The organism is Microbacterium sp. RG1 (assembly GCF_005347485.1).
In the GTDB taxonomy this organism is placed as follows: Bacteria; Actinomycetota; Actinomycetes; order Actinomycetales; family Microbacteriaceae; genus Microbacterium; species Microbacterium binotii_A.
On sequence record NZ_CP034121.1, the window covers coordinates 114926 to 230268 of the forward strand.

The window sequence follows — 115343 nt, forward strand, 5'->3', positions numbered from 1 at the left end:
GCCTCGCGTTCTCGGCGCTGCAACTCGCGGTGCAGGCCCAGCACGGTCTCGATCGTCTCGTCGCTCAACGCCTTCGTGACCCGGATCGGCGGCAGGCCCAGCTGCCGGAACGCGTGGGAGGTCTGTGCGCGCTCGAGCTCGATCTCTAGCGCCGCCCGCCGGTTCGGCGGCTCGGTGGACAGCAGCTCGGCCAGCTGGGTGCCGGTGGCCGCCGCGATCTCCTGGAGCAGCGAGAGCTTCGGCTCGCGCTTGCCGTTCTCGATGAGGCTGAGGTGGCTGCCGGCCACCCCCACGGCAGCCCCGAGCTCGTCGAGAGTGAGCCCTGCCGCCGTGCGGAAGTGACGGATGCGGTGGCCGAGCGTGGCCAGCTCGATGGTCGTCGAAGGCATGTTTTGAGAATAGCGAAAGAAATCGCACTCTTTCGAGATTCGATCTCTGAAAACGAGGATGCCGGGGCGTCATTCTTGCAGGGAACCCACGTTCTGAACGCCGCTGATGCCGACTGGAGTGATCATGGCCCTTGCTGAGAGCTACACCTCGAGCGCCCCCACGCGCCCTACCGCCGCACGCACGGCGACGTCCTACGGTGCTCAGCCGACCGCATCCGGACCCGGTATGGCCGCGCTGACCCGATGGGTCGACGAGATCGCCGCCCTCACCCAGCCCGACCGCATCCACTGGGTCGACGGATCGCAGGCCGAGAACGACATGCTGCTGCGATCGATGGTGGATGCGGGCTCTCTCATCAAGCTCAACCCCGAATGGCGTCCGGGCTCGTACCTCGCGCGCTCCCACCCGAGCGACGTCGCCCGCACCGAGGGGCGGACGTTCATCGCCTCCGAGAAGGAGGAGGACGCGGGCCCCACGAACAACTGGGCGGAGCCCGACGCGATGCGCACCCGTCTCGACGCGCTGTTCGCGGGCTCCATGCGTGGCCGGACGATGTACGTCGTGCCGTTCTCGATGGGAACCGTCGGCGGCCCGCTCTCGCACATCGGTGTGCAGGTGACGGACTCGCCCTACGCCGTCGTCTCGATCAACATCATGACGCGCGTCGGATCCGCCGTCCTGCAGCAGATCGCGGACGGCGCCGACTGGGTGCGCACCGTGCACTCCGTGGGGGCTCCGCTGGCCCCGGGCCAGGCCGACGTCGCGTGGCCCTGCAACGACGACAAGTACATCGTCCACTTCCCGGACACGCTCGAGGTCTACTCGTACGGCTCGGGCTACGGCGGCAACGCGATCCTCGCGAAGAAGTGCTTCGCGCTGCGCATCGCCTCGGTCATCGGGCGCAACGAGGGCTGGCTCGCCGAGCACATGCTGCTCATCCGCGTCATCAGCCCCGAGGGCAAGCGCTACCACGTCGCCGCGGCGTTCCCGTCGGCGTGCGGCAAGACGAACCTCGCGATGCTGCGCCCCACCATCCCGGGATGGCGCGTCGAGACCCTCGGCGACGACATCGCGTGGTTGCGGCCGGGTGAGGACGGACGCCTGTGGGCGATCAACCCCGAAGCAGGCTTCTTCGGCGTCGCGCCGGGCACGGGCGAGTCGACCAACGCCACGGCGGTGGAGACGCTGTGGGGCAACACGATCTTCACGAACGTGGCGCTGCGCCCCGACGGCGACGTGTGGTGGGAGGGGCTGACGGATGAGGCCCCCGCCGAGCTCATCGACTGGGAGGGGAACCCCTGGACCCCCGCCTCGGGTCGACCCGCCGCGCACCCGAACTCGCGCTTCACGGTCGCCGCCGCACAGTGCCCGCAGGTCGCGGATGACTGGGAGACGCCGGAGGGCGTGCCGCTGGACGCCATCCTGTTCGGCGGGCGCCGCGCCACCAACGTGCCGCTCGTCGTCGAGGCGACGGACTGGGCGCACGGCGTGTTCCTCGGGGCGACGATCTCGTCGGAGCGGACGGCCGCCGCCGAGGGGACCGTCGGAGAGCTGCGCCGCGATCCGTTCGCGATGCTCCCGTTCTGCGGCTACAACATGGCCGACTACTTCGCGCACTGGATCAAGGTCGGCGGGTCGCTTCGCTTCGACCGGGCGCCCCGCGTGTTCCAGGTGAACTGGTTCCGCCGCGGCGCCGACGGTCGGTTCCTCTGGCCGGGCTTCGGTGACAACGTGCGGGTGCTGGAGTGGATCGTGCGTCGCCTGGAGTCCGAGGTGCCGGCCGAGCCCAGCCCGATCGGGCGTCTGCCGCGCCCCGAGGACCTCAACCTCGAGGGCACCGCTGTCACGGAGGCGGATCTGGCGGAGCTCTTCGCTATCGACCCGGAGTCCTGGCTGGCGGAGGCGGAACTGACGGAGGAGTTCTTCGACACCTTCGGCGACCGCATCCCCTCGGCTCTCCGTGCCGAGCTCGCCTCCCTGCGCTACCGCCTCGCACGGGCCTGACGGCCCCTCCCGCAGACTTCAGACCAGGAGCTGGTGCTTGGCGAGGTCGCGGTACAGCGGCACCTCGGTGACGAGCTCGGAATGCGTGCCCGCGCCGACGACCCGGCCGTGATCCATCACGACGATGAGGTCGCTGTCGACGACGGTCGACAACCGGTGGGCGATCACGATCAGGGTGCGTCCCTCGGCGACGGCGTCGATCGCCTCCCGCATCCGCTGCTCGTTCAACCCGTCCAGCGATGAGGTCGATTCGTCCAGGAGCAGGATGGGGGGAGCCGCCAGCAGCGCGCGGGCGATCGCCAGGCGCTGACGCTCACCGCCGGAGAGCATCACACCGCCTTCACCCACCGGCGCGGCGAGGCCCTCGGGGGAACGGTCCAGCACCTCGCCGAGGTTCACCGCCCGCAGGACGGCCTCGCACGCCTCGTCGCTCGCATCTGGGGAGGCCAGACGCAGGTTGTCGCCGAGCGTGCCCGCGAGCGTCGGGGCATCCTGCTCCACGTAGCCCAGCTGCGCGCGCAGTTGCCCGCGGTCGAGGGTCCGGATGTCGCGACCGCCGAGCAGGATGGCACCCGCCGTCGGGTCGTAGAACCGCTCGATGAGGGCGAGGGTCGTGCTCTTGCCTGCGCCCGACGGGCCCACCAGGGCGACCCGCGAGCCTCGCGGCACGCGCAGCGAGACGCCGCGCAGCACGTCGCCGGCCTCGTCCGCGACGGCCTCCAGGGCCGACGTGTCCACGCGGGCCACCTCGAGAAGCGCACGCGCCTCCGCCTCCGTCTTGGCGCGCGCGGCGGCGACGGCCGCCGGATAACGGAAGTGCACATCGCGGAACTCCACCGCGATGTCGGCGGCGTCCGCATCCGTCGCCGGGATGGCGTGGGCGGCGATCTGCGCGTCGTCCTGCGTCTCGGTCGGCAGGTCGAGGACCTCCTGGATGCGGCCGAGCGCGCCCAGCGCCTGGCTGACGGATGTGATCGCGCCGAAGAAGGAGCCCAACGGCTGAACCAGGAAGAAGAGGAACATCACGAAGGTGACGAGGCTCGCGATCGTGATCGCGCCCGAGGCGACGCGGAAGCCGCCGACGCCCAGGACGACCAGAAGCGAGAGCTGGAGCGCGACACCCGCGACGGGCACCACGAGCGCCGAGGCCTTCGCAACGCGCACGCCGCTGCCGTACGCGCGCTCGGCGACGCCTTCGAGGCTCGCCTGCTCGCGGTCGCCGGCACCGGCGGCGCGCACGGTGCGGATCGACCCGACGGCCCGCTCCACGCCGGAGGCGAGCTCGCCCACCGTCTCCTGCTGCTCGCGGGTCGCGCGCCGGATGCGTCCGCTGAGCACGCCGACCACCGCGATCGAGGCGCCGATGACGACGAGGATGAGCAGGAGCAGCAGCGGGTCGATCAGAAGCATGGCGATGACCGCGCCGACGAAGATCAGCACGTTGCCCACCGAATCGGCGAGTCCCTGCGTGAGCACCGCGTAGAGCAGCGTGGTGTCGGTTCCGACCCGCGAGACGAGGTCGCCGGTGCGCCGGGCGTCGAACTCGCGGATCGGCAGGTGAAGGATGCGGGCGATCAGCCGGCGCCGGCTCGAGAAGACGACCGCGGTGCCGGTGCGCTGCAGCAGGTAGTGCTGATAGCCGGACACCAGCGAGGAGCCGACGACGAGCGCGACCAGCCCCCACACGAGCAGCCCGAGTCCCTCGTTCGCCTGCACGCGCGCGATCAGCTCGCCCACCAGCAGCGGCTGGCCGAGCGTCGTGACCGCGGCCACGATGCTCAGCACGGTGACCACCACGAGCACCCGTTTGTGCTCGAAGAGGAACGGGAGCAACTGGCGCAGGCTGGCGCGGGGTCCGTCGTCCTTCTTGGGGCGCGCGAATGGACTGCGACGGGCGGGAGCGGGGCTGGACATGGGCGACCTCGATCGGCGGGAGTTCCTCCCTCGACCGTACCTCCGCTCGCCAACCCTGGTCGCCGCCCCGGCACCCCGCATCCGTCCCCCTCCCGCACCCGCCGCCCGCGGGTAAGGAAAGCGGAGGGGAGAGGGACCCGGATGCGGCGGCTACAGCGAAGCGGTCTCTCCGAGACCGAGGTTCTCGTCGTAGTCGATGTCGCGTGTCTCCTTGGACAGGATCAGAGCGATCAGCGTCAGCACCGCCGACCCCGACAGGTACAGGCCCACGAGCCAGGGCTGACCACCGGCGGCGGTCCACAGCCCGAGCGCGATCGACGGTGCGACGGCCGCACCGAGGATCGAGGCGACGTTGTACGAGATCGCGGAGCCGGTGTAGCGCACGTTCGTCGGGAACAGCTCCGGCAGCAGCGCCCCCATCGGCCCGAAGGTGGCGCCCATGAGCATGAACCCGAACACGAGGAAGGCCTGCGTGAGCGCACCCGTGAACTTCGGGTCGGTCATGGGCAGCAGGAACAGGTTGAACGTGAGTCCGAACACGATGATGGCCGCCGTGATCCAGATGAGGAGCTTCCGGCGTCCGATGGCGTCGGCGACCGGTCCCGACAGGAGCGTGAAGATGCCGAAGAAGACGACGCCGATGATCTGCATGATCACGAAGTCGATGTACCCGAAGCCCTGACCCGCGACGTACACGCCGGCGTCGAACGCCGTGCCCGATGCCTGTGCGGCCGCCTGCGCCCCCGCGAGGGTCGGCTTGGTGCCGTAGGTCAGGGTGAAGTTCGTCATCAGATAGAACAGCACGTAGGTCGCGAGCATGATGAACGTGCCCAGGATGAGGGGACGCCAGTGGCCGCGGATGACCTCGCCGAGGGGGAACTTGCGCAGCGCGCCCTTCTTCTCCGCCTTCTGGAACGTGTCGGACTCGACCAGGCGCAGGCGCACCCAGAGGCCGATGATCACCATGACGGCCGAGAACAGGAACGGCACGCGCCATCCCCAGGCCAGGAACGCCTCGGAGCGCTGCGCGGTCCCGTCGGGATGAGGGAGTGCGAAGTTGATCGCGAGGAAGATGGTGTTCGCGATGATGAAGCCGACCGGCGCACCGAGCTGCGGAAAGGTGCCGTACCAGGCCCGCTTGCCCTTCGGAGCGTTCTCCGTCGCGACCAGCGCCGCCCCCGACCACTCGCCGCCGAGCGCGAAGCCCTGTGCCAGACGCAGCACGAGCAGCAGGAGTGCCGCCCACCATCCGACCACCTGGTAGGTGGGCAGGCATCCGATGAGGAAGGTCGCCACCCCCATCGTGAGCAGCGAGGCGACGAGCGTCGCCTTGCGGCCGAAGCGGTCGCCGAAGTGGCCGAAGACGAAAGCCCCGATCGGACGCGCGATCATCGCCGCGCCGAAGACGCCGAACGAGGCGAGCAGGGAGGTGGTGTCGTCTCCGGTCGGGAAGAAGAGGATCGGGAAGACGAGGACGGCCGCGGTCGCGTAGGCGTAGAAGTCGTAGAACTCGATGGTGGTTCCCACGAGGCTCGCGGTGATGACGCGGGCGCGGGAGTTCGCGGGAGCCGTTGCAGTGGCAGAAGACATGGGGGGAGGACAGACCTGTCGGAAGAGCGAGAGGCGTCCTCGTGGGAACGCGCCGGCGGCGAGTGCTCGGGCGGGGGTGGTGCACCGGGCGTCACATCGCTGGGTCACCGGGGCGTCGGCGGTGTGGCCGGCGCACAAACACTCAGTTTACGCCCAGGTTCGCGTCCCGGCGCCGTGGCGGGCCGGGACGCGAACCTCTCAGCGCCAGAGGACCGCGATGGCGGCGTTGGCGAGGGTGAGGATGCCGATCGGCCAGAAGATCGCCGCGGGCAGCGAGTCGGTGCGACGCTGACGGGCCGAGCCGATGCCCAGAAGCGCGGCGATGACCAGCAGCACGACGAGCTTGACGCCGATCTTGACGTAGTTCATGTCGTGATCGGTGCCCCACGGTGCGGCGAGGGCGAGGCCGGCGACCGCGGCGATCGTCATGCCCAGGCTCATGAGCCGGGTGATGCGGATGCGGCGGCTCGCGGCCTCCACGACCCATGCTCCGAAGAGGATGGCGAAGCCGACGAGGTGCACGAGGACGACGATATGACGCAGGATCTCCATGCCCGCCACCATACCTTATGTATTACTGAAGGTTGGTTCCCCGGTGCCGTTCAGCCGCGAAGTTCGCGCAGCGTGAGGGCCGTGCGCAGCGCCGCATCCGCCGCCTCCGCACCCTTGTCCTCCTTCGAGCCCGCGAGCCCCGCGCGATCGAGTCCCTGTTTCTCGTCGTCGAGCGTCAGCACCCCGAAGCCGACCGGCTTGCCGGTGTCGAGAGCGACGCGGGTCAGGCCGTCGGTCGCCGCGGAGGAGACGAACTCGAAGTGGGGCGTGCCGCCGCGGATGATGACACCGAGGGCGATGACCGCGTCCGCGCCGGACTCCAACGCCGCCTTGGCGACGACGGGGAGCTCGAAGGACCCCGCGACCCGCACGAGCGAGTAATCGGCGCCGGATGCGGCGAGCACCCGCTCCGCGCCGGCGATCAGTCCGTCGCTGATCGTCTCGTGCCAGGTGCCGGCGACGATGACGACACGAAGGCCGCGGGCGTCGATCTCGGTCTGCTGGGGGGCGCCGTGGCCGCTCATCGGTTCTCCTTCATCTGCGCGAGCGCTTCGGTGAGGTCCTCGTCCGCGATGATGTGTCCCATCCGGTCGCGCTTGGTGGCGAGGTACTGGTGGTTGTTGGGGCCGACGCCCACGAGCAGCGGAACCTGCTCGACGACGTCGAGGCCGAGGGCGCGAAGCTGCGTGACCTTGTCGGTGTTGTTGGTCAGCAGACGCACGCGCTCGACGCCGAGGTCGGCGAGGATGCCGGCGGCGGCGGCGTAGTCGCGCGCATCGGCGGGCAGGCCGAGCGCCAGGTTGGCATCGACCGTGTCGAGGCCCCGCTCCTGCAGGTTGTACGCGCGCAGCTTGTTGATGAGGCCGATGCCGCGGCCCTCGTGGCCGCGCATGTACACCACGACGCCGCCGTCCTTCTCGATGCGGTCGAGCGCCGCATCCAGTTGCGGGCCGCACTCGCACTTGAGCGAACCGAACGCCTCGCCGGTCAAGCACTCGGAGTGCACGCGCACGAGGGGCGCGTCGTCCAGCTCTCCCTTGACGACGGCCAGGTGATCGGTGCCCGTCACGCGGTCCTTGTAGGCGAGGAAGCGGAACTCGCCGTGCGAGGTGGGCACCGTCGCTTCGGCGCGCAGGCTCACGCGCCGACGGTGCGAGGCAGCGGCCGAGGGCTCCTCGCGCGGGTCCACCTCGTAGAGGTAGCCGACGAGCTGTTCGATCGTGATGACGGGGATGCCGTCCCGCTCGCCGAGGGCCATGAGGCCGGGAAGGCGCATCATGCTGCCGTCCTCGTCGACGATCTCCGCGATCGCGCCGACGGGCTCGAGTCCCGCCAGGCGCATGAGGTCGACAGCCGCCTCGGTGTGGCCGCCGCGCTCGCGCACGCCGCCGTCCACCGCGCGCAGCGGCAGGATGTGGCCCGGCCGGTTCACCGAGGAGGGTGCGGAGGCGGGATCCGCCAGCACGTTCAGCGTGTGCGCCCGGTCGGCGGCGCTGATGCCCGTCGTGACGCCGGATGCGGCGTCGACGCTCACGGTGTACGCGGTGCCGCGCGCATCCTGGTTCACCTCGACCATGGGGGGAAGATCCAGCCGGTCCGCCCACTCCGCGGGCATGGGCGCGCAGATGAAGCCGCTCGACCAGCGCACCGTCCACGCGATCCACTCGGGAGTCGCGAGCTGGGCGGAGAGGATCACGTCGCCTTCGTTCTCACGGTTCTCGTCATCGGCGACGATCACCGGGCGACCGGCGGCGAGGGCCTCCAGGGCCTCGGGAATGGAACTCAGACTCATCGCGAGCCACCTTCCGTTGCGGGGGCGAAGGCCAGCAGTCGCTGCACGTGGCGCGCGAGGATGTCGGTCTCCAGATTGACGATGTCGCCGGCGACACGCTCGCCGAGGGTGGTGGCGGCGAGGGTCTCGGGGATCAGAGACACCTCGAACCAGGCGTCCTCGGCCGACGGGTCGCTCGCGGCGCTGACCGTGAGGGAGACGCCGTCCAGGGCGATCGATCCCTTGTCGACCACGAGCGGGGCCAGGTCTCGGGGCAGCGAGACACGGATGACCCGCCACTCGGTGCCGGGGCGCACCTCCAGCACGCGGCCCGTACCGTCGACGTGACCCTGCACGATGTGGCCGCCCAGGCGTCCGCCGGCGGCCGTCGCGCGCTCGATGTTGACGGGCGTTCCCGCGGCGACACCGCCGATGGCGGTGACGTCGAGCGTCTGACGCATGACGTCGGCGGTGAACCAGTCCTCGCCCTGATCGACGACCGTGAGGCACACGCCCGAGACGGAGATCGAGTCGCCGTGCGCCGCATCCGATACCGCTCGAGGGGCAGTGACCGTCAGGCGCACGCCGTCGCCCGAGGGCTCCGTGTGCGTGACGGTGCCGATCTCTTCCACGATCCCGGTGAACATCAGTGGGCTCCTTCTCGATCGGAGGCGGATTCTTCTGCGGATGCGGCGGGCCGCGAGATGAGCAGCAGGTCGTCGCCGAGTCGGCGCGTCTCGATCAGCTGCAGGCGCCGCGCCTGTGAGATGTCGGCGACGCCGAGGTCGTCGAGCGCGACGCGGTCGCCGCCGAGCAGCACCGGGGCGACGTAGGTGAGCAGCTCGTCGACGAGGCCCTCGCGCAGCAGAGCGCTCTGCAGGTGCGGGCCGCCCTCCACGAACACCCGCTGGATACCGCGCTCGTGCAGGGTGCGCAGAGCCTCGTTCAGATCGCGCGTGCGCAGGTGCCAGGGCTCTTTCGGATGGCGGTGCACGACGGCGTCGGCGGGGATGTCGCGTTCGCCGACCACGACGGGTCGCGGCTGCGTCGGCCGCAGCTCGCCGTCGGGCGTGCGCGCGGTCAGCGCCGGGTCGTCCGCGAGGACGGTGCCGGTGCCGGCCATGATCGCATCGGCACCCGCGCGCCGACGATGCACGTCCTCGCGAGCCTCGGAGCCGGTGATCCACTGGCTGGAGCCGTCTGCTGCCGCCGCGCGGCCGTCGAGACTCTGCGCCCACTTCAGGGTGACGTGCGGCCGCCCCAGTCGCTGCGCTTGCGCCCACGAGGCGAGCAGTTCCTGCGCCTCGTCCGCGAGCACACCGGACTCGGTCTCGACGCCGGCTGCGCGCAAGCGCTCGGCGCCGCCGGATGCGGTCGGGGTGGGATCGCTCATCGCGTAGACGACCCGGGCGACACCCGCCTCGATGAGCGCGAGTGCGCAGGGGCCGGTGCGGCCGGTGTGGTTGCACGGCTCCAGGGTGACCACCGCGGTCGCGCCGCGCACAGCATCCGGGTCCGCCTGCGACAGCGCGTCGACCTCGGCGTGGGCCGTTCCGGCGCCGTGGTGCCAGCCCTCGGCGATCACATCGCCGTCCGGGGAGAGGAGCACGGCGCCCACTTGCGGGTTCACGCCGACGGGGCCTCGCCGGGCAAGCTCCAGCGCTCGCGCCATCGCGCGTTCCTCGGTCTCGCTCACCGGCATGTCTCGGGCCTCCTGATCGGCGGGCTCCGGGTAGCCGTCGCGGCGCTCGCGGACACGCCGCTGAGCGCTCGTGCGCCTCCCATCCGGACTCGCGACCTGCGTCGCATCACCGTCGGTCCCGGAGTTCCACCGGATCGGCGATCCCCTCCTCGCGGAGGATCACGCTCGCGGACTGTCACCGCCGGTTCGGATTCTCACCGACCCCGGAGCACGTTCTGCACTGAGTCTAGTCAACGCCGGATGGTCCGTTTCATTCCCGGACATGCACCGTCACGCCGCTCATTTCAGCAGACGCGACAGCCGCCGATCCGCCAGTACCTTGCCGCCGGTCTGGCACGTGGCGCAGTACTCGAGCGAGTTGTCGGCGAAGAACACCGACCGCACGATGTCGCCGCACACGGGGCACGCCTCGCCCTGCCGGCCATGCACCCGCATCCCACGCCGCTTCGCGTCTTTCAGCTCGGCCGGCGGTTTGCCGGATGCGGCCCCGACCGCATCGCGCAGGGTCTCGATCGTCGCGGTGTACAGGGTGTCGATCTCGGCGTCGTCGAGCGTGGCTGCCAACGCGTACGGCGAGAGCCGGGCGACGTGCAGGATCTCGTCGGAGTAGGCGTTGCCGATCCCGGCGATGATCGATTGATCCCGCAGAACCCCCTTGATCTGTGTGCGACGACCAGCCAGAAGCGCCGCCAGCGCGTCGCGCGTGAAGGCGGGCTCCAGCGGGTCCGGACCGAGCCGGGCGACGCCGGGGACATCAGCAGGGTCGCGCACCACCGACACGGCGAGCGACTTCTTCGTGCCGGCCTCGGTCAGATCGAACCCCGAGCCGTCGGCGAAGCCCACCCGCAGCGCGATGGGGGAGCGGCCCGGTTTGATCACCGTCGTCGGCAGGGCGTCGTGCCAGCGCAGCCAGCCCGCCTTCGCGAGGTGGAAGACGAGGTGCACTCCCGCATCCGTGGCGATGTCGACGAACTTGCCACGGCGGACGACCGATTCGACGTGGGCGCCCACGAGAACGTCGATGGGCGGGTCGTATGTCTTGAGTGCGGAGATCGCGCTGACGCGTGCCTGGCTGATCGCAAGGCCCGTCAGGCGCGCGCCGAGGAAGTCGACGAGTCCCTGGACCTCCGGCATCTCGGGCATGGCGACATCCTGCCACGCACCACCGACGGCGTCAGAGGGCTATCGGCCATTCCTGCGGCGTGCGATCATCGGTCGCCAACAGACTCGCGATCCAGCCGTCGCTGCGCTCGCCGTGGCCGTTGCGCAGGGCTCGGCGCAGAGTCCCCTCGAACCGGAAGCCCAGCGCCCGAGCCGCCCGAGCGGATGCCGTGTTGCCCACGGCGGCGCGCCACTCCAGTCGCTCGAGCGCGAGCGCGTCGGTCGAGAACCCCCAATCGATGACGGCCTCCGACGCCTCCCGCACGGTGCCGTGACCGCGCGCCTCGGCTGTCACCCAGAAGCCGAGCTCCGCCGATCCGGTCTCCTGCAGATGGTGCAGGCCGATCATCCCCGCCAGTGCGCCGTCGAGGCGGATGGCCCACGTGGCGTCCGAAAAGGCGTCCCAGCGTTCGGCTGTCTGCGCCACGAACTCGTCGGCGTACGCGCGCAGGTACGGCGAGGGGACGGTCGTGAAGTGCCCGATGGCAGGATCCTGGCACGCGTCGTAGATGGCCGCAGCGTCGGATGCTGTCGGCGCCGACAGCTCGAGCCGTGCGGTGCGAAGGACGACGGGCAGCATCCCGTCACGCTACCGTGCGCGTCAGACCCGTACGTCGCTTGTCGCGCGCGGTGCGAGACGCTGCAACTGAGTCACGTGAGCCGGTGTCAGCTCGGCGAGCTCGCTCACCTGGAGCAGCTTCATCGTGCGCTCGACCTGCTCGGCGAGGATGGCGATCGCCCGGTCGACGCCCGCCCGCCCGCCGGCCATGAGGCCGTAGAGGTACGCGCGGCCGATGAGGGTGAACTTCGCCCCCATCGCGATCGAGGCGACGATGTCGGCGCCGTCCATGATGCCCGTGTCGATCGCGATCTCGGTGTCCCGTCCGACCTCGCGCACGACGTCAGGCAGCAGATGGAAGGGAATCGGGGCGCGGTCGAGCTGGCGCCCGCCGTGGTTGGACAGAACGAGACCGTCGACGCCCAGATCGACGAGTTTGCGCGCATCCGGGACGTTCTGCACGCCCTTGATGACGATCTTCCCGGGCCAGAGCGAACGGATGATGTCGAGGTCCTCGAAGGAGATGGAAGGGTCCATCGCGTTGTTGAGCAGTTCGCCGACGGTGCCGCCCGTCGTGGTCAGCGACGCGAACTCGAGCTTCGGCGTGGTGAGGAAGTCGAACCACCACCAGGGGCGGGGGATCGCGTTGACGATCGTGCCGATGCTCAGCTGCGGCGGGATGGAGAACCCGTTGCGCTTGTCGCGCAGACGCGCACCCGCGACGGGGGTGTCGACGGTGAAGAACAGGGTGTCGAAGCCCGCCTTGGCCGCTCGTTCGACGAGGCCATAGGAGATGTCCCGGTCGCGCATGACGTACAGCTGGAACCAGTTGCGGCCGTTCGGGTTGGTGGCCTTCACATTCTCGATCGATGTCGTCCCGAGCGTCGAGAGGGTGAAGGGGATGCCGGCGGCACCGGCGGCAGCGGCGCCGGCGTATTCGCCCTCGGTCTGCATGAGGCGCGTGAAGCCGGTCGGTGCGATGCCGAACGGGAGCGCGGAGGGACCGCCGAAGATCATCGTGCTGGTGTCGACCCGCGACACGTCGCGCAGGATCGAGGGGTGGAACTCGATGTCGCGGAACGCCTGGCGAGCCCGCTGCAGCGAGATCTCGGCATCCGCCGCACCGTCGGTGTAGTCGAAGGCGGCCTTCGGGGTGCGGCGCTTCGCGATGCGGCGCAGGTCGTCGATCGTGAGCGCTGCGGAGAGGCGGCGACGCTTGGCGTTCAGATCCGGTGTCTTGAACTGCATGAGCTCGAGCAGTTCGCGCGGATCGGGGAGCTGTCGGCTGACGGGACTCATGATCGTCCTTCGAGGTGGGAGTACGCGGCGCAGAGGGCGTATCGATTGGTCTGACCTCTGCGGTACAGTAGACCCCGGCCTCGGCGACGTCAACCCGCCGGGTGCGTTCGGCTCGAAGGCGAGAGGATACTCCGGTGACAGATCAGCGCACCCCGGAATGGGCACCCGTGCAGCGCAGTCGCGCGCACGAACTCGTCATCCAGGCGATCGAGGACCAGATCATGGCGGGGTCGCTGCAGGTCGATGACCCGCTCCCCTCGGAGCGCGAGCTCGCCGCACGTCTGGGCGTGAGCCGCGCGGGCGTCCGCGAGGCCGTGCGCGTCCTCGAGGGGCAGGGCGTGCTGCGCGCCCAGGTCGGTGCGGGCGCAGACGCGGGCACGTTCGTGGCTGCGCTGCCGGACGCCGCGCTCACCCGCTTCCTTCGGCTGCACGCCGCTCTCGCGAACTACCCCTATCCCGACGTCATCGAGGCGCGCATCGTGCTCGAACGATCGAGCGCCGAACTCGCCGCGCGAAACGCGGATGCCGAGGCCATCGCCGCGATCCGCACGGCGCTCGACGCGGGCGCCGTCGCCGGGCTCGGCCCTGCGGAGTACAACGACACCGACACGGCCTTCCACGTTGCGATCGCGCAGGCCGGCGGTAACAGGCTCGTCGCCTCGATGACCGTGGCGATCCGGGAGTCGCTGAGCAGTCGCATCCTCGATGCCCTTCGCGATTACCGGGACTGGGAGGGACTGGCCGCGATCCTGCACGCCCAGCACGTGGAGCTGCTCGACGCCATCGAGCGGCACGACGGTGCGGCCGCCGCCGACCTTGCAGAGCGCCACATCCGCTTCGCCGTCGACGCCCTCGCCGGAGGCTGATCCCGCGGGCGGCCGACCCCTGCCACGCCTACCGGCCCGGTCGGGCACACATCGCTCGCGGCGCCGGATCGCGACCCGAACTCCTGCACATCGGGCGTCGGCTCCTCCCGCCGGCCCCGCGCGGAGGGTTTTGCAGGAGCTCGGGCCGAGCGGGCTCTGTCGGCGCAGGCTCGGTGCCGCCGTCCCTTCCGCCTCACTGCTGCGTACCGAACTCCTGCACATCGGGCGTCGGCTGCTCCCGCCGGCCCCGCGCGGAGGGTTTTGCAGGAGTTCGGGCCGAGCGGGCTCTGTCATCGAGACCTCTCCGCGCGGGGAGAGTCCTCCACCGGCCGAGGTTCACGGCGAGTTCCTCGCACCACGGGCGCTCGTCGACGAATCGTCGGCGCGTGCGGTGAGGCTGTCGACATGCTGTTGTCGTCGCCGTCGTACCTGCGCACGGCCGAGCTGCGGGTGCGTGGCTACACCCGTGCGACCATTCGGCATGCGCTCGACTGTGGCGACCTCATCCGGGTGCGACGGGGTCGCTACGTCTGGGGCGGTCTGCATGAGTCGCACCTCGTCGCTGCCCGCTGGGGAGGCCGTCTCGACTGCGTGTCACTGCTCCGCGCTCTGGGTGTTTTCACCCTGTCTCCTGATGAAACCCACTTGCAGTTCGACCGTACGGACTCGCGCCTGCCGCGCCGTCACCGCGGTATCCGGGCGCATTGGCGTGCGTCCACGTGCGCCCGCGGGGATCTCCAAGCCGATCTGGTGGAGGCGCTCGCCCAGGCATGCCGCTGTCAGTCGCCCCGGGTCGCCGTCGCGAGTCTCGACAGCGCGTTGCACCTGGGCCTGATCGACGCGGTCGATCTCGACGCCGTTTTCGACCGACTTCCCCGGAGCTACCGATCACTGCGCAAGCTCATCGACGCGCGTGCCGAAGCGGGCTCAGAGACGCTCGTGCGGTTGATGCTGCGGAGTTTGGGATACCGTCCTGCGCTGCAGGTCAGCCTTCCGGGCGTGGGGAGGGTGGATCTGCTCGTCGACGGTTGGCTCATCGTGGAGTGTGACAGCCGCGCGTTCCACGGCGACCTCTCGCAACAGATCCGAGACCGGCGCCGCGACCTCGCTGCGGCCGAGTTGGGTTACGTGACGATCCGCATCCTGGCGGAGGACATCTTCCACCGTCCGGATGCGGTGCGCGCCGCTCTCCGCGCGGTACTCGCTCGTCGGCGGGGCGGGGGCCGCAGCAGAGCGAGCGACTGAACGCCGTCACTGGTGGTGCGGCGGATGCGGGTGACTGTGTCGTCGCCCGCATCCACCGCTCGACGGCGTGAGGTGCCCGAACTCCTGCAATCCGTCGCATTCGCCGGTCGGGCCCGCGCCCGCGGCGCGGTTCTGCAGGAGTTCGGACCGGATGCGGCGATAACGGCGCTGCGCATGTGACGACGAGCGCGTGCCCGCTCCGGTTGCCCGGGGCTTGCCGCCGTCGGCCCGAACTCCTGCAATCCGTCGCTCTCGATGGTTCAGCCGCGCCCTGGGGGCGGTTCTGCAGGAGTTCGGGCCAGCGGACGACACAGCCGCCCGGGCGGGGCGGCAGGGGTCAGCTGCGGCGGAGGAGGCCGATGCGGTCGTAGACGTCGCCGAGGGTCTGCTCAGCGACGGCCGAGGCCTTCTGCGCGTTGACGGCCAGGGCGCGGTCGAGTTCGGCGGGGTCGTCGAGCATGGCCAGGGCGCGCTCGCGCACCGGGCCGAACTCCGACACGACGACCTCGGCCAGTGCCTTCTTGAAGTCGCCGTAGCCGCGGCCCGCGAACTCGTCCTCGATCGAGGGGATCTGCCGGCCCGTGAGAGCGGCGAAGATCACGAGCAGGTTCGACACGCCGGGCTTGGTCTCGCGGTCGTAGCGCACCACGCCCTCGGAGTCGGTCACCGCACGCATGATCTTCTTCGCGCTGACCGCCGGGTCATCGAGCAGCCACAGCACACCCGCATCGGACTCCGCGGACTTCGACATCTTCGACGTCGGGTTCTGCAGATCGTAGATGCGCGCCGTGTCCTGCTGGATGACGGGGGTCGGGACCGTGAAGGTCTCGCCGTAGCGCGCGTTGAAGCGCTCGGCCAGGTCGCGGGTCAGCTCGACGTGCTGCTTCTGGTCGTCGCCGACGGGCACCACGTTGGTCTGATACAGCAGGATGTCGGCGGCCATCAGCACCGGGTAGGTGAAAAGGCCCACGTTGGTCGCGTCGCTGCCGTACCGCTGCGACTTGTCCTTGAACTGCGTCATGCGCCCCGCCTCACCGAAGCCGGTGATGGTCGACAGGACCCATGCCAGCTCGGCGTGCGCGGGAACGTGCGACTGCACGTACAGCGCCGACTTCGACGGCTCGATACCGGCCGCGATGTACTGGGCGGCGGTGCGCCGCGTCTTCGCACGGAGCTCTGCCGGGTCGTTCGGCTGCGTGAGCGCGTGCAGGTCGACGACGGAGAAGAAGGCGTCGTACGACTCCTGCAGGTCGCGCCACTGCAGCAGGGCCCCGATGTAGTTGCCGATCTGGAGGGAGTCGGCCGAAGGCTGCATTCCGGAGTACAGGCGCGCTTTGCTCACCCGTCGATTCTACGGACCCGGATGCGGTGCGCCGTCGCCTCTCAGACGCCCAGACGGTAGTCGGCCACCACGGGCGCGTGGTCGCTCCACCGTTCGGCATAGGACGCGGCCCGCGCGACCCGGTAGTCGGCGACGCGCGTCGCGAGGGTGGGAGTGGCCATGTGGTAGTCGATGCGCCAGCCCGTGTCGTTGTCGAACGCCTGTCCGCGGTTGGACCACCACGTGTACGGCCCGTCGACCTCACCGGCGAAACGGCGCCCCACATCCACCCAGCCGAGCCCGACGCCTTCGACTCCGTCGACGCCCGTCACGAGGGCCCCGGCGTCGCCGAAGAATCGGTCGAAGTACGAGCGCTCGCGGGGGAGGAATCCCGCCTTCTTCTGATTGCCGCGCCAGTTCTTGATGTCGAGCGGGCGGTGCCCGACGTTGAGATCGCCGGTCACGAGCGCCAGCGCATCGTTCTGCGCCAACTCGCCGAGACGGACGCTCATCGCGTCGAGGAATCCGTACTTCGCGTCCTGGCGGGGCGTTCCGTCTTCGCCGGAGTGCACGTAGGCGCTGACCACCGTGAGCTGCTCGCCGTCGACCTCGACGTCGGCCTCGATCCATCGGCCGCGCGAGTCGACGCCCTCGTCACCGAGCTCGATGCGGGATGCGGTGATCGGGATGCGGCTGGCCACCGCCACCCCGGAGCGCCCCTTGCTCAGCGACTCGTCGTGCACGAGCTCCCAGCCCGGCAGCGCGCTCTCGAGGTGGGTGAGCTCGGCGCGCACCTCCTGGAGCGTCAGGACATCGACCCCCGCGCTGTCGAGCCAGCCGGCCATGCCGTTTCTGACCGCGGCGCGGATTCCATTGACGTTGACAGAGGCGATGCGGAGGGTTCGTGACACGCCTTTCAGCGTATCCGGCACCACCGACATGCGACCGGTCTGCGCAGCCAGACCGCCCCGCGAACCTGCTCGAGGTGATGTGTGTGGCGACGTCGGCCACACGCCGGTCAGTCGAGCAGGTCGCGCAGGCGGGCGGGGGTGTCGGTCTCGTCGCGGCCGAGCGCCGCCACATCCCGTCGGGCCTGTTTCACGGCACGCGTCAGACGCGGCCTGCGCCACCACGGTGCCGAGGCGAGGGCCTTCCTCGCCTCGCGCAGACGCACGTGGGCGGCGATGCGCAGCGCGCGCCGTTCGAGCCGTTCCCGCTCGGCGTCGCTGAGCTCGACCAGCGGCAGGTCGCGGTCGGAGGTGGAGACCGCGATCCACGCCGCAGCCACGAGGATCACGATGCCGGTGATGCGGAACCACAGGAGGAAACCGATGAAGATGGCGAAGGTCGCGATGAGCGGGTTGCTCGGAGTGTAGCGCAGCAGGAGCCCCGCACCCACCTGCAGCAGGGCGAGTGCCGCGCCGCCGAGGATCGATCCGGGCCAGATCCGCCGCCAGCGCAGCGACGTGCCGGTGAGGAAACGGAAGAGCAGGGCGAGCGCGACGGCGTTGACGAGGAACGCGACCACGAGGCTGAGCGCCCGCGCGAGGATCGTCGACCACGAAGAGTCCGGCTGCCACTGGAGGATGCTCGCCAGCAGATCCAGTGCCCACGTCGTGATCTGCACGAGCACCCAGCCGGCCAGCAGCGCGATGCCGAACAGTGCAGCGGCCAGGAGATCGCGGGCCTTCAGCATCAGGTAGCTGCGGGAGTCGAAGGGCAGGCCGAACGTGTCGCGCACCGCGCGGCGGGTGTAGGTGATGAACCCGATGGCCGTCCAGATGACCACCACGAGTGCAATGGCTCCGGTCACCGGCAGCAGGCCGCCGCTGCTCTGCGAGGCGACGGCCTCGACCTGGCTCGGCTTGACGAGACCGTTCTCGCTGATGAGGGCGGGGATGTAGCTGTTGACGATGTCGATCAGCTGGTGCACGGCCGTGTCGTCGCCGCCCAACCAGAGCCCGACCGCGGCGGCAGCGAGATAGATGCCGGCGAAGATCGCGAACAACGACTGGTAGCTGACGCCCGCGGCCAGCAGGAACCCGTTGTGCTGAAGGAAGTGCCGCCAGACGCGGATGGGGAACCAGGCGAGGGTGCGACGGGTCAGCGCCGTGGCCTTCTCGATCGGCTCATCGAGACGTTCGCGCAGGTTCGCCTGCGCCGAATCCCACCGCTCCCGCAGGGAGCTCTCGTCTTGGGGCAGCACGAATCGCACGTCGGCGTCGTTCTCCGCAGCTCGCCTCACGCCCTCACCCTAGCGAGATCGGGGAGTGGGACTTCGCATCCGCTCAGCCGCGCAGGACCGCCTGCTTGACCTCGGCGATCGCCTTGGTCACCTGGATGCCGCGCGGGCACGCCTCGGTGCAGTTGAAGGTGGTGCGGCAGCGCCACACGCCCTCCTTGTCGTTGAGGATGTCCAGACGCACGTCGCCGGCGTCGTCGCGCGAGTCGAAGATGAAACGGTGCGCGTTCACGATCGCGGCGGGGCCGAAGTACTGGCCGTCGGTCCAGAACACGGGGCACGAGGAGGTGCACGCCGCGCAGAGGATGCACTTCGTGGTGTCGTCGAAGCGCTCGCGGTCGACGATCGACTGCACGCGCTCCTTGCCCTTCTCGGGCGTGGAGTTCGCGATGAGGAACGGCTGCACTTCGCGGTAGGACGCGAAGAAGGGCTCCATGTCGACGATGAGGTCCTTCTCCAGCGGCAGACCCTTGATCGCCTCGACGTAGATCGGCTTCGAGATGTCGAGGTCCTTGATCAGCGTCTTGCAGGCGAGGCGGTTGCGGCCGTTGATGCGCATGGCGTCCGAGCCGCAGATGCCGTGGGCACACGAGCGGCGGAAAGCGAGCGAACCGTCGACCTCCCACTTGATCTTGTGCAGGGCGTCGAGCACGCGGTCAGTGGAGTACACCTCGACGTCGTAATCGACCCAGCGCGGCTCCTCGTCCAGCTCCGGGTTGAACCGGCGCACGATGAAGGTGACCAGGAACGCCTGGATGCCGGAGTCGTTGGTCTCCTGCACCTCGGGGGCCTCGGTGGTGGTCTCGGCGATGGCGGTGGCGGCCATGCTCAGTACTTCCTCTCCAGCGGCGGGTAGCGCAGTTCCCCGGCCTCGTTCTTGGTGAAGACGACCGGCTTCCAGTCGAGACGGATGTGGTCCTCCGGGTGGGAGGAGTGCGCATCGCCCGACAGGTAGGACATCGTGTGCTTCATGTAGTTCTCGTCGTCGCGCGTCGGGTAGTCGTCGCGCATGTGGCCGCCGCGGCTCTCCTTGCGGTTGCGCGCGGCGACGGCGACGACCTCGGCGATGTCGAGGAGGAAGCCGAGTTCGACGGCTTCGAGCAGATCGGTGTTGTACCGCTTGCCCTTGTCGTCGACGTGGATGTTCTTGTACCGCTCGCGCAGCTCGGCGATGACGAGCATGACCTCGCCGAGGGACTGGTCGGTGCGGAACACCTGGGCCTTGCGGTCCATCTCGTCCTGCAGCGTCTTGCGCAGCACGGCGATGCGCTCGGTGCCGGGGTTGTTGCGCAGACCCTCGATCATCTCGCGCACCTCGCGGGCCGGGTCGTCGGGCAGCGGCACGAACTCCGCGCCGCTCTGGACGTACTTCACCGCGTTGCGCCCGGCGCGCTTGCCGAACACGTTGATGTCGAGCAGGGAGTTGGTGCCGAGGCGGTTGGAGCCGTGCACCGAGACGCACGCGCACTCGCCCGCGGCATAGAGGCCGGGAACGACGGTGTCGTTGTCGCTGAGCACCTCGGCCTCGATGTTGGTCGGGATGCCGCCCATCGCGTAGTGCGCCGTCGGCATCACCGGCACGGGCTCGACCACAGGGTCGACACCGAGGTAGGTGCGGGCGAACTCGGTGATGTCGGGGAGCTTGGTCTCGAGCACCTCGGCGCCCAGGTGGGTGCAGTCCAGGAGCACGTAGTCCTTGTGAGGCCCGGCGCCGCGGCCCTCCTCGACCTCCTGCACCATGCACCGGCTGACGATGTCGCGCGGCGCGAGGTCTTTGATGGTCGGCGCGTAGCGCTCCATGAAGCGCTCGCCCGAGGCGTTGCGCAGGATGGCGCCCTCACCTCGTGCTCCCTCGGTGAGAAGGATGCCGAGACCGGCGAGGCCAGTCGGATGGAACTGGAAGAACTCCATGTCCTCGAGCGGGAGCCCCTTGCGCCAGACGATGCCGACGCCGTCACCGGTGAGCGTGTGCGCGTTGGAGGTGGTCTTGAAGATCTTGCCGAAGCCGCCGGTGGCGAACACCACCGCCTTCGACTGGAAGACGTGCAGATCGCCGGTGGCCAGCTCGTACGCGACGACGCCGGCGACCTTGGTGGTGCCGCCGTCTTCGACCGTGACCAGATCGAGCACGTAGAACTCGTTGAAGAAGTTGATCCCGAGCTTGACGCAGTTCTGGAACAGCGTCTGCAGGATCATGTGGCCGGTGCGGTCGGCGGCGTAGCACGCGCGGCGGACCGGGCTCTTACCGTGATCGGCGGTGTGGCCCCCGAATCGACGCTGGTCGATCTTGCCGTCGGGGGTGCGGTTGAACGGCAGGCCCATGTTCTCGAGGTCGATGACCGCGTCGATGGCCTCCTTGGCGAGGATCTCCGCCGCATCCTGGTCGACGAGGTAGTCGCCGCCCTTGATCGTGTCGAAGGTGTGCCACTCCCACGAGTCCTCTTCGACGTTGGCCAGAGCCGCGGCCATACCGCCCTGCGCGGCGCCCGTGTGCGAGCGGGTCGGGTAGAGCTTGGAGATGACGGCGGTCTTCGCGCCGGGGCCGGCCTCGATCGCCGCACGCATCCCGGCGCCGCCGGCGCCGACGATCACGATGTCGAACTGGTGGTAATAGACACCGTCCTTGACGACGGTGTCCGCGGTGGAGTGAGTGCTCACAGGTGGGATTCCTCTTGTCTGTTCTGATCCGTGGGATGCGGCGTGCCTACTGGCACACCTCCCACATCACGCTGTCGCTGGTCACGCCGAGGCAGGGGTCGAAGGTGAAGACGACGAGCGTGCCGAGCAGGATCAGGAAGCCCGACACGATCCAGATCGCCCAGACGAGAACGCGCCGGGTGGTGGCGTGGGTGACGTAGTCGTTGACGATCGTGCGCATGCCGTTGCCGCCGTGGATGAGGGCGAGCCAGAGCATCGCCACATCCCACCACTGCCAGAACGGCGAGGAGAGCTTGCCGGCCACGAAAGCGAAGTCGATCTGGTGGATGCCGTCGCCCGTCATGAGGTTGACGAAGAGGTGTCCGAAGATCAGCACCACGAGCACCAGGCCCGAGGCGCGCATGTACACCCAGCCCCACTTCTCGAGGTTGGGGCCCTTGCGCCGCGGGGCGGAGAAAGGGCTGCGGGGATCGGCGATCGTCGCGCTCATCAGTGACCGCCTCCCGTCGCGGCGAAGACGTTCATGAGATGGCGGGGGGCGAAGCCCAGCATCGTGACGGCCCACAGGCCCAGCACGACCCACCAGAGCTGACGCTGGTAGCGCGCCCCCTTCGACCAGAAGTCGACGACGATGATGCGCAGACCGTTATAGGCGTGATAGGCGATCGCAGCCACGAGGACGACCTCGCCGATGCCCATCACGGGGTTCTTGTATGTGCCGATGACCGCGTCGTACGCCTCGGGGGAGACGCGGATGAGGGCGGTGTCGAGCACGTGCACGAGCAGGAAGAAGAAGATCGACACACCCGTGATGCGGTGCAGCACCCAGGACCACATGCCCTCGTTGCCGCGGTACAGCGTTCCTCGCGGCGTCTTGGACGTCGTCTGAGCGAGCGATGGTGTGACGCGTGCCGGTGCAGCCACGGTCGTCCTCCCTGATCGAACACGGTGGGGCAGGCGTTGCCCTTCGGGGTTTTTGCTGGTCCCCTGCGTCACGCGGGCGCTGCCGACAGTGTATTCGCCGCAGCACAACGGCGCCCTTTAGGCGAACCTAACAATCTCGACGTCGAGATAAATCAGCACGCGGCGCTCGTCGGCGACGCGTCCTCGCGGCGACATTCGCCCGACATACGCGGCGGATAGGGTGGCCGGTATGGGGAACGAGATCGAGGGTTTCTACGCTGTCATTCCGGCAGGCGGCATCGGCAGCAGGCTCTGGCCGCTCTCGCGCGCCGACGCTCCGAAGTTCCTGCACGATTTGACCGGCTCCGGTCAGACGCTGCTGCGCGACACCTGGGACCGTCTCGAGTCGCTGGCCGGCCACGACCGGATCGCGGTCGTCACCGGGCGCGCGCACCGCGCCGCGGTCGAGAAGCAGCTGCCCGGCATCCCCGACAAGAACGTGTTCCTCGAATCCGAGCCGCGCGACTCCACGGCCGCGATCGGTCTCGCCGCGGCGATCCTCGTGCGCCGCGAGCCCGATGTCGTGATCGGTTCGTTCGCCGCGGACCACGTGATCCAGGGCGCGCGGATCTTCGACTTCGCCGTGCGGCAGGCGGTCGCGGTGGCTCGTGCCGGCTACATCTGCACGATCGGCATCCAGCCGTCTGAGCCCTCCACCGGTTTCGGATACATCAAGAAGGCAGACGAGCTGATCGTGGACGGCGCCCCGGAGGCGGCTCTCGTCGAGCGGTTCGTCGAGAAGCCCGACCTCGCCACGGCACGCGAGTACTTCACCGATCGCGCCTACTCCTGGAACGCCGGCATGTTCATCTCGCGTGCCGATGTGCTCCTCGCCGAGATCGAGGCGAACGAGCCCGAGCTGCACGCGGGTCTGGTCGAGCTCGCCGAGGCGTGGGACGACCGCGAGCGCCGCGGACCCGCGGTGGATCGCATCTGGCCGAACCTCAAGAAGATCGCGATCGACTACGCGGTCGCCGAGCCCGCGGCCGCCAAGGGCAAGCTCGCCGTCATCCCGGGCCACTTCGACTGGGACGACGTGGGCGACTTCGCGAGCCTCACGAAGCTCGTCTCGAACGGTCGGAAGAACGATCTGGCCGTGCTCGGCGAGCACGCCCGCATCCTCTCCGATGCGTCCAGCGGCATCGTGGTGACGCAGACGCAGCGCGTGATCAGCCTCATCGGCGTGCAGGACATCGTCGTCGTCGACACGCCCGACGCGCTCCTGGTCACCACGACCGAGCACGCTCAGCGCGTCAAGCAGGTCGTCGATGCGCTGAAACTCACGGGTCGCGGCGACGTGCTCTGACACCGGATGCGGCCGCCCGCCGCACCCGGGGAAGACGCGCTTCCAGGGCCGTTTGTAACCATTGGGTTGCGGCCTGCGGATCGGCCCATTGTGCGCGCGTCACATTAGGTAACGTTGCCGCATCCGTCCCCGGAACTGCCGGGGCATTCCCACGTCTCTTGATGGAGGACTCGTGAAGAAGACGACGACCAAGGCGCTGCTCAGCGGCCTGGCGATCGCGGCCACCGCCGTGCTGCTGGCCGGCTGTGGCTCCGCCCCCACGACCGAAACGACGAGCGGCTCCGCATCCGACGTCGTCGACGGCTTCAAGCCGTGCCTGGTCTCCGACGCGGGCGGCTGGGACGACAAGTCGTTCAATGAGTCCGCCAAGAACGGCATGGACAAGGCCGCCAAGGAGCTCGGTGTCACCCCGCTCGAGTTCGAGTCGACCAACGACAACGACTACGCGCCGAACATGCAGACCGCCATCTCCGAGGGCTGCACCCTCGTGATCGCCGTCGGCTTCAAGCTCGCCGCCGCGACCGTCGAGGCCGCCAACGCGAACCCGGACCTCGACTTCGCGATCATCGACGACTACGCCGACACCGACTTCGACGGCAAGACCGACGCGCCGAACATCAAGCCGCTGGTCTTCAACACGGCTGAGGCCGCGTACCTCGGCGGCTACGCCGCGGCTGCCTGGTCCGCCAAGGACGGCGTCAACAAGGTCGGTACCTTCGGCGGCATGCAGATCCCGTCGGTCGCCGTCTTCATGGACGGTTACGCGATGGGTGTCGAGAAGTACAACGAGGACAAGGGCGCGAACGTCCAGCTCTTCGGCTGGAACGCCGACACGCAGGAGGGTTCGTTCACCGGCGGCTTCGACGCCAACGACACCGCCAAGCAGACCGCTCAGGGTGTGCTCGACCAGGGTGTCGACGTGATCCTGCCCGTGGGTGGACCGATCTACAAGAGCGCCGCGGCGGCCATCGCCGACAGCGGGAAGAACACGCTCATGCTCGGTGTCGACAGCGACCTCGCCGTCGCCGACGACAGCGTCGCGGACATCACGCTGGTCTCGATCATGAAGGCGATCGACGTCGCCGTCTACGACGCGACCGTCGCCGCATCCAAGGGCGAGTTCGACCCGACCCCCTACGTCGGCACCCTGAAGAACGAGGGCGTGAAGCTGTCGAGCTTCCACGACTTCGAGTCGCAGCTGCCGGAGGGCCTGACCGACGAGCTCACCAAGCTCCAGGACGACATCATCGCGGGAACCATCACGGTGACCTCGAAGAACTCTCCCGCCGGTTCTTGATCTGAACCGCACCACCTCGGGGCGAGTGGCTTTCCAGCCGCTCGCCCCGAGTCCCGTTCCGACGCCTTTCGACAGGCATTTTCTCCCCAGGTAGGGTGCATCTATGAAGCTCGAGCTCCGCGGGATCACCAAGAGATTCGGCAGCCTCGTCGCCAACGACCACATCGATCTGGTGGTCCGCCCCGGCGAGATCCATGCGTTGCTGGGGGAGAACGGCGCAGGCAAGTCGACCCTCATGAACGTGCTGTACGGCCTGTATCGCGCCGATGAGGGCGAGATCCTCCTGGACGATGTCGTCCAGAACTTCCGCGGCCCCGGTGACGCCATGGCCGCGGGTATCGGCATGGTCCACCAGCACTTCATGCTCATCCCCGTTTTCACCGTCGCCGAGAACGTCATGCTCGGGCACGAGAGCACCAAGGCGCTCGGACGTCTCGACCTGAACGCCGCCCGCACGCACGTGCGCGAGGTCGCGCAGCGCTTCGGGTTCGAGATCGACCCCGACGCCCTCGTGGGGGATCTCCCCGTCGGCGTGCAGCAGCGCGTCGAGATCATCAAGGCGCTCTCGCGCGACGCGAAGGTCCTCGTCTTCGACGAGCCCACTGCGGTGCTGACACCGCAGGAGACCGACGAGCTCATGGCGATCATGCGCCAGCTGCGCGACGAGGGCACCTCCATCGTCTTCATCACGCACAAGCTGCGCGAAGTCCGCGAGGTCGCGGACCGCATCACGGTCATCCGGCTCGGCAAGGTCGTCGGCGAGGCGTCGCCGACCGCCACCAACACCGAACTCGCCTCCCTCATGGTCGGGCGTGCCGTCGAGCTCACCGTCCAGAAGGAGCCGCCGACGCTCGGCGAGGGCGGACTGAAGGTCAGCGGGCTGCGTGTTCTCACTTCCACCGGTGCGATCGTCGTCGACGGCGTCGATTTCGACGTACGTCCGGGAGAGGTGCTCGCGGTCGCCGGCGTGCAGGGCAACGGGCAGACCGAACTCGTCGAGGCGATCGTCGGACTCGCGGCGCGTGTCGAGGGCTCCATCAGCCTCGACGGCACCGAGCTGGTCGGCAAGAGCGTGCGAGCGATCCTCGACGAGGGCGTCGGGTTCGTGCCGGAGGACCGCAAGGAGGACGGCCTGGTCGGCGGTTTCTCCGTCGCCGAGAACCTCGTGCTCGACCGCTCCTCCGACCCGGCCTTCGCCCGCGGCGGAACGCTGCGCCGCCGCGCACTGGACGCGTTCGCGCGCGACCGCATCCAGGAATACGACATCCGCACCCGCGGCCCGGAGACCCCCGCGGGCACGTTGTCGGGCGGAAACCAGCAGAAGGTGGTCATCGCACGCGAGATGAGCCGCGACCTGCGCCTGCTGGTCGTCGCGCAGCCCACCCGCGGTGTCGACGTCGGCTCCATCGAGTTCATCCACAAGCGCATCATCGAGACACGGGATGCGGGCATCCCGATCGTGGTGGTCTCGACCGAGCTCGACGAGGTCAGCGCCCTCGCCGACCGCATCGCCGTCATGTACCGCGGCACCATCGTCGGCATCGTGCCCGGCGACACGTCCCGTGACACCCTCGGCCTCATGATGGCCGGCGCAACCGACCCGGAGGTGACCGCATGAGCGGTTCGACGCCCACGAGCGACGGAGGCGCACGCAAGAGCGACGGCGACGCCGAGCTCCCCCGCGCAACGGGGCCGCTGACCGGCGAGGAGATCGCCCCGACGCGCTCCGGCATCTTCCTGCGCGAGCTGATGCGCGGAAGCGCGGTGACGACCCTGCTCGCGATCGTGCTCGCGATGATCGTGGGCGGCATTCTCATCGCCGTCACCAACGAGAACGTGCAGGCCGCATCCGGCTACTTCTTCGCACGCCCCGGCGACACCTTCGTGGCCATCTGGCAGGCCGTCTACAACGGCTATGAGGCGCTCTTCCGCGGGGCGATCTTCAACGCACGCGGCGCCGACTTCGCCGCGCAGATCCGGCCGCTGACGAACGCGCTCGGCTTCGCCACTCCGCTCATCGCCGCAGGCCTGGGCGTCGCGCTCGCCTTCCGCGCGGGACTGTTCAACATCGGTGCCCGTGGTCAGATGCTCATCGCGGCCATGTTCGCGGGGCTGTTCGCCTTCAACCTCGACCTGCCGCTGTGGCTGCACCTGCCCATCACGCTGGTCGCCGGCATCGTCGGCGGTGCGCTGTGGGGTGGCCTCGTGGGCCTGCTGAAGGCGCGCACGGGTGCGCACGAGGTGATCCTCACGATCATGCTCAACTACGTGGCGTACTACCTGCTGCTGTGGATGCTGCGCACACCGGGGCTGCTCCAGATGGAGGGCACCAACCAGCCCATCACAAAGCCGACGCCGGAGTCGGCGCAGTTCCCCGACCTGCTGGGGCCGCAGTTCCCGCAGCTCAACTGGGGCTTCGTCGTCGTGATCGCCGCGACCGTGTTCGTGTGGTGGCTCATCGAGCGCTCCAGCCTCGGCCTGCGCCTGCGCGCGGTGGGGGAGAACCCTCACGCCGCGCGTGCTGCGGGTATGAGCGTCGACCGCCTCTACATCTACGCGATGCTGTTCGCGGGCGGCCTCGCAGGGCTCGCAGCGATGAACCAGATCCAAGGAACGGTGACCACCGGCTTCGGTGCCACCATCGACGCCGGCATCGGCTTCGACGCGATCACGGTCGCCCTGCTCGGCCGCAGCCGCGCGTGGGGGACGTTCGCCGCGGGCATCCTGTTCGGCGCCCTGAAGGCGGGATCCTTCTCGATGCAGGCGCAGGGCATCCCGGTCGACATCGTGCTCGTCGTCCAGTCGCTCATCGTGCTCTTCATCGCGGCGCCGCCCCTGCTGCGCGCGGTGTTCTTCCTGCCCAAGTCCGATGCCGAGAAGGCCGCCAAGGCGCGAGCCAAGGCCGCGAAGAAGGCGGTGGCCGCGTGAGCGCTCCGATCCACGACAACGCCCCCGCGCAGCTCGAGCAGAGTGACGGCACCATCCACCTCGCGGTCGTCAAGCAGCGGCATTTCAAGGCCCCCATCGTGTTGGCCGCGGTCGTCGCCCTTCTGGCCGCGCTGTTCGGCCTCTCCCCGAGGGACGGCACGTCGTCGTTCCGCCTGGGCGACCCCTCGCAGGCGCTCGCGCTCGCGGATGTGGGCGTGCCCACGGCCGTGACCTCGTGGCTGGTGTGGGCCGTGCTGGTGGTGCTGACCCTCGTCGCCTTCTGGCTCGCCTGGTCGTATCGCCGTCAGCCCCTCTGGCTGACCATCGCGTTCAGTGTCCTCGGCGTCTTCGCGTTCCTCGTCTGGGCCGGAGCCGACGGGCTCGTCCCCGTTCCCAGCCTCCTCTTCGGCGCCGTGTCGCTGTCGGTCCCGCTGGTCTTCGGCGCCCTCGGCGGCGTGATCGGCGAGCGTGTCGGCGTCGTCAACGTCGCCATCGAGGGTCAGCTGCTGCTCGGGGCCTTCTCCGCGGCGCTCCTGTCGAGCATCACGGGCAACCCGTTCATCGGGCTCATCGGAGCGATGATCGGCGGTGTTCTGGTCTCCTTCGTGCTGGCCGCGTTCGCGATCAAGTACCTCGTGGACCAGGTGATCGTCGGTGTCGTGCTCAACGTGCTCGTCACGGGTCTGACGGGATTCCTCTACGGTGCGCTGCTGGCACCGAACGAGAACCAGCTGAACCGTCCCGAGCGCTTCACCCGCCTGCAGATCCCGGGGCTCAGCGAGATCCCCGTGATCGGACCGGTCCTGTTCAACCAGACGTTCATCGTGTACCTGATGTTCATCACGGTCGCCCTCGTCGCCTGGGGCCTGTACCGCACCCGGTGGGGCCTGCGTCTGCGGGCCGTCGGCGAGCATCCGCAGGCAGCCGACACCGTGGGCATCAAGGTCAACGCCTCGCGGTTCTGGAACGTGTCTCTCGCGGGAGCCATCGCCGGCATCGGCGGCGCCTACTTCACGCTCGTCTCCGTGCCGCAGTTCGGCAAGGACATGACCGCGGGCCTCGGCTTCATCGCCCTCGCCGCCGTCATCTTCGGCCGGTGGGATCCGATTCGCGCCACGCTCGCGGCGCTGCTGTTCGGGTTCGCGACGAACCTGCAGAACCTGCTCACGGTGCTCAAGACGCCGATCCCCAGCGAGTTCATGCTCATGCTGCCCTACGTCGTGACGATCCTGGCCGTCGCAGGGTTTGCGGGGCAGATCCGGGGCCCCGCCGCCGCCGGAAAACCGTACATCAAGGGCTGACGCCCGCATCCGCTTCTTCGAAAGGACACCGTGACCGACATCGACTGGGACGAGCTGCGCACCGCCGCGACCGAGGCCATGCAGCGCGCCTACGCGCCCTACTCCCGATACAAGGTGGGAGCCGCCGCCCTCGTCACCGACGGGCGGATCGTCTCGGGGTGCAACGTCGAGAACGCGTCCTACGGCGTCGGGCTGTGCGCGGAGTGCGGCCTGGTCTCGGAGTTGAACATGACCGGCGGCGGCCAGCTGGTGGCCTTCGTGTGCGTGAACGGCGACGGACAGACGATCATGCCGTGCGGGCGCTGCCGCCAGCTGCTGAACGAGTTCGCGCTGCCCGGGATGCTGCTGGAGACCGTGTCGGGCATCCGCACGATCGACGAGGTGCTCCCCGACGCGTTCGGTCCCCGTGATCTCGAGGAGTACCGCCGATGAGCGCCGTCGAGCCGTTCGACGCCGTCGATGTGATCCGCGCCAAGCGCGACGGGGGCTCCGTCGATGAGCCCGCGCTCCGGTGGATGATCGATGCGTACACGCGCGAGTATGTGACGGACGCGCAGATGTCGGCGTTCGCCATGGCGGTGCTGCTCAACGGCATGAGCCGTGACGAGATCCGCGTGATGACCGATGCCATGATCGCCTCGGGTGAGCGGATGAGCTTCACCGCGCTGTCCAAGACGACGGTCGACAAGCACTCCACCGGCGGCGTGGGGGACAAGATCACGCTTCCGCTGGCGCCGCTGGTGGCGGCCTTCGGCGTCGCCGTGCCTCAGCTCTCGGGACGCGGTCTCGGCCACACGGGAGGCACGCTCGACAAGCTCGAGTCGATCCCGGGATGGCGGGCGGCTCTGTCCAACGACGAGATGTTCGCGCAGTTGGACGATGTCGGCGCCGTCATCTGCGCCGCGGGCTCGGGGCTCGCGCCGGCCGACAAGCGTCTGTACGCGCTGCGCGATGTGACCGGGACGGTCGAGGCCATCCCGTTGATCGCATCGAGCATCATGTCGAAGAAGATCGCTGAGGGCACCGCATCCCTCGTTCTCGACGTGAAGTTCGGTTCGGGCGCCTTCATGCAGGACATCGAGAAGGCTCGCGAGCTCGCGCGCACGATGGTCGCGCTCGGTAACGACTCGGGCGTCGCGACGACCGCCCTGCTCACCGACATGAACAGCCCGCTGGGCCGGGCGATCGGCAACGCGAACGAGGTCCGCGAGTCCGTCGAGGTCCTCGCCGGTGGCGGTCCCGCCGACGTCGTGGAGCTGACGGTCGCCCTCGCCCGCGAGATGCTGGCGCTAGCCGGCCAGCCCGACGCGGATGTCGAAGCGGCGCTGAAGGACGGGCGAGCGATGGATGTCTGGCGCCGCATGATCGTCGCGCAGGACGGCGACCCGGATGCGGCGCTGCCTGTGGCGCGGGAGACGCACACGGTGCTCGCGCCCCGTTCCGGCGTCGTGACGCGCCTGGAGGCGCTGCCGTTCGGCATCGCCGCGTGGCGGTTGGGGGCCGGGCGCGCGCGTCCGCAGGACGCCGTCGTGCACGCAGCGGGCATCGACCTGCATGCGCAGCTCGGGGAACGCGTGGAGGCCGGTCACCCGCTGTTCACCCTGTCGGCGGAGGATGCTGCCCGCTTCCCGCGCGCCCTGGAGGCGCTCGAGGGCGCATGGGAGATCGGCGACGCGGCACCGACCGCATCCGCCCGCGTCGCCGAACGCATCACCGCCTGAGTCCACCGCGATCCGCGAGGAGCACCCCTTATGCCCATCGACCAGCACGGCGACGCGACCCTCGACGGAGTGTCGCTGCGGAGCCTGCCGAAGATCTCCCTGCACGATCACCTCGACGGTGCCGTGCGTCCCGACACGATCGTCGAGCTCGCCGAGGCCGCGGGTCTTCCCGTGCCCGAGAGCGACGGTGACGACCTCGCCGACTGGTTCGCCGAGACGAGCGACTCGGGCTCGCTCGTCGAGTACCTGAAGACCTTCGACCTCACGACATCGGTCATGCAGACGCGCGAGAACCTGACGCGGATCTCCCGCGAGTTCGTCGAGGATCTGGCCGCCGACGGCGTCATCTACGGCGAGGTGCGCTGGGCGCCCGAGCAGCACCTGTCCGGCGGGCTCTCCCTCGAAGAGGTCGTCGAAGCGGTGCAGGAGGGCATCGAGGAGGGCGAGGATACGGCGGCGGATGCCGGACACGACATCCGCGTCGGGCAGCTCATCACCGCGATGCGCCACACCGACCGTTCGCTGGAGATCGCCAAGCTCGCCGTCGCCTTCCGCGATCGCGGGGCGGTGGGCTTCGACATCGCGGGCCCCGAAGACGGCTTCCTGCCGTCGCGTCACCGCGCCGCCTTCGATTACCTCGCCGCGCAGTTCTTCCCGGTCACCGTCCACGCCGGCGAGGCGGCGGGACTCGACTCGATCCGTTCGGCCCTGCTGGACGGCCGCGCACTGCGTCTCGGCCACGGCGTGCGCATCGCGCAGGACCTCGAGGTCGTCTCGCGCGAGGGCGACGTCGTCGAGGTCGTCTTCGGCGATCTGGCGCGCTGGGTGCGCGACCGCGAGATCCCGCTGGAACTCTCGCCGAGCTCCAACCTGCAGACCGGCGCGATCGCCGCGTGGGGCAACGAGATGGCGGATCACCCCTTCGACCTGCTGTACCAGCTGGGATTCGCGGTGACCGTCAACGTCGACAACCGCACGCAGAGCCGCACATCACTCACGCGGGAGCTGGCGCTGCTCGCGGAGGCCTTCGACTACGGCCTCGACGACCTCGAGACGTTCCAGATCAACGCCGCCGCGGGCGTCTTCCTGCCGGTCGAGGAGCGCGAGGAGTTGATCGACCTCATCAGCGACGGCTTCGCCTGAGTCTTCGCCGTCGCGCCGTCGCCCTTGCGATGGGCGCCGCCCCTGCGGCGTGCGCTCGGCGCTCTCCATTCCGTGTCTCGGTTGTTCACCGTCGCTAGGCGTCGGGCGTGAACCGTTGAGACACGGATGCGGGTGCTTGGTGGCTCCGACGCTCCGTGTCCCACTTGTTCACGTTTTCGGTGTGCGGGGGTGCAGGAGTGAGACACGGATGCGGGTGCCTGTCGGCGCTCTCGCTCCGTGTCTCGATTGTTCACCGTTTCGGGGCGTTGAGCGTGAGCCAGTGAGACGCGAGTGCGGGGGCCTCGGGTGCGTGGCTCACGGGTTCACTTTCAGCGCCTCTCGAGCGTGAACGACTGAGACCCGTGTGTGGCCGTCGGCAAGACGGGCCCTCCCCAAGTGCGTGAGTTCGGCGGGTCGCCGACGATGCGCGCGAGCGGGAGGAGACGCGGTGCGTTGCCGTGATGTGATCCGCGGATGACCGACGCGGCGTTCCCGGCATCCGCCTTCTCGTATCGATCCGCGCGGGAGGCGGGAATCGGACGCGGGGTTCTCCAAGGGAACCGGTTCATCTCGCCGTTCCACGGCGTGCGTGCGGAGCGCCCGGAGCCGCATCCGGAGATCGACGAGCTCATGCGTCTGTGCCATTGGTATCTGCCCCGTCTGCGAGAGGGGCAGTTCTTCAGCCACGCCACGGCGCTCGCCCTGTACGGCGCCGCGGTTCCGGCGCCGGATGCGCGGGCGGTGCACGTCTCGGTGCATCGGCCCGCCTCCCCGCCGCGGACCCGCGGTGTGCACGGCCACCGTCTGCAGCAGCGGGACCCCGGCATCCGCCTGCTCGGTCGGCTTCCTGTTGAAGCTCCCGAGAGAGCCTGGGTGCAGGCATCCCGAACCTGGATGACGGATGACCTCGTCGTCGCCGCCGACCACCTCGTGCGTCGTGACCGCCCCCTCACCACCATCCAGGCGCTGACGACCGAGGCGCTGCGGATGCGCGGCGACGTCCTCGGCGAGCCGCTGTCACTCATCCGGGAGGGGTCGGAGTCTGCGCGGGAGACGCTGTTGCGTCTGGTGCTGGTGCGCGCGGGACTACCCGAACCTGAGCTCAACCTGCCGCTTCGGGACGCACAGGGACGCACCATCGCGCGTCTGGATGAGTCGTTTCCTGCATACCGCGTGGCCGTGGAGTACGACGGGCGTCAACACGCGTTCAGCGTCACGCAGTTCCGCCGCGACGCGGATCGCTGGGACGCGATTCGGGATGCGGGATGGCACCTCGTCCGCATCCTCGACCACCACCTCTCACCCGATCCGGGAATGGCGGTCGCCAAGGTACGCGCCGCGCTCACCGCGCGGGGCTGGACGGACCGGGGGTCGCGGTCCGCGCTCTGACGCCGGCGCGCTCGGCGCGTGTCTCGAATGTTCACGCACTTGGAGCCTGCGGCGTGAAGGAGTGAGACACGCTGGGGCTCGGCTGAGCTGCGTGTCTCGACCGTGCACGGTCTTGGTGTGTGCCAGGTGAATTGGTGAGACACGGACGCGCCGGGGTGCGCTGCGTGTCTCAGGCGTGCACGCACTTGTGGCCCAGGGCGTGAAGGAATGAGACACGGGATGCGGGCGGGGGCGGTGAGCGGGCGGGTGCGGGATGCGGGATGGGGCGGTGAGCGGGCGGGGGCGGGATGCGGGATGCCGCGCCGGGCGGGGCGGGCGGGGGATGGAAGCCCGCGTCAGCTGACCTCGGCGGTCAGCGAGGGAGGGATGCGGCGAATTCGGTGACGAGCTCCGCCACCCGCCGGGTCATGTCCGCCTCGTCGATCGTGGGAGTGCCGTCGCCCGCCTGGGGGCCGTACGCGCCGAAGGATGCGTGCGATGCGCCGTCGATCTCGACGAAGTCCGCGTCGGACGGAAGGAGGGGCGCTGCATCCCGGATCTTCGCCGGGGTCGACAGTCCGTCCTCGCTGCCGCCGATGCTGAGCACGGGGAGCCCCGTCGCCGACAGGTCGTTCGCGCAGTAGGAGGCGAAGAGCACGAGTGCGTCCGCGTCCGTCGCAAGCTGGCAGGCGCGGACTCCGCCGAGCGAGTGGCCGCCCACCATCCACGTGCGGACCTCGGGCGCGAGGGAGGTGAACGCGTCCAGCGGGCGCGGGTCGAGGAAGGCGAGGTTGTACCAGGGGCGGGTGATCACGACGGTGATGCCGTCGTCGACGAGACCTGAGAGCGTGGCCGCGTACGCGATCGGCTCGACCTTGGCGCCCGGGATGAACACGAGCCCCACATCGGACGCTCCGGATGCGGGTGAGAGAACGATCGCGCCGGCCTGTTCGTCGACCGTGACGGCGTCGTCGGCCCGGACCGCCGCAAGCGGCTCGGGCTCCGCTGCCATGACCCCCACCTGACCCCAGATGAGCACGCCCAGAACGGCGGCCACGACGAGTGCGCCCAGGCCGCCGAACGACCACGCCAGAACCCGACGGACGCGGCGGCGAGGACGAGAAGGCGCGGGATCGGTCACCTGTCCAGGCTAGAGGGCGCAGACCGTGAGAACGTCGCGAGCCCCGCGCCCGTCATGGTCGACGGTGGCGGGGCTCGCGAGAGCGGTTGCTCAGGCCGATTGGTGCGCCGCCACGACATCGCGCACCGCTTCGAACAGCGGATGCTGCGGCTCGAGGCCCGTGACCTCGGTCGTGAACGCCGCGGCGCTCTTCGTGGTGAGCAGGCGCTGCAGTTCGACCGCCTCCGGGTCTTCGGCGGAGGAGAAGGACAGTGCGGCGCCCATCGTGGCGACGAGTGCCGCGGTGGACAGACCACGCTCGGCGGCCTCCGCGGCGGGTCCGACGAAGCGCTCGTGACGCGAGAGCTTGCGCAGCGGCTGTCGGCCGACACGCCACACCGTGTCGGGGAGCGCCGGGTTGCGGAAGCGGGCCAGGATCGTCTCCCGGTAGCGGGCGAGCTCGTCGGGGGCGAACTCGTGCTTCGCGATGAGCACGGCCGACGTCTCGGCCAGCGTCGCCGACACCGCCGCTGCGATCTCCGGTTCGGCCAGCGCATCCGAGATGCGCTCGATGCCCGCGCGTGCACCGTAGTAAGCGGTCGCGGCGTGACCGGTGTTCACCGTGAAGAGCTTGCGCTCGATGTACGGCGCCAGATCATCGACGAAATGGGCGCCCGGGATGCGGGGCAGCGCGCCGCCGAAGGGCGCCTGCTCGATCGCCCACTCGTAGAAGGGCTCCACGACGACGTCGACGCCTGCGTCCGCCGGTTGGCCCGGCACGATGCGGTCGACGGCGGAGTTGGCGAACACGGCGCGCGCGGACAGTGCCGCCCAGTCGTCGCCAGCCTGCTCCCGGACGTGCGCGCGCAGCTGGTCGGTCGCGCCGATCGCGTTTTCGCACGCCATGACCTGCAGCGGTGCGAGGGTCTCGTCACGCTGGGCGAGTCCGGCACGGATGAGAGGGGCCACGAACTTCAGGATCGTGGGGCCGACCGCGGTCGTGACCACATCCGCCGACGCGATCTCGTCGACGACCGCTTGCGGGTCCTCGGCGCTGTTGAGGGCGCGGAACCCGGTGACCACGACGTCCGTGCCGCCGTCGCCGACCTCGTGAACCGTGTAGCTGTCGACCGCGTTGATCGCATCGACGAGCCCGGCCGACACATCGGAGAACACCACTTCGTAGCCCCCCTCGTGCAGGAGGAGGCCGACGAAGCCGCGTCCGATGTTGCCGGCGCCGAAATGGACGGCCTTCATGCGTTCACCGACGCGAGCAGTTCGTACAGATCCTCGGGCGTCGACGCGGCCTTGAGGCGCGCGACGTCGTCCTCGTCGGAGAAGAGGAGCGCGATCTGCGACAGGATGTCCAGGTGCTCGTCGCCCTTGCCGGCGATGCCGATCACGAACGACACGGGGTTGCCGTCCCAGTCGACGCCACCGTCGTAGCGGACCACCGAGAGGCCGGAGGCGAGGATCTCGTCCTTCGTCTCGTTGGTGCCGTGCGGGATCGCGAGCTCGTTGCCCATGTAGGTCGACACCGCCTGCTCGCGCTGCTGCATGGCGTCGAAGTATCTGACGGTGACGGCGCCGGCGGACTCCAGGATGCCGGCCGCTTCGCGCATGGCCTCATCGCGGGTCGCGCCGCCCGAGTGGATGCGCACCTGTCCGATACCGAGAACTGCCATGATTCTTCCTTTCCCGTTCCTGCCGCGCGCTGCCTGCTCGCGGCGCCGCGGACACCTCGTGCCCGCCGGACACGGATGCGGGCCGCACGGTGTGTGCGACCCGCATCCTGTGGGGTCAGCCCTGCTGACCATCCTTCTGCTGATCGACGACCAGGTCCACGACCTCTTCGTACTTCGGAGAGTTCATGAAGTTGTCGACCGAGACGTGCACCGCACCGGGCGTCTGCTTGCGCGCGCGGTCGGTCAGCTGGTTCTGGGTGATGACCAGGTCCTCGCTGCCGTCGAGGTTCGCGATCGCCTTGTTGGTGACCGTGACGCCTTCGACGCCCGCCTTCTTGATCTTGTTGCGCAGCACGCTCGCGCCCATGGCGGAGGAACCCATCCCGGCGTCGCACGCGAAGACGATGTTGGTGACCTTCGTCGTGGTCAGCAGCCCGCCGTCGGCCTGGCCGCCGGTCTCCATGACGGTTTCGAGCTTGTCGAGCACCTCGTTCGCGTCGCGCGCGGCAGTGGCATCCGAAGAGCTCGAGGCGCGCAGGGCGTCCATTGCGGCGGACGACTTGCCCTTGTTCGCCTCGGTCTGGGCGATCGCGGCGCCGAAGGTGTCGGCCTCGGCCTCGAGGTCCCGCTTGCGCGAGGCGCGGAGGATGATGGCGGTCAGGATGAAGGTGACCGCTGCCGCGATGACCACCGACAGCAGCACGATCAGCAGGTTGCCGACACCCGGGCCGATCGCCGCGGCTCCGACGGCGATGATGCTGCCGGGGGCCGCGGGGAAGGCGAGTCCGCCGCCGAGCACCATGTTGGTCGTGACACCGGCCGCGCCACCCGCGATGAGAGCGAGGATGGTCATCGGCTTGCTCAGCGCGTACGGGAAGTAGATCTCGTGGATGCCGCCGAAGAACTGGATGATCGCCGCGCCCGGGGCGGACGCCTTCGCGGCGCCGACACCGAAGAACGTGAAGGCGAGCAGCAGACCGATACCGGGGCCGGGGTTGGCCTCGATGAGGAACAGGATCGACTTGCCGGCGTTGGTGGCCTGCTCGATGCCCAGCGGCGTGAACACGCCGTGGTTGATGGCGTTGTTGAGGAACAGCACCTTGGCGGGTTCCACGATGATCGACACGATCGGCAGCAGGTTCAGCGACACCAGCCAGTTCACCGCCTCACCGAGGCCGTCGCTGATGGCCAGGAAGACCGGGCCGAAGGCGAAGAAACCGACGATCGCGAGGATCATGCCCAGGATGCCGGCGGAGAAGTTGTTGACCAGCATCTCGAAGCCGGGCTTGATCTTGCCGTCCCAGAGCTTGTCCATCTGCTTGGTGATCCAGGCCGCGATCGGGCCCATGATCATCGCGCCGAGGAACATCGGGATGTTGGTGCCGAGGATGACACCCATCGTGGCGATGGTGGCCACCACGCCGCCGCGTTCGCCGTAGACCATGCGGCCGCCGGTGTTCGCGATCAGCAGCGGCAGCAGGTAGGTGACCATGGCGCCGACGAGACCCGCGTAGGCCTGGAAGGTGCCGCCGTCGCCCTGGGCGAGCGCGGTCATGGCGCCGTTCCAGCCGATGAGGGCGGAGTCACCGCCGCCGCCGATGATCTCGGAGACGGGGTACCAGTGCCAGCCGAAGGGGCTGTCCGCGCCGAAGAAGCCGGCGGGGATGAACAGCATCGTGATGAAGCCCCACGCGATGAAGGCCGCGATGTTGGGCATGATCATGCCGGAGAGGAACGTGCCGAATCGCTGGACCGCGACCCGGGCTCCTCCCGGCTGCTTGACGGGAGCTGACGTCGTCGTCATGGGACTGTCTCTTTCTACTCTTTGTGTGAGGGGTGTTACGCGGTGGTGGTGGCTGCGGCCGCGCGGGCGGCGTCGCGGGCGGATGCGGCGTCGTCGGCGGCCAGGGCTGCCTCGGCGATGCGGCGGGCATCGTCGAGGCTGTACTTCAGGAGGGTGGCGCGCACGTCGGCGAGGGCCGTCGGGGCCATCGAGAGGCTCGTCGCGCCGAGGCCGACCAGGACCACGGCCAGCAGCGGATCGGCCGCCGCCTCGCCGCAGATGCCGACGGGCTTTCCGAGCTCGCGCCCGGCCCGACCGGTGGTGCCGATGAGTCCGAGGACCGCGGGGTGCCACGGGTCCTGGAAACCGGCGACGGAGCCGAGGAGGCGGTCGGCTGCCAGGGTGTACTGGGTCAGGTCGTTGGTTCCGATGGACGCGAAGTCGGCGTGCTTCAGCACCCGGTCGGCGAGAAGCGCGGACGAGGGGACCTCCACCATCACGCCGGCCGTCTTGATGCCGAACTCGCGGGCGAGTTCCACGAAGTAGGTCGTCTCCTCGACGGTGGCGACCATCGGTGCCATGACCCAGAGGTCCGCAGGCTCACCGGATGCGGCGATCGCCGCATCCGCTTCACTCAGCGCCGTCAGCTGCTCGCGCAGGATGTCCTCGTTCGCGCGGAGGGCGCGCAGGCCCCGGAGCCCGAGCGCCGGGTTCTCCTCGTGTGCGTCGTTGAGGAACGCGAGCGGCTTGTCGGCGCCCGCGTCCAGCGCCCGGACGACGACCTTCTTGCCGCGGAACGCCGAGAGCAGGCGCGTGTACGACTCCCGCTGCTGTGCGACCGTCGGCGCGTTGGCGGAGCTGAGGAAGAGGAACTCGGTGCGGAACAGGCCGACGCCTTCGGCGCCGAGCGCGACAGCCTCGGCGGCGCCCTCGGGGTTGCCGAGGTTGGCCAGCAGCGGCACCGCGGTGCCGTCGGAGAGCGCACCGGGCGTGATCGGTGCGGATGCGGCCGCGGCGCGCGCGTCGGCGCGGTTCTGCGCGCGGCGCAGCTCCTCCTCGGTCGGCTCCGTGGTCACGACGCCGGCGGCCGCGTCCACGATGACGACCTGGCCGTCGACGAGGTCTGCGGCAGCCGCAGCGCCCACGATCGCCACGATCCCCTTCTCGCGGGCCAGGATCGCGGTGTGCGAGGTGGGGCCGCCTTCACTCGTGACGAGGGCGAGCACCTGGTCGAGATCCAGCAGCGCGGTGTCGGCGGGAGCGAGGTCGGTGGCCACCAGCACGTAGGGATGACCGGGCTCGGGGAGGCCGGGAGCCGCGACGCCCCGCAGGCGGGCGATCACACGCTGAGCCACATCGTCGAGGTCCGCGGCGCGCTCGCCGAGGTAGCCGCCGACGGCGACGAGGGTGTCGCGGAAGCTTGCGAAGGCGTCGTACACGGCGCGCTCGGCGGTGGCGCCGGCGGCGAGACGCGTGTCTACCTCCGACTCCAGCGCCGGGTCCTCGGCCATCATCGCCTGAGCCTCCAGGACGTCCTGCGCAGCGCCGCCGGCGGTGGCGCCGCGCTGCTCGAGCTCACGCGCGACGGCTGCGACGGCCTCGCGCACTCGGGCGGTCTCGGCGGCGACGTCGAGCGTCGAAGGCTCGTCGGCGGGGGCGGGAAGCGGTGCGGCCATGCGGGCGACGGGGCCCTGCGCGACGCCGAGTCCGATACCGACTCCGGGAATGGTGGTGCTCATGGTGTGTCTCCTCAGGCGGCGTCGTGGTCGGTGGTCAGCAGGTCGGCGAGACGGTCGAGGATCGCCTCGGCGTCGCCGCCGTCCACGGTCAAGGTCACGTAGTCGCCGTAGTCCAACCCGAGCGAGATGACGCCGAGGATGCTCGCGGCGTTCGTCGCCGCCCCCGAGTCCTTCGCGATCGTGACCGGGACTCCCGCATCCTTGGCCGCCTGGGCGAAGAGCTTCGCGGGGCGGGCGTGCAGGCCGTGCGACGAGCCGATGCGCACAGTACGGGTTGCGAGGGACATGTGGGTGCCTTTCCTTCTCAGGCCGTGGGGCCGGGCAGCGACGCGGTCGCGTTCGTGATCAGGTCGAGCGTTCGCCGACCGTCTCGGTCCGTGAAGATGTCCTCGGGTAGGACGATCACGGAAGCTCCGTGGCGCGCCGCATCCTCTCGGATGCTGTCCGCCACCTGGGTCAGATGCGGTCCGATGAGCACGAGCTCCGCCTCGCCGATGCGCGCCGCCAACGCGACGTGCGGTACGGCTTCGGCCTGGAGATCGAGCCCGGCGGACACCGCCGCTCGCTGCAGCCGCTGTGCCACGAATGTGCTCGACGCACCAGCGCCGCACACCACCAGGATCCTCATCGACCCGCCTCCTTCCTCTCCATCCTGTGAACCTCCCGAGAGCGCGGCAACCAGAGGTTCTTCCGCCCCGAGCGGAAATCGCCGCGGCAGGGCAGGCCCCCGTCGCCGCCCACGTGATGGAATGGACTGCCGGTGCCAGCCGGGATCTCGGAGGGTGACGTGACGCGAGCGCGACAGGACAGGGTGCTGGGCATCCTGGTCCGCGAGCGCGATTGGATCACCGCCGGCACGCTCGCCGACCTCCTCGGGGTCACCCCGCGCAGCATCCGCAGCTATGTCACCGCGCTGAACGCGCGTGCCGCGGGGGCCGTCGAGTCGGGTCCGCTCGGCTACCGCGCCGGCGCCGAGGCGGCCGCCACGCTGCGCGATCACCCGACGGATGCGGGAACACCCCGCGACCGGCTCCACACGATCGTGCGGGCGCTGCTCGCCGGGGACGCGGGCATCGACGTCTTCGACACGGCGGACCGGCTGTTCGTCAGCCCCGCCACCCTCGAGTCCGACCTCGCCCGGGTGCGAGGCCTCCTGGGGGGAACGGATCTGGTGCTGGAGCGTTCCGCGTCCAGGGCGCGGCTCATCGGTTCCGAAGCAGCGCAGCGCAGGCTCCTCAGCCGTCTCGTGCACGACGAGATGGATGAGGGGGCCTTCGACCTCTCGGCGCTGCGGCGCACCCTGGGAGAGGAGTCCGTCGCGCCGCGGGCGTTCGGCCAGTTCAAAGCGGAGCTGGTCGCGCAGCTGAGCGAGCTGGGCTACTACGTGAACGAGTTCGGCATCGCCGACGTGCTGATGCACATCGCGATCTCCGCCGACCGGGTTTCTCTCGGTCGCGCGTTGGACGAGGCCGCGACGACGCCGACAGATGCGCAGGCGGCGATCGCCGGGGTCATCGACGAGCTTGCGCAGGAGCACCTGGGGGTGCACCTGGGGACGGGAGACACCATCCACCTCGCCACGATCGTGCTGACGCGCATCGTCGCCCCCGGCGCCGCCGACTCGGCACGGACGCCCCTCGACGCCGAGGTGGAGCAGGTGGTGAGCGAGGTGGTGGCGGAGGCCGCATCCGAGTTCCTCGTCGACATCCTCGCGCCCGAGTTCGTGCAGCGTCTGAGCCTGCACGTGCAGAACCTGCGGCTTCGCGCGCGGGAGAACGCGTGGTCGCGCAACCCCCTGACCCGCTCGCTGAAGTCGACGTACCCGATGATCTTCGACGTCGCCGTCTACATCGCGAGCCGCTTGCAGGAACGCCTCGACATCCCGCTCCTGGACGACGAGATCGCCTACATCGCGATGCACGTCGGCGGCCAGCTCGAGCGCAGCCGCCGCTCCGACAACCTGTTGACGGCCACCATCGTGTGCCCGGGATACTACGAGCTGCACGAGCTGCTGCGATCGAGCGTCGACCGCTCGCTCGGCCAGGCGATCGAGGTCGTTGACGTCGAGACGCGGGTCGATCCCGATTGGTCCTCGATCGACACGGACCTCGTCCTGACCACCATCGACGCGCCCGTGTCGGGGGAGCGCTTCGTGCGGATCCAGCCGTTCCTGACCCCCGGCGACATCGAGCGCGTGCAGGCCGTGGCCGGCCGCATCCGCCGTGGGCGTCGCCTCGCGCGCCTGCGCGCGGAGCTGGAGCGCTACTTCGACGCGACGTCGTTCGTGCGCGGGCTCGATGCGTCCGAGGGTGAGGAAGGTGTCATCCGTCAGCTCGGCGGTCTGCTGGTGGAGCGCGGTGTCATCGACGCGGACTACGTCGAGCGCGCCATCGAGCGCGAGCGCCTGTCATCGACGGCGTTCACCGACGCGCTCGCCGTGCCGCACGCGATCGGCATGACCGCGGTGCGCACGGCCATCGCGATCGGCATCGCCGACCCGCCGATGCCGTGGGGCGATTCTCGGGTGCAGGTCGTCGCGCTCGCGGCGTTCTCCGAGACCGACCGCGAGGCGTTTCAGACCGTGTTCGAGCAGTTCGTGGAGGTGTTCAGCGAACGCGATTCGGTACAGCGGATCGTGCGTCGCGGTACCGACTTCTCCGCCTTCCTCGACGAGCTCGTCGCCGTCATCGACGGCTGACTCCGGCCGCGCAGGCGAGGATCCCCAAGCGCTCGTCGTCCTCGCCTGCCGCCCCCGAATCTTGCGTGTCTCCCTCGTGCACGTTTCGGAGCGCCGTGGCGTGAACGACTGAGACACGGGCGGCGTGGGGTCGGTGCGTGTCTCAGACGTTCACGCTTCGGACGCGATTCACGTGAACGATTGAGACACGGAGATGCCGGGCCCTACGGAGATGCCGGGCCCGACGCGGATGCCGGGACCCGACGCGGATGCGGCGCATCAGTGGATGCGGGCGGTCAGCGGTGGCGGAGACGGGCGGTCAGCGCGGCGCGGACCGTCGGCCACTCGCCGTCGATGACCGAGAAGACGACGGTGTCGCGCATCGTTCCGTCCGACCACACCGTGTGATTGCGCAGGACGCCGTCCTGTTTGGCGCCGAGTCGGGCGATAGCGGCGCGCGACTGATGGTTGTGCCAGTGGGTGCGGAACTCGACCGCCCCGCATCCGAGCTGGTCGAACGCGCGCTCCAGGAGCAGGAGCTTCGCGGCCGGATTGATGCCGATGCCCTGGGCGGCGCGCCCCATCCAGGTCGACCCGATCTCGAGTCGCCGGTTGGTTTCGTCGAGGTTGAGGTAGGTCGTCATGCCGACGGCGCGGCCGTCGCGCACCGACACGATCGCCCACGGGGCGACGAGGCCGGCCCGCTGCCGTTCGAGTCGACTCTCGATCTCGTCCCGCATGCCGTCCGGCGAGGGGATGCGGGTGTACCAGGTGCGCCAGAGCTCATCGACCGCGACGGCCGCCGCGAGGTCGTCGGCGTGCTCGGGCGCCAGCTGCTCGAGACGCACGTGGGCGTTCTCGAGCAGCGGGGCCTCGGACCAGCCGCTCACGAACGCGCGTCCAGCAGCGCCCGCACCCCGTCGCTCAGGGCGGCGATGCGCTCGGTCGCATCCGTCGCCGACTCTCCGCGGACGTCGAGGTACGCCTTGAGCTTGGGCTCGGTGCCCGACGGGCGCACGATCACGCGCGAGCCTCCCTTGAGGGTGTAGCGCAGCACGTCGCTCGCGGGGAGCGTCTCCGACCCCGCGCTGAGGTCCTCGACCGCCTTGACCTTCACCTCGCCGATGCGCGACGGAGGATCCGCCCGCAGGCTCGACATGATCGTGCCGATGATCGAGAGATCCTGCACGCGCACCGAGATCTGGTCGCTGGCGAAGAAGCCGAACGTCCGGTCGAACTCATCGAGCAGATCCTGCAGCGTCCTTCCGGAGCCACGGGCCTCGCTCGCGAGCTCGAGCGCCGCGACGGCCGCCGAGATGCCGTCCTTGTCGCGCACGGTCTCGGGGTTCACGAGGTAGCCGAGCGCCTCCTCGAAGCCGAAGATCAGCTCGGGCGCGCGCGAGATCCACTTGAAGCCGGTGAGGGTCGCGGTGAAGCCCAGGCCGTAGTGCTCGGCGACGGTCTGGAGCCCGGGGGAGGAGACGAGCGAGCAGGCGAGCGTTCCGGATGCGCCGGCCTCCGCAGCCTTGCGTGCCGCCCGCCAGCCGAGCAGCAGCCCGATCTGGTTGCCCGTCAGACGGCGCCAGCCGCCTTCCGCATCCGCGTCGGGCACGGCCACCGCGAGGCGGTCGGCGTCGGGGTCGTTGGCGATGACGAGTTCCGCATCCGCCTCCCGCGCCGTCTGGAAGGCGAGGTCCATCGCGCCGGGTTCCTCCGGATTCGGGAAGGCGACGGTCGGGAAGCGCCCGTCCGGCTCGGCCTGCGCGGCCACCTGAACGGGCTCGGGGTATCCGGCCGCGGCGACGATGCGCCCCAGCGTCTCCCCGCCCACGCCGTGCATCGCGGTGTAGACCCAGCGCAGTCCCTCGGCGCCTGCAGGCGCGGGCCCGACGGCGGCGGTGGCCGAGACGTACGCCTCGACGACCTCCTCGGATGCGGTGCGGTACCCCAGCGAGCGGGGGATCTCGCTCGCCGAGACCTCCGTCGCGATGCGCGAGATCTGCGCCGCGATCTCGCCGTCGGCGGGGGGCACGATCTGCGATCCGTCGTCGGCGCCGCCGAGGTACACCTTGTAGCCGTTGTCGTTCGGCGGGTTGTGGCTCGCGGTGACCATGACGCCCGCGTCCGCATCCAGATGCCGGACGGCGAAGGCGAGGACCGGGGTGGGCAGCAGCCTCGGCAGCAGCACGGCGTCCAGCCCCGCCCCCGCGAAGATCTCCGCCGAGTCGCGCGCGAAGACGTCCGAGTTGCGGCGCCCGTCGTAGCCCACCACGACGCGAGGCGTGTGGCCTTCGGCCGCGTTGGCCGAAAGATACGCGGCGAGCCCCGCGGCCGCCTGCGCGACGAGTACGCGGTTCATCCGGTTGCTGCCCGCACCGAGCTCGCCTCGGAGCCCGGCGGTGCCGAACGCGAGGCGGGTGCCGAAGCGGTGGTCGAGATCGGCGAGAGCGGATGCGTCGCCCGCGTCCGCTCTGGCGAGGAGGTCGGTGAGCTCCTCACGCGTCTCGGGATCGGGGTCCTGCGCGAGCCACGCGCGGGCGGCCTCCACGGCGTCGCTCACAGCCGGCCGATCACACGGGCGAGGAGATCGGAGATCACGGGCTCCGCCTCGCGGCCCGCCTCGATCACCTCGGCGTGGCTGAGCGGGGTGGGCGAGATGCCCGCGGCGAGGTTGGTGATGAGCGAGAAGCCCAGCACCTCCATCCCGGCCTGGCGGGCGGCGATCGCCTCGAGAGCGGTCGACATGCCGACGATGTGTCCACCGATAATCTTGGCCATCTGCACTTCGGCGGGCGTCTCGTACTGCGGCCCGCGGAACTGGCAGTAGACGCCCTCATCCAGGCTCGGGTCAACGGTGCGGGCGAGATCGCGCAGGCGCGAGGAGTAGAGGTCGGTGAGGTCGACGAACGTCGCACCCTCGAGCGGTGAGTCCGCGGTGAGGTTGATGTGGTCGCTGATCAGCACGGGCGTTCCGGGCTTCCAGTGCTCCTTGATGCCGCCGGCGCCGTTGGTGAGCACCATGGTGCGCGCGCCGGTCGCGGCGGCCGTACGCACGCTGTGCACGACGCGGCGGGTGCCGTGGCCCTCGTAGTAGTGCGTGCGCGCGCCGATGACCAGCACGTGCGTGCCCGCAGGCGTGCGGACGCTGCGAAGCGTGCCGACGTGGCCTTCCAGCGCCGGCTTGCTGAAGCCGGTGACCTCCGGCGCGTCGATCGTCGCGACGGTCTCACCGATGAGCTCCGCGGCCTTGCCCCAGCCGCTGCCGAGCGTGAGGGCGATGTCGTGCTGGGCGACGCCGGTGAGGCGCGCGATGTCGTCGGCGGCGCGGCGAGCGATCTCGAACGGATCGGCGGCCGGGTCGTCGAGCGGGTTGAGGGGGGTCGTTGCCATGTCCCCACCTTATGAACCCGAGGCCCCGTGGGCCACATCGACGCTCGCCGCATCCCCCGATTCGTCGGCGCGCGCCGTCGGGGGAGAGAATGAGCACCATGTCTGCGAGCTTCGAGAGCGCCCAGCGCGTCGCGATCATCGGTGGTGGCCCGGGCGGCTACGAAGCGGCGCTGGCGGCGGCCCAGCTGGGAGCCGAGGTGACGCTCGTCGAACGCGCCGGTGTCGGCGGGTCGGCGGTGATCACGGACGTCGTTCCCTCGAAGTCCCTCATCGCCACGGCGGATGCGGCTGTCGCCATCGCCGGGGCGAGCGATCTGGGCGTCCAGCTCTTCGCGAAGGACGGCACCGGCAAGCCCCTGCAGCCGCAGGTGGCGATAAACCTCGCTGCCGTGAACAAACGGCTCCTCTCGCTCGCCCGTCAGCAGTCCGACGACATGCGCGCCTCGCTCGTGTCCGCGGGCGTGCGCATCATCTCGGGTCACGGCCGCCTCGACGGAGCCGGCGCGGTGGTCGCCTCCACCGGTCCCGGCGGCACGGACTTCGACCGGGTGGAGGCCGACACGCTCGTGGTCTCCGTCGGCGCCTCCCCGCGTCAGCTCGCCACCGCCAAGCCCGACGGCGAACGCATCCTCACGTGGACCCAGCTCTACGACATGAAGACCATCCCCGAGCACCTCATCGTGGTGGGCTCGGGCGTGACGGGCGCGGAGTTCGCGTCCGCCTACATGAACCTCGGCGCCAAGGTGACGCTCGTCTCCAGCCGCGACCAGGTGCTTCCCGGCGAGGATGCGGATGCCGCGGCGGTGCTCGAGAAGGTCTTCGCCCGCGGCGGCATGACGCTGCTGGCGAAGGCGCGCGCCGAGCGCGCCGAGAACACCGGCGACGGCGTCCGGGTGACCCTCGCCGACGGGCGCACGATCGAGGGCAGCCACTGCCTCATGGCCGTGGGCTCCATCCCGAACACGTCGGGCATCGGCCTCGAGGAGGCCGGTGTCGAGACGACGGAGTCCGGCCACATCCGGGTCAACCGCGTCGCGCGCACCTCGGTGCCCAACATCTACGCGGCGGGGGACTGCACCACCTTCGTCCCGCTCGCCTCCGTCGCCGCGATGCAGGGGCGCACGGGGATCTTCCACGCCCTCGGCGACGTGGTCATCCCGCTCGAGCAACGACGCATCGCCGCCAACATCTTCACCGCGCCCGAGATCGCGACGGTCGGCTGGCAGGAGAAGGACATCCGCGACGGCGCCATCAACGGCGTCGTGTGCAAGATGCCACTCGCGGCCAACCCGCGCGCCAAGATGATGGGCATCAAGGACGGCTTCGTCAAGATCATCGCGCGCGAGGGCAGCGGAACCGTCATCGGCGGCACGATCGTCGGTCCGCGCGCATCCGATCTCATCTACCCGATCGCCATCGCCGTGGAACGCCGCCTGACCGTCGACCAGGTGTCGCGCGTGTTCACGGTGTACCCGTCGCTGTCGGGCTCTGTGACCGACGCGATGCGTGCCATGCACGTGATCGAGCCGGCCACCGAAGACGAGGACTGATCCGGATGCGGCCGCGCGCCGCATCCGCCGACGTCACCGCGCCGCGCGCTCGTTGCGTCGTTGCTGCCACACTTCTGCGCACCCGCGACAGGGAATGACTGTGGCATGTGCGAAGAAGTGGCGCAGTCGCGCACATGCGACGCAACTCGGGCACCCGGGCGGGTGGCCCTGACGGGTCAGTTGATGGTCAGGAGCTGGTGCCCCGCGGAGACCGTGGTGCCGGCGGCGGCGTTGATCGCGCCGACCACGCCGTCCTTGTGCGCCTGGATCGGCTGCTCCATCTTCATCGCCTCGAGGACGACGACCAGGTCGCCCTTGACGACCTGCTGACCCTCAGAGACCGCGATCTTGACGATCGTCGCCTGCATCGGCGCCTTCACGGCATCGCCCGAAGCGCCCGCGTTGGCGGTGGTCTGGTGCGAGCGACGTGACGGCGGCACCGCGGCGGGGCGACCGGTCTGCGCAGGTGCTGCGGCGATCCGGTCGGGCAGGCTCACCTCGAGGCGCTTCCCGCCGACCTCGACGACGACCGTGTGTCGCTGCTCGGGCTGCGCGATGTCGCCGAGTTCGCCGTCCCACGCGGGGATCTCGTTCACGTACTCGGTCTCGATCCAGCGCGTGTAGACGCCGAAGACGCCGTCTTCGGCGGTGAACGCCGGCTGACGCACGACGTCACGGTGGAACGGGATGACGGTGGGCAGGCCCGCGACCTCGAACTCGTCGAGGGCGCGACGCGCCCGGGCGAGCGCCTCCGCGCGGTCGCGGCCCGTGACGATCAGCTTCGCCAGCAGCGAGTCGAACGCGCCCGAGACGACGTCGCCCGCGGTGACGCCCGAATCGAGACGGATGCCGGGGCCGCCGAAGGTCTTGAAGACCTTCACCGGACCGGGCTGGGGGAGAAAGCCCCGTCCCGGGTCCTCGCCGTTGATGCGGAACTCGATCGAGTGGCCGATGGGGGCCGGGTCGTCGTAGCCGATCAGCTCGCCCTCGGCGATGCGGAACTGCTCGCGGACGAGGTCGATGCCGGTGACCTCCTCGGAGACCGTGTGCTCGACCTGCAGGCGGGTGTTGACCTCGAGGAAGGAGATCGTCCCGTCCGCGCCGATGAGGAACTCGCAGGTGCCGGCACCGAGGTAGCCGACCTCGCGCAGGATGGCCTTGGACGACTCGTAGAGGATGCGGTTCTGCTCCTCGGTCAGGAACGGCGCCGGCGCCTCCTCGACGAGCTTCTGGTGGCGGCGCTGCAGCGAGCAGTCGCGCGTAGAGATCACGACGACGTTGCCCGCCGCATCCGCCAGGCACTGGGTCTCGACGTGGCGCGGCTTGTCGAGGTACTTCTCGACGAAGCACTCGCCGCGTCCGAACGAGGTGATCGCCTCGCGGGTCGCGGACTCGAAGAGCTCCGCGACCTCGTCGAGCTCGCGCGCGACCTTGAGGCCTCGGCCGCCGCCGCCGTAGGCGGCCTTGATGGCGATGGGCAGTCCGTACTGCTCGGCGAAGGCGATGACCTCGTCGGCGCCCGAGACGGGGCCGGGGGATCCCGGGGCGAGCGGGGCGCCGACCTTCTCGGCGACATGACGGGCGGTGACCTTGTCGCCGAGCGCCTCGATGGCGTCGGGCGAGGGGCCGATCCAGGTGGCGCCCGCGCCGATCACCGCGCGGGCGAAGTCCGCGTTCTCGGCGAGGAAGCCGTATCCGGGGTGCACCGCGTCGGCACCGGCACGGCGGAGGACGGAGAGGATCTTCTCGATCGAGAGGTAGGTCTCGGCGCCGGTGGTGCCGTCGAGGGCGTAGGCCTCGTCGGCGAGACGCACGTGGAGCGCATCCCGATCCTGGTCGGAGTAGACCGCGACGGAGGCGATCCCGGCGTCACGAGCGGCACGGATGATGCGTACGGCGATCTCGCCGCGGTTCGCGATGAGGACCTTGGCGATGCGAGGCATGAGTGCCAGCCTAGCGAGAGGTTGCCGTGTCTTTTTGACCGAACTCCACAAGAACAAATAAATCTGTTCGGGAGAACCTACAACCGTCCCGACGCGGGTTCAGTCGGTGGAGGGTCCCCACAGATCGGTCCACGTCACCCCGAGCTCGCGGCACAGGGTCCGCAGCGTGGACAGCGACATTCCGACCACCGTCGACGGGTCGCCCTCGACGCGGGTGATGAAGGGGCCGCCGAGACTGTCGACGGTGAATGCGCCTGCCACCAGCAGTGGTTCGCCCGTCGCGACGTAGGCGGCGATCTCCGCATCCGTGACATCCGAGGCGAAGGTCACGGACGCCGCGGCGACGGCGTGCGCCTCGACGGGCGCTGCGCCGGGCGCGAGCCGGATCACGCTGTGCCCCGAATGCAGCACGCCCGTGCGGCCGCGCATGTCGTGCCACCGGGCCGTCGCGGCTTCCGGCGTGTAGGGCTTGCCGAGGATCTCGCCGTCGAGCTCGAACATCGAGTCGCCGCCGATCACGACGCCGTCGAAGTCCTCCCCGTCCTCCTCGAGCGCGGCGACGACGGCCGCCGCCTTGCGCCGCGCGAGCAGCAGCACGTGCTCCGTGGGGGTGAGCGTGCGCTTCTCCGCGGCCTCGACAGCGGCGACCACCGCCTCCTCGTCGACGTCGGGGGCAGCGGTGCGCGGTTCGATCCCCGCCTGGCGAAGCAGCATGAGCCGGGCGGGCGATGTCGAGGCGAGGAGCACGCGCATCCCTCCACGGTAGCCCGTCGTCCGTGCGCGCCGCCGGAGCGGGGGTCGCCGCTGGGCGGGCGTGTGCGAAGCTCGAAGGATGGATGCCGGAACGCACCTCGAGCTCGAGATCACCGATGTCGCCCACGGCGGCGTCTTCGTCGCGCGGCACGGTGATGAGCGTCGCGTCGTCTTCGTGCCGGACACCCTGCCGGGCGAGCGCGTGCGAGTGCGTCTGACCGACACATCCAAGAAGTCCTTCTGGCGGGCGGAGGTCGTCGAGGTCCTCGACGCATCGCCGCACCGGCAGCCGCATGTCTGGGCGCAGGCCGACCTGTCGGTGCCCGCCGAGGACCGTCCCGGCGGTGCGGACTTCGGCCACATCGTCCTGCCCCAGCAGCGGGCGCTCAAGCTCCGCGTGATCGAGGACGCTCTGGCACGCATCGGACGGCTGTCGCTTCCGGCGACCATGGAGGCGGCGCACACGAGCGCGACCGGCGAGACCGAGAGTGCGGACGGTACCGGGTGGCGCACGCGGGTGAGCCTGCACGTCGACGCGGAGGGGAACATCGGTCCCTTCGGCGCACGCAGTCACCGGGTCGTGCCCGTTCGCGAGCTGCCGCTCGCGACGTCGGCCATCGCGGATGCGGCGGCGGGGCTGGCCCGCGCGAAGCCGGGGCGCGTCGAGCTCGTCCAGCCCGCCGACGGCCGGGTGCGGGTCATCGCGCGACCCGACGCACGTGAGCGCGCCGCGCGACCCGAGGTGGTCACCGAGCGGGTGGGGGAGCGCGCCTTCCGCGTGGATGCGGGCGGGTTCTGGCAGGTGCACCGCCTGGCGGCGGGCACCCTGACCGCGTTGGTGAGCGACGCGCTCCACGACGTCGGCGTGGATCCGGAGGGGTGGCACCTCGACCTGTACGGCGGCGTCGGGCTGCTCGCGGCCGCGATCGGGGACGCCGCAGGGCCCTCCGCTCGCATCACGAGCGTGGAGTCCAACGCCCGCGCGACCGAGCACGCGGGGCACAACCTGGCGCAGTGGGTGGGCGCACGGGCCGAGACGGCGCGGGTGGAGCGGTGGGTGGCCGACCTCGCGAACAATGCGAGCAGCGATCAGCGCGCCAGACTCTCTCGAGGGGTCGTCGTGCTCGACCCGCCTCGTTCGGGCGCGGGCAAGGACACCGCGCGCGCGATCGCCGGGCTCGAGCCGGCCGCCATCGTCTACGTCGCGTGCGACCCCGTCGCACTCGCGCGGGACCTCGCCGAGTTCCGCCTGCACGGTTATGACGCCGAGGCGGTCCGCGGGGTCGACCTGTTCCCGCACTCCCACCACGTCGAGGCGATCGCCACTCTTCGGCGGACGGGCGCACGGCTAGCATGAGCGCATGACGCGCGTCGCCTTCATCGACGACCACGAGTCGGTGCGGCTCGGGGTGGAGGCCGCCTGCGCGCGGACCGGCACGACCGACGTCGTCTACTCCGGAGCATCCGTCACGTCGTACCTCGCGTGGCGCGCGGACGGGGGAGAGCAGGCCGACGTCGTGGTGCTGGATCTCACCCTCGGCGACGGCACCACGGTGACCGAGAACGTCACCCGGTTGACGGGCGACGGCTCGGCGGTGATCATCTACAGCGTCGCGGATCGGCCCGCATCCGTGCGCGAAGCCCTGCTCGCCGGAGCGGTCGGCGTCATCAGCAAGGCCTCGCCGATCTCGGACGTCGTCGGAGCGATCGCGACGGTGGCCAGGGGCGACGTGCTGAACACCGTCGAGTGGGCCAGTGCGATCGAAGGGGACCGTGCTTTCGCGGATGCCCAGCTCTCGACGCGCGAACGCGAGGTGCTGAAGCTGTACGCCGCGGGGCTTCCTCTGAAGATCGTGGCCGATCGCCTGGGTATCGCCTTCTCGACGGCCAAGGAGAACATCACGCGCATCCGCGTGAAGTACGTCGAGGTCGGCAGGCCCGCTCCCACCAAGGTCGACCTGCTGCGGCGCGCGCTGGAGGACGGACTGCTCACGGAGCAGTCGGTGGGCGCCCATGACCGATAGTCGACCGTTACGGGTCCTCCGCGAAGAGCTCGAGAGCACCGGCATCCCCGGCATCGCCTCGTTCACGCGGGAGCGGGTCGAGCGCGTCATGGCGGTGTCGGTCGCCCTCGCCTTCGGCGCACTCGGCGCGCAGGCCTTCTTCGCGGCCCTGGGGGCGCGGGACGTGCGGGAGGGGTGGGAGCTCGCTCTCATGCTCGTGGTCTTCGTCCCGTTCGTGGTCATGGAGGTCACGTTCTTCACCGGCCGCTTCACGCTCTTCGGCGGGCGCTTCTTCGTCGTCGCCTACACCGCGTCCCTCGTCGTCTGGCCATGGGCCACGGCCGGGTCGGAGACCGCGATCACGTATCAGCCGTGGATCTACTTCCTGGTGACCGTCGCCACCGTGGCGAGCGTCATCGTCTTTCCTCGTCCCGTCCACGTCGCGATCACCGTGCTCCTGCCGTTCGTGTACGGGCTCGTCCGGATGATCGAGCTGCGCTTTGTGGCGGATGCGTGGATCGCGGTGTCGCTGGACACCTCCTTCTCCCTCATCCTGGGGAGCGTTCTGATGATGCTCGCGTGGACGTTCCGCACCGCGTCCTCGACGATCGACGAGCGGCGCCTGCGCGCCGTGAGCTCCTACGCGCAAGCCGCCGCCGTGAACGCCACGGAACGCGAACGCGTCGCGGTCGCGGCGCTCATGCACGACAGTGTGCTCGCGGCGCTGCTGGCCGCGGAACGTGCCGAGACGCCGCGTGAGCGCGATCTGGCCGTCTCCATGGCCCGCGAGGCCCTGACCCGGCTGGCCAACACCGATCGGGATGTCGGCGAAGGCAGCGACGCGCCGGTGCCGGCGGAGGCGATCGTGGCCGACATCCGGCGGACGATCGATGATGCACACTGCCCGGCGGAGCTCGTCGTCGACCTCGACCCCGACACCCCCGAGGTGCCCGGCCGGGTTGCGCGGGCGCTGGCGCTCGCAGCAGCGCAAGCCATCTCCAATGCGGTGGAGCACGCCGCGGGGGCGGGGCTCGTGGTGCGCGTCAGCGGCAGCGCGCGGCCCGGCCGTGTGGTCATCGTCGTCGCCGACAGCGGGCCCGGGTTCGACATCGACGACGTTCCCGCTGATCGGCTCGGCATCCGTGCATCCATCCTGGCGCGGGTGAGCGCGTTCGGCGGGAGCGCCGACGTGGTCTCGTCCAAGGACGGAACCCGGGTGACGATGACGTGGCGGGCGGTGGGCCCATGATCAGCATCCGATTCGTCGTCATGATGCTCGGCCTCGCCTTCACGGGCTTCCTCGTCGCGCGCGCCTCCTGGGTCACCGGCCCCGTCAGCGAGCCGCCGCTGCTGTGGACGGCGCTCATCGTCTTCCTCGTCGTCGCGTGGTTCTGCATCTTCTGGGGGATGACCTCGGGACTGCGCACGCGCAGCCAGGAGATCACCGTCGCGCGAGGCAGCGACCGGCTTCCCATGTGGCTGTGCGTGGCGGCACTGCTGGTCTCCATGGTGCTGCCGCCGCTCATCTCCGCGGCGATCCCTCTCGAGGCCCGCACCGAGCAGTACGCCACGTGGTACATCGGAGGCCTGGGGGCTCTGATGACCATCCTCGTCATCCGCCGCAGGCCCTGGGCGGCCTGGAGCGGCACCGCGGTGCTCGCGGGGTGGCCGATGGTGCTCCTCGGGCCGATTCCCGCGCTCGGTCTCGGACTGGTGGGTTCGGTGGTCTGGGTCACCGGCGCCCACTTCTTCACGTTCGCCCTGGACCGCGCGGCGCGCGACACCGAACGGCTCGGCGAACTGCAGCGCACCGCATCGGCCGTGCAGGCGGCGCAGGGGTCGCAGCAACGGGAACGGCGCATCCAGGTGCAGCGCGCGCTCGCCGTGGCCGGTCCGGTGCTGGCGCGCACGATCGCGACCGGCGGCCGCCTCTCGGAGGACGAGCGCACCGATGCCCGCATCGCCGAGGGTCGTCTGCGCGATGAACTGCGCGGGCCGCGTCTCCTGGACGCCGATGTGCGCGAAGCATTGGATGCGGCGCGCAGGCGCGGTGCCATGGTCACGATGTTCGACGAGGGCGGTCTGGACGGGCTTGCCGAAGAGCAACTGCACGTCATCCGCGCCGAACTCGCCCAGACGCTGCGCTCGGCGCGATCCGAGCGCCTCTACATCCGCACCTCGCCCGACGAGCGGGTCGCCGTCACTGTCGTCGGACGCGCCTCGTCGACTCTCGGTCTGTCCGACGAGGACAGCGTGGATCTCTGGCGCGAGATCGAGCACCCGGCCGGCTGAGTCCCGCGGTCCTGCGAGCTGCGGTGCACCTGCACCGTCAAAAGGAAAGGAGACGAGGGGCGGCGAGTCGCTCGCCCCTCGTCTCCGGGCGAGTGGTTACCCGAAAACCACCCGCAAGATCGAACCCGGTTGGTGCACCCTGACGGTCAACGGGCCGATCGAACGCGAAGATGCGTTCCAGCTCCTCCAGTATGCGAACGGGGCGCGGGGAGTGTCTGTAGGTACTTTGGGGGACACCTGCGTCGGCGCCCTCCGGCGTCCCTCAGCCGCTGTATCCGCCCCATCCGGCTTCACGCCGGAGCGGCTGTCGGAGCCCGCGCTGCGACAGTGACCATGCGGAGCGCCGGATCGGCTCGGCGGCCACCGCGCCCTGCTCCTCCTGCCGGTAGGCGGCGGCGACGACCGCGATCGCCGCCGCGAGTTCCACCTCGTCCGGATTCCCCTTGCGTACGTCGATCCGCAGCGTTTCGCCGGTTTCCTCGAGGGTCATAGCGGGATGTTCCCGTGCTTCTTCGGCGGCAGGCTGGCGCGCTTGCCGCGCAGGGAGCGCAGCGCCTTCGCGATCGCGACGCGGGTCTGAGCGGGTTCGATGATCCCGTCCAGCTCGCCGCGCTCGGCCGCGAGGAAGGGGGATGCCACGTTGTACGTGTACTCGTTCGCCAGCCGTGCACGCACCGCGGCGACGTCCTCGCCGGCTTCTTCGGCACGCTTGATCTCGCCGCGGTAGAGGATGTTCACCGCTCCCTGCCCGCCCATGACGGCGATCTCCGCGGTCGGCCAGGCCAGGTTGATGTCGGCGCCCAGCTGCTTGGAGCCCATCACGATGTAGGCACCGCCGTAGGCCTTGCGCAGGATCACGGTGACGAGCGGGACGGTCGCCTCGGCGTAGGCGTAGAGCAGCTTCGCTCCGCGGCGGATGACGCCCGTCCACTCCTGGTCGGTGCCGGGCAGATAGCCCGGCACGTCGACGAGCGTCACGATCGGGATGGAGAACGCGTCGCAGAACCGGACGAAGCGGCTGGCTTTCTCTCCCGCGTCGATATTGAGCGTTCCCGCCATCTGCGAGGGCTGGTTGGCGATGACGCCGACCGTGCGGCCCTCGACCCGGCCGAAGCCGATCACGATGTTCGGGGCGAAGAGGGGCTGAACCTCGAGGAACTCCCCGTCGTCCACCACGTGCTCGATGACCTGGTGGATGTCGTAGGGCTGGTTCGGCGAGTCGGGGATCACCGCGTTGAGCGCGCGGTCCGCATCCGTCGTTTCGAACTCGAAGACGCCCTCGTAGCCCGGGACCTCGGACATGTTGTTGTCGGGGAGGAAGCCGATCAGCGTGCGGGCGTAGTCGATCGCGTCGTCCTCGTCCTCGGCGAGATAATGCGCGACGCCGGAGCGTGTGTTGTGCGTGAGGGCACCGCCCAGCTCCTCCATCCCGACGTCCTCGCCCGTGACGGTCTTGATGACGTCGGGTCCGGTCACGAACATCTGGCTCGTCTTGTCGACCATGATGACGAAGTCGGTGAGGGCGGGGGAGTAGACCGCTCCACCCGCCGCCGGACCCATGATGAGCGAGATCTGCGGGATCACGCCGGATGCCGCGGTGTTCAGGCGGAAGATCTCGCCGTACTTGCCGAGCGCCACCACGCCCTCCTGGATGCGGGCTCCGCCCGAGTCGAGGATGCCGATGCAGGGGCAGCCCGCGCGCAGCGCGAACTCCATGATCTTGATGATCTTGTCGCCGGCGACTTCGCCGAGCGAGCCGCCGAAGGTGGAGAAGTCCTGCGCATACACGGCGACCGTGCGGCCGTGGATGGTGCCGGTTCCGATCACGACGGAGTCGCCGTACGGACGCGAGCGCTCCATGCCGAAGGCCGTCGTGCGGTGACGCACGTACTCGTCCATCTCCACGAAACTGCCGTGATCGACGAGCAGCTCGATGCGCTCACGCGCCGTGAGCTTGTCCTTCGCGTGCTGTTTCGTCTGGGCGTTCTTCTCGGCGTCGACGACCGCTTCCTGATAGCGCTGGCGCAGGTCGGCGATCTTGCCTGCGGTGGTCGAGAGGTCGGGGCTGTCCGTCACGCGTTCCACCCTATCGGCGCCGCCTCCCCTGGCGTTGGAGGGTGTCGACAGGTGTGTGCGGCATCCGCTGTCGGCTGTCTCAGATGCTGTCGCCGTGAGGCGCGAGCTCACGCTGTCAACGGGGGAGTGCGATCGGGGGTCGCGAGTATCGTGTGGCCCATGCCGATCCCCGCCGATGGATACCCTCTCGCCGCCGCTGTCAGCCCCCGGGTGCAGGTCGTCGAGACGACCGACTCGACGAACGCGGATGTGGTCGCCGCGGTCCTGGCGGACGACGCCGGGTGGCCGCATCTGTCCGTGCTGGTGACGACCGACCAGCGTCGGGGCCGCGGCCGGTTGGACCGTACCTGGGTCACGCCGGCCGGTACGGCGCTCGCCGTCTCCGTGGTGGTGCGCGTGGGCGCTCTGCCCGTTCATGCGCGGGGGTGGATCCCCCTGATCGCGGGCATCGCGATGACGCGGGCGATCGCCGCGCAGCTACGCGGCATGCCGCAGGCGGTGGGGCTGAAGTGGCCCAACGACGTCCTCGTGGACGGGCAGAAGATCTGCGGCATCCTGGCGGAGGCCGTGCCCGGCGAGTTCGACGCCGTCGTGGTCGGCGCAGGGGTCAACACGCGGATGCCGCGGGTCGATCTGCCCGTGGCGACGGCGGTCTCCTTCGCCGCTCTCGGGCAGGAGGCCGATGAGGACAGGTTGCTCGCCGACTACCTGAGCGGTCTGGACGACATGCTCATGGCTCTCATCGACGCCGACGGCGACGCGGTCGCTGCGGGCATCCAGTCCGCTGTCGACAGCGTGTGCACGACGCTGGGTGGCGACGTGGCGGTGTCGCTGCCCGACGGCACGACGCTGGAAGGTCGGGCCGAGCGCATCGATGCGGAGGGGCGACTGGTCGTGTCCGCCGGCGGTGCGGAGGTCCCCGTCGCGGCAGGAGACGTCACGCACGTCCGGTAGGTGCCGCCGCGTCGCGTGATGGCGGGCGTGTGAGCGACGTGTGCGCGGCGCCGCAGGGCACAATGGGAGGGTGACGCAGCCGACCGGATTCGGGGTCCGCCCGCCGACACCCGCACCCGGTGTCGCGGCGCCGGAGCGTCGTATCGTGCGCACCCGCCGGCACGCTCGGCGACTCTTCTGGTGCGCCCTTGTGCTCATCGGCGTCGCCGGTGCCGTGGGTTACTTCCTCGGGAATCTGCCGGCGCCGTTCGAGGACTGGATGCTGTTGGTGGCCGCCGGACTCGTCGTCCTGGTGCTCGTGGTCGTCCCCTTTCTCGCCTGGCTCTCGCACACCTATACGGTCACGACGCGTCGTGTCATCGAACGTTCGGGCGCGTTCGGGCGGCGTTCCCGCGAGCTCAGCCATGTCCGCGGCTATCGCATCACGGTGCGCAGAGGTCCGCTGCAGCGGCTCTGGCGCACCGGGACCTTGATCCTCGATGACGGAGTGGAGCAGCCGCTCGTCATCCGCCGCATCCCGCAGGTGCAGTTGGTGCACGAGGTGCTCGTCGACCAGGTCGAGGTCAACCAGATCCTCGCCCACCGCGACGCGCAACCACTTCCCGCCCCGCCCAGCGCCCCCGCCTGATCCGCCGCCGTCCCCACGGTGCCCGTAGCGGGTGCCGGCGTGAGGAAGAATGGTCAGCGTCCGGAAGGGGAATCATGGCGGTGCGCGTGGGAGTCGTGGGCGGCGGACAGCTTGCCCGGATGATGATCGCTCCGGCGGCGGAACTCGGACTCGAGATCCGCGTGCTGGCCGAGTCCGAGGGGATGAGCGCGGCGCTCGCCGCGACGGCGGTGGGCGACTACCGCGACCTCGAGACGGTGCGCGCGTTCGCCGGCGACGTGGACGTGCTGACCTTCGATCACGAGCACGTGCCGCAGGATGTGCTGCGCGCGCTGGTCGCGGACGGCGTCCCCGTGCATCCCGGCCCAGACGCGCTGCGGTTCGCGCAGGACAAGCTCGAGATGCGCGAGCGGCTGACGGAGCTCGGCATGCCCCAGCCCGACTGGGCGCGCGTGGAGAACGTCGACCAGTTGCAGGAGTTCCTCGACGACCACGGTCATCGCGCGGTCGTGAAGACGCCGCGCGGCGGCTACGACGGCAAGGGAGTACGTGTCGTGTCGGCGGCGACCGAGGCGCAGGACTGGTTCACGGCGCTCGCAGAGGACGCCCGCGGCGGCGCTCTCCTGGTCGAGGAGCTCGTCGACTTCCGCCGCGAGCTGGCGCAGCAGGTCGCGCGGCGCCCCTCGGGCGACATCGTCGCGTATCCGGTGGTCGAGACGGTCCAGCGCGACGGTGTGTGCGCCGAGGTCGTGGCCCCTGCGCCCGGCGCACAGGGCCGAGTGGCCGCGGAGGCCGAGCGCATCGGCGTCGCGATCGCGGACGGCCTCGGAGTCACCGGGATGCTGGCGGTGGAGCTGTTCGAGACCACCGATGAGCGACTGCTCGTCAACGAGCTCGCCATGCGTCCGCACAACAGCGGGCACTGGAGCCAGGACGGCGCGGTCACGAGCCAGTTCGAGCAGCACCTGCGCGCCGTGCTCGACCTCCCGCTGGGTGACGTGGGCGTGCGCGCGCCGTGGTCGGTGATGATCAACATCCTGGGCGGGCCCGCCGAGGGGACGCTCGAGGACCGCTTCGGTGCGGCGATGTCCGCGCATCCGGCGGCGAAGGTGCACACCTACGGCAAGGCTCCGCGCCCCGGCCGCAAGGTCGGGCATGTGAACGTCGCCGGCGACGACCTCGACGACGTGGTCTACGAGGCGAGGGCCGCCGCCGCGCACTTCCTGGACTGACGGGTCCGACCTCGCGCGCCGTTGCGGTGATCTTCCAGTGATGCCGCCTAGCCTTGTCGGGTGACCCGGCCGCTGCATTCCTCCGAGGCGCCCCTGGTCGGCGTCGTCATGGGCTCCGATTCCGACTGGCGTGTGATGAACGAGGCCTCGGCCGCTCTCACCGAGTTCGGCATCCCGCACGAGGTGGAGGTCGTCTCGGCGCACCGCACTCCCGAGAAGCTGCACCGCTACGGCGTCGATGCGCGCTCGCGCGGGCTGCGGGTGATCATCGCCGGTGCGGGTGGTGCGGCGCACCTGCCGGGAATGCTCGCTTCCGTCACGCCCCTTCCCGTCATCGGGGTCCCCGTTCCGCTCGCGACCCTGGACGGTCTGGATTCGCTGCTGAGCATCGTGCAGATGCCGGCCGGGATCCCGGTCGCGACCGTCTCGATCGGCGGGGCGCGCAACGCTGGAATCCTTGCAGCGCGGATCCTGGGCGCAGGGGATCCCGGTATCGCCGATCGGCTCGAGTCGTACGCGCGCGAGCTGGAGCAGATCGTCGAGCAGAAGAATCAGCGGCTGAAGGACTCGTTGTGAGCGCCGTGAGTCCGCCGCGCCCCGGCCAGCGTCAGGCGGCCGCGCCGGTGGTGAACCCGTACCCGCTCCGCTATCCCGACAGCTCGTCACGAACCGTGATGACGCGACGCGCATGGTGGCTCGTCGTGCTGAACCTCCTGGTGCCGGGCTCCGCTCAGGCGCTGGCGGGCAACCGTCGGCTGGGACGGTTGGGCCTCGGTGCCACGCTGCTGCTGTGGGCACTCGCGCTCATCTGCGCGGTGATCGCGCTGATCGATCTCGGTACGTTCGTCGATCTCGCCACGGGTGCGTGGGTCCCGGGATGGCTCGCTCTGCTGCGTCCGGTGCCCATGCTCGTCGTGCAGGGGATCCTGTTCCTCTACGCCGGGCTGTGGATCGTCCTCACGATCGACACACTCCGTCTGGTCCGACTCGTGAAGATCCAGCCGTGGGCTCGGCTGGCGACGTCGATCCTCGCCATCGGCGCCCTCGTGCTCGCGAGCTCGGGCGCCGTCTGGGCATCGAACTCGGTCGGCGCCGCACGCGACGCGCTCGGTACGGTCTTCACCCAGACCGGACCCGCGGTGGAACCGATCGACGGTTACTACAACATCCTCCTGCTCGGCGCGGACAGCGGCGAGGGCCGCGACTCCATGCGTTTCGACAGCATCTCGGTCGTCTCGATCAACGCGGAGACCGGCGCCACCACGATCTTCGGAATCCCGCGCGACATGCCGAACTTCCCGTTCGCTCCCGGGCCGATGCAGGACAAGTACCCCAACGGCCACGAATCGCACCCCAGCCCCACCTGCGGGTGGGGCAGCGGGATCAACCAGCTGCGTACGGAGGTCGAGGTCTGCCAGGACGGCAACTCGATCTATCCGGATGCGGTCGCCAACGGCTCCGAGCCGGGAGTCGAAGCGACGAAGGACGCCGCGGAGGGCATCCTCGGCATCCAGATCCCCTTCTACGCGTTCATCGATATGGATGGTTTCGCAGCTCTGATCGATGCGCTGGGCGGTGTCGACATCACCGTCAGCGAGCGACTGCCGAAGGGCGGCGGCCCCGCTTACGAGGGTCAGAGTGCCGAGGAGTGGGCGACCGGGTGGATCGAGCCCGGCGAGCAGCATATGGATGGCGACACCGCGCAGTGGTACGCCCGTTCGCGCTATACGACCAACGACTGGGACCGCATGCTGCGTCAACGTCAGCTGCAGGAGGCGATCCTCGCGCAGTTCACCCCGGGCAACGTCCTCAGCCGGTTCCAGGACGTCGCCGCAGCGGGCACCCACCTCGTCAAGACGGACATCCCGCAGACCATGCTCGGGTACTTCGTCGAACTCGCCATCAAGGCGAAGGAGCAGCCGGTCACGCCGATCGAGCTCACGCCCCAGGGTGGGATCGACGATCGCAACCCGGATTACGACAAGGTGCACCAGATCGTGCAGCAGGCGCTCTATCCGCCGACGCCCTCCCCGACTCCGGAGGGCTGAGAGCATACCGGTGCGGTGAGCTCCCAGAAGCCGACGCGAACGGATGGGTAGTCTCGAAGGATGACCGTCACGCTCCGCCTCGTGCTCGATCAGCTGATCGATGTGGTCGATCCGGATGCCGCCGAAGCCGCGCGGGAGATCGCCGCAGCCCTCGTGAAGACCGCGCCGCGCGGGTGCGCTGTGGGCGCGATCGTGCCGGCCGGTGCGGAGGGCGCTGCGGCCGAGATCGCAGGCCTGGCGGATGTCTGGCGCGCACCTCTGGCGCGGCCCGCCTTGGCCGCGTCATGGCAGCTCGGGATCGCGCCCGGCATCGGCGGAGGGCTCATCCATGCGCCGGGACCGCTCGCGCCGCTGGTCCGTCACGATCGCGTCAACGACAACGATCAGACCGTCGTGACGCTGTGGGAGCTGTGCGCGTGGGAGGTTCCGGGTGATCTTCCCCGTGGTGCGGTCGCTGCCCAGCGGGCTCTCCTGCGCCGAACCGAGAAGTTCGCCGACGCCGTCGTCGTTCCCACACACGCGCTGGCAGCCAAGCTCGTCGAGGTCGCCCCGCGGCTGGCGGGGCGCATCCGGGTCATTCCGGGAGCCGCGCCGCAAGGCTTCGCGGTTCCCTCGGATGCGGTCGGCCGGCGTCGCGAGCTCGGCGTCATGGAGGACGTCATCGTCGTGGCGGGCTCCCGGTGCGACGACGCCGCCTTCGCGGCGGCCTTCTCAGCGATCGGTTCCCGTGGATGCGACCGCAGCGTCGTCGTGATCGACGCCGCGGCTGAGGACAAGGACCGCGTCCGGGATCTCGCTTCGGCAGCAGGACTTCCGCCCGAGCGGGTCAGCGTCCAGCCCCATCTGGGCGCGCCCGATCGAGCGGCCGTGCTGGATGCCGCGAGCGCGCTGGTCTCGCCGTCTGCACTCAGTGCCTTCCCGTGGCGCGCGGTGGAGGCGCTGACACTGGGGGTGCCCATCGTGGCCATGGCCTCCGCGGTCCACGAAGAGGTGCTCCTCGACGGCGCGCTCACGGCCCCCGTCGAGTCCTTCTCAGACGCGCTCGGGCAGGTTCTGGCGTCGGAGGAGAGCAGGAAACGATACGCGGTCCGCGCGGCGGACCGCGGCCGCGCCTTCTCCTGGCGTGATCACGCCGAAAGGGTCTGGGCACTGCACTCGGAGCTGTAGCGGCGCGGCGCGGCAGCAGGGGACGGCGGGCGTGTGAGAGTAATCCGGGGCGTGCTGCGCCCCGGCGCCCCGCGCCCCGCACAACTCTGGTGAACATGCGTAACTTGCGTCACACTCGTCACATGCGTCCCCTCGGCCTCGAGCCCGGTCGCAGCCGCTGGGTTGCGATCCCCGCCTTGATCGCGCTCGCTCTGGGGCTCCTCCTTCCGGTGACGGCGACCACGGTCGCCGTGGCGGCGGAGCCCGCCGCATCCGTCGCGACGGCGACAGCGGGTGTGGCGCAGGAGGCGATCCCGACGAGCATCGTCAAGGCTGCGGATCTCAGTCAGTTCGATCCGTCGAACATCATCTCCGACAAGCTCTTCTTCGACGGCAACGCCATGACGGCGGCCGAGATCCAGTCGTTCCTCGATCAGCGCATCGGCACCTGTTCCAACGGCAAGTGCCTCAACGTCTCCACCGCGAGCATCTCCTCACGCGACGCGCGGGTCTCCTCGTCCACGGGGAACCTCATCTGCAGCGCGATCCAGGGCGGCACGATGCGGGTATCGGAGCTGATCTACCGCGTGCAGGTCGCGTGCGGCATCTCCGCCAAGGTCATCCTCGTCACTCTGCAGAAGGAGCAGGGGCTGACCACCAGTCGCGCTCCGAGCGACTGGAACCTCAACGCGGCAATGGGACAGGCCTGTCCCGACACCGCGCCATGCGACCCGGCGTTCAAAGGCCTCGGGCCCCAGATCGTCGGCGGCGTCACCCAGCTCAAGACCTACTCCGCCGCTCGCTTCGGCAAGCAGCCGGGGTCCAACTACATCCAGTACAACCCGAACGCCGGGTGCGGCGGCACGACGATCAACATCCAGAACTGGGCGACGGCTTCGCTGTACACGTACACGCCGTACCAGCCCAACGCGGCGGCGCTCGCAGCGGGCTACGGGCTGGGCGACGGCTGCTCGAGCTACGGCAACCGCAACTTCTACCAGTACTACACGGACTGGTTCGGCTCCACGCAAGGCCGTGACACGAAAGACGACCCCTTCGGCAATGTCGAACTCGTCCAGACGAAGTTCGGAAGCTTCCGTGTCGCCGGATGGGCGATCGATCCGAACACGAAAGACCCGATCGACGTCCACGTCTACGTCGACGGAGTCGGTTATCCGGTCAAGGCCAACCAGAGTCGAGCGGACGTCGGTTCGGCCTTCCCCAGCTTCGGAAGCAACCACGGATTCGACGCGGAGGTTCCCGCTTCGTCGCTGGGCAACGTGACGATCTGCCTGTACGCGATCAATGTGGGAGCGGGGGCGAACACGACGCTCGCGTGCACCGTGCGCGAGTCGCGCGGCGGCTCCCCGGTGGGCTCTCTCGACGCGGTCACGGGGGGCGACAGCAGCGTTCAGGTATCCGGATGGACTCTTGACCCGGACACCCCGGACCCGATCGACGTTCATGTCTACGTCGATTCGGTTGGGACTGCTGTCCGCGCCGACAAGACTCGTGCCGACGTGGGCGCCGGCTATCCTGCGTATGGCGCTGAACACGGCTTCTCGGGATCGGTTAAGGCAGCACCGGGGCTTCGACAGGTATGCGTTTACGCGATCAATAAGGGCGGCGGCGTGAACTCGCTGCTTGGCTGCAAGACAGTCACCGTGACGGGCGAGCCGGATCTGGGTCGTAATCCGATCGGCGGGTTCGAGGCGGTTTCGGTGTCGGGTTCGAGCGGAACGGTGGCGGGCTGGGCATTGGATCCGGACACGGTCAAGCCGATCGCGGTGCACATCTACGTGAACGGTGCGGGTAAGGCGTACACGGCTGATAAGACGCGGCCGGATATCGCGGCGGTTTATCCGAGCTACGGTGCGTCGCACGGGTTCTCCGAGCAGGTGGCGTTGACGCCGGGCTCGAATGAGGTGTGTGTCTTTGCGATCAACAATGGGGCGGGGGCGAACACGTCTCTGGGTTGCAAGACGGTGACAGTCGCGGAGCCGGATCTGGGTCGTAATCCGATCGGCGGGTTCGAGGCGGTTTCGGTGTCGGGTTCGAGCGGAACGGTGGCGGGCTGGGCATTGGATCCGGACACGGTCAAGCCGATCGCGGTGCACATCTACGTGAACGGTGCGGGTAAGGCGTACACGGCTGATAAGACGCGGCCGGATATCGCGGCGGTTTATCCGAGCTACGGTGCGTCGCACGGGTTCTCCGAGCAGGTGGCGTTGACGCCGGGCTCGAATGAGGTGTGTGTCTTTGCGATCAACAATGGGGCGGGGGCGAACACGTCTCTGGGTTGCAAGACGGTGACAGTCGCGGAGCCGGATCTGGGTCGTAATCCGATCGGCGGGTTCGAGGCGGTTTCGGTGTCGGGTTCGAGCGGAACGGTGGCGGGCTGGGCATTGGATCCGGACACGGTCAAGCCGATCGCGGTGCACATCTACGTGAACGGTGCGGGTAAGGCGTACACGGCTGATAAGACGCGGCCGGATATCGCGGCGGTTTATCCGAGCTACGGTGCGTCGCACGGGTTCTCCGAGCAGGTGGCGTTGACGCCGGGCTCGAATGAGGTGTGTGTCTTTGCGATCAACAATGGGGCGGGGGCGAACACGTCTCTGGGTTGCAAGACCGTCACGGTCGCGAGCGCGCAATCCCGTCCCCCCTTCGGGAACGTCGAACTGGTCGCTCCCGTGGCAGGCGGCGTTCGGGTGGCGGGTTGGGCGCTGGACCCGGACACGACGTCCTCCATCCAGGTCCACGTCTACGTGGGCGCAGCGGGAACAGCTATCACGGCGAGCAGCGCTCGCCCCGACGTAGGCGCTGCCTACAAGCTCGGCGACGCGCACGGGTTCGACACGGTAGTACCTGCCGCTTCGGGGACATACAACGTCTGTCTCTACGCCATCGATAGCGCCGGTGGATCGAATACGGGCATGGGATGCCGGTCGGTGACGGTGCCCTGACGTCACCCGCTGCATGTGAGAAGCCCCCGGCGCTGCCGCCGGGGGCTTCTCACATGCAGCGGGTGTCAGACGGCGGAAAGATACGCGTGCAGCGCGTCCGCAGCGTCGGGAGCGTTGTAGCCGGTTGCCTGGATCTTGTCGAGGTCGAGGACGCTGTTCGTGGGCCTCGGGGAGATGGGGCTCGCGGCGTTGGCGAAGTATTCCTGGGTGCTGACGCCGGTGATGCGGGCGGGGTCGTGGCCGGTGAGCTCGAACACGCTGCGGGCGATGTCGGCCCACGTGGTGGGTTCGCCTGCGCCGGTGACGTTGTAGACGCCGTAGGGTGCGCTGGTTTCGAGCAGGTGCGCGATGGCCGCGGCGATTTCGGGTGTGAAGGTCAGGCGTCCGGTCTGGTCGTCGACCACCTTGGGGTCGATACCGCGCTCCGCGAGGCTGGCCATCGTGCGCACGAAGTTACCGCCGTCTCCGATGACCCAGCTCGTGCGGATGATGTAGTGGCGGGGGACTGTCGCGGCCGCGACGTCGCCGGCGGCCTTGGTCTGGCCGTACACGCCGAGGGGTGCGAGGGCATCCGTCTCCGTGTACGCGCCTGTCTTGGTGCCGTCGAACACGTAGTCGCTCGAGACGTGCACGAGGGTGATTCCGTTTGCCGTCGCGATGCGGGCGAGCGATGCGACCGCGTTCGCGTTCGCGGCCCACGCATTCGTGCGGCCTTCGGGTGTTTCGGCTTTGTCGACGGCGGTGTAGGCGGACGCGTTGATGATCGTGTCGTAGTCGCGCCACCGCCGGGCTGTCTCGAGGCCGTCTGCGGTGATGTCGAGATCGGTGCGGGTGGCGTACTCGAGGTGCGCGGCGTCGCCGAGACGCACGCGCAGGGCGCGTCCGAGCTGACCGTTCGCGCCGAGCACGAGCGTCTTCTTCGGCGGGATGGGGGTGACGTCTGCGAGGCGGGGGTGGTTCTTGTCCTTTTCGCTGATCTCCACCTCATCGAGCGGGATGGGCCACTCGATCGCCGCGGTCTCGTCCGCGAGGTTCAGGAACGAGTACGCGGCGGTGGGGGACCAGTGGTCGTTGACGAGGTAGGTGTACGCCGTGTCCGCTTCGAGGGTCTGGTACGAGTTGCCCACGCCTCGCGGCACGAAGATCGCCTTCGAGGGGTCGAGCTCGGTCGTGTAGACCGCACCGAAGGTGGGGCCTTCGCGCAGGTCCACCCACGCGCCGAAGATCCGGCCGGTGGCGACGGAGACGAACTTGTCCCACGGCTCCGCGTGGATGCCGCGCGTGGTGCCGACGGCATCGTTGAAGGAGATGTTGTTCTGCACGGGACCGAAGTCGGCAAGTCCCGCCGCCACCATCTTCTCGCGCTGCCAGTTCTCTTTGAACCAGCCGCGGGAGTCGCCGTGCACCGGCAGGTCGAAGACGACGAGGCCGGGGATGGTGGTCTCGGTGACGGTGAGTTGCTTGCCGAACTCCGTCATCGTCACTGTCCTTTGCTGGCGTAGAAGGCTTCGACGCCGTCTTTGGTGGGTGCCCACCATGCTTCGTTGTTGCGGTACCAGTCGATGGTGTTGGCGAGGCCGGTTTCGAAGTCGCTGTAGGCGGGCATCCAGCCGAGTTCGGTGCGGAGTTTGGTGGAGTCGATCGCGTAGCGCAGGTCGTGGCCGGCGCGGTCGGTGACGTGGTCGTAGGCGTCGCGGGGCTGGCCCATGGTCTCGAGGATGAGTTCGACGACGTCTTTGTTGTTCTTCTCGCCGTCGGCGCCGATGAGGTAGGTCTCGCCGATGACGCCCTTGTTCAAGATGGTGAGCACGGCGGAGGAGTGGTCGTCGGCGTGGATCCAGTCGCGCACGTTCTCGCCGGCGCCGTACAGCTTGGGGCGGATACCGCGGATCACGTTGGTGATCTGGCGGGGGATGAACTTCTCGACGTGCTGGTAGGGGCCGTAGTTGTTGGAGCAGTTGCTGATCGTGGCGCGGACCCCGAACGAGCGCACCCATGCCCGCACCAGCAGGTCGGAGCCGGCTTTGGTGGACGAGTACGGGGAGGACGGGTTGTAGGGGGTGTGCTCGGTGAACCGGGCCGGGTCGTCGAGTTCGAGGTCGCCGTAGACCTCGTCGGTGGAGATGTGGTGGAAGCGCTTGTCGTGCTTGCGGGCGGCTTCGAGCAGCGTGTACGTGCCGATGATGTTCGTGTCCAGGAACGGACGCGGATCGTGCAGGCTGTTGTCGTTGTGGGACTCGGCCGCGTAATGCACGACCGCGTCGACCTGAGCGAACAACTCATCGACCAGGGCCGCGTCGGCGATATCGCCCACGACCAGCCGAACCCGGTCCTCGGGAAGACCCGCCAACGACGCCCGGTTACCCGCGTACGTCATCTTGTCGAGCACGATCACCTCGTGATCGGTGTTCCCCACGACGTGGTGCACGAAATTCGAACCAATGAACCCGGCCCCGCCGGTCACGAGAAGTCTGGACACCCGTCCAGAGTAACGGGTGGGGGTGGCGCGAGTTTGTCAGGGCCCTGCGTGATGGGAGGATGTTCGCATGCGCGGAATCATCCTTGCCGGGGGAACCGGCTCGCGGCTTCATCCGATCACTCTCGGCGTCTCGAAGCAGCTCGTGCCGGTCTACGACAAGCCGATGATCTACTACCCGCTATCGACGCTGATCCTCGCCGGCATCCGCGACATCCTGATCATCACGACGCCTCAGGACTCCGAGCAGTTCCAGCGCCTGCTCGGCGATGGGACGCGGTTCGGTGTTTCGATCACCTACAAGACGCAGCCGTCCCCGGACGGGCTGGCGCAGGCGTTCATCCTGGGCGAGGAGCACATCGGCGATGACTCGGTCGCGCTCGTGCTCGGCGACAACATCTTCTACGGGCAGGGCATGGGGACACGCCTGCGTCAGTACAACAGCCTCACGGGCGGCGTCGTGTTCGGTTACTGGGTCGACGACGCGACGGCCTACGGTGTCGTGGAGTTCGACGATCACGGCAATGTCGTCTCGCTGGAGGAGAAGCCGGCCGTCCCGAAGAGCAACTACGCGGTTCCGGGGCTCTACTTCTATGACAACGACGTCGTCGACATCGCCAAGGCGCTCAAGCCTTCGCCTCGCGGTGAACTGGAGATCACGGATGTGAACCGTGAGTACCTCTCGCGCGGGCAGCTCAAAGTCGAACTCCTGCCGCGCGGAACTGCATGGCTGGACACCGGGACGTTCGACTCGTTGAGCGAGGCGACGGACTTCATCCGCACCGTCGAGAAGCGTCAGGGGCTGTCGATCGGCTGTCCCGAGGAGGTCGCTTGGCGCATGGGCTTCCTCACCGACGACGAGCTGCGCACCCGCGCCGAGCCGCTGGTCAAGAGCGGTTACGGACTCTATCTGCTCAAGGCTCTTCAGCAAGGCCACAACTGAGGTCTCGTAGAATCGTGGGGTTTGTTCCGTACCAAGATGGAACAGACCCGCACCGAGGGAAGCGAGATACGTGAAACAGAACAAGTCCGGCGCGGTCCTGCCGGCGCCGCTCTCGTTTCCGTCCGATGCCGACCGACTCGTCGTCTACGCGATCGCTTCCGGCCGCAACACGGTGGACCGGTATGTCTCACGTGCTCTGGCGGCGCTACGGCCGCACGCGACGGCGCTGACGGTTCTCGTCGGTGCCGAAACGGGTTCGGATGTGCTCTCCGCTCTGCGCGAGGTCGCGGATCACGTCGTCACGTTCTCCGGGGAGTTTCGTGCTGCCTACTACGAACTGGCCAGAGTCGCGTCCGGGGGATTCGATCAATATGGTGAGGTCCTCCTCACCGGCGACGGGTGGTACGGCCCGGGACGATCGGGACTCGGTGAACTCTTCACCCAGTCGGCCGGCGCCGAAGTGCACATCTGGGAACTCATCGAGCAGGAAGACGACGCGCGGCGGAGCTTTCCTGAGCAGGGGTTTCCTGTCGTCGCCGAGCCCTATCTGTGGACTGTCCTGCGGCCCGGCGTCTACTCGTCGCCGCTCTGGTCGGCGGATTCCGCCCGTCCGTTGAGCGCGAGGGCGCGCGCTGCCGGGCTCGTCGTGTACTCACGGTTCACGGCCGCGAGTTTCGGAACGGGCGATCCCGCCGTCTTCGCGGCGGATCGTCTCGTGCAGGCGGGCGCTCCTGTGTTTCCCCGCGCGCCTTTCGTTCAGTATCCGCCGTATCTCCAGCAGTTCGCCGTGATCGGTCGCGAGCTGCTCCACGTGGCGGAGTCGGAGGGATTCGTCGTCGACGAGATCCTGCAGAATCTGGCGCGCACGCTCGCGCCGAGGGCGATGAGTGCCAACCTCGCCATGCTGGAGATCATCCAGCGAGATGCTGCGCCTGCCCGGTTCGAGGGGCGGCTGCGCGTAGCCGTGGTCATGCATGTCAGCGACGTGGCGGGCGCGAGCGCGGTGCTCGCGAGACTGCAGGCGCTCCCTCCTGGATACCGTCTGATCGTCACGACAACCAACGGCGTGACGGCTCGGCGGATGACCGAGCTGGTCAGCGCGATCGAAGCCCCCAGACACGGGACCTTCGAAGTCCGCGTGACTCCGTCGAACCAAGGGCGAGACATGAGCGATATGTTCATCGCCTGTCGCGACGTGCTCCTCGACGGCTCGTGCGACGTCGTTGTGAAGGTCCACGCGCGCCCCCGCAAGCGTAAGACGATGATCATGGACCGCTACTTCCGGCGTTATCAGCTGGAGAACCTCCTGGACTCCGAGGCACATGTGTCCGCCATCCTCCGCATGTTCGAGCGCGAGCCCGGACTCGGGCTCGTCTTTCCTCCGATGATGCACATCGGATACCAAATCAGCGGGCGTGGATGGGCAAAGTATCGACCGGCGGCCGGCGCCCTCACTCGGCGACTTGGCATCCGCGTCCCGCTGGACACGGTGTCCCCGAACGCGCCGTTCGGCGGGATGTGGTTCGCGCGACCCGAGGCTCTCTCTCTTCTGGCCAGAGAGCGGTGGTCGTACCGTGACTACAACAGATCACGAACGGTCGACCTGGGCCGGCTCCAAGAACGTCTGGTGACAGCAGCGGCCGGTGAGGTGGGATATCACTCGAGGACGGTGCTCACCGCCGAGCATGCGGAGATCAGCCACACCGCGCTCGAGTTCAAGGTCGATCAGATGTTCTCCACGACGACCGGGTATCCGGTCGATCAGATCACGCTTCTGCAGCGGGCGGGGCACACTGGACGAGGGGGACTCGTCGGACTAAGCCGGATGTACCTGAGGCTCAATCATCCGCACTTGTCCCGAGTGATCCTCCCGGTGATGGCGCTGGCGGAGCGTGTGTGGCATCTCGGGAGCCGAATCTCGGCGATCGGGCAGGCGCGGGAGCGGGCGCGGACCTCGAGAAGGGGCGAACGGTGAAGACCGCAGAGTTGATAGTTACTCAAGGCCGCGCGGCGTCTCGGTTCCCGATCGGCGGAAAGCGGTTGCTCATCTACGTGGTCTACGACCGTCGCGGCGACGTCGAGGACTACATTCCCTACGCGTTGGCGCATCTTCGCGACCACTGTGACCGAATCCTCGTTGTCGTCAATGGGTTGCTGACGGATGCCGGTCGCGCGGCGCTCGCGCCGGTCGCGGACGAGATCATCGTCCGCGAGAACCGCGGATACGACATCTGGGGTTACAAGGCAGGGCTCGACGCGGTCGGGGAGGCGATCGCGGAGTTCGACGAGATCGTGCTCGCCAACGACACCTGGTTCGGCCCCGTGCGTCCGTTCGGGCCCGTCTTCGACCGCATGGACTCGCACGAGTTGCACTTCTGGGGAATGACCGACCACGTCCGTGTCGAACCCAACCCCTTCACGCGGAAGGACTACCTGGCGTACCACTTGCAGTCCTACTGGCTCGCGGTCCGAAGTGAGATGTTCCTCTCCGAGGAATGGGTGGATTACTGGCGTGATTTGCCCCCCATGGACAGCTACAGCGATGCTGTCGTCAAGCACGAAGCGGTCTTCACCGAGCGGTTCACGGCGTACGGTTTCTCAGGAGAGGTGGCGTTTCCGACGCTCACCGACCGGATCGAGAACCACGCTGTGCTCTACGCGGAGCAGCTCATCGATGAGGGGTGTCCCACGCTCAAGCGGCGCCCCTTCTTCCAGTCACCGCCCTACCTCGACCATCTGGGCGTCGTTGCCCGATGGACGCTCGATGCCGCAGCCCGTCACGGATATCCGATGGAGCTCATCGCGACGGATCTGGCACGAAACGTCGAGCCGCGCACCCTGAACGCCGACGCCGCACTGATGAGTGTTCTGCCGACGGACTCGTATGTAGACGGACCGGATATGACCAGCCCACTTCGGGTCGTGGTCGTCGCGCACATCTTCTACGACGAGATGACCGATGAGATCCTCGACAAGGTGGAGCTGCTCCCCGGCAACTACGATCTGGTCGTGACCGTGCCCGAGGAGGAGAAGGCACAACGTATCCGGGCTGTCATCGATCGGCGGCCGGCTCGGGGCGAGTACGAGGTCCGGGTCGTGGAGTCCAACAACGGCCGCGATCAGAGCGCCTTCCTGATCGGCTGTCGTGACGTCATCCTCAGCGATCGTTATGACGTCATCGTGAAGGTGCACTCCAAACGCACCCCCCAGGACGAGTCCAACGCATCTTCGCACTTCCGTCGGCAACAGTGGGAGAACCTGCTGTGCACGCATGGATATGCCTCCGAGGTCCTCCAGCTCTTTCGCACGCAGCCGCGACTGGGCCTGGCCTATCCGCCGATGGTCCACATCGGGTACGGCACGATGGGTCACGCATGGTGGGCGAATCGACCGTCCTTCGTCGAGATGTGCGCGCGCTTGAACATCCGAGTTCCCGTCGACGAGGGTTCTCCGCTCGCGCCCTATGGATCGATGTACTTCGCGCGTCCGGCAGCGCTTCGTGTGCTCGCCGAGCACGAGTGGCAGTACCGAGATTTCGGTGGGGAGGATGCCTACGTCGACGGCGGCCTCGCTCATGTGCTCGAGCGGATGCCGTCTTACGCAGCCGGTGAGCGCGGGTTCTACACGCGGACGATCGCGAACCCCGAGTACGCCGCGATCAGCCACTCGGTGCTCGATTACAACCTCGATCAGATGTCGAGCACGATGCCCGACACCACCATGCACCAAATCGACTTTCTCAAGCGGCTGGGCGATCTAGGGCGGGGCACCGGCGAGGACTTCCTCTACATCCTCGCTCGTCTTCGTCGCCCGGAGCTGGAGCCGAAGCTCGCCGCGTTCTTCGCTCGGGCGCGCCGCGCGCGCAACATCGTGCGGTCGTGGCTGGGGCGTTGAGGGTGGCATCACCAGACGGGCGATCAGCCGGAAGCGCCGAGCATCTGGTGTCGATCATCGTGCCGGTCTTCAACGCCGAGCGGCATTTGGAGAGTTGCGTCGACTCGATCCTTGCTCAGGACTATCCTCGGCTCGAGGTCGTCCTGGTCGACGATGGATCCACAGATCGCTCCGGAGAGATTTGCGACGACCTCGCCGTACGAGACCCCCGGGTGAAGGTGATCCATCAACCCAACGGCGGGATCGGTTCGGCTCAGAACAGCGGATTGGATGCCGCGACGGGGTCCCTCATCACGTTCTGCGACAATGACGATCTGATGAGCTCCCGGATGATTGGACGCCTCGTCGATCTCCTGGTGACGAACGACGCCGACATGAGTTGCTGCCGGTGGCGGAGCGTCGGCGAGAGTACGGCCGTCGCCGCGCTCTCAGCCCACCGGGATGATCCGTCCGGGTCGCAGATCGTGTTCGAGGACCCAGGCTACTGGTATCAGCGTGAGTTTAGCCTCCTGTTGCGAAGACTTCGCGGCACCGAGTTGCGTTACTTCAGTGAAGCGAACTGGGGAAAGCTCTACCGAAGTGAGGTCTTCGAGGAGGTGAGGTTCCCCGTCGGACGTTATGCTCAGGACGTCGCCGTCGCTATGGACCTGTACGTGCGGATCCGGCGCGTGGCATCCTGCGAGGACGCGTTGTACTTCTGGGTTCAACACCCGCACAGCGTTTCGCATGCCGCGCGCGACACAAGCTACTTCCACGACATCGTGCGTGCGCACGGCCGATCCTTTGATCTCGCGGTGGCTGCGGGGATCACGCCTGCCCGGGCCTACGGGGGAATGCGCACTCTCGATCTCGAGCGGAAGAGCATCAAGTCAGCGGCCGATGCGGAGCTCTACCGCGCGGACCGCGCCTTCGTGCGGACTCGCGTCGCTACTCTCACTGCCCGGCAGAGGACGATCTGCTGGCTCCTTCACCGCGTGCGACGGCTCGAGGTACTGGTGTACCGGCTGACCGTGCACCGTCGCCGCTGAACGGCGGTGCAAGCACGCCCGGCGTCTCATCAACGGCTTCCGTCGGCGCGGGGAAAACGCGCATAGCGAGCAGCAGAAGGACGAAAATACCTGCAAACGCGACAGACCCCATGATCCACGTCACCGTCGGGGACGGGGCGCCCGGCCACCACCACTCGATGTTGGCGTCGAGATTGGCCGCGGAGCCATCCGTTCCGGTCGTGTAGCGCCGGATGTTGGTGCGAAGGGCGACAGAGGCAGCGATCGTCAGAGCGCCGCCGGCTAGGAGGATCCGAGCCGGACTCCACGCCCGCTCCGCGTCGAGTCGGAGTGAGGCGACACCGATGGCGATCATCATGAGGGGAAGGATGTAGCGCGGCTGCACCTGGGTGCCGACAAGTGCATTCGACTGGTACAGGAGCACGAACGGCACAGCCCACATGGCGACGAGCGCCAGCACGATCGCGACGCTGCGGCGCCAGTCGGGCCGGTTGATTCCGACGAACAAGGCTCCCGCGAACACCGCAGTGCCGAGGACCCAGACGACTCCGGGCAGGACGGTGTCGAGCCAGCCGATCCCCCAGCTCCCGAGAGCGCCTGTCCACAGCGTCGGCACGTTGAGGAGGTTGAAGACGATCTGCGCGCCGCTCAGGGGCGGTTCGTTGTTACTCAGCCCGGACACGACGGCACTGCTCTGCGCCGAGCTCAGGTAGAACGCGGCGGCCACGACGATCACAGCCGCCCCGGCAGTCAACGGGACGATCAGCTTGCGCAGCGAACGGATCCCCATCAAGAACGCGAGCATCACGCCGAATACCGCGTACGCCGCTGCATCCGCGCGGGCTCCCGCGCCGACCACCGTCCCGAGGACGGCGAAGGCTGCCAGCGTGATCTGCTGCCTTCCTCTCGTTTGGGTTGCGCCATATGCCGTCACCCAGACCGTCGCCGCGGAAAGCAGCGCCCACGAGGACGGGTTGATCGAGGAGTACATGAAAAGTCCCAGAGGGACACTTGTGGCAAGCACGGACACCAGCAGCGGAGGCCGAAGTCCGCGAGGCAAGGCCCAGAAGACCGCTGTCAGCAACCCGACGGCGAAAGCGCTGTTGAACAGCCGCATCGCCATCACAGACGCTTCGAGATTCGGCGACGCGAAGATCGACATCGTCGCGTAGAACACTCGCGGATAGAGCCCGTCGACATTCGCCCGCGGCACGACCGTCATGCCCGGACGCTCGGGGTTCCAGCATGCGGCGCTCTGCTCGGGTTGAAACGCGTAGCAGTTCGAATCCGTCAGCGCCGCGGGGATGGCGCGCTTGACAGGATCCCCATGGTTCTCGCAGATGCCGCCGCGGTCGCCTAGGCCGCACCACACGGCCGCCAGGTGGAAGTCCTCGTCAGGTGTAGCCGCGACGGGAGAGCTGACCGACCACGCCGCCAACGCGATGAACGCGAGAATCGGAGTGGCGATGATGATAACGAGGCGCTGCCAGAGTCGTCGGGGTCGATCCACCTCAGCAGCTTAGACGAGTCGACCCCGATCGACCGTGCGCCGGCGAGGGCATCGGCGGGCGGCTTGATAAGCTCGATTCACCATGGATCCGGCCCGCGTGCGCACGCTCATCATCGTTCCCGCCTGGAACGAATCTCGCAATGTCGGCAACACCGTCCGCGAGATCCTGCACATCCTCCCGGGAGTGGACATCGTGGTCGTTGACGACGGTTCCACCGATGACACGGCCCGCGTCGCAGCCGACGCGGGTGCCCGTGTGCTCAGTCTTCCCTTCAACATGGGCGTCGGAGGCGCGATGCGCACCGGCTTCACCTATGCACAGCGGCATGGATATCAGCAGGCGATTCAAGTGGATGCCGACGGACAGCACGACCCGAAGGACATCGTCCGTGTACTCGAGGGTCTGGAATCCGCCGATATCTCCATCGGTGCCCGCTTCGCCGACACGGGAGACTACGAGGTGCGCGGTCCGCGTCGGTGGGCGATGAGATTTTTGGCGAGTGTGCTCTCCAACGTTGCCGGCACTCGGCTGACCGATGTGACGAGCGGTTTCCGCGCCGCCAACGCTCGCGCGATCGATCAGTACGTGCGCTACTACCCGGCCGAGTACCTGGGTGACACCGTGGACTCACTCGTCAACGCTGTCCACTCTGGCCTGACTGTGAAGCAGATTCCGGTGTCGATGCGTCCGAGACAGCACGGCAACCCGAGCCAGAATCCCGTCGGTGCGGCGATCTATCTGCTTCGCAGTACGTTCGCACTCGCTCTCGCGCTCATGAGAGGGCGCCGCAAACAGGAAGAGGCCAGCGCATGATCGCTGTCGTCGCCGCGATCGTCTTCGCCATCGCGGTGCTTCTCTTCATCGTCAGCATGCTGCTACGCCGCCGGCTGCGTGAGAAGTACGCGACCCTCTGGCTCGTCATCGGCATCGCGATCCTCGTGCTGTCGGTGTTCCCCGGGCTCCTCTTCGGCTTGGCAGACCTGCTCGGTGTGGCCGTGCCATCAAACCTCATCTTCGCGCTGGCCATCGTGCTGCTCGTGGGGGTCGCGCTGCACCTGTCGTGGGAGCTGTCTTTGGCCGAGGATGAGGTCCGTCGGGTCGCAGAGGACGTCGCCATCCTCCGTGCCGATGTCGCTGACCTGCGCGCCGCGCAGGAGAGAGCTGCATCCGCCGAATCGGACGAGCGTGGAGACGACTGACTCCACGCGACGAGGGCTCAACGCTGTCCTGCTGTCCATCGTCGTCGCGGGCATCCTTGGTTACGCGATCCAGCTCTCGGCTCCTGCGCTGACCGACGCGGCGACGTATCTCGGATTCTCGGTCTTCTGGTCCGCTATCTACCTGGGCGGGTCGGCGATGGCCGGAATCCAGCAGGAGATCTCCCGGGCCGTCCACCCTGGCCACGACCTGCATTCAGGGAGGGCCCTGCGCGCCTTCTTGCTGGGGAGTGCACTGCTCGTCCTCCTTATCGCGATCGTTGTCGTCGTACTGTCGGGAGACGTGCTCTTCGCTGGGCACAAGATCGACTTCGGTGCGGCGCTATGTTTCGGTCTCGTCGGCTACCTGTGCACGTCCGTGCTCACCGGGGTGCTCTACGGCATCCGGCTGTGGAGCGCGGTCGCGTTCGTGGCCATTCTGGACGCGGTCATCAGAGCTGTGCTCGTCGTCGGCGCCCTGGTGATGGGTGCGCCGCTCGGGACTCTGGTCATCTTCATCGCGGCGCCGTTCCTGCTCGCTTCGGCGATAACGTACTTGGTGTATCGGCGGCGGCTGCGCCACGCGTTCCGTCTCGACGTGAGCCTGCGTGTGCTCGCCTGGCAGGCAGCTGGAACAGTGGTTGCAGCGGGGTCCGCAGGATTGCTCATCAGCGGTATGCCGATGCTCATCGGTCTCCTCGCTCCCACCGCGGCCCCATCGGACACAGCGGCTCTCATCCTGACGATCACGGTCACCCGGGCGCCCATCGTGATCCCCATCATCGCGCTGCAGAGCTTTCTCATCTCCGCTGTCCTTCGCGGCAGGGCGAGGCCAACAGCGCGGCAGCTGCTGAGCGCGTCGGCGGTGGCGGTGGTGGTGACTGCCGTCCTCGCCGTCATCGCTTGGTTCATCGGCCCTGGGATCATCGGCCTGATCTCCACGGGGAAGTACGAGATCTCGTCGATGACGGCGGCGGTGGTCGTAGCCAGCGCCGTTCTGGTTGCATGGATGTCCCTGCTCGGCCCAATGTTGGTTTCACAACGTCGTCACGCAGCCAACGCGACCGCATGGGTCTTCGCTGCGACGTTGACGGTCGTGTTCCTCGCGATGCTCCCCGAGCGCTGGGCGATCCCCTTCGCTCTTGTCGTCGCACCGGCCGTGGGCGTCGCGTTCACGATGCTCGCACTGTTGCGTCCAGCGCGAGAGATGTCTCACTAGTCGACGCCCGCGCTGACGCGCATGAGGACCTGGGTTTGGGTGCGACTCCTTTTCGACGCGCCAGCCCTCTGGCTTGCAGGATCGTCCGCCCGGGTGGTGGGAGGCGGGGCTGCTCAGCTGGCCGGGCTCGCGGTGGATCGGTAGAGTGCCAAGGTCAGCGCCCGAACGTAAGCTCACAGGCGGCTCGTCGAGCGTCAGCGGATCCTTCCTTGATCATCGCGGGAAGGACGCTGAGCGCGTGCAGCCTCGACATCAGCCTCCATCGCGCTGCCCGCGCGGCCTTGTGCCAGCCGCGCGCCGCGGCGGCATCTGCGCACTCTCGGTAGAAGCGGCGCTCGTCGATGAACCTCGAGCCGTCGCGGAGAGCCGACTGGGACAGGCTGCCCGCGTGCCGTCGATATGCGAAGCAGGTCACCCCCGTGTATCGCAGAGTCCCGTCGCGCATGGCGATATCCACAAGGAGCGCAAGGTCCAGGATGATGGGCAGCCCGTCTCGGAAGCCCACCGCCCTCACGCTCTCCACGCGTAGCGCGAGAGACGGCCAGTAGAGCCAGTTCCCCCGCAGGAGGCTCTTCGCCATGTTCTCGCCGTGCAGCGTCGTCGGTCGTCGCGGGGTGAGCAGTCTCAGCTTCACGGTATCGACGAGTGTGCGTGCGGGCCGCCCCTCGGCATCGATCACGACGACCTGCGGCTGGATGACATCGACCTCGGGGTGTGCGGCCACGATGGAACGAACATGGGAAACGTAGTCCGGGAGGAGGAGATCGTCCGAGCCGAGGACGACGACGTGACTTCCCCGGGCGGCGTCGACGGCCCGGCGGAAGTTCTCCGTGATCCCGACGTTCGTCTCATTCCGGCGATACTCGATGCGGGAGTCGCCCAGCGTCGCGACATAGGCCTCGATCTCGTCGCCAGGATAGCCGTCGTCGATGATCGTCAGGCGCCAGTTCGGATCCGTCTGCGCGCGAACGGAGTCGATAGTCAGCCGGAAGATCGCGGGATCGCCCCAGAACGGCACGCAGATGTCGAGTGTCATGATTCCTCTCGGGCGCGCAGCTCGTCGGGCGCGCGACTGTCGGGCTCTATTGTCCCAAACTGGCTGGGTATACGACTCAACTAGGCTGAGGGAAGCGGCCGTGAGGCCCGATGCCCACTCCAGAACAGGTTCCTCCCTATGGATCTCCTCATCGTAGGCTCCGGCTTCTTCGGTCTCACGATCGCGGAGCGCGCTGCCGCCGCCGGTCGCTCGGTCACCGTCCTGGAGCGCCGCCCTCACATCGGCGGCAATGCGTACAGTGAGCACGAGAGCACGACCGGCATCGAGGTGCACCGCTACGGCGCGCACCTGTTCCACACCTCGAACGCCACGGTGTGGGAGTACGTCAACCGCTTCACCGCTTTCACGGACTACACGCACCGTGTGTACACGACCCACAACGGCACCGTGTTCCCGCTGCCGATCAACCTCGGCACCATCAACCAGTTCTTCCAGTCCGCGTACACACCTGATCAGGCACGCGCACTCATCCACGAGCTGGCCGGCGAGTACGACCCGAAGCGGGCGCAGAATCTCGAGGAGCGGGCGATCGGGCTCGTCGGGCGGCCGTTGTACGAGGCCTTCATCCGCGACTACACGGCGAAGCAGTGGCAGACCGATCCGCGGGACCTTCCCGCCGAGGTCATCTCCCGCCTCCCCGTCAGGTACACCTACGACAACCGTTACTTCAACGACACGTGGGAAGGTCTGCCGGTCGACGGCTACACCGCGTGGCTCGAGCGCATGGCGGATCATCCGCGCATCGAGGTGAAGCTCAGTACGGACTTCTTCGACGAGTCGCAGCCGCTGAACAAGAACGCCCTCGTCGGCCGGGTTCCCATCGTCTACACCGGACCCATCGATCGGTACTTCGATTACGTGCAAGGTCCGCTCTCGTGGCGCACCCTGGATTTCGAGCAGGAGGTGCTCGACATCGGCGATTTCCAAGGCACGAGCGTCATGAACTACGCGGATGCGGACACCCCTTACACCCGTATCCACGAGTTCAAGCACTTCCACCCTGAGCGAGCCGACCGGTATCCGAAGGACAGGACGGTCATCGTTCGGGAGTACTCGCGCTTCGCCGCGCGCGAGGACGAGCCCTACTACCCGGTGAACACCGCGGAGGATCGTCAGCGCCTTCTCGCGTATCGCGAACTCGCGAAGGGGCAGCGCGACGTCCACTTCGGCGGGCGTTTGGGGACCTACCAGTACCTCGACATGCACATGGCGATCGGCTCCGCGTTGTCACTGTGGAACAACACCCTCGCGTGAGGGCACACACCGGATCCTCGGGCTCGCCCGGCTATAGTTTCTCAGTTGGTGCGAACGAGAGGTAGTGGCAGCACTTGAACGAGAGCGCAGCCGTCAGGTTCAGCCGATTGGCGTCTCAGCCTCTGCAGCCCGTGACGCCCAGTCGCGAGGGGCTGCGAGGTTTCGGGCGCACGGTCACCGAGATCTGGAATCACCGCCAGCTCCTCTCCTTGCTGGTCCGTCGCGACGTGAAGGCGCGGTACAAGGACAGTGTCCTGGGGCTGCTGTGGACCCTCATCAACCCGCTGGTGCAGCTCGCGGTCTACTTCCTCGTGATGGGCCAGATTCTGGGCGCGGCGCGCGGCATCCCCGATTTCGCCGTCTACATCTTCTCCGGACTCACGGTCTACGGATTGTTCTCCGAGACGCTGTCGGGTGCCACGGGCTCGATCGTCGCCAACGGCGGGCTCGTGAAGAAGATCTATGTGCCCAGAGAAGTCTTTCCACTTGCGGCCACGGGATCGGCGCTGTTCACGTTCGGCGTCCAGCTCCTCGTGCTGATCGTGGCGAGCTTCACTCTCGGTACCCCGAATCTCTCCTGGTCTCTGCTCTACTTCTTCCCGTCGGTCTTGCTCATCCTGGTCTACGGTCTCGCGTTCGGCCTGCTGCTTGCGGCCCTCAACGTCTACCTGCGTGATGTGCAGTACCTGACGCAGGTCGTGCTGATGCTCGCCCTGTGGGCGTCGCCTATCGTCTACGCGTGGACGATGGTGGGCGACGTGGTGACCCGCTTCGGCCTGCCCGGTTGGCTTCTCGACGTCTACACCGCGAGTCCCCTGACGCTGGCCGTGTTGGGGTTCCACCGAGCCTTCTGGGGCAGTGGGACCGCCTCCGACTACCCGCCGGATCTGCTCATGCGGATGGGGATCGCGTTCCTCATCGGCATCGTGCTGGTCTTCCTGTGCCAGCGCGTCTTCGCGCGGCTGCAGGGCAACTTCGCGCAGGAGCTGTGACGTGAGCGAACAGACATCGGCAGTGCCAGAGGTCATCGTTGTCGACGAGGTCTCCAAGACGTTTGCGCTGCGCAAGGACAATTCGCTCAAGGAGCGGATCGTGACCCTGGGGCGCCGTGGTCGTCAGCATCGCGAGGAGTTTCAATCCCTCAAGGACGTGTCCTTCACCATCCCGGCAGGTTCGTCGATCGCTCTCATGGGACCCAACGGCTCGGGTAAGAGCACGCTTCTGAAGGTCATCGGCGGCATCATCGAACCCACATCCGGCTCCGTGCAACGCCGCGGTCGGTTCGCGGCCCTGCTCGAGCTCGGGGCAGGCTTCCATCCCGATCTCTCGGGACGCGACAACGTCTACCTCAATGCGTCGATTCTCGGGCTGAGCAAGGAACAGACGGACGAGCGATTCGACAGCATCGTGGCGTTCGCAGAGATCGGGGAGTTCATCGACACCCAGGTCAAGTTCTACTCGTCCGGAATGTATGTGCGTCTCGCGTTCGCGGTCGCTGTGCATACCGACCCGGACATCCTCCTCGTCGACGAGGTGCTCGCCGTCGGCGACGAGGCTTTCCAACGGAAGTGCATGGACAAGATCCGCGAGTTCCAGCGCGAAGGGCGCACGATCGTTCTCGTCTCGCACTCCGCCGCCCAGGTGATGGATATCTGCGATCAGGGCGTCGTCCTCCAGCAAGGGGAAGTCGCCTTCATCGGCACCGCGGCCGAGGCCACCAAGGTGCACCGCGAGATCCTCGAGGGGAAGCGCAAGCGGACCGTCGACGCCGAGGAAGCGCAGGCGCACGAGCACGTGGAGCGGGCGTCCATCACGGGGATCCGCATCCTGTCTCAGGATGGTGACGGGCTCACCAACTTCACATCCGGCGAAGAATTGACCGTGGTCGTCTCCGTCCGTCACCTTTCGCCGCTGCAGAGCTGGAACTCCAGCATCAGTATCGACACCCCGCAGGGCCAGCAGGTCTTCGGCACGGGGACCCGACGCCTGGAGTCGCCGCACGGTGCGGCGCAGCCCGGGGACACCGAAGTCGTCTACCGGCTCCCCGCGCTGGCGCTCGCCGGCGGCCAGTACTTCATCAACGCGGAGGTGTCCGACCAAGACGGCGTCACCTTGGACGTGATGTGGCAGGGAGTGAGCTTCTTCGTTCCCATGGAGCACCGCCAGACGGGAACCGTTCGGGTCCACGCCTCCGTCGAGGTGCGCTGAGGCGTCAGTTCACGCCTCGGCGCTTACCCAGTCCCACTGCCGTCGAAGCCCTTCGCGGAGCTGGACACGCGGACGCCAGCCGAATGCGCGCGCGAGCGCGGTCGTGTCGCCGCTCGTTCGACGCACGTCACCACGTGCCACAGCCTCGCGGTGGATGTTCAACGGCTTTCCGACGATCGACTCGATCTCCTCGAGCACCTCGTTGACGGAGTGACTGCCGCCCCCCGAGACGTTGAAGACGGAGCCGGCCGGCGTGGGCGTCGTGCCCGACCGCACCAGCGCCTCGACGATGTCGTCGACATAGGTGAAGTCGCGGATCTGTTCTCCCGTTCCATAGATGGTCACCTGCTGTCCGTCGCGCGCCGCCCGGAGAAAACGCGTGAACGCCATGTCCGGGCGCTGGCGAGGACCGTAGACGGTGAAGAACCGCAGCGACACCGTCGACAACCCGAAGTTCGCGGCGTACAGGCCGCACAGGTGCTCTGCGGCGAGCTTGGTCACACCGTATGGACTGCGCGGGCACGGCAGAACCGTCTCTGCAGTGGGGAACGCCTCTGCATCCCCGTACACCGAAGAGGAAGACGCGTACACGAGCCGTAGGCCTTCGCGGCATCGCGCAGCTTCCAGGAGCCGCTGTGTGGCGAGGACGTTGGCGCGCGCGTAATCGGCGAACGTCTCGCCCCACGAGGAACGGACGCCCGGCTGACCGGCGAGGTGGTAAGCAACATCGACGCCGTCGAGCAGTGGGCCGAGGTCGGCGTCTGCAAGGTCGTCCTGGACGAACGTGAATCGAGGGTGTGCGATCGCGGCGAGGTTCCGTCGCTTCAGCGTGCCCGCATAGTAGGCGGAAAGGTTGTCGACGCCGATGACATCATGGCCCTCTGCGAGCAGGCGTTGCGAGAGGTGACTGCCGATGAAGCCCGCGGCTCCCGTGACGAGCGCGCGCATCAGATCTCCGTTCCCATCCGAGCAGTTTACGACTCTCGTCGCCGCGGGGCCGACCGCGCCAGCCCGATAGGCTGGCTGGCGTCCAGCGCGTTCAGGAAGGCATCGATGAAGATCTGCGTATACACAGTGCTCCTCGGCGGCTACGACGCCTTGCTCGACCAGTCGGTGGCAGTCGATTCGGGGGCGGACTTCGTGTGCTTCACTGACGATCCGGGTCTGGCCAGCGACACGTGGCGGATCGAGCTGATCGAGCCCATCTTCCCGCAGGACCTGCATCGCAGCTCACGGGTGTACAAGATCCTGGGGCATCCTCTGTTAGACGCTTACGACGTCACGGTGTGCATTGACGCATCCGTCCGTCTTCGGGCAACGCCGGAGCGCATCGTCGAGGAATTTCTGACGGATGACGTCCAGATGGCGCTTGCGGAGCACAGCTATCGCGATTCCGTGCTGGACGAGTTCGACGAGGTCGTTCGCCTGAACTACGACGATCGCAGCCGGGTGTACGAGCAGCTGACGGATTACGCCGTCCATCATCCGGATGCTCTGTCCGCCAAGCCGCTGTGGGGCGGGCTTCTCGTTCGCCGTCGCAGCCCCCGTGTCGCGGACGCGATGCGCGCATGGTTCGACCAAGTGCTGAGGTACTCGCGTCGGGACCAACTCTCCCTTCCGCATGCGCTACAGACGACAGGCCTGCCGTACCGTGCCGTGCCGCTGGACAACTTCAACTCGCACATCCACGAGTGGCCTGTGATCACGAACCGCAAGATCAGCCTCGGCAAAGCGCCAGCTCTCTCCTCGGGGCCGATGATCGCCGAAGTGCAGCGCGGCAGACGCCGTATCGCGGAGCTCGAGCAGGAGCTTCGGGAGGTCGGTCACGAAGCGGTGCTTACCGTTCGTGAGGAGAACGCCTGCCTGCGCGTCCAGATCGATCAGGGCACGGCCGAGCGTGCGCGACTGGAAGCTCAGCTCGATGCTCTTCGTCGGCGGATGTGGGAGAACGAGCGCGTCTTCGCCAGATCTCGCTCGATCTCGGGGTCGACGAGGAATCTCTTCAGCGCCCTCGCTCACAAGCTCACGCGACGGCGTCGACCAGCTGACGGATGATGCGCTCGTCGGTTGTTCGCGCGGCGATATCTTGCATCGCGTTCTGTGCGCGCCGCCACTCGTCGCCCATGAAGGTGTCTCGGGCGTGCTCCAGTGCCTCGATGATCGTCTTCTCCTCGGTGTTGCGCACCCAGTAGGGGTAATCGTCGGGCAGCCAGTTAACGGCTTCGGCTTCATCGCGCCCGATCAGGATGTTCGCGCCGCCGGCGGCCGCCGTGAACCCCTTCAGAAACGGCTTGTGACGATCGAGAGCGCGGTGCCTGCGCATCGCGTAGTGCAGATTCGCGCCCGGCACCTCCCGTATCCAGGCGTCGTCCTGACGGGAAGTGTCGACCTGCACAAAGCCGACCAGCGATGAGATCTGCTCGGTGATGATCGTGTTGACCGATTCGCCGAAGTAACGTGCGACGAATGTGTCGGCGGATGCGGGGTCCGATGTAGCGAGTGCGTCTCGCACGCGTGGATCGACGTGGTGGTCGATGCGGACGATCCTGGCGCGCGGCCAGCGATCCCGATAAGCGCCTTCCGCCGAGATGGATGCGGCGACGACGCAATCCGCGACGGCTGCGACCTCGTCGGAAACGTCCTCATCGACCGGATCGAGAAGCACACGACAGCCTCGACGACGCCATCGGGAGATCTGGTCAGGGGAGACGCTGCGCGCTGCGCCCTTCGTGAGGAAGAGATCCGATGACCGCGCATCGAGGTCGAGCGGCTGGAACGTGATTTCGCGATCCATGAGGCCACTGCGCTCGACGAGCGCGGAGAGCTGTCCGCCGCGCATCACCGAGGTGCCAGAGCCTGCTGTCTGGGGAGTGTAGAAGAACCGCAGTGCGCGGCGGCGTTTGTGCCAGAGCATGGCCACGATCGTAGCGAGTGAACCGTGTCCCGCTCCCGGGACCTCGGGCGCTGGCCAGGGTTCGTGCTCGGGACCTGCGCGCCGGTGCCATCTAGACTCGATCTCGATGAACACGGCCGCCGTCGGAGCACCCGGGACGCCCCGGCGATACCTCCACTCACTGTGGCTGCTCTCGGCCCGCGATCTGAAGGTCCGATACGCGACCAGCGCACTGGGCTATCTGTGGTCGGTGCTCGATCCGCTCGTGATGAGTGCGATCTACTGGTTCGTCTTCACCCAGGTCTTCGGGCGGGATGTGGGCGAGAAGCCCTACATCGTGTTCCTCATCACCGCACTGTTGCCATGGGTCTGGTTCAACGCGGCGGTCACCGACTTCACCCGTGCGTTCAACAAGGACGCCAGACTCGTGAGGTCCACCGCCATCCCGCGGTCGATCTGGATCAACCGCATCGTGTTGAGCAAGGGTGTCGAGTTCCTGTGCTCGATGCCCGTGCTCGTTCTCTTCGCCGTCTTCGGGGGAGCGACGGTCGGGTGGGGCCTGCTCCTGTTCCCGGTCGCGGTGATGCTCCAGGTCGCGCTGCTGGTGGGGCTGGGGCTCATCGTCGCGCCGCTGTGCGTCCTGTGGGGTGACCTGGAGCGCACGACCCGACTCATCCTCCGGGCGCTCTTCTACGCCTCGCCGATCATCTACGGCGTCTCGGACCTGCCCGCGGGCTTCCGCGAGGTCGCGGCGTTCAATCCCCTCGCGGGCATCTTCACGCTGTACCGCGCGGGGTTCTTCCCGGATCAGTGGGACACTCTGTCGGTGGTCACGGGTGCGGTCGTGAGCCTTGTGATCCTCGGGCTGGGCGTCCTGGTCTTCCGACGCCTCGAGCGACCCGTGCTGAAGGAGCTGTGATGGCCGCGGACGTCGCGATCGATGTGCAGAAGCTCGGCGTCCGGTTCCGACGCAACCGGAGGGGCCGACGCAGCCTCAAAGACCTGTTCGGCGGTGCATCCCGTCGCGCTCGCCCGGGTGAGTTCTGGCCGCTGCGCGATGTCAGCTTCACCGTCGCCCCGGGAGAGTCGATCGGTGTCGTGGGACGCAACGGGCAGGGCAAGTCGACGCTTCTCAAGCTCGTCGCCGGCGTCCTGCTGCCCGATGAGGGCTCCGTTCGCGTCCTCGGCGGTGTGGCGCCTCTGATCGAGATCACCGGTGGCTTCGTCGGAGACCTGACGGTGCGCGAGAACGTCCGTCTGACCTCTGGGCTGCACGGCATGAGCCGCGCCGAGATCTCCCGGCGCTTCGACTCGATCATCGATTTCGCGGAGCTCGAGGATTTCGTCGACACCCCCTACAAGCATCTGTCGAACGGGATGAAGGTGCGGCTCGCCTTCGCCGTCGTCTCCCAGCTCGAGGAGCCGATCCTGCTCGTCGACGAGGTCCTGGCCGTGGGCGACAAGGCCTTCCGGGAGAAGTGCTATCGGCGCATCGACGAGTTGCTCGCCGAGGGGCGGACCCTCTTCTTCGTCAGCCACAACGAGAAGGATCTGCGCCGTTTCTGCACGCGCGGACTGTACCTCGACAAGGGGGCGCTCAAGATGGACGCACCGATCGCCGAGGTCCTTGAGCGCTACAACACCGACTACGCGGCCGGCTGAGGCTGCGTGAGCGGCGGCATGGGCTTCCAGGAACGGTCGCGCGTGATCCTGCGTCCGTCGCGGAGTCCTCGGAAGAGGTTGCTCGTGCCGCGCACCTTGCGTTCGACGACCACCAACCGGATGAGCTCTTTGGCGAAGGTCATCGCGGTGCCGAGCCCGAAGAGGAACGGGTTGTACACGCCGAGTTCGCGATAGTAGCGCTTGATGTACGCGCGGTTGCGCATGATGTAGTACCGGTACGCGTCGCTCGAGGCGTTCATGTGGCGGATGCCCATGTCCCACTGCTTGATCTCGCGCGTTCGGCGCAGCACGAACTCGTCGACGATGACCGAGGTCGTCACGCGTGACGCCAACCAGCCGTACAGCTGGTCGTCCCAGTAGATGAAGAACCGAGGATCGGGGAGCCCGATCTGCGTGACGATGTCACGGTGGATGAACATGCCCTCGAAGCAGCCGGAGTTCATCTCCTTGAATCCGGAGTCGTCGAAGCCCGCGGGGGCGAAGGGGATGGGGATGCCCATGCGGTCGGCCACGCGGTACTGCCAGTAGAACTCGCTGCCGTCGTAGTCGTAGCGGCGACCCTGGATGCTCTTGAACCGCGGAGCCCACTTCCCCATGCGTGCCAGACCGTCAGGGAGTACTTCGACGTCGTCGTCCATCAGCCAGATCCACGCGGAGCCGAGCTCGTAGGCGGTGCGCATGCCCTCGCTGAACCCGCCGGATCCACCGGTGTTCGTCTCGAGCCGGCGATACACGACCTGCGTGTTCAGGCGCGGACGGAACTGCTCGATGACCTCGGTGGTGTCGTCGGTCGAGGCGTTGTCGATCACCACGAGGTGGCCCGGTGCGGGATCCATCGCCTCGATGCTGGTGAGCAACCGCGTCAGCAGAGCGGACCGGTTGTACGTCACGACCACGATCGTGGCGGATGCGGGATCGAACGGGGCGTGGGAGGGCACGTCGGGACTCTCGGATGCGGCGGCCATAGCGACCCGATCCTACCCCGGTCGACTGAAGGCTCAGCGGGTGCGCTCTTCGGGAAGCAGCGGAGACGCGGGGTCGCCGCTGTCGAGTCGGTCGCGCCAGGAGCGCGACTGCCCCGCGCGGCTGGCGCACACCACCAGGAGCAGCCATCCGTATCCGAACAGCGTGAAACTCTCGAACACCGAGTCGATGAGCAGCGCGGTGAGCACGAGGGGCGTCCAGGTGTACACCACGGCTCGTCGGTTGCTGGCCTCGAGCCACGACCGTACGAGCGCGACGACGCAGAACCCGGCGAACAGCAGCAGGCCGAACCATCCCACCTGCAGCAGGACGTCGAAGTAGGCGTTGAGCGCCGAAGCGTGGCGCTCGCCGAGGTTCACGTTGATGGAGAGGAACGGAAACTCCGTCGTCGACCAGGTGCCGTACCAGCCCCATCCCTGCACTGGGTGATAGCGGACGTAGTCGAGGATCGTGTTCCACAGGTCCGCACGGGTCGAGAAGTCGCTGCCGGCACCGAGCATGGCGATGATGGGGCCCCGGGCGGCGTAGGCCACCGCCAGTGCGACCACGACGATCCCGGCAAGCGTCGCCTGCAGCATCGGCCTCGACGCCGGCCGGGTGTGGCGTACGACCATGAGCGTCAGGGTGGCGAGACCGACGATGAGGGCGATCACGATCACGGTGGGGGAGTCGCTCAGCACGGCCAGTCCGCCCGCGAGGAGCACCGAGAAGACCGCGAGGCCGGGGCGCACGGACTGGGTGCGCCACTCCACGAGGAACGTGATGAGCGCGAGCACGGCGACGAAGCCGAGCGCATTGCGGGTGCCGAAGATCCCCTGCACCGGGCCGAGCTCGGCGATGAGGCCCTGCACGCCCAGCAGGGGGAAGGGCATGTCGATGAGGATGCCGAAGAGGATCTCGACGCCCAGGGACACCGCGAGCAGCCATCGCATGACGTCGCCCAGCGCGCGGGCGGTCTGCAGGGTGTCGCGCACGTGGGCGATCGTGACGCCCAGCAGTGAGAGCGCCGCCAGAGCCACCCAGCCGATGAGGGACTTCGGCTGATCGGTCGACCAGAAGACGCTCACCAGCGTCCACCCGAGAAAGAGCGCGAGCGTCGCGGAGGCCAGCCGCAGCGGCGACAGCTCTCCGCGGCGCGCGACCAGCATCGCGACGGCGAGGGTGCAGAGTCCCGCGACCATCGTCACATACGTCACCCGGCCCATGAGGCGCTCGATGGCGAAGGCGCCGAAGGTCGTGCCGAAGACGACGAGGGTGAACGCGCGCGCCATCCGGGCCGAGCGCAGCAGCTCGCCCACGCCCGAGGCGGCGGGGGCGATCATCCCTGATCCGACACGGGATCGCCGCGCTCGATACGCCACGACGTCTCCGCGGGGCCGACGCCCAGCAGCGGCGACTGTCGCACCTTCAGCCCGAGCAGGACGACGAGCATCCAGCCCCACACCACCAGTGGGCCGGATTCCGCGAGACCCTGCACGAGCAGAACGGTGGCGACGAGCGTGGGCAGCAGCGTCAACGGTGAGTACGGGCGGTCATCGCGCAGGTCCCAGCGCGGGCGGTCGATCGCGAAGAACCAGGCGCGCCAGATGAAGGTCACGTAGACCCCGGCCATCAGAAGAACGCCGATCACGCCGAGTTGCAGGAAGACGTCGATCCACATGTTGTGCGCCTGCATGACCGTCTCGCCGTGGTCGACGATCCAGCCGTCGAAGTGGCTGTCCCAGGGCAGCCACGGTGATGCGAAGCCCCATCCGATCAGCGGATGCTCGACGGCCCTCGCCAGCACCTGCTCCCAGATCCCCTCGCGCCCGGTCAGATCAGCCGACCGGCCGAGGGCTGAGAAGAGCGTGTCGCGAGCGAAGAAGAGGATCGCGGCGCCGGCGAGGGCCACCCCGGCATAAGCCGCGTAGTACACCGTGCGTCCGCCGGGCTTCGTGACGGTCCGCATGAGCAGCACCGTCACGAGCACGACGACCACGGCGGCTGCCGAGAGGTAGGCGGTCGCGGAGCCGGCGTGAACGAACAGCAGTCCGGCGATCGAGATCCAGATGATCGCGGAGACCCGCCGCTCGGCGTGCGCCGCCCAGCGGATGGAGAAGACGATGAGTCCGAGCAGTGCGATGACCGCGAGGAGGTTGGCATTTCCCTGGATGCCCTGGATGCGCCCGTCGAGGTCGAAGAGGTTGTTGCGGGACCAGTAGACGATCGGGTCGTACTTCACGCCCCGCTCCGGAAGCACCCAGCCGGGCAGGATGGGTCGCCGCACGAGCAGCGACACGACGAGCTCGAAGGCGAGTGACAGTCCTAGCGCCCACTTCAGCGCGGCCGAGACGGCGGCGACGATCTCGCGCCAGGTGAGAATCGCCGCCACGAAAAGCCCCTGGCCCGTGGTGATCAGCCACAGCGCGAGCGTGGTGCCGGTCGTCGCGGGCCACGCCGTCCAGATGAGCGATGCCGTCGCCCAGACGCCGTAGGCGAGGACGAACCAGGGCAGGCGGCGCATGTCGACCGGCGGCCGGACCAGAAGCCACACCACCAGGGAGACGACCGCGGTCGCGACCACGATCACGGTCGAGACGGCGACTCCGAAGGCCAGCGTCCACGCGGTGCCCGCGATCGCCTGGAAGAGGACGAACACGCACCACGCGCGCAGCAACAGGTGTCCCGTGCGCTCGCGCAACGGCGGTGCGGGTGCGGGACCTGCCGGATGTTGGGTTCGGACGGCCATGATGCCCTCAGATTATCCCGGGAGCCTTCTAGGCTGGGGGTGTGCTGGCCGAGCTGACCAACGTCCCCCGTGACTACCCCTGGGGCTCCTCCCATCTCATCGCGGACCTGCAGGGCCGTCAGCCCTCCGGCGTGCCCGAAGCCGAGGTCTGGTTCGGCGACCATCCCGGATCGCCCGCCCAGCTCCCCTCCCTCGGAATGACGCTGGATGCCTGGTTCGACGCGCAGGGCGCGGGGGCGGAGCAGGCGGTGCGACTGCCCTATCTGCTCAAACTGCTCGCCGCGGGTTCGCCCCTCTCGATCCAGGTGCACCCCTCGAGAGCGCAGGCCGTCGAAGGCTTCGCGCGGGAGGAGGCGGCCGGCATCGCCCGGGATGCGGCGCACCGCACCTACAAGGACGACAACCACAAGCCCGAGGTGATCGTGGCTGTCAGCGACCGTTTCGAGGCGCTGGCGGGGCTTCGCCCGCTGGCGGCGACGCGGGACATTCTCGCGTCCCTCCCACAGAACGAGGGTGTGACGGATCTCGCACGGGCGCTCGAGGGGGCCGATGACGCCTCGACGTTGCGCGAGGTCCTCGGCTGGCTGCTCTCCGGTCGGGCGCAGAGCGTCGTCGACCAAGTGATCGCCGCCGTACGTGAGGCCGCCCAGGCGACGTCCACCGACCACTTCGTCGCGCTGGCCCGTGTCGCCGACGCCTACCCGTCGGATCCGGGCGTCGTGGTGGCGCTGCTCATGAACCATGTGGTGCTGGCGCGAGGCGAAGCGATCTTCGTGCCGGCCGGCGTGCTGCACGCCTACCTGTCCGGTCTGGGCGTCGAGATCATGGCCGCCAGCGACAACGTGCTGCGCGGCGGCCTGACGCCCAAGCACATCGATGTCGACGAGCTGTTGCGCATCCTCGACACGACACCGGGCGAGGCGCCGAGACTGCCGGCGATCGTGGGGGAGCCGGGTGTCGACGTCTTCGCGCCCGGGATCGCCGACTTCGAGCTGCTGCGCGTGACGGTGGACGAGGGGGAGGTGCGTCGTGTCCGCCTTCGCGGACCCGCCATCGCCCTGGCGACCGTCGGCGCGCCGGTCGTGTCAGCCGCTGACGCGAGGGTGCAGCTCGCTCCGGGGGCCGCGGCATTCGCCACGCCCGACGAGCAGCACCTCGAGATCACCGGTGCGGGCGAGCTGTTTCTTGCGATGCCGGGACGCGGAATCGTCGCCTCGTAACGAATCCGCTCCATCGACACGCCGTCGGCGCGTCGTGAAGATTAAAGTGTGGGTTGAGGGTTTACGATCCGCGACTTGCTTTCCTCGAATCACACCTGTGTAATTTAGGCACCCGCCCACCGCGGGTCGTGATTTCGAGATCGTGGGGAGAGCACATGGCGAGCGCACCGTACCGCTCAGGCGTTCCCGACAACTGGCACGTCGATCCGGTCTTCCTCGGGGTCCCCGGCGTCCGTCGCGAAGCTCCGGTCGACGACGACAATCCGCTGTCGTGGCAGACGGATGCGCTGTGTGCGCAGACCGATCCCGAGGCCTTCTTCCCTGAGAAGGGCGGCTCCACCCGCGACGCGAAGCGCATCTGCACGACCTGCGATGTCCGCGACGAATGCCTGGAGTACGCGCTGCGCAACGACGAGCGGTTCGGGATCTGGGGCGGGCTCAGCGAGCGCGAGCGTCGCAAACTCAAGCGTCGTGTGAGCTGAGCGCCCTGTCGAGATCGCCGATTGCGGCGCGTGCACCTCGCGCGTCGCGAACTCGTGCTTAGGCTGACTCAGTCATGTCGGCCCGTGTCCACGCTCTCCTCGTCGTGCGCCCTGAAGGGCGTACGGCTGCCGCGGCGCATCTCGAGCGCACGCTGTCCGCCCTCGCTGCGCAGACCCGCCCGGTCGACGCGCTGACGATCGTGCTCTGCGGAGGTGACTCCGCGCTCACGCAGCTTGTCACCGCATCCGGTGCGGAGGGTGTCATCACAGCCGGCGCCTCGACGTCGTTCGCCGACGCGGTGCGGCTCGCCTCGGTACGCATCAGCGGCGAGTTCGTCTGGCTTCTCGCCCAGGACACCGCGCCGGAGCCGGAAGCGCTGCAGCGACTGCTCGCCGGACTCGAACGCGCGCCCTCGGTCGCTGTCGTCGCTCCCAAGCTGGTGGAGTGGGAGGAGCCGGCTCGCATCGTCTCGCTCGGCGTGACGATGACGACGTTCGGCCGCGCGGTCGAGAAGGTGCACGACGAACTCGACCAAGGTCAGCATGACGGCGAGGAGGACGTCCTCGGGGCCGATGTGCGCGGTGTGCTCGTGCGTGCCGACCTGTGGCGCACCCTCCGCGGTGTCGATCCCGCGCTCGGCGGCGCGGACGAGGGCCTCGATCTCGGTGTGCGCACCCGTCTGGCGGGACACCGGGTGAGTCTCGTGCCCACCGCGCGGGTGGCGGTCGCCGGCGACGGCGTGGCCGGCCTTCCCGCGGCCGCGACCGGACGCGCCCGTCGGCGACGCGCCTACGCCCGCCGACTCGCCCAGATCCATCGCCGGCTGGCGTACGCTCCGGCCGCGGCGGTCCCGTTGCACCTGCTCTCGCTCATCCCGTTGGCGCTGTGGCGTGCGGCGGCGCTGCTCGTGGCGAAGCAGCCCTCCCGGGTGCTGCCCGAGTGGGGCGCGTCGATCGTCGCCTTCTTCCGGTGGGGTGCGATCGCCGCATCCCGGGGAGTCATCCGTCGCTCACGCGCAGCCGCGTGGTCCCAGCTCGCTCTGCTGCGCATCACGAGGCCTGCGCTCCGGCAGCGTTTCGACGCGGACGCCGACGCCGACGCGATGAACCGACCGGTGCGCGGTGAGCTCCACTTCTTCACGGGTGGCGGCGCGTGGCTCGTGCTGGCGGGATTGGTGGTCTCGGCAGCCGCATTCCCCGCCCTCCTGGCATGGCCGGCTCTGGGCGGCGGCGCACTCGAGCCGCTGCGCGCGACGCTCGGTCAGCTCTGGGCCGACGCGGCGTTCGGCGCCCGAGCCACCGGCCTCGATATGGCAGGGCCGGCCGACCCGTTCGCCGCCGTCGTGGCGCTGCTCGGTTCGCTCTGGCCGGCAGACCCCTCGCGCATCCTCGTCGTCCTGTGGCTCGCCGCGCTCCCGCTCGCTGTGCTGGGGGGCTGGTTCGCGGCCACGCGTCTCACGTCGCGGTCGCTGCTGCGCAACACGGCTGCCATCGCCTGGGCGCTCGCGCCCACCTTCTGGAGCGCCCTCGTCGAAGGCCGGCCCACGGGCGTCATCGTCCATCTGTTGCTGCCCTGGCTGTTCTACGCCGGGGCCGTCGCCCACCGGTCGTGGGCCGCGGCGGGTGCGGCGTCCTTGTTGCTGGCCGGTGTGCTCGCGTGCGCGCCATCGCTCGCGCCCGCTCTGATCATCATCTGGATGCTGGCGATGATGCTCGTCGTGGTCGCGCGCGGCGGACGTGGGGCAGGACAGATCGTCTGGACCGGCGTTCCCGCCCTGGCACTGTTCGCGCCCCTCATCTGGGCTCAGCTGCACGGCGGAACGGTGTGGGGCCTGCTCGCCGATCCGGGCCCGGTCTGGGCGGGCGCACAGGCAGGAGCAGACGCGGCAGGCCGCTTCGCGCTCGCGGCGGGGTTCCCGACCACGGACTTCGCCGGATGGGCCGGTCTTCTCGGCTCCACGAGCATCGGCCCCTTCGTCACCGCGGTGGTCGTCCTGATCGCCCCCCTTGCGGTGCTCGCTCTGCTGTCGCTGCTGACCCCGCGGTGGATGGTCGCGGGTGTGCTGATCGTGATCGCGCTCCTCGGCATCGCCACGGCCTTCGCCGCCGTCGGCTTCGCCGTCTCGGTCGACACCCGAGGCACCCCCGTGGCGCTCTGGCCGGGCGCCGCTCTCAGTCTCGCCTGGCTGGGGATCGTCGCAGCCGCCACGGTGACCCTCGATTCCGGCGTTCCGGCGCGAGCCGGCGGGCTGCGCGTCTTCGGCGCCGTCGCCGTCATGGGAACCCTCGTGGTCCTCGCCGTTCCATCGGTCACGGCGATGGGCCGGGGGCAGAGCGGGCTGCAGATCGGTTCGCCGTCGACGCTGCCCGCCTACGTGGCGGCGCAGGGACGCGATGACTCGAACGTCGGCACGATCGTGCTCTCGCCCCTGGCCGACGGCTCCGTCGCAGCCCAGGTGGTGTGGGGCGGGAGCGAGACGCTGTCGGGTGTCTCCACGCTGGATGCGACCCGCACCGTGGCCTCGGCCTCCGACGAGGAGGTGGCCGCCCTCACCGCGGATCTCGTGACCTCGACCTCGGAGGACGTCGTCGCACGCGTTGCGGCGGCCGGAATCCGCTTCATCGTGGTTGCTCCCGAGTCCTCGGACGAGAGCGACGCGGCGCGCGCCTTGCGGCTCTCGGCCCAGACGGCGCTCGACCAGCGCGACGACCTCGACGTCGTCGGCGCGACGCCAAAGGGCACGCTCTGGCGCGTGACGACGGACGTGGCCGAGCGACCAGCGCCCAGCCCGGAGATCGTGCGGCAGGCCTGGGTCGTCACGGTGGTCCAGCTTGTCGTCGTCGCGATCGCCCTGCTGCTCTCGTTCCCCACCGCCGCATCACGCCGCGAGGCTCGCCGCACCCCGCGCACCGTCGGTCCGCGTTCGCGGGAGGAGCAGGTATGAGCAGGCAGCGGATGTGGCGCTGGGCGGCCACGAGCACCCGGCTCGTCGTGGGTGCCGGCCTCGCAGTCGGCATCGTCGGGGCGGTGGGCGTCGGCGTCGCCGCGAACTGGCCCACCCACACGCACGAGCCGCTCGCCGTGGGCGTGACCCCCACACCGGCGGACACGGCGCTCGCCTGCGCAGGGCCCCTGCTCGCGCTCGGACGCGACGCCACGCAAGCCGACCAGATCGCCAGCGCGGCGCCGACCGAGACCGTCTTCGGATCGGACGGCGCGACGCTGACGCAGACGACGGAACGGAGCGCCCCCGATGTCGTCGGCTCCGACGGGCACCCCGTCTTCGTCGCGCCCCCGCTCGACGGCACGCGCTCGGATGCCGCCGCGTCGGCCAGCGGCGCGGTCGCCGCTGAGGACATCCGTGGTTACGCCGCCTCTGCGTGCCAGCCGCCGCTCATCGAGTCCTGGCTCGTCGCGGGTGCGACCACCACGGGATCGGCGGATGTCATCCTCCTCTCCAACCCTTCGGATGTGGCCGCGACCGTCGACCTCACGCTGTACAGCGCGACCGGGGCCTCCCTCCCGCCGTCGGGAAGCGGGCTCCGCGTCGACGCTCACACGCAGCGCCTCGTGCCGCTGGCCGCGCTGGCGGTCGGCGAAGGAGCGCCGGTCGTGCGTGTCACCGCCTCCGGCGCGCCGGTCGCCGCCGCGCTGCAGTCGAGCCTCTCCCGGACGCTGCTGACCGGCGGTGTCGAGCAGAGCGGCGCGATCGTGGGCTCGGCGACGCAGCAGGTCATTCCCGGACTGCGCGTGCCGCAGAGCGCGGTGGATGCGGCATCCGCCGGCGCGACCACCCTCCTGCGACTGCTCTCGCCGGGTGTCGAAGCGACGGCGACCGTCACGGTGCAGGACGACACGGGGCGTACCGCGCTGACGCAGGAGGTCCCGCTCGCAGCGGACCTGCCCACCGAACTCGACCTCGCCGGTCTCTCGGCCGGGACGTACACCGTGCGCGTCGAGGCGACATCCGCCGTCGTCAGCGCCGTCTGGCAGACGACGAATTTCAGCAACGGCGCCGACTTTGCCTGGTACACGGCAGCGGAGCCCGTCGTCGACCCGAGCGTGGTCGCCGTCCCCGAGGGGCCGTCACCTCTCCTGGTGATCGCGGGGTCCACGGTCGGCTCCGCCGATGTCGTGCTGACGCCGCTGAGCGGTGCCACCCAGACGGAGCGGGTCAGCGTCGCGGCCGGCGACACCGCCTCCGTGCCGGTTCAGCCGGGCGCGGTGTACCGCATCGAGACCACGAACCCGGTCCGGGCGTCGGTGAGCTACCTCGCGGACGGTGCGATCAGCGCGTTCCCGGTGTGGCCGGCGGATGCGGCCGCCGCGGAGATCATCGTCCGCCCCTGAGCCCGCTCAGAGAAAGCGGAATCGATCGGGGCCCAGGTCCCACGGGTCGCGCCCGAGAAACTCGGCCGCCGCGCGGAAGACGCAGCTCTCGATCATCATCCGACGATGGGAGTCATCGTTGCGGTGCAGGTGCGCGAGACGTTCGATGGGCAGCCGGTAGAGCACGATGCGCTTCTCGTCGGGCAGCACGCTCCAACGCGGGATGCCGTCGGCATCCGCGGCCGGGGGCATGTCGGCCATCTCGAAGCGCACCTCGCGCAGCTCGGGCCAGGCGCCACGGAGGAACTCGGCGACCGAACCGACGGCGAGGTCGAATCGGTCGACGCGCGTCTCGAGGGGCGGCAGCGGGGGGCGCACCACGGCGCTCCGGCCCTGCCGGCCGTGACGCCCGTGGCGTTCGGGACGCGGGGCTGCGGGTGCGGGGCGCGACCGGCGGCGGATCATCTGACCATCCTAGGCGCGGCGCACGAACGGTGTCCGTGGGGCGCGTTAGGGTCGCAGCGTGCAGGAACGTCAGTGCTCCAAGGTCGCGTGCGCGCGTGAAGCGGTGGCGACGCTCACCTACGACTACGCCGATCAGATGGCCGCGGTGGGTCCGCTGGGCCGGGCGGGAGATCCCCACGCGCACGACCTGTGCCAGGTGCACACCGAGCGACTGTCCGTGCCGAAGGGCTGGCTGGTCGTGCGTCACGAGACGCTCCGGGCCTCCTAGTCCCGGCGCATGACGGGCGCGGGCAGCAGTGCCTCGGCCCGCGCATCACGTGCTCTGACGGCCGTCAACTCCCGCTGAAAGCGCAGCGCCGCCACAGCTCGGACGAACAGCTCCGGGTCCGCGGGCGGGACGGGGGAGACGGATGAGGCCGCCTCCGCGGCCAGCTGGGCTGCGAGCATCCTTCGCGCCTGCGGCTGCAGTTGCTCGGCCTGTCGGACGAACCTCGCGAGACGCCGGGCGACCGGGGCGGGCAGCGGCGCCACGTCGGCGATGCGGGCCCACTCGGCGAGGGGGACCGGTACCTGCGGCTCGAACGTGGCGAGGCGCCCGGTGCGCGTGCGCTGACTGAACGTGCCCGCCATCAGGTCGCCCAGCCGCTGTGCGCGCGGCGTGAACATCCCGGTCAGCGCGGCCACGGCGCCGAGGGTGAACCAGATCTCCAGGACTCCGACGAGCGCCCGGATCAGCGCCTGTCGGAACCCCGCCGCTCCGCCGTCGGCGCGGACGATGCGGGCGCCGACGATGAGCTTGCCGAGGCTTCGTCCGCGCGTGGCGGTCTCGATCGTGGTGGGGGCGACGACCAGCAGAAGGACCGCCAACAGGATCGAGACGATCGTGCCGAGTCCCGAGTCCACGGAGAGCACCCCGGTCAGACCGAGCGCCAGCATGACGATGAGCGCGGCAGCCACCGTGACGATCATGTCGATCGCGGCGCCCGCCAGCCGGAGGAAGAACCCCGCGGGTTGGACGTCGAGCGCGACGGCCTCACCGGTGAGGATCTCGTCCTGACCGATCTCGACCAGGGTCACGGCGGAGGGCATGGCTACAGTGAAACACATGGATCTCGACGCGCTCACGGCCGCCCACAGGGCTGAGTGGGAACGTCTCGACGAGTTGGCGGGCCGCCGACGGCTGAGCGGTGCTGAGGCGGACGAGCTCGTGATGCGCTATCGGGCGGCCTCTGCGGATCTTGCGGAGTTGAAGACGGCGGCGGGGCGCAGCCCGCAGGCCGACCATCTTTCGCTCGTGCTCGCCCGTGCCCGCCTGCGGCTCACCGCCGGCGACGGCAACCTGCTTCGCCGGATCCCGCAGTTCTTCCTCGATCAGCTGCCCGCGGCGCTGTATCGCGTGCGCTGGACGACACTCGCGGTGGCGGTCGCCTTCGTCCTGGCCTCGGCGCTGGTGGCGTTGTGGATCGCGTCCGATCCCGCCCTCGTGGCGACTCTGGGCTCGGAGGCTCAGCTCTCCTCGTATGCGAACGACGAGTTCGTGGCCTACTACTCCGACAACCCGGCGGCCGTGTTCGCCGGCACCGTGTGGACGAACAACGCCTGGATCGCAGCCCAGTGCGTGCTGTTCGGCATCACCGGCATCTGGCCGGTCTCCGTCGTCATCCAGAACGCGATCGGCCTCGGGACGGCGGCCGCGGTCATGGGATCCTTCGACCGGCTCGACGTGTTCTTCGCGTTCATCCTGCCCCACGGTCTGCTGGAGCTGACGAGCGTGTTCGTCGCGGCGGCCGCGGGGCTCCACGTCTTCTGGGCCTGGGTCGCGCCCGGCCCCCGCTCCCGCGGCGAGTCACTCGCCGCGGCGGGTCGTTCGCTCGCGACCGTCGCAGTCGGCCTGGTCTTCGCCCTCGCCCTGTCGGGGGTCGTCGAGGCCTATGTCACGCCGCAGCCGTGGCCGTGGCCCGTGAAGATCGTGCTCGGCGCCCTCGCCCTCGGCGTCTTCCTCTTCTACATGCTCGTGGTCGGGCGGCGGGCAGCACGGCGCGGCCAGACGGGAGATCTGGACGAGGATGACGTCGGGCAGACCGAGCTCGTCGCGGGCTGAGCGGGAACGGATTCAGTGATCGTTCACGTGCCCGTGGGCGTGTCGTATTTTTGAATAGATCAAAACAATGACAAGATGCGGGAGTGGCCCCCGCATCCGTCGAGACAGAGAACGCCCTGCGTCACGCGGGCCTTCGTGTCACCGAGACGCGGCGCGGGGTCTATGACGCGCTGCACGCGCTGCCGCATGCCCGCGCAGACGAGGTGTTCGTCCGCGTGCGCGAGCGCCTGCCGGCGACGAGCATGCAGTCGGTCTACAACGCCCTCGGCGACTTCGTCGACGCGGGGCTGGCCCGGCGCATCGAACCCGCGGGCCATCCCGGACTGTTCGAGCTGCGCGTCGCCGACAACCACCATCACCTCGTATGCCGCGGCTGCGGACGCGTCGAGGATGTGGACTGCGTCGCGGGAGCGGCGCCGTGCATGCATCCCCAGCAGACGCATGGCTTCTCGGTCGAGGCTGCCGAGGTGACCTTCTGGGGCATGTGTCCGGCATGTGCCGCCCAGAGCGAATGACCCCCACGAAAGGAAACAGATGTCCGACATCACGACGGGTTGCCCTGTACCCCACGACGGTGCCGACGAGACGCGGTTGCCCGTCGGGCCATCGCCGGTCGACGCCGAGCCCGACGGGGTGCTGCCGCATCCCACCGCAGGCTCTGCGAACCGCGTGTGGTGGCCGAAGAAGCTGAACCTGCGTCTGTTGGCGAAGAACCCGGTCGTGGGCAATCCTCTCGGTGAGGACTTCGACTACAAGGCCGCCTTCGAGGCGCTCGATCTCGCCGCCGTCAAGCAGGACGTCCTCGAGGTCATGACGACCTCGCAGGACTGGTGGCCGGCCGACTTCGGTCACTACGGCCCGCTGATGATCCGCATGGCCTGGCACAGCGCGGGCACGTACCGCGTCACGGATGGGCGCGGGGGCGGCGGTCAGGGGCAGCAGCGCTTCGCGCCGCTGAACAGCTGGCCGGACAACGTGAACCTCGACAAGGCGCGCCGCCTGCTGTGGCCGGTCAAGAAGAAGTACGGCCAGTCGATCTCCTGGGCGGATCTCATGATCCTGGCCGGAAACGTGGCGTTGGAGTCCATGGGCTTCAAGACGTTCGGGTTCGCCGGTGGACGTGCCGACGTCTGGGAAGCCGACGACGACGTGTACTGGGGTCCCGAGACCACGTGGCTCGGCGACGAGCGCTACTCGGGCGATCGTGAGCTGGAGAAGCCGCTCGCGGCTGTCCAGATGGGGCTGATCTACGTCAACCCCGAAGGCCCCAACGGGGAGCCCGACCCGCTGCGCTCGGCCCGCGACATCCGGGAGACCTTCGCCCGCATGGCGATGAACGACGAGGAGACGGTCGCGCTCATCGCCGGAGGCCACACCTTCGGCAAGACGCACGGCGCGGCATCCGACGAGAACGTGGCAGAGGATCCCGAGGCCGCGGGCATCGAGGAGCAGGGGCTCGGCTGGAAGAACGCGCACGGCACCGGCAAGGGCGACGACACGATCACGAGCGGGCTCGAGGTCACCTGGACCTATCACCCGACGCGCTGGGACAACGAGTTCCTGCACATCCTCTACGCGTACGAGTGGGAGCTGTTCAAGAGCCCGGCGGGCGCATGGCAGTGGCGTCCCGCGAACGGTGCGGGCAGCGACATGGTGCCCCTGGCACACTCGGACGGCCGCCGCGAGCCGCGCATGCTCACGAGCGACATCGCCCTTCGCGTCGACCCGGAGTACGGCAAGATCACCAAGCGCTTCCTCGAGAACCCCGACGAGTTCCAGGACGCCTTCGCCCGCGCGTGGTTCAAGCTGACCCACCGCGACATGGGACCGAAGGTCCGCTACCTCGGCTCCGAGGTTCCGGCCGAAGACCTCATCTGGCAGGACCCGGTGCCCCCGGTCGATCACGAACTGATCGACTCGGCGGATGCGGTCGCGCTGAAGTCCCGCATCCTGGAGTCCGGCCTGAGCGTCTCCGAGCTGGTCTCGACGACGTGGGCGGCGGCATCCACCTTCCGCGGCAGCGACAAGCGCGGCGGCGTGAACGGCGCCCGCATCCGTCTGGCGCCGCAGAAGGACTGGGAGGTCAACAACCCCGCGCAGCTGCAGAAGGTGCTCGCGGTCCTCGAAGAGGTCAAGGCCGAGTTCGAGGCGGCGGGTCGCCGGGTCTCGCTCGCGGATCTGATCGTGCTCGCCGGCAACGCGGGGGTCGAGCGCGCCGCGGCCGACGCGGGCGTGATCGTGGAGGTGCCGTTCCGTCCGGGACGCACCGACGCGACGGCGGAGCAGACCGAGGAGCACTCCTTCGCGTTCCTCGAGCCGGCCGCGGACGGCTTCCGCAACTACCTCAAGGGCCGCCCGTCGCTTCCCGCCGAGTACCTGCTCGTCGACAAGGCCAACCTGCTCACCCTGAGCGCGCCGGAGATGACGGTGCTCGTGGGCGGCCTGCGTGTGCTGGGTGCGAACTGGGACGGATCGCGCTACGGCGTGCTGACCGACCGCGTGGGTGTGCTCACGAACGACTTCTTCGTGAACCTGCTCGAGCTGGGCAACACGTGGAAGCCCCTCGACCCCGGATCCCACGCGTTCCAGGGCACGAAGGACGCCACCGGCGAGCTGGTCGGCATCGGCACGCGGGCGGACCTCGTGTTCGCCTCGAACTCCGAACTGCGCGCGCTCGCCGAGGTCTACGCCTCGGATGACGCGACGGAGAAGTTCGTCACGGACTTCGTCGCGGCGTGGACGAAGGTCACGGAGCTCGATCGCTTCGACCTCGCCTGACACCAGACGGGGAACGCCCCTCCGCCTCATGCGGAGGGGCGTTCCCCGTTTCCCGGGGCGGCGCGCGGCCGTTCACCTGCGAACGAAGCGAAGGACTGTTCCCCTGTCACAGATCGAGCCGCTCGCGTCGATCTGTGACAGGGGAGCGAGGGCACGGACTGTTCCCCTGTCACAGATCGCGCGTTCCGCGTCGATCTGTGACAGGGGAAGAGAGGGGAGCAGCGGACCCGGGGTGACCTGCGTGCCCGAGGGTCAGAGCAGGCCGCGCAGCTTGAGCGCGAGGTAGTGGTCGGCGACGCGCGGCGGGAGGGATGCCGCATCCGCCGTCACGGCGACGGCCCCCGTGCGTCCGATCGCCGCCCCGACGCGCTCGCCGCCCTGGCGCGCGTGCTCGGTCGCGGCCCGGAGGTAGGCGGCGTCCGCATCCGTCGTCGCGGGTTCGTCGTCCTCGTCATCGACGGTGGATGCGGAGGCCACGAGCACCCGGGACCGCGCCGTCAGCGCGGGCAGCGCGGCGAGGAAGCCTCGCGCCGCGGCGGGGTCGTCCTGCGCCGTGAGCAGCACCACGAGCGCGGGGCGGACCGTCAGCCGGCGCACCAGGGAGGCGACCTCGCTCCAGTCCGTGTCGATCAGCTGGGCTTCCACCGGCGCCATGGCGTCCACGAGGGCGGGGACGAGGCCTGCGCCGTCGACGCCGCTCACCCTCGCCCTCACGAGGCGATCCATCATCACGAGGTGCACGTGGTCGCCGGCGCGCGCGGCCAGTGCGCCGAGCAGCAGTGTGGCCTCCATGGCGGCATCGAGTCTCACTCCGTCGTCGACGCGTGTCGCGGCGGTGCGCCCCGTGTCGACCACCACGACGATGTGCCGGTCGCGCTCCGGTCGCCAGGTGCGCAGCATCGTGGTTCCGGAGCGCGCCGTGGCGCGCCAGTCGATCGAGCGGACGTCATCGCCGCGGACGTACTCGCGCAGGCTGTCGAACTCGGTTCCGCGACCGCGCACCTGGACGCTGGTCTCGCCGTCGAGCTCCCGCAGACGTGCCAGACGGGAGGGCAGATGACGTCGCGAAGAGAACGGCGGCAGGACTCGCAGGACCCCGCGCGCGGCGATGCGCTGCTGGCGTCCGGCCAGTCCGAGCGGACCGAGCGCCCGCACGACGACGAAGTCGCTCGCGAGCTCCCCGCGGCGGCGCGGCACGAGCGACGCGGTGAGCGTGGCCGTGCGCCCGGCCGGGACCTCGATGCGAGCGCGGGCCACGGGTGCCCCGGCGGTCGGCTGCCAGGCATCCCTGATCCATCCCTTCACCGGCCGGGTCCCCGCGTTCGTCAGGCGCAGCTCGCTCAAGGCCGCTTCGCCGCGCCGGGCGCGCGCGGGCAGCGTCCGCTCGACGCTGAGGACTGTGGGGCTGGGCGCGAGCGCGGTGTCGACCGCGACCGCCGCGACCACGAGGAGGAGCCACGCGCCGAACACCGCCCACGCCGGCACGCCCACGGCGGACAGCAGGATCAGCGGGATGAGACCGCCGGCGACGACGATCGGAAGACGGCCGGTGACGAACACGTCAGATCGGAACCCTCGTCTGAGCGAGGACCGAGGTGAGCACGCCGTCCACCGTGACGCCCTCGAACTCCGCCTCGGGGTTCAGGCGCAGCCGGTGACGCCAGGTCGGGGTGAGCATGGTCTGGACGTGATCGGGCGTGATGGCCGGGTACCCGCCCAGCCAGGCCCACGCCTTCGCGGTCGCCAGCAGCGCGGTCGCGGCGCGGGGGCTCGCACCCAGCTGCACCGAGGGAGCATCGCGGGTCGCCCGAGCGAGGTCGACGATGTAGGCGAGTAGGTCGTCGGAAGCCTCGACGGATGCGGCCGCCCGTTGCGCGGCGGCGATGCCCGCCGCATCCGTGGCCGGCGTCACGGCGTCGAGCGCGCGCGGGTCGAAGCCGTCGGCGTGACGGCGCAGCACCTGCACCTCGGCGTCCCGCTCGGGCACGTCGACGCGCAGCTTCAGCAGGAACCGGTCGAGCTGCGCCTCGGGCAGTTCGTACGTGCCCTCGTGCTCCACGGGGTTCTGGGTCGCAGCCACGAGGAACGGCACCGGCAGCGGACGGGTCACGCCGTCGGCGGAGACCTGCCGCTCCTCCATGGCCTCCAACAGCGCAGACTGCGTCTTGGGCGGCGTGCGGTTGATCTCGTCCGCGAGCAGCACCTGTGTGAACACCGGGCCCTCACGGAACTCGAACTCGCCGGAGCGCGCGTCGTAGATCAGCGATCCGGTGACATCGCCGGGCATCAGGTCGGGCGTGAACTGCACGCGGTGCGTGTCGAGTCCGAGTGCGCGGCTGAATGCGCGCACGAGCAGCGTCTTCGCGACGCCGGGCACTCCCTCCAGCAGAACGTGGCCGCGGGCCAGGAGCGCGACCAGAAGCCCGGTGACGACGCTGTCCTGGCCCACCACGGCCTTGCCGATCTCGCTGCGCACGCCGTGCATCGCCATCCGCAGAGCATCGTCGGAGGTGTCGGTCATTGCGATTCCTTTCGCGGTCGGGACAGGGCCAAACGCGCCTCGAGGGCGCGGAGGTCTGCGGCGAGGCGCGCGAGCGCGCGGTCGTCGGGCACGGGCTCATCGCCGAGCAGGGCGCGGCTGCGGATCGGCGGGATGCCGGTGGCTGCGGCGACGGCATCCGCGATGGCCGTGGTGTCCGCGCTGCGGGGCACGGACAGCGCGGTGGCGGCGCGCTCGCGGGCGCGCTCGCGCAGGAGGGCCGCGGCATGATCGCGCGCGCCGGCGCGCGCGTAGAGTCGGCCGAGGCCGCGCGTGGTCTCGCCGGCGCGGACCGTGACCGGGAGCCGCTCGTGCACGAGTGGGCCGAATCGGCGCCCGCGCCAGATCGCGCCGGCCAGCGCCGTCACGCCGAGGAGCACGATCGCCGGCGTCACCCACGGCGGGGTCAGCTCTCCCAGCGTCGCACCCGTCGTGCCGGAACCGGCCGCGAGAGCGGGCACGAGCCACACCAGACGGTCGTGGCCGCCCAGCAGGCCGAGCGCCAGAGCGGCGTTGCCGTCGGAGGCGAGGTGTTCGTTCGTGAAGACCACCGATCCGTCCACGGCGGCGCGCGTCGCGTCGCCGTGCTGCTGCCAGAGCAGCCCGTACGCGTCATCGACGGGGTAACAGCCGACCGCATCCGGAGCCGTGAAGGTCGCACCGACGCCGACGTCTCCCGCGCGCCGTGCCACCGGCAGGTCACAGTCGGGTGCGACGGCGGCGGCGGTTCCGTATCCCTGGATCCGGCCGTCGAAGAGGAGCCTGATGGAACGGGCGCGAGGGTCGGAGACGACCACCGAGTCCGCCGCCTGTGCCAACGAGGTCAGCTGCCCGTCCGACAGCAGGGGCGAGTCGGGCAGGACGAGTGTGTTCGCTCCCTCGCGAAGAGCGGCCTCCGCGGACGCGACGTCCCGTGTCACGACGACGTCGATGCCCTGCTCGGACAGGATGCGGGCGAGCGCGCGCATCCCATCGGGGCCGGGATCGTCCGGATCGAATCGGTCGTATGCACTGAAGCGCATGTTCGCGGAGATCACCGCGCCGATGATGCCGACGATCACGATGACGGCGCCGATCACCGCCCAGGTGCGCGCGCGGGCGAGGCGGTGACGCACGGTCATCAGCGCGTCACCCGGGCGTGGGACAACCGATCGTCCAGGGCGCGGACACGCTCGTAGGCGTCGCGGCTTCCCGGTCGGTGCAGGTAGCGCACGTCATCGAAGTCGTGCGCCGCCTCGATGAGCGAGGCGGCTTCGTCGGGGAACACGGCGCCGGCGGACCGCGCGAAGGCGGTCACCGTGGCGCCGGGAGCCACGCTCACGCGTTGCTGTTCCTCGAGCCCGCGCGCCAGTGCCCGCACGGCGGCCACGGTCGCCGCCTCCCAGTCGCCCTGATCGGCGAGGGCCGCTGCGGTGCGCCGCAGCTCGCCGGCCCCGGCGGTCACGTCGTCGCCGAAGAGCTCGCCGCGGTCTGCGCGGACGAGGCTCCCCGAACGCGGTCGACCCCAGATCACGACGGCGAGCACGACCAGGAGCACGACCAGCAGCAGCGCGCCGATGGCGACCAAGGGTGCCCACGCCGCATCCACGTCGCCGGTGAACAGCTTGGCGATGCCGTCGCCGATGGCTCGCGCGATGCGGTCGAAGGGGGTCGGTTCGGCCGCGCGATAGCTCGGATCGGCGAGTTCCCGCTCGGCGAGACGCCGTGCTTCGTCGCCGTCGGGGATCAACGGCGCGGACGCGGCGAGGATCACCGCTGTTCCGGACCCGCCTGAGGCGGAGCCCAGTCGGTCGCCGTGGGCGGATCCGTCGGCGTTCGCTCGCCGGCAGGCTGGTCCGCGGCGGGTTGCGCCGGTGCAGCCGGCGGTGCGGGCGCCTCGGCGCCCGGCGGCGCGTACGCGGATGGAGGGGCGTAGCCGTACGCCTGCGGCGCCGGGTACGCGCCGGGCCACGGGGCCGTCTGCGGCGGCCAGGCGGCGGGCTGTGGCGCCACCGTCCGGCCGATGTGCCAACGATAGGGATCGGCGATACCCGCGCCCATCTGACGCTGATCGACGTACGACTGCAGGTCGAGATCGAGGCCCTCGGTGCGCATACGGGCGTCCACGTAGACGAGACAGGCCGCCGTGGCGTTCACGACGAGTGCGATCGACTGCACCAGCAGCGAGACCATCTGCACCACGAGGCCGACTCCGACAGTGCCGATCACGGCGGAGACGTTCGGGTCGCCGGTGGGCGAGAGGACGCCGACGAACATGCCGCTGAAGAAGTTCAGTGGCACCACGACGACCTGCGTGATGATCTGGAAGCCGGTCTGGATGACGAACCACGTCGCGAGGGTGCGCCAGAACCTGCCGCGCGTGAGGCGCCAGGACCGGGCGATGGCCGCGAAGACGCCGGACCCCTCGAGGACCAGGATCGGTGTGACGAGGAAGAGTCTCGTCGTCAGCCAGAACGCGAGCGGAATGGCGGCGAGGATGAACAGCACCGCCGCGACGATTCCCGCGGCAAGGGCGAGCAGGCCGAGCGCGAAAGCGGCAGCGGCCAAGATCGCCACGGCGACCAGCACGGCGGCCGAAGCCAGGAGCGTGTAGCCGAACAGCCGCCAGAAGGCGGGGCGTATCCGCCGCCACAGTGCACCGACCGTCAGCTTCTCGGCGACGACGCCGTGCGCGACGTCGGCCACGACCACGCCCTGGACGATCACCGTCAGCGCGGAGCCCGCGATGCCGAGCACGAGGCTGGAGATCACGGTGATGGCCGTCGCGCCCGCGAACAGGTCCGGGTAGTCGGGGCTCGACACCGGCACCGTGGCCAGGCGCGAGAAGCTGGCGAAGGCGATGCCTCCGACCGCGACCAGCAGCACGAGGTACGTCGCCATCTGTATGCCCAGCGCGAACCCGAGGAGCACGCGGGGGTTCTGCCGGAGAGCCACGAAGGAGCGCCCCAGCACCGTTCCGAACGTCAGCGGGTGCAGCGGGACGATCCCCGCGCGCGGAGCGGGCGTCCATCCGGGTTGCGCGGTCGTCATGATCTCCTCGCGGTCGTCATCGCCTTCATCGTGACACACCTGAAGGGACGCTCGTGGGCCCCGGCCCGCGTGTGGACTACTCTGAAGGGGCGCACGGGGGCATCGGTGGAACCCGGCCGCCGAGCGGACGCAAAGGAAGAACGCGTTTCATGACATCACGCATTCTCGTGGTCGACGACGACACGGCCCTGGCCGAGATGATCGGGATCGTGCTCGACACCGAGGGCTTCGAGACGGTGTTCTGCGCCGACGGAGCTCAAGCGGTCGACGCCTTCCGTGCCGAGCGCCCCGATCTGGTGCTGCTCGATCTGATGCTGCCCGGCATGGACGGGATCGAGATCTGCACGCGCCTGCGCGCGGAGTCCGGCGTCCCGATCATCATGCTGACCGCGCGCACCGACACCGCCGACGTCGTCGCGGGGCTCGAGTCGGGCGCCGACGACTACATCGTCAAGCCGTTCAACCCCAAGGAGCTGGTCGCCCGCATCCGCACCCGACTCCGTCCGGCCGCGACGGATGCCGGGGAGAGCCTGCGCATCGGCGACCTGACCGTCGACGTCGCCGCGCACGAGGTGCGCCGGGGATCGACCCCCATCCCGCTGACGCCGCTGGAGTTCGAGCTGCTCGTCGCGCTCGCCTCGAAGCCGCAGCAGGTCTTCTCGCGCGAGATGCTCCTCGAACAGGTGTGGGGCTACCACTACAAGGCGGACACCCGACTCGTGAACGTGCACGTCCAGCGGTTGCGTGCGAAGGTCGAGCTCGACCCCGACAACCCCAAGATCGTCACGACGGTGCGCGGCGTCGGATACCGCGCCGGCGCCGCGAGCTGAGGATGCCCGCCGCGACCGCCCCCCGGCCGGCACTCCGGCTGCGGCGCGAGCTGCGCGCCTGGCGTACGTGGCCGTCGCGGGTGCTGGGCTCGTGGCAGCGCTCGCTGCGCTTCCGCACGCTCGTGCTCACGATCGCACTGTCGACGCTGGCCATCCTCGTAGCCTGCGTCTGGATGGCACTGGCGATCCAGAACGACCTGTTCCAGTCGCGTCGCGACCAGGTGCTGGGCGACGCCCGCCGCGCAACGACCGCGGCGCAGGCGACCCTCGACTCGGCGCTGCAGGGCGACAGTGCACAGGTTCGCAACGTCGTGGACAGCGTCATGGCCAGCCTCGGACGCCAGTCCGACTCGGACCTGGTCGCCATGTTCCGCGTCGATCAGACCCCTTCGGCGACCGCGCCGCAGGACTTCGTGCTCGGCGGCGGCAATTGGGACGGCCAGATCACGGATGCCCTGCGCGACAAGGTGCGCTCGGACGCCGATGTGCAGTGGTGGCAGTCGATCGCCCTGACCGACGCGTCGGGGCGCGTGGTGCCCGGGATCGCGGTCGGACAGCAGCTGAATGTCGCGGGTGTCGGCGCGTACGAGCTCTACATCGCCTACGACCTGGCTGCGGCCGACCAGACACTCGGCTTCGTTCAGGGGACCCTCTGGGTGGTGGGGCTGGCGCTCATCGCGATCATCGCCGGGATCTCGTGGTTCGTCCTGCGATCTGTGACCGTGCCGATCGGTGAGGCGGCGCACACCTCGGCGGAGCTTGCGGCGGGTCGACTCGATGTGCGGCTGGATGTGCAGGGTGAGGACGAGATCGCCACCCTCGGTCGCTCGTTCAACGCGATGGCGGACAGCATCCAAGCCCAGATCAAGGAACTGGCGGAGCTCTCGCTCGTGCAACAGCGCTTCGTCTCGGACGTCTCCCACGAGCTGCGCACGCCGCTGACCACCATCCGTCTCGCCGCCGACGTTCTCAACGACCATCGGGAGGGCTTCGACCCGGTGAGCACCCGCGCCGCCGAGCTGCTGCACGCTCAGGTGCAGCGGTTCGAGACCCTGCTCACCGATCTGCTGGAGATCAGCCGCTACGACGCCGGATCCGTGCAGCTCGAGCTGGAGCCCACCAGCCTCGCGCACCTCGCCGAGGACGTCGTCGCCCAGATGCATCAGCTCGCCGAGCAGCACGGCAGTGACGTGCGCCTCGTGGCGCCGGGGGGCTATTCGCCGGTCGAGATGGACCCGCGCCGGGTGCGTCGGATCGTGCGAAACCTCCTGGGCAACGCGATCGAGCACGGCGAAGGTCGGCCCATCGTCGTGACCGTGGATTCGGATCAGGATGCGGTCGCGGTGGGCGTGCGCGACTACGGGATGGGGATGCGCCCCGAAGACCAGGAGCGCGTCTTCGACCGCTTCTGGCGTGCCGATCCCTCGCGCAAGCGCACGATCGGGGGAACGGGGCTGGGCCTGGCCATCGCCCTGGGCGATACGCGCCTGCACGGCGGCACGCTGGGCGTCTGGTCGTCGCTCGGGCTCGGCACCAACTTCGTGCTCACCCTGCCGCGCCGCGCCGGCGCGGAGCCCGCTTCTTCGCCCCTGTCGCTGGCGCCGGAGGGCGATGGACTCGACGATCTGGGGCTCACGCAACCGATCGACGTCGACAGCGCGCTGCGAGGCAAGGAGTCCACATGAGACGGATCCTCATCGCTCTGCTGGGAGCGCTCGCGCTCGTGCTGACGGCGTGCGCCGGTCTGCCGACGACGGGGACGGTACAGCCGGGACCGCAGTTGGGCTCGGACTCCACGGCGCCCGACGTGATCTACCGTCCGGACGGCCCGCAGCCCGGCGCGACCGCCCGGCAGATCGTCGACGGCTTCGTGCGCGCCGCATCCGGGCCGCAGGACAACTGGCAGGTGGCCCGACAGTTCCTCTCGGACGGCTACCGCGACCAGTGGAAGCCGGAGGCGGGCGTGATCGTCGACGTGCTCGCGGACCGCAGCTACGCCGAGGTCGATGACGAGATCGTGCTCGATGTCACTCCGCAGGCGACGATCGACGAGGCGGGCACGTACACGCTGTCGGACGAGGGAGCAAGCGTCCCCCTGCCGTTCGCGCTCGCTCAGGACTCCGACGGCGAGTGGCGCATCACCCACGCGCCGGACGGCATCGTGCTCGACGAGGACCTGTTTCGCAACGTGTTCCGCTCGTACGACGTCATGTACTTCGATCCGACCTGGCGATACCTGGTGCCCGACGTGCGCTGGTTCCCCACGACGAACGCGCTGACGAGGATCGCCGCCGCCGTCGTCAACGGCGAGCCCTCGCCGTGGCTGGCCGCATCCGTCGTCTCCGCCTTCCCCGACAACGTCACGCTCGTGCCTTCCGTGCCGCTGGCCAACGGTGTCGCGCAGGCACAGTTGAGCGAGCAGGCGCTCGGGTTGGATCAGGTCACTCTCGACCGGATGCAGACCCAGCTCTCCGCGAGTCTGGTCACCGCCCAGGTCACCGCGGTCGAGATGCAGGTCGACGGCGCGCGGGTGAACGCGTCGAGGATCCCGACACGCTCGACACTCGTCGACTCGCGAGCGCTGGTGCGCGACGCGGACGGGTTCGGGTACCTCCTCTCGGGAGAGCTCACACCGCTGGCCGGCCTCTCGCCCGCCCTCCTCGAGGCCGAGCCGACGACCGTGCAGCTCGGGGTCGGTCGCACGGTGGCGGCCGTCCTGCTTCCGGACGGCTCCGCGGCGGAGATCGCCGACGACGGCACCAGCCGCGTCGTCGACGAGCGCGCGGGCATCCTGGCCCCCACGATCGATCCGTTCGGCATGGTGTGGACCGTTCCCGCCGCCGATCCATCCCGCGTGCGTGCGACCGGACCCGATGGCACCGTGCTCGAGGTGCCGTCCGCGTGGGGGGCGAGTCGCATCGACGCGATGCAGGTCTCCCGTGACGGCAGTCGGATGGCGGCCGTGCTCACCGCCGGCGGCCGCTCGATGCTGGTCGTGGCCGGCGTCGAGCGGGACTCGGCCGGTGTTCCCAGCGCCCTGGGTCCTGCGGTCTCGCTGACGACGCTTGACGGACCCACCCGCGGTCTGGCATGGCTCGACACGACGACGATCGGGGTCGTATCGGGCGATGCGGCGGCACCCGTGTTCGTGCAGCAGGTCGTGGGGGGAGCCGCGACCATCGTCGACGCGCCGGTGGATGCGGTGGCCATCTCCGGCGCGAACTCTCCGGCGGCGGTGCGCATCCTCGCGGCCGACGGCACCCTGTACGTGCGCCGCCAGTCGAACTGGGTGCAGACCGCGACGGGCGTCCAGGTGCTCGCCACGCAGCAGGGCGACGCCGACTGAGTCGTCCTCCCCACGACGCCGGCGCCGGCGCGTCGCGCGCGGCGTCCGCGATGGCGCCGCCGTGCCGCGGCCTACGCGGACCAGGGTGGTCGGGTGATCGCCGCGCTCTCCGATGCCCTCGCCCTCATCCTGCCGGTCGACTGCGCCGGATGCGGCACGCCGGACAGAGCCCTCTGCGAGACGTGCACCGAGCTCCTGGCCGCACCGCGACCGCTGCGGCACGTGCTGGCGTCCGGTCTCGTCGTCCACGCGGCCTTCGACTTCGCCGACCGTCCGGCACGCGCACTGCGTGCGCTCAAGGAGGAGGGGCGCACCTCGCTCGTGCGACCGTTCTCCGCAGCGCTGGCGGCGGCGGCGCACGCCGGCTTCCCGGATGCCGGCGCGCTGTTCGTTCCGATACCCACCTCCGCTGCGGCCTTCCGGCGGCGCGGACACCGGGTGGTGGAGGCGATCCTCGGGCGCAGCGGCCTGCCGGCTCTGGCGGTTCTCCGCCGCATCCGGACCACGCGAGACCAGCGCGAGCTCGGCCGCGCCGAGCGCGCGCAGAACGTCGCCGGAAGCCTTCGCGCGCGCCGGCGGTTGGACGGCAGACGGATCGTCATCGTCGATGACGTGGTCACGACGGGAGCGAGCGTCGAGGAGGCGGCGCGGGCGCTGCGGCAGGCGGGCGCGGACGTCATGGGGGTCGCATGTGTCGCGCATACACGCCGCTCGGGATTCGTTCGTGACACGGACATGAACCCGGGCTAGCGTGGGGGTGACAAGGCGACGAAGGTCCGCCCTTGACCGGGTGGACCGGAACAAGGAGGTCAAGGATGGAAACCAACATCGTCGGCGTGGGCGTCGGCATCTCGGACCGTTTCCGCTCTGTCGTGGACGAGAAGTCCAGCCGCATAGAGAACATCGCGCCCCGGGCCGCTGGGCTCGAGGTGAAGGTCACCCATCGGGCGTACCGCAACGGTGCTCACGAGGACTCCACCGTCGAGTTGACCCTGACCGGCAAGGGGCCGGTCATCCGCGCCGAGGCGGTCGACGGCGACAAGTTCACCGCTCTCGACCTCGCCGTAGACAAGCTGTGCGAGCAGGTGCGTCGCGCGAAGGACAAGCGCGTCGACGCCCGTAACCATCCGCGCGGAGCCCACTACGAGAAAGGCACCGGCGAGATCGCCGGCATCGATGTGCAACCGGCATCCGTCGATGTGCTCAAGGCCGTCGCCACGGGCGAGGTACCCGTGATGACAGGGGCTGAGGACGAGCAGGACTACACGCCGGTCGTCATCCGCACGAAGCAGTTCGACGCCGAATGGATGAGCGTCGAGGACGCCGTCGACCGCATGGAACTCGTCGGGCACGACTTCTTCCTCTTCATCGACGCGCGCAGCGACCAGCCGAGCGTCGTCTACCGCCGCAAGGGCTGGGACTACGGCGTCATCGCGCTCGACACCCTCGCGCAGCCCGCACGCGTCGCCTCCTGACGACGCGAGAAGAAGGGGCCGCCTCTGCGCAGAGGTGGCCCCTTCTCTGTCGGTCTGTGCGGGCGTCAGTCGAACATGTCGCCCAGGAGGCCACCGATGACCAGACCGCCGAGGATGCCGCCCATCGCGTCGCCCATCCCGCCGCCGCGACCGCCGCGACCGTAACCGCCCCAATCGTCGTGGCGTGGACGGGAGGAGTCGATGTCGCGCTGGGCCAGTTGCAGAGCTTCGCTGGCGAGCTGCCCGCTGCGGCGCGCGAGCTGCAGGGCGCTCTCGCGGGAATCCTCTTCGTCCGGAAGATTGGTGATCTCCAGCCGCGCACGCTCCGCCTCGGCGAGACGCGTGCGCGCGTCGGCGCCGATCCACCCGCTGTGACCGTTGATCAGACTGCGCGCGACCGCGATCTGACGGTCGGCGTCGTCCACGGCGTGGCTGACCTGCGCGGGGCTGGGCAGAGGGTGCTCGGCGCGGCGTCGCGCCTTGGCGACAGCTTCATCCAGCGCCGTATTGGCGGTGCGCAGCTTCGAGAGCTGTGTGAAGGGATCGGCGGGGCTGCCGGCCGGCGGGAGCGCGGCGAGCGCGCTCACGAGGTCGATCATCGCCCGCTGGATCTCGGCGTTCGCCGGCAGAGACCGGGCGCGGATGATGTCGTCGCGCGAGTCCGCGATCACCTCGGCGAGGGTGGACTCGGCGCGCAGCGCTTCGATCTCGAAGTCCTCCACGCCGTCCAGGAGCGACTCGGCCCGCCGCACGGCCTCCGTCGCGGCCTCGAGGGCCATGTTCGCCTCTTCGGCGCGATTCGCCTCTCGGCGGCGCACCGACACCTCAGCGCTGTGCGCGGCGAAGGTGAGCACCTGCTCGGCCTCGGCGGGTGCGTTCTCGATCTGGCTGAGGGCCGCGGGGGAGTAGCGCTGGCGCAGCCGCTCCACGACGTCGCGGGCGCCGGGCACGCGTTCGCGCAGCCTCTCGGCGTCCGCGCGGACGCCGGCCAGGACCTGCGGTGCCTGGCGGATGCGGGCGACTGCGCCCGCCAGGGCGGACGTGCGGTCGTCGAGCAGGTCTTCAGCCCACTCGCACAGCTGCACGATGCGGGCATTGCGGGTCCGCAGTTCCTCCGGGGTGTCGGGGATCTCGTCATGGTTGAGCTGGTGCAGCTGGAAGGCCTCGCCGAGGTGGGTGCGCACGGCCTGCAGCGCCTCGCGCAACTCCTTCGTCGAGCGTTCACCGAGCTCGGCCTCGGCGAAGGCGAGTTCTTCCGTCGTCGCGCGGATGCGCTCGTCCGCGGCGACGAGACTCTGCTGCGCACGGCGCGCGAGATCCGCGTCCTGCGCGTCGATCTCCGCCTGCTGCTCACGCTTGCGCTTACCCCAGAAACCGGCCATGGCTCGATCCTAGGCGCGGTGGATGTGCCCGTTCTCAGCCGGAATCGATCGGGCGTTCACGCGATCCGCGCGGGGCGCCCCCGGCGCGGGCGGGACGGGGAGATCGGCTGGACGCGGGATGCCTCGGGGGTCGCCGCCAGCCGCTCGAGGACACGGTCCAACCAGCGCAGCTGGGCTTCCGCACCCGCCACGCGCGCCTCATGGGCGATCGACCGCGCCAGATCGCCCTCCTCTATCGCGGCAGCGCGCGCGTGCGCGAGCCGGTCGGCTGCCGCATCCCGCTCGGCGCGGGCGGCGGCTTCCGCATCCACGCCGGGCAGGGTCGCTGCGAGAGCGATCTTGGTCGCGATGTCGTCTCGCGAACCGCTCGGGGTGGGGAGCGGGCGCAGGAGCCACCCCGACACGGAGGCGACGCCCGCCTCGGTCGCGGAGTAGTAGACGTGGCCCTGCGCGTCGACGGCGCCCTTGACCACGAGACCGTCGCGCTCGAGTCGATCGAGTGTGTTGTAGATCTGCCCGACGTTCACGCTCCAGTCCGTGCCGCTGCGCCGCTCGAGCTCGGCGCGCAGCTGATAGCCGTAGCACGCGCCCTGCGCGAGGATGGCGAGCAACGACTGCCTGACCGACATGGGGCTCCTTCCGAGGCTGCGGGGTGACGCATATATGCATACCCGGAAAGGTTCGACGCCTCCTCACGGCGCGCCGCGGGGGCGCGGCTGGGTGGGCAATGGCTTTGAACCCGTCGTTCGTCGTGCTCTGAGAGGTCACAGACGGATAACATGGGGGCGGTGTGCCCGGGCTCCGGGCGCGACTGGGCATAAGCACGCCCACCCGACAGATGGAGATGCCACGTGGCCAACCCTCTCGAGAAACTCCTCCGTGCCGGCGAAGGCCGCGTCATCCGCCGCCTGCAGCAGGTCGTGAAAGCCGTCGGTGCACTCGAAGAGGAGTACACGCAGCTCACGGACGAGGAGCTCCGCGGCGAGACGGCGGAACTGCGCGCGCGCTATCAGGCGGGGGAGACGCTCGATGAGCTCATGCCCGAAG

Annotated in this window: 104 protein-coding genes and 1 riboswitch (2 of these 105 running past the window's edge); of the genes, 53 read left to right on the forward strand and 51 right to left on the reverse strand. The window is 69.1% G+C overall.

Annotation, left to right across the window (positions count from 1 at the left end; all coding sequences use genetic code 11):
* Window positions 1-389 carry the 5' portion of a helix-turn-helix domain-containing protein gene (locus EHF32_RS00515; protein WP_137416302.1) on the reverse strand. The gene continues 1048 nt to the left of window position 1, outside the view, so only the first 389 of its 1437 coding nucleotides appear in the window; the start codon lies at window positions 387-389; its stop codon lies beyond the left edge, outside the window.
* Window positions 390-513: 124 nt separating this feature from the next.
* Here EHF32_RS00515 and EHF32_RS00520 point away from each other — a divergent pair, with 124 nt between their 5' ends.
* Complete coding sequence (locus EHF32_RS00520) at window positions 514-2394, forward strand: phosphoenolpyruvate carboxykinase (GTP) (protein WP_137416303.1); 1881 nt, start codon at window positions 514-516, stop codon at window positions 2392-2394.
* A gap of 18 nt (window positions 2395-2412) precedes the next feature.
* Here EHF32_RS00520 and EHF32_RS00525 read toward each other — a convergent pair whose 3' ends face one another.
* The 10 genes from EHF32_RS00525 to EHF32_RS00570 form a co-directional block, all read right to left on the reverse strand.
* Complete coding sequence (locus tag EHF32_RS00525) at window positions 2413-4308, reverse strand: ABC transporter ATP-binding protein (RefSeq protein WP_137416304.1); 1896 nt, start codon at window positions 4306-4308, stop codon at window positions 2413-2415.
* A gap of 150 nt (window positions 4309-4458) precedes the next feature.
* Entirely contained in the window at window positions 4459-5898 is a 1440-nt protein-coding gene (locus EHF32_RS00530) for an MFS transporter (RefSeq protein ID WP_137416305.1), read from the reverse strand.
* 198 nt (window positions 5899-6096) lie between these two features.
* Window positions 6097-6450: a Fe-S protein gene (locus EHF32_RS00535; RefSeq protein ID WP_137416306.1), complete on the reverse strand. Its 354-nt coding sequence runs from the start codon at window positions 6448-6450 to the stop codon at window positions 6097-6099.
* A gap of 50 nt (window positions 6451-6500) precedes the next feature.
* Window positions 6501-6974 (reverse strand): 6,7-dimethyl-8-ribityllumazine synthase, encoded by a 474-nt coding sequence (ribH, locus tag EHF32_RS00540; RefSeq protein ID WP_137416307.1) that lies wholly within the window; start codon window positions 6972-6974, stop codon window positions 6501-6503.
* Window positions 6971-8242, reverse strand: coding sequence for a GTP cyclohydrolase II (gene ribA, locus EHF32_RS00545; protein ID WP_137416308.1), 1272 nt, complete (start codon window positions 8240-8242; stop codon window positions 6971-6973). The genes ribH and ribA overlap by 4 nt, the downstream gene beginning before the upstream one ends.
* On the reverse strand, window positions 8239-8868 hold the full coding sequence (locus EHF32_RS00550; RefSeq protein ID WP_137416309.1) for a riboflavin synthase: 630 nt from the start codon (window positions 8866-8868) through the stop codon (window positions 8239-8241). Before EHF32_RS00550 ends, ribA begins: the two co-directional genes overlap by 4 nt.
* Window positions 8868-9923, reverse strand: a complete 1056-nt coding sequence (ribD, locus tag EHF32_RS00555; protein ID WP_137416310.1) for a bifunctional diaminohydroxyphosphoribosylaminopyrimidine deaminase/5-amino-6-(5-phosphoribosylamino)uracil reductase RibD — start codon at window positions 9921-9923, stop codon at window positions 8868-8870. The genes EHF32_RS00550 and ribD overlap by 1 nt, the downstream gene beginning before the upstream one ends.
* A 67-nt stretch (window positions 9924-9990) precedes the next feature.
* Window positions 9991-10138: riboswitch (FMN riboswitch) on the reverse strand.
* Window positions 10139-10202: 64 nt separating this feature from the next.
* Window positions 10203-11066: an Fpg/Nei family DNA glycosylase gene (locus EHF32_RS00560; RefSeq protein ID WP_137416311.1), complete on the reverse strand. Its 864-nt coding sequence runs from the start codon at window positions 11064-11066 to the stop codon at window positions 10203-10205.
* Window positions 11067-11097: 31 nt separating this feature from the next.
* Window positions 11098-11664: a GNAT family N-acetyltransferase gene (locus EHF32_RS00565; RefSeq protein ID WP_137416312.1), complete on the reverse strand. Its 567-nt coding sequence runs from the start codon at window positions 11662-11664 to the stop codon at window positions 11098-11100.
* 21 nt (window positions 11665-11685) lie between these two features.
* A complete protein-coding gene (locus tag EHF32_RS00570; protein WP_137416313.1) occupies window positions 11686-12942 on the reverse strand; it encodes an alpha-hydroxy acid oxidase in 1257 nt (418 codons plus the stop codon).
* Window positions 12943-13076: 134 nt separating this feature from the next.
* On the opposite strand from EHF32_RS00570, the gene EHF32_RS00575 reads away from it, so the two are divergent.
* From EHF32_RS00575 to EHF32_RS15695, 3 genes are all read left to right on the forward strand, one after another.
* Window positions 13077-13808: a FadR/GntR family transcriptional regulator gene (locus tag EHF32_RS00575; protein ID WP_238343752.1), complete on the forward strand. Its 732-nt coding sequence runs from the start codon at window positions 13077-13079 to the stop codon at window positions 13806-13808.
* Between the two features lie 405 nt (window positions 13809-14213).
* Window positions 14214-15053, forward strand: coding sequence for a type IV toxin-antitoxin system AbiEi family antitoxin domain-containing protein (locus EHF32_RS00580; protein ID WP_137416314.1), 840 nt, complete (start codon window positions 14214-14216; stop codon window positions 15051-15053).
* A 30-nt stretch (window positions 15054-15083) separates the two neighbouring features.
* Entirely contained in the window at window positions 15084-15233 is a 150-nt protein-coding gene (locus EHF32_RS15695; protein ID WP_161594040.1) for a hypothetical protein, read from the forward strand.
* 157 nt (window positions 15234-15390) lie between these two features.
* Here the strand turns inward: EHF32_RS15695 and trpS are convergent, their stop codons facing one another.
* The 7 genes from trpS to sdhC form a co-directional block, all read right to left on the reverse strand.
* Window positions 15391-16368, reverse strand: coding sequence for a tryptophan--tRNA ligase (gene trpS, locus EHF32_RS00585; RefSeq protein ID WP_238343861.1), 978 nt, complete (start codon window positions 16366-16368; stop codon window positions 15391-15393).
* Window positions 16369-16436: 68 nt separating this feature from the next.
* On the reverse strand, window positions 16437-17285 hold the full coding sequence (locus tag EHF32_RS00590; RefSeq protein WP_238343753.1) for an exodeoxyribonuclease III: 849 nt from the start codon (window positions 17283-17285) through the stop codon (window positions 16437-16439).
* A 107-nt stretch (window positions 17286-17392) separates the two neighbouring features.
* On the reverse strand, window positions 17393-18619 hold the full coding sequence (locus EHF32_RS00595) for a YihY/virulence factor BrkB family protein (RefSeq protein ID WP_238343754.1): 1227 nt from the start codon (window positions 18617-18619) through the stop codon (window positions 17393-17395).
* 43 nt (window positions 18620-18662) lie between these two features.
* Window positions 18663-19442 (reverse strand): succinate dehydrogenase iron-sulfur subunit, encoded by a 780-nt coding sequence (locus EHF32_RS00600; protein WP_137416317.1) that lies wholly within the window; start codon window positions 19440-19442, stop codon window positions 18663-18665.
* Between the two features lie 2 nt (window positions 19443-19444).
* On the reverse strand, window positions 19445-21274 hold the full coding sequence (gene sdhA, locus EHF32_RS00605; protein WP_137416318.1) for a succinate dehydrogenase flavoprotein subunit: 1830 nt from the start codon (window positions 21272-21274) through the stop codon (window positions 19445-19447).
* A gap of 46 nt (window positions 21275-21320) precedes the next feature.
* Window positions 21321-21764 (reverse strand): succinate dehydrogenase hydrophobic membrane anchor subunit, encoded by a 444-nt coding sequence (locus tag EHF32_RS00610; protein WP_192900664.1) that lies wholly within the window; start codon window positions 21762-21764, stop codon window positions 21321-21323.
* Window positions 21764-22198, reverse strand: a complete 435-nt coding sequence (sdhC, locus tag EHF32_RS00615) for a succinate dehydrogenase, cytochrome b556 subunit (RefSeq protein WP_137416319.1) — start codon at window positions 22196-22198, stop codon at window positions 21764-21766. Before sdhC ends, EHF32_RS00610 begins: the two co-directional genes overlap by 1 nt.
* 229 nt (window positions 22199-22427) lie before the next feature.
* Here sdhC and EHF32_RS00620 point away from each other — a divergent pair, with 229 nt between their 5' ends.
* The 9 genes from EHF32_RS00620 (at window position 22428) to EHF32_RS00660 (ending at window position 33322) form a co-directional block, all read left to right on the forward strand.
* On the forward strand, window positions 22428-23543 hold the full coding sequence (locus EHF32_RS00620) for a mannose-1-phosphate guanylyltransferase (protein WP_137416320.1): 1116 nt from the start codon (window positions 22428-22430) through the stop codon (window positions 23541-23543).
* A 172-nt stretch (window positions 23544-23715) separates the two neighbouring features.
* Window positions 23716-24840: a BMP family lipoprotein gene (locus EHF32_RS00625; protein WP_137416321.1), complete on the forward strand. Its 1125-nt coding sequence runs from the start codon at window positions 23716-23718 to the stop codon at window positions 24838-24840.
* A gap of 103 nt (window positions 24841-24943) precedes the next feature.
* Window positions 24944-26458 carry an ABC transporter ATP-binding protein gene (locus EHF32_RS00630; protein WP_137416322.1) on the forward strand — a complete coding sequence of 505 codons (1515 nt, stop codon included), beginning with the start codon at window positions 24944-24946 and terminating at the stop codon, window positions 26456-26458.
* Complete coding sequence (locus tag EHF32_RS00635) at window positions 26455-27768, forward strand: ABC transporter permease (RefSeq protein ID WP_137416323.1); 1314 nt, start codon at window positions 26455-26457, stop codon at window positions 27766-27768. Before EHF32_RS00630 ends, EHF32_RS00635 begins: the two co-directional genes overlap by 4 nt.
* Window positions 27765-29069, forward strand: coding sequence for an ABC transporter permease (locus EHF32_RS00640; protein WP_234073437.1), 1305 nt, complete (start codon window positions 27765-27767; stop codon window positions 29067-29069). Before EHF32_RS00635 ends, EHF32_RS00640 begins: the two co-directional genes overlap by 4 nt.
* Before the next feature lie 30 nt (window positions 29070-29099).
* The gene (locus EHF32_RS00645) at window positions 29100-29501 is read left to right on the forward strand and encodes a cytidine deaminase (RefSeq protein ID WP_137416324.1); all 402 of its coding nucleotides are present in this window, start codon (window positions 29100-29102) and stop codon (window positions 29499-29501) included.
* Window positions 29498-30790 carry a thymidine phosphorylase gene (locus EHF32_RS00650; protein WP_137416325.1) on the forward strand — a complete coding sequence of 431 codons (1293 nt, stop codon included), beginning with the start codon at window positions 29498-29500 and terminating at the stop codon, window positions 30788-30790. Before EHF32_RS00645 ends, EHF32_RS00650 begins: the two co-directional genes overlap by 4 nt.
* Window positions 30791-30820: 30 nt before the next feature.
* Window positions 30821-31933 (forward strand): adenosine deaminase, encoded by a 1113-nt coding sequence (locus EHF32_RS00655; RefSeq protein WP_137416326.1) that lies wholly within the window; start codon window positions 30821-30823, stop codon window positions 31931-31933.
* Window positions 31934-32407: 474 nt separating this feature from the next.
* A complete protein-coding gene (locus tag EHF32_RS00660) occupies window positions 32408-33322 on the forward strand; it encodes a hypothetical protein (RefSeq protein ID WP_137416327.1) in 915 nt (304 codons plus the stop codon).
* Window positions 33323-33674: 352 nt separating this feature from the next.
* Here the strand turns inward: EHF32_RS00660 and EHF32_RS00665 are convergent, their stop codons facing one another.
* From EHF32_RS00665 to EHF32_RS00695, 7 genes are all read right to left on the reverse strand, one after another.
* A complete protein-coding gene (locus EHF32_RS00665) occupies window positions 33675-34442 on the reverse strand; it encodes an alpha/beta hydrolase (RefSeq protein ID WP_152035408.1) in 768 nt (255 codons plus the stop codon).
* A 90-nt stretch (window positions 34443-34532) separates the two neighbouring features.
* The gene (locus EHF32_RS00670; protein ID WP_137416328.1) at window positions 34533-35678 is read right to left on the reverse strand and encodes a mannitol-1-phosphate 5-dehydrogenase; all 1146 of its coding nucleotides are present in this window, start codon (window positions 35676-35678) and stop codon (window positions 34533-34535) included.
* Window positions 35675-36106 (reverse strand): PTS sugar transporter subunit IIA, encoded by a 432-nt coding sequence (locus tag EHF32_RS00675; protein ID WP_137416329.1) that lies wholly within the window; start codon window positions 36104-36106, stop codon window positions 35675-35677. Before EHF32_RS00675 ends, EHF32_RS00670 begins: the two co-directional genes overlap by 4 nt.
* A 115-nt stretch (window positions 36107-36221) precedes the next feature.
* Complete coding sequence (locus EHF32_RS00680; protein ID WP_137416330.1) at window positions 36222-37910, reverse strand: PTS mannitol transporter subunit IICB; 1689 nt, start codon at window positions 37908-37910, stop codon at window positions 36222-36224.
* A 35-nt stretch (window positions 37911-37945) separates the two neighbouring features.
* On the reverse strand, window positions 37946-39628 hold the full coding sequence (gene ptsP, locus EHF32_RS00685; RefSeq protein ID WP_137416331.1) for a phosphoenolpyruvate--protein phosphotransferase: 1683 nt from the start codon (window positions 39626-39628) through the stop codon (window positions 37946-37948).
* 11 nt (window positions 39629-39639) lie between these two features.
* Complete coding sequence (locus tag EHF32_RS00690) at window positions 39640-39915, reverse strand: HPr family phosphocarrier protein (RefSeq protein ID WP_137416332.1); 276 nt, start codon at window positions 39913-39915, stop codon at window positions 39640-39642.
* Between the two features lie 17 nt (window positions 39916-39932).
* Entirely contained in the window at window positions 39933-40256 is a 324-nt protein-coding gene (locus tag EHF32_RS00695) for a PTS sugar transporter subunit IIB (RefSeq protein ID WP_137416333.1), read from the reverse strand.
* Between the two features lie 159 nt (window positions 40257-40415).
* Between EHF32_RS00695 and EHF32_RS00700 the strand changes: the two genes are divergently transcribed.
* Window positions 40416-42326: a BglG family transcription antiterminator gene (locus EHF32_RS00700; protein ID WP_192900665.1), complete on the forward strand. Its 1911-nt coding sequence runs from the start codon at window positions 40416-40418 to the stop codon at window positions 42324-42326.
* A 275-nt stretch (window positions 42327-42601) separates the two neighbouring features.
* On the opposite strand, the gene EHF32_RS00705 is transcribed toward EHF32_RS00700, so the two are convergent.
* The 3 genes from EHF32_RS00705 to EHF32_RS00715 are packed head-to-tail and all read right to left on the reverse strand — an operon-like array spanning window position 42602 to window position 45695.
* A complete protein-coding gene (locus tag EHF32_RS00705) occupies window positions 42602-43195 on the reverse strand; it encodes a GNAT family N-acetyltransferase (protein WP_137416334.1) in 594 nt (197 codons plus the stop codon).
* Complete coding sequence (locus EHF32_RS00710) at window positions 43192-44865, reverse strand: phospho-sugar mutase (RefSeq protein ID WP_137416335.1); 1674 nt, start codon at window positions 44863-44865, stop codon at window positions 43192-43194. The genes EHF32_RS00705 and EHF32_RS00710 overlap by 4 nt, the downstream gene beginning before the upstream one ends.
* Window positions 44862-45695, reverse strand: coding sequence for a purine-nucleoside phosphorylase (locus EHF32_RS00715; protein ID WP_137416336.1), 834 nt, complete (start codon window positions 45693-45695; stop codon window positions 44862-44864). The genes EHF32_RS00710 and EHF32_RS00715 overlap by 4 nt, the downstream gene beginning before the upstream one ends.
* An 89-nt stretch (window positions 45696-45784) precedes the next feature.
* Here EHF32_RS00715 and EHF32_RS00720 point away from each other — a divergent pair, with 89 nt between their 5' ends.
* Window positions 45785-47245, forward strand: coding sequence for an NAD(P)H-quinone dehydrogenase (locus EHF32_RS00720; RefSeq protein WP_137416337.1), 1461 nt, complete (start codon window positions 45785-45787; stop codon window positions 47243-47245).
* 176 nt (window positions 47246-47421) lie between these two features.
* Here EHF32_RS00720 and EHF32_RS00725 read toward each other — a convergent pair whose 3' ends face one another.
* Complete coding sequence (locus EHF32_RS00725) at window positions 47422-49188, reverse strand: acetyl/propionyl/methylcrotonyl-CoA carboxylase subunit alpha (RefSeq protein WP_137416338.1); 1767 nt, start codon at window positions 49186-49188, stop codon at window positions 47422-47424.
* Window positions 49189-49287: 99 nt separating this feature from the next.
* Window positions 49288-49941 (reverse strand): Maf family protein, encoded by a 654-nt coding sequence (locus EHF32_RS00730; protein WP_137416339.1) that lies wholly within the window; start codon window positions 49939-49941, stop codon window positions 49288-49290.
* A gap of 79 nt (window positions 49942-50020) precedes the next feature.
* Between EHF32_RS00730 and EHF32_RS00735 the strand changes: the two genes are divergently transcribed.
* From EHF32_RS00735 to EHF32_RS00750, 4 genes are read left to right on the forward strand one after another with little or no spacing between them, the layout of a single operon-like run.
* Window positions 50021-51298: a class I SAM-dependent RNA methyltransferase gene (locus EHF32_RS00735; RefSeq protein WP_137416340.1), complete on the forward strand. Its 1278-nt coding sequence runs from the start codon at window positions 50021-50023 to the stop codon at window positions 51296-51298.
* Window positions 51299-51302: 4 nt separating this feature from the next.
* Window positions 51303-51965, forward strand: a complete 663-nt coding sequence (locus EHF32_RS00740; RefSeq protein WP_137416341.1) for a response regulator transcription factor — start codon at window positions 51303-51305, stop codon at window positions 51963-51965.
* Entirely contained in the window at window positions 51955-53193 is a 1239-nt protein-coding gene (locus EHF32_RS00745; protein ID WP_137416342.1) for a sensor histidine kinase, read from the forward strand. The genes EHF32_RS00740 and EHF32_RS00745 overlap by 11 nt, the downstream gene beginning before the upstream one ends.
* The gene (locus EHF32_RS00750) at window positions 53190-54236 is read left to right on the forward strand and encodes a hypothetical protein (protein WP_137416343.1); all 1047 of its coding nucleotides are present in this window, start codon (window positions 53190-53192) and stop codon (window positions 54234-54236) included. The genes EHF32_RS00745 and EHF32_RS00750 overlap by 4 nt, the downstream gene beginning before the upstream one ends.
* A 262-nt stretch (window positions 54237-54498) precedes the next feature.
* On the opposite strand, the gene EHF32_RS00755 is transcribed toward EHF32_RS00750, so the two are convergent.
* Window positions 54499-54726: an acyl-CoA carboxylase epsilon subunit gene (locus tag EHF32_RS00755; protein WP_137416344.1), complete on the reverse strand. Its 228-nt coding sequence runs from the start codon at window positions 54724-54726 to the stop codon at window positions 54499-54501.
* Complete coding sequence (locus EHF32_RS00760) at window positions 54723-56312, reverse strand: acyl-CoA carboxylase subunit beta (protein ID WP_419144836.1); 1590 nt, start codon at window positions 56310-56312, stop codon at window positions 54723-54725. The genes EHF32_RS00755 and EHF32_RS00760 overlap by 4 nt, the downstream gene beginning before the upstream one ends.
* 159 nt (window positions 56313-56471) lie before the next feature.
* Between EHF32_RS00760 and EHF32_RS00765 the strand changes: the two genes are divergently transcribed.
* The 6 genes from EHF32_RS00765 to EHF32_RS00790 all read left to right on the forward strand — a co-directional run bounded on the left by EHF32_RS00765 (window position 56472) and on the right by EHF32_RS00790 (window position 62320).
* Window positions 56472-57266, forward strand: a complete 795-nt coding sequence (locus EHF32_RS00765; RefSeq protein ID WP_137416346.1) for a biotin--[acetyl-CoA-carboxylase] ligase — start codon at window positions 56472-56474, stop codon at window positions 57264-57266.
* Between the two features lie 70 nt (window positions 57267-57336).
* Window positions 57337-57894, forward strand: coding sequence for a PH domain-containing protein (locus tag EHF32_RS00770; RefSeq protein ID WP_137416347.1), 558 nt, complete (start codon window positions 57337-57339; stop codon window positions 57892-57894).
* A gap of 74 nt (window positions 57895-57968) precedes the next feature.
* A complete protein-coding gene (locus EHF32_RS00775) occupies window positions 57969-59105 on the forward strand; it encodes a 5-(carboxyamino)imidazole ribonucleotide synthase (protein WP_137416348.1) in 1137 nt (378 codons plus the stop codon).
* Between the two features lie 108 nt (window positions 59106-59213).
* Window positions 59214-59681 (forward strand): 5-(carboxyamino)imidazole ribonucleotide mutase, encoded by a 468-nt coding sequence (gene purE, locus EHF32_RS00780; protein WP_137419060.1) that lies wholly within the window; start codon window positions 59214-59216, stop codon window positions 59679-59681.
* Window positions 59678-61153 carry an LCP family protein gene (locus EHF32_RS00785; RefSeq protein WP_137416349.1) on the forward strand — a complete coding sequence of 492 codons (1476 nt, stop codon included), beginning with the start codon at window positions 59678-59680 and terminating at the stop codon, window positions 61151-61153. The genes purE and EHF32_RS00785 overlap by 4 nt, the downstream gene beginning before the upstream one ends.
* Window positions 61154-61213: 60 nt before the next feature.
* Window positions 61214-62320, forward strand: a complete 1107-nt coding sequence (locus tag EHF32_RS00790) for a glycosyltransferase (RefSeq protein WP_137416350.1) — start codon at window positions 61214-61216, stop codon at window positions 62318-62320.
* Window positions 62321-62438: 118 nt separating this feature from the next.
* On the opposite strand, the gene EHF32_RS00795 is transcribed toward EHF32_RS00790, so the two are convergent.
* Window positions 62439-62624, reverse strand: a complete 186-nt coding sequence (locus tag EHF32_RS00795; RefSeq protein WP_161594041.1) for a hypothetical protein — start codon at window positions 62622-62624, stop codon at window positions 62439-62441.
* A gap of 76 nt (window positions 62625-62700) precedes the next feature.
* Here EHF32_RS00795 and EHF32_RS00800 point away from each other — a divergent pair, with 76 nt between their 5' ends.
* Window positions 62701-65265, forward strand: coding sequence for a hypothetical protein (locus tag EHF32_RS00800; protein ID WP_137416352.1), 2565 nt, complete (start codon window positions 62701-62703; stop codon window positions 65263-65265).
* A gap of 65 nt (window positions 65266-65330) precedes the next feature.
* On the opposite strand, the gene EHF32_RS00805 is transcribed toward EHF32_RS00800, so the two are convergent.
* Window positions 65331-66743, reverse strand: a complete 1413-nt coding sequence (locus tag EHF32_RS00805; RefSeq protein ID WP_192900667.1) for a sugar nucleotide-binding protein — start codon at window positions 66741-66743, stop codon at window positions 65331-65333.
* 2 nt (window positions 66744-66745) lie between these two features.
* A complete protein-coding gene (gene rfbB / locus EHF32_RS00810) occupies window positions 66746-67744 on the reverse strand; it encodes a dTDP-glucose 4,6-dehydratase (protein ID WP_137416354.1) in 999 nt (332 codons plus the stop codon).
* A gap of 67 nt (window positions 67745-67811) precedes the next feature.
* Here rfbB and rfbA point away from each other — a divergent pair, with 67 nt between their 5' ends.
* The 4 genes from rfbA (at window position 67812) to EHF32_RS00830 (ending at window position 73606) form a co-directional block, all read left to right on the forward strand.
* On the forward strand, window positions 67812-68684 hold the full coding sequence (gene rfbA, locus EHF32_RS00815; protein ID WP_137416355.1) for a glucose-1-phosphate thymidylyltransferase RfbA: 873 nt from the start codon (window positions 67812-67814) through the stop codon (window positions 68682-68684).
* 70 nt (window positions 68685-68754) lie between these two features.
* A complete protein-coding gene (locus tag EHF32_RS00820) occupies window positions 68755-70659 on the forward strand; it encodes a rhamnan synthesis F family protein (protein ID WP_137416356.1) in 1905 nt (634 codons plus the stop codon).
* The gene (locus tag EHF32_RS00825) at window positions 70656-72578 is read left to right on the forward strand and encodes a rhamnan synthesis F family protein (RefSeq protein WP_137416357.1); all 1923 of its coding nucleotides are present in this window, start codon (window positions 70656-70658) and stop codon (window positions 72576-72578) included. The genes EHF32_RS00820 and EHF32_RS00825 overlap by 4 nt, the downstream gene beginning before the upstream one ends.
* Before the next feature lie 47 nt (window positions 72579-72625).
* Entirely contained in the window at window positions 72626-73606 is a 981-nt protein-coding gene (locus EHF32_RS00830; protein ID WP_161594042.1) for a glycosyltransferase family 2 protein, read from the forward strand.
* Here the strand turns inward: EHF32_RS00830 and EHF32_RS00835 are convergent.
* Window positions 73512-75095, reverse strand: coding sequence for a DUF2142 domain-containing protein (locus tag EHF32_RS00835; RefSeq protein WP_137416359.1), 1584 nt, complete (start codon window positions 75093-75095; stop codon window positions 73512-73514). The genes EHF32_RS00830 and EHF32_RS00835 overlap by 95 nt on opposite strands.
* Window positions 75096-75177: 82 nt before the next feature.
* Between EHF32_RS00835 and EHF32_RS00840 the strand changes: the two genes are divergently transcribed.
* Genes EHF32_RS00840 through EHF32_RS00850 form a run of 3 tightly spaced genes read left to right on the forward strand, consistent with a single transcriptional unit; the run spans window position 75178 to window position 77511 of the window.
* The gene (locus EHF32_RS00840) at window positions 75178-75909 is read left to right on the forward strand and encodes a glycosyltransferase family 2 protein (protein ID WP_137416360.1); all 732 of its coding nucleotides are present in this window, start codon (window positions 75178-75180) and stop codon (window positions 75907-75909) included.
* Window positions 75906-76295: a DUF2304 domain-containing protein gene (locus tag EHF32_RS00845; protein WP_202876828.1), complete on the forward strand. Its 390-nt coding sequence runs from the start codon at window positions 75906-75908 to the stop codon at window positions 76293-76295. Before EHF32_RS00840 ends, EHF32_RS00845 begins: the two co-directional genes overlap by 4 nt.
* The gene (locus tag EHF32_RS00850; protein ID WP_137416361.1) at window positions 76282-77511 is read left to right on the forward strand and encodes a hypothetical protein; all 1230 of its coding nucleotides are present in this window, start codon (window positions 76282-76284) and stop codon (window positions 77509-77511) included. Before EHF32_RS00845 ends, EHF32_RS00850 begins: the two co-directional genes overlap by 14 nt.
* Before the next feature lie 154 nt (window positions 77512-77665).
* On the opposite strand, the gene EHF32_RS00855 is transcribed toward EHF32_RS00850, so the two are convergent.
* Window positions 77666-78547, reverse strand: coding sequence for a glycosyltransferase family 2 protein (locus tag EHF32_RS00855; protein ID WP_137416362.1), 882 nt, complete (start codon window positions 78545-78547; stop codon window positions 77666-77668).
* A 138-nt stretch (window positions 78548-78685) separates the two neighbouring features.
* On the opposite strand from EHF32_RS00855, the gene glf reads away from it, so the two are divergent.
* The 3 genes from glf (at window position 78686) to EHF32_RS00870 (ending at window position 82030) form a co-directional block, all read left to right on the forward strand.
* Entirely contained in the window at window positions 78686-79822 is a 1137-nt protein-coding gene (glf, locus tag EHF32_RS00860) for a UDP-galactopyranose mutase (RefSeq protein ID WP_137416363.1), read from the forward strand.
* A gap of 131 nt (window positions 79823-79953) precedes the next feature.
* A complete protein-coding gene (locus EHF32_RS00865; protein WP_238343755.1) occupies window positions 79954-80814 on the forward strand; it encodes an ABC transporter permease in 861 nt (286 codons plus the stop codon).
* Between the two features lies 1 nt (window position 80815).
* Window positions 80816-82030: an ABC transporter ATP-binding protein gene (locus EHF32_RS00870; protein WP_137416364.1), complete on the forward strand. Its 1215-nt coding sequence runs from the start codon at window positions 80816-80818 to the stop codon at window positions 82028-82030.
* Between the two features lie 9 nt (window positions 82031-82039).
* On the opposite strand, the gene EHF32_RS00875 is transcribed toward EHF32_RS00870, so the two are convergent.
* On the reverse strand, window positions 82040-82978 hold the full coding sequence (locus tag EHF32_RS00875) for an NAD-dependent epimerase/dehydratase family protein (RefSeq protein ID WP_137416365.1): 939 nt from the start codon (window positions 82976-82978) through the stop codon (window positions 82040-82042).
* Window positions 82979-83083: 105 nt separating this feature from the next.
* Between EHF32_RS00875 and EHF32_RS00880 the strand changes: the two genes are divergently transcribed.
* Window positions 83084-84085 (forward strand): glycosyltransferase domain-containing protein, encoded by a 1002-nt coding sequence (locus tag EHF32_RS00880; RefSeq protein ID WP_161594043.1) that lies wholly within the window; start codon window positions 83084-83086, stop codon window positions 84083-84085.
* On the opposite strand, the gene EHF32_RS00885 is transcribed toward EHF32_RS00880, so the two are convergent.
* Window positions 84054-85058, reverse strand: a complete 1005-nt coding sequence (locus EHF32_RS00885; RefSeq protein WP_137416367.1) for a hypothetical protein — start codon at window positions 85056-85058, stop codon at window positions 84054-84056. The two genes, EHF32_RS00880 and EHF32_RS00885, sit on opposite strands and share 32 nt — an antisense overlap.
* On the opposite strand from EHF32_RS00885, the gene EHF32_RS00890 reads away from it, so the two are divergent.
* A complete protein-coding gene (locus EHF32_RS00890; RefSeq protein WP_137416368.1) occupies window positions 85051-85842 on the forward strand; it encodes an ABC transporter permease in 792 nt (263 codons plus the stop codon). The genes EHF32_RS00885 and EHF32_RS00890 overlap by 8 nt on opposite strands.
* Window positions 85842-86585, forward strand: coding sequence for an ABC transporter ATP-binding protein (locus tag EHF32_RS00895; protein WP_137416369.1), 744 nt, complete (start codon window positions 85842-85844; stop codon window positions 86583-86585). Before EHF32_RS00890 ends, EHF32_RS00895 begins: the two co-directional genes overlap by 1 nt.
* Here EHF32_RS00895 and EHF32_RS00900 read toward each other — a convergent pair.
* Genes EHF32_RS00900 through EHF32_RS00910 form a run of 3 tightly spaced genes read right to left on the reverse strand, consistent with a single transcriptional unit; the run spans window position 86570 to window position 90318 of the window.
* Window positions 86570-87571, reverse strand: a complete 1002-nt coding sequence (locus tag EHF32_RS00900) for a glycosyltransferase family 2 protein (protein WP_137416370.1) — start codon at window positions 87569-87571, stop codon at window positions 86570-86572. The two genes, EHF32_RS00895 and EHF32_RS00900, sit on opposite strands and share 16 nt — an antisense overlap.
* A gap of 33 nt (window positions 87572-87604) precedes the next feature.
* Entirely contained in the window at window positions 87605-88912 is a 1308-nt protein-coding gene (locus EHF32_RS00905; RefSeq protein ID WP_137416371.1) for an O-antigen ligase family protein, read from the reverse strand.
* Window positions 88909-90318 (reverse strand): O-antigen ligase family protein, encoded by a 1410-nt coding sequence (locus tag EHF32_RS00910; protein WP_137416372.1) that lies wholly within the window; start codon window positions 90316-90318, stop codon window positions 88909-88911. Before EHF32_RS00910 ends, EHF32_RS00905 begins: the two co-directional genes overlap by 4 nt.
* A gap of 41 nt (window positions 90319-90359) precedes the next feature.
* On the opposite strand from EHF32_RS00910, the gene manA reads away from it, so the two are divergent.
* From manA to EHF32_RS00930, 4 genes are all read left to right on the forward strand, one after another.
* Complete coding sequence (manA, locus tag EHF32_RS00915) at window positions 90360-91538, forward strand: mannose-6-phosphate isomerase, class I (protein WP_137416373.1); 1179 nt, start codon at window positions 90360-90362, stop codon at window positions 91536-91538.
* Between the two features lie 155 nt (window positions 91539-91693).
* Complete coding sequence (locus tag EHF32_RS00920) at window positions 91694-92020, forward strand: WhiB family transcriptional regulator (protein WP_137416374.1); 327 nt, start codon at window positions 91694-91696, stop codon at window positions 92018-92020.
* A gap of 74 nt (window positions 92021-92094) precedes the next feature.
* Window positions 92095-94965, forward strand: a complete 2871-nt coding sequence (locus tag EHF32_RS00925) for a glycosyltransferase (RefSeq protein ID WP_137416375.1) — start codon at window positions 92095-92097, stop codon at window positions 94963-94965.
* Entirely contained in the window at window positions 94962-96371 is a 1410-nt protein-coding gene (locus tag EHF32_RS00930) for a DUF5719 family protein (protein ID WP_137416376.1), read from the forward strand. Before EHF32_RS00925 ends, EHF32_RS00930 begins: the two co-directional genes overlap by 4 nt.
* A 6-nt stretch (window positions 96372-96377) precedes the next feature.
* Here EHF32_RS00930 and EHF32_RS00935 read toward each other — a convergent pair whose 3' ends face one another.
* A complete protein-coding gene (locus tag EHF32_RS00935) occupies window positions 96378-96815 on the reverse strand; it encodes a metallopeptidase family protein (protein WP_192900668.1) in 438 nt (145 codons plus the stop codon).
* Window positions 96816-96873: 58 nt separating this feature from the next.
* Between EHF32_RS00935 and EHF32_RS00940 the strand changes: the two genes are divergently transcribed.
* The gene (locus EHF32_RS00940) at window positions 96874-97083 is read left to right on the forward strand and encodes a DUF3499 family protein (protein ID WP_137416377.1); all 210 of its coding nucleotides are present in this window, start codon (window positions 96874-96876) and stop codon (window positions 97081-97083) included.
* On the opposite strand, the gene EHF32_RS00945 is transcribed toward EHF32_RS00940, so the two are convergent.
* Window positions 97080-97904: an RDD family protein gene (locus EHF32_RS00945; protein WP_137416378.1), complete on the reverse strand. Its 825-nt coding sequence runs from the start codon at window positions 97902-97904 to the stop codon at window positions 97080-97082. The two genes, EHF32_RS00940 and EHF32_RS00945, sit on opposite strands and share 4 nt — an antisense overlap.
* Window positions 97905-97920: 16 nt before the next feature.
* On the opposite strand from EHF32_RS00945, the gene EHF32_RS00950 reads away from it, so the two are divergent.
* From EHF32_RS00950 to katG, 3 genes are all read left to right on the forward strand, one after another.
* Window positions 97921-98916, forward strand: coding sequence for a stage II sporulation protein M (locus EHF32_RS00950; protein WP_137416379.1), 996 nt, complete (start codon window positions 97921-97923; stop codon window positions 98914-98916).
* Window positions 98917-98999: 83 nt separating this feature from the next.
* Window positions 99000-99431 carry a Fur family transcriptional regulator gene (locus tag EHF32_RS00955; protein WP_137416380.1) on the forward strand — a complete coding sequence of 144 codons (432 nt, stop codon included), beginning with the start codon at window positions 99000-99002 and terminating at the stop codon, window positions 99429-99431.
* A gap of 19 nt (window positions 99432-99450) precedes the next feature.
* On the forward strand, window positions 99451-101694 hold the full coding sequence (katG, locus tag EHF32_RS00960) for a catalase/peroxidase HPI (RefSeq protein WP_137416381.1): 2244 nt from the start codon (window positions 99451-99453) through the stop codon (window positions 101692-101694).
* Window positions 101695-101946: 252 nt separating this feature from the next.
* Here the strand turns inward: katG and EHF32_RS00965 are convergent, their stop codons facing one another.
* The 5 genes from EHF32_RS00965 to EHF32_RS00985 are packed head-to-tail and all read right to left on the reverse strand — an operon-like array spanning window position 101947 to window position 107263.
* Entirely contained in the window at window positions 101947-103254 is a 1308-nt protein-coding gene (locus tag EHF32_RS00965; RefSeq protein WP_137416382.1) for a DUF58 domain-containing protein, read from the reverse strand.
* A 1-nt stretch (window position 103255) separates the two neighbouring features.
* The gene (locus EHF32_RS00970) at window positions 103256-104215 is read right to left on the reverse strand and encodes an AAA family ATPase (protein ID WP_137416383.1); all 960 of its coding nucleotides are present in this window, start codon (window positions 104213-104215) and stop codon (window positions 103256-103258) included.
* Complete coding sequence (locus tag EHF32_RS00975; protein ID WP_137416384.1) at window positions 104212-105354, reverse strand: DUF4350 domain-containing protein; 1143 nt, start codon at window positions 105352-105354, stop codon at window positions 104212-104214. The genes EHF32_RS00970 and EHF32_RS00975 overlap by 4 nt, the downstream gene beginning before the upstream one ends.
* Window positions 105354-105986, reverse strand: a complete 633-nt coding sequence (locus tag EHF32_RS00980) for a DUF4129 domain-containing protein (protein ID WP_238343756.1) — start codon at window positions 105984-105986, stop codon at window positions 105354-105356. Before EHF32_RS00980 ends, EHF32_RS00975 begins: the two co-directional genes overlap by 1 nt.
* Window positions 105983-107263 (reverse strand): glycerophosphoryl diester phosphodiesterase membrane domain-containing protein, encoded by a 1281-nt coding sequence (locus EHF32_RS00985; RefSeq protein WP_137416385.1) that lies wholly within the window; start codon window positions 107261-107263, stop codon window positions 105983-105985. The genes EHF32_RS00980 and EHF32_RS00985 overlap by 4 nt, the downstream gene beginning before the upstream one ends.
* Window positions 107264-107412: 149 nt before the next feature.
* On the opposite strand from EHF32_RS00985, the gene mtrA reads away from it, so the two are divergent.
* The 5 genes from mtrA (at window position 107413) to hpf (ending at window position 112914) form a co-directional block, all read left to right on the forward strand.
* On the forward strand, window positions 107413-108093 hold the full coding sequence (mtrA, locus tag EHF32_RS00990; RefSeq protein WP_137416386.1) for an MtrAB system response regulator MtrA: 681 nt from the start codon (window positions 107413-107415) through the stop codon (window positions 108091-108093).
* 2 nt (window positions 108094-108095) lie between these two features.
* Window positions 108096-109778, forward strand: coding sequence for an MtrAB system histidine kinase MtrB (gene mtrB / locus EHF32_RS00995; protein ID WP_137416387.1), 1683 nt, complete (start codon window positions 108096-108098; stop codon window positions 109776-109778).
* Window positions 109775-111439: an LpqB family beta-propeller domain-containing protein gene (locus EHF32_RS01000; RefSeq protein ID WP_137416388.1), complete on the forward strand. Its 1665-nt coding sequence runs from the start codon at window positions 109775-109777 to the stop codon at window positions 111437-111439. The genes mtrB and EHF32_RS01000 overlap by 4 nt, the downstream gene beginning before the upstream one ends.
* Before the next feature lie 93 nt (window positions 111440-111532).
* On the forward strand, window positions 111533-112189 hold the full coding sequence (locus EHF32_RS01005) for a ComF family protein (RefSeq protein WP_137416389.1): 657 nt from the start codon (window positions 111533-111535) through the stop codon (window positions 112187-112189).
* A gap of 65 nt (window positions 112190-112254) precedes the next feature.
* Window positions 112255-112914, forward strand: coding sequence for a ribosome hibernation-promoting factor, HPF/YfiA family (gene hpf, locus EHF32_RS01010; RefSeq protein WP_137416390.1), 660 nt, complete (start codon window positions 112255-112257; stop codon window positions 112912-112914).
* A gap of 65 nt (window positions 112915-112979) precedes the next feature.
* Here hpf and EHF32_RS01015 read toward each other — a convergent pair whose 3' ends face one another.
* Window positions 112980-114296, reverse strand: a complete 1317-nt coding sequence (locus EHF32_RS01015) for a hypothetical protein (RefSeq protein WP_137416391.1) — start codon at window positions 114294-114296, stop codon at window positions 112980-112982.
* 56 nt (window positions 114297-114352) lie between these two features.
* Window positions 114353-114925: a PadR family transcriptional regulator gene (locus tag EHF32_RS01020; RefSeq protein ID WP_137416392.1), complete on the reverse strand. Its 573-nt coding sequence runs from the start codon at window positions 114923-114925 to the stop codon at window positions 114353-114355.
* Window positions 114926-115147: 222 nt separating this feature from the next.
* On the opposite strand from EHF32_RS01020, the gene secA reads away from it, so the two are divergent.
* Window positions 115148-115343, forward strand: the beginning of a protein-coding gene (secA, locus tag EHF32_RS01025; protein WP_137416393.1) for a preprotein translocase subunit SecA. Its footprint extends 2591 nt past the window's final position; only the first 196 of its 2787 coding nucleotides appear in the window; the start codon lies at window positions 115148-115150; the stop codon falls past the right edge of the window.

Excerpts from the sequence above, each read along its gene's own strand:
- ribD (WP_137416310.1), bottom strand. The coding sequence starts at position 9,923 with ATGCCGGTGAGCGAGACCGAGGAACGCGCGATGGCGCGAGCGCTGGAG.
- EHF32_RS00970 (WP_137416383.1), bottom strand. The coding sequence starts at position 104,215 with ATGACCGACACCTCCGACGATGCTCTGCGGATGGCGATGCACGGCGTG.
- purE (WP_137419060.1), top strand. The coding sequence starts at position 59,214 with ATGGGCTCCGATTCCGACTGGCGTGTGATGAACGAGGCCTCGGCCGCT.
- EHF32_RS00655 (WP_137416326.1), top strand. The coding sequence starts at position 30,821 with ATGCCCATCGACCAGCACGGCGACGCGACCCTCGACGGAGTGTCGCTG.
- glf (WP_137416363.1), top strand. The coding sequence starts at position 78,686 with ATGGATCTCCTCATCGTAGGCTCCGGCTTCTTCGGTCTCACGATCGCG.
- EHF32_RS00775 (WP_137416348.1), top strand. The coding sequence starts at position 57,969 with ATGGCGGTGCGCGTGGGAGTCGTGGGCGGCGGACAGCTTGCCCGGATG.
- EHF32_RS00565 (WP_137416312.1), bottom strand. The coding sequence starts at position 11,664 with ATGCTGCCCGTCGTCCTTCGCACCGCACGGCTCGAGCTGTCGGCGCCG.
- EHF32_RS00950 (WP_137416379.1), top strand. The coding sequence starts at position 97,921 with ATGGATCTCGACGCGCTCACGGCCGCCCACAGGGCTGAGTGGGAACGT.
- EHF32_RS00890 (WP_137416368.1), top strand. The coding sequence starts at position 85,051 with ATGAACACGGCCGCCGTCGGAGCACCCGGGACGCCCCGGCGATACCTC.
- EHF32_RS00580 (WP_137416314.1), top strand. The coding sequence starts at position 14,214 with ATGCTGTTGTCGTCGCCGTCGTACCTGCGCACGGCCGAGCTGCGGGTG.
- EHF32_RS00880 (WP_161594043.1), top strand. The coding sequence starts at position 83,084 with ATGAAGATCTGCGTATACACAGTGCTCCTCGGCGGCTACGACGCCTTG.
- trpS (WP_238343861.1), bottom strand. The coding sequence starts at position 16,368 with ATGCAGCCTTCGGCCGACTCCCTCCAGATCGGCAACTACATCGGGGCC.
- EHF32_RS00650 (WP_137416325.1), top strand. The coding sequence starts at position 29,498 with ATGAGCGCCGTCGAGCCGTTCGACGCCGTCGATGTGATCCGCGCCAAG.
- EHF32_RS00925 (WP_137416375.1), top strand. The coding sequence starts at position 92,095 with ATGTCGGCCCGTGTCCACGCTCTCCTCGTCGTGCGCCCTGAAGGGCGT.
- EHF32_RS00975 (WP_137416384.1), bottom strand. The coding sequence starts at position 105,354 with ATGACCGTGCGTCACCGCCTCGCCCGCGCGCGCACCTGGGCGGTGATC.
- EHF32_RS00550 (WP_137416309.1), bottom strand. The coding sequence starts at position 8,868 with ATGTTCACCGGGATCGTGGAAGAGATCGGCACCGTCACGCACACGGAG.
- rfbA (WP_137416355.1), top strand. The coding sequence starts at position 67,812 with ATGCGCGGAATCATCCTTGCCGGGGGAACCGGCTCGCGGCTTCATCCG.
- EHF32_RS00905 (WP_137416371.1), bottom strand. The coding sequence starts at position 88,912 with ATGATCGCCCCCGCCGCCTCGGGCGTGGGCGAGCTGCTGCGCTCGGCC.
- EHF32_RS00735 (WP_137416340.1), top strand. The coding sequence starts at position 50,021 with ATGGATGCCGGAACGCACCTCGAGCTCGAGATCACCGATGTCGCCCAC.
- EHF32_RS00530 (WP_137416305.1), bottom strand. The coding sequence starts at position 5,898 with ATGTCTTCTGCCACTGCAACGGCTCCCGCGAACTCCCGCGCCCGCGTC.
- EHF32_RS00805 (WP_192900667.1), bottom strand. The coding sequence starts at position 66,743 with ATGACGGAGTTCGGCAAGCAACTCACCGTCACCGAGACCACCATCCCC.
- EHF32_RS00800 (WP_137416352.1), top strand. The coding sequence starts at position 62,701 with ATGACGGCGGCCGAGATCCAGTCGTTCCTCGATCAGCGCATCGGCACC.
- EHF32_RS00945 (WP_137416378.1), bottom strand. The coding sequence starts at position 97,904 with ATGCCCTCCGCCGTGACCCTGGTCGAGATCGGTCAGGACGAGATCCTC.
- katG (WP_137416381.1), top strand. The coding sequence starts at position 99,451 with ATGTCCGACATCACGACGGGTTGCCCTGTACCCCACGACGGTGCCGAC.
- EHF32_RS00985 (WP_137416385.1), bottom strand. The coding sequence starts at position 107,263 with ATGACGACCGCGCAACCCGGATGGACGCCCGCTCCGCGCGCGGGGATC.
- EHF32_RS00875 (WP_137416365.1), bottom strand. The coding sequence starts at position 82,978 with ATGCGCGCGCTCGTCACGGGAGCCGCGGGCTTCATCGGCAGTCACCTC.
- EHF32_RS00920 (WP_137416374.1), top strand. The coding sequence starts at position 91,694 with ATGGCGAGCGCACCGTACCGCTCAGGCGTTCCCGACAACTGGCACGTC.
- EHF32_RS00600 (WP_137416317.1), bottom strand. The coding sequence starts at position 19,442 with ATGGCCGCCACCGCCATCGCCGAGACCACCACCGAGGCCCCCGAGGTG.
- EHF32_RS00635 (WP_137416323.1), top strand. The coding sequence starts at position 26,455 with ATGAGCGGTTCGACGCCCACGAGCGACGGAGGCGCACGCAAGAGCGAC.
- EHF32_RS00845 (WP_202876828.1), top strand. The coding sequence starts at position 75,906 with ATGATCGCTGTCGTCGCCGCGATCGTCTTCGCCATCGCGGTGCTTCTC.
- EHF32_RS00670 (WP_137416328.1), bottom strand. The coding sequence starts at position 35,678 with ATGAAGGCCGTCCATTTCGGCGCCGGCAACATCGGACGCGGCTTCGTC.
- EHF32_RS00690 (WP_137416332.1), bottom strand. The coding sequence starts at position 39,915 with ATGTCCCTCGCAACCCGTACTGTGCGCATCGGCTCGTCGCACGGCCTG.
- EHF32_RS00620 (WP_137416320.1), top strand. The coding sequence starts at position 22,428 with ATGGGGAACGAGATCGAGGGTTTCTACGCTGTCATTCCGGCAGGCGGC.
- EHF32_RS00910 (WP_137416372.1), bottom strand. The coding sequence starts at position 90,318 with ATGGCCGTCCGAACCCAACATCCGGCAGGTCCCGCACCCGCACCGCCG.
- ribA (WP_137416308.1), bottom strand. The coding sequence starts at position 8,242 with ATGAGTCTGAGTTCCATTCCCGAGGCCCTGGAGGCCCTCGCCGCCGGT.
- EHF32_RS00755 (WP_137416344.1), bottom strand. The coding sequence starts at position 54,726 with ATGACCCTCGAGGAAACCGGCGAAACGCTGCGGATCGACGTACGCAAG.
- EHF32_RS00525 (WP_137416304.1), bottom strand. The coding sequence starts at position 4,308 with ATGTCCAGCCCCGCTCCCGCCCGTCGCAGTCCATTCGCGCGCCCCAAG.
- EHF32_RS00765 (WP_137416346.1), top strand. The coding sequence starts at position 56,472 with ATGCCGATCCCCGCCGATGGATACCCTCTCGCCGCCGCTGTCAGCCCC.
- EHF32_RS00790 (WP_137416350.1), top strand. The coding sequence starts at position 61,214 with ATGACCGTCACGCTCCGCCTCGTGCTCGATCAGCTGATCGATGTGGTC.
- EHF32_RS00900 (WP_137416370.1), bottom strand. The coding sequence starts at position 87,571 with ATGGCCGCCGCATCCGAGAGTCCCGACGTGCCCTCCCACGCCCCGTTC.
- EHF32_RS01020 (WP_137416392.1), bottom strand. The coding sequence starts at position 114,925 with ATGTCGGTCAGGCAGTCGTTGCTCGCCATCCTCGCGCAGGGCGCGTGC.
- EHF32_RS00930 (WP_137416376.1), top strand. The coding sequence starts at position 94,962 with ATGAGCAGGCAGCGGATGTGGCGCTGGGCGGCCACGAGCACCCGGCTC.
- EHF32_RS00610 (WP_192900664.1), bottom strand. The coding sequence starts at position 21,764 with ATGAGCGCGACGATCGCCGATCCCCGCAGCCCTTTCTCCGCCCCGCGG.
- mtrB (WP_137416387.1), top strand. The coding sequence starts at position 108,096 with ATGCCCGCCGCGACCGCCCCCCGGCCGGCACTCCGGCTGCGGCGCGAG.
- EHF32_RS00570 (WP_137416313.1), bottom strand. The coding sequence starts at position 12,942 with ATGAGTCCCGTCAGCCGACAGCTCCCCGATCCGCGCGAACTGCTCGAG.
- EHF32_RS00725 (WP_137416338.1), bottom strand. The coding sequence starts at position 49,188 with ATGCCTCGCATCGCCAAGGTCCTCATCGCGAACCGCGGCGAGATCGCC.
- EHF32_RS00745 (WP_137416342.1), top strand. The coding sequence starts at position 51,955 with ATGACCGATAGTCGACCGTTACGGGTCCTCCGCGAAGAGCTCGAGAGC.
- EHF32_RS00795 (WP_161594041.1), bottom strand. The coding sequence starts at position 62,624 with ATGCTCGTCGGGATCGCCTCCTGCGCCACACCCGCTGTCGCCGTCGCG.
- ptsP (WP_137416331.1), bottom strand. The coding sequence starts at position 39,628 with ATGAGCACCACCATTCCCGGAGTCGGTATCGGACTCGGCGTCGCGCAG.
- EHF32_RS00895 (WP_137416369.1), top strand. The coding sequence starts at position 85,842 with ATGGCCGCGGACGTCGCGATCGATGTGCAGAAGCTCGGCGTCCGGTTC.
- EHF32_RS00695 (WP_137416333.1), bottom strand. The coding sequence starts at position 40,256 with ATGAGGATCCTGGTGGTGTGCGGCGCTGGTGCGTCGAGCACATTCGTG.
- EHF32_RS00560 (WP_137416311.1), bottom strand. The coding sequence starts at position 11,066 with ATGCCCGAGATGCCGGAGGTCCAGGGACTCGTCGACTTCCTCGGCGCG.
- EHF32_RS00720 (WP_137416337.1), top strand. The coding sequence starts at position 45,785 with ATGAGCACCATGTCTGCGAGCTTCGAGAGCGCCCAGCGCGTCGCGATC.
- EHF32_RS00855 (WP_137416362.1), bottom strand. The coding sequence starts at position 78,547 with ATGACACTCGACATCTGCGTGCCGTTCTGGGGCGATCCCGCGATCTTC.
- EHF32_RS00535 (WP_137416306.1), bottom strand. The coding sequence starts at position 6,450 with ATGGAGATCCTGCGTCATATCGTCGTCCTCGTGCACCTCGTCGGCTTC.
- EHF32_RS00840 (WP_137416360.1), top strand. The coding sequence starts at position 75,178 with ATGGATCCGGCCCGCGTGCGCACGCTCATCATCGTTCCCGCCTGGAAC.
- EHF32_RS00730 (WP_137416339.1), bottom strand. The coding sequence starts at position 49,941 with ATGCGCGTGCTCCTCGCCTCGACATCGCCCGCCCGGCTCATGCTGCTT.
- mtrA (WP_137416386.1), top strand. The coding sequence starts at position 107,413 with ATGACATCACGCATTCTCGTGGTCGACGACGACACGGCCCTGGCCGAG.
- EHF32_RS00715 (WP_137416336.1), bottom strand. The coding sequence starts at position 45,695 with ATGGCAACGACCCCCCTCAACCCGCTCGACGACCCGGCCGCCGATCCG.
- EHF32_RS00675 (WP_137416329.1), bottom strand. The coding sequence starts at position 36,106 with ATGGCAGTTCTCGGTATCGGACAGGTGCGCATCCACTCGGGCGGCGCG.
- EHF32_RS00630 (WP_137416322.1), top strand. The coding sequence starts at position 24,944 with ATGAAGCTCGAGCTCCGCGGGATCACCAAGAGATTCGGCAGCCTCGTC.
- EHF32_RS00935 (WP_192900668.1), bottom strand. The coding sequence starts at position 96,815 with ATGATCCGCCGCCGGTCGCGCCCCGCACCCGCAGCCCCGCGTCCCGAA.
- ribH (WP_137416307.1), bottom strand. The coding sequence starts at position 6,974 with ATGAGCGGCCACGGCGCCCCCCAGCAGACCGAGATCGACGCCCGCGGC.
- EHF32_RS00520 (WP_137416303.1), top strand. The coding sequence starts at position 514 with ATGGCCCTTGCTGAGAGCTACACCTCGAGCGCCCCCACGCGCCCTACC.
- hpf (WP_137416390.1), top strand. The coding sequence starts at position 112,255 with ATGGAAACCAACATCGTCGGCGTGGGCGTCGGCATCTCGGACCGTTTC.
- EHF32_RS00750 (WP_137416343.1), top strand. The coding sequence starts at position 53,190 with ATGATCAGCATCCGATTCGTCGTCATGATGCTCGGCCTCGCCTTCACG.
- EHF32_RS00660 (WP_137416327.1), top strand. The coding sequence starts at position 32,408 with ATGACCGACGCGGCGTTCCCGGCATCCGCCTTCTCGTATCGATCCGCG.
- EHF32_RS01000 (WP_137416388.1), top strand. The coding sequence starts at position 109,775 with ATGAGACGGATCCTCATCGCTCTGCTGGGAGCGCTCGCGCTCGTGCTG.
- EHF32_RS00740 (WP_137416341.1), top strand. The coding sequence starts at position 51,303 with ATGACGCGCGTCGCCTTCATCGACGACCACGAGTCGGTGCGGCTCGGG.
- EHF32_RS00680 (WP_137416330.1), bottom strand. The coding sequence starts at position 37,910 with ATGACGACGACGTCAGCTCCCGTCAAGCAGCCGGGAGGAGCCCGGGTC.
- EHF32_RS01015 (WP_137416391.1), bottom strand. The coding sequence starts at position 114,296 with ATGGCCGGTTTCTGGGGTAAGCGCAAGCGTGAGCAGCAGGCGGAGATC.